This is a genomic window from Maribacter spongiicola (genome assembly GCF_004364165.1).
GTDB lineage: Bacteria > Bacteroidota > Bacteroidia > Flavobacteriales > Flavobacteriaceae > Maribacter > Maribacter spongiicola.
In genome coordinates, this window is record NZ_SOAY01000015.1 from 30,361 (window position 1) to 145,703 (window position 115,343).

General features: G+C 35.2%; 93 protein-coding genes and 1 pseudogene. 38 read left to right on the forward strand and 56 right to left on the reverse strand.

Annotated elements, in window-relative coordinates:
* The 3 genes and pseudogenes from CLV90_RS19350 to CLV90_RS17120 form a co-directional block, all read right to left on the reverse strand.
* Nucleotides 1-999: pseudogene (locus tag CLV90_RS19350) on the reverse strand (hypothetical protein); the annotation flags it as partial.
* A gap of 236 nt (nucleotides 1,000-1,235) precedes the next feature.
* Entirely contained in the window at nucleotides 1,236-2,399 is a 1,164-nt protein-coding gene (locus CLV90_RS17115; protein ID WP_133688741.1) for a gliding motility-associated C-terminal domain-containing protein, read from the reverse strand.
* Entirely contained in the window at nucleotides 2,399-5,497 is a 3,099-nt protein-coding gene (locus tag CLV90_RS17120) for a beta strand repeat-containing protein (protein ID WP_133688742.1), read from the reverse strand. The genes CLV90_RS17115 and CLV90_RS17120 overlap by 1 nt, the downstream gene beginning before the upstream one ends.
* A 295-nt stretch (nucleotides 5,498-5,792) precedes the next feature.
* Between CLV90_RS17120 and CLV90_RS17125 the strand changes: the two genes are divergently transcribed.
* The 6 genes from CLV90_RS17125 (at nucleotide 5,793) to CLV90_RS17150 (ending at nucleotide 11,232) form a co-directional block, all read left to right on the forward strand.
* Entirely contained in the window at nucleotides 5,793-6,536 is a 744-nt protein-coding gene (locus tag CLV90_RS17125) for a peptidase associated/transthyretin-like domain-containing protein (RefSeq protein ID WP_133688743.1), read from the forward strand.
* A complete protein-coding gene (locus CLV90_RS17130) occupies nucleotides 6,526-7,299 on the forward strand; it encodes a carboxypeptidase-like regulatory domain-containing protein (protein ID WP_243835528.1) in 774 nt (257 codons plus the stop codon). Before CLV90_RS17125 ends, CLV90_RS17130 begins: the two co-directional genes overlap by 11 nt.
* A 51-nt stretch (nucleotides 7,300-7,350) precedes the next feature.
* A complete protein-coding gene (locus CLV90_RS17135; protein ID WP_133688744.1) occupies nucleotides 7,351-7,857 on the forward strand; it encodes a DUF6702 family protein in 507 nt (168 codons plus the stop codon).
* 57 nt (nucleotides 7,858-7,914) lie between these two features.
* Entirely contained in the window at nucleotides 7,915-10,227 is a 2,313-nt protein-coding gene (locus CLV90_RS17140; RefSeq protein WP_133688745.1) for a M1 family metallopeptidase, read from the forward strand.
* 93 nt (nucleotides 10,228-10,320) lie between these two features.
* Nucleotides 10,321-10,650 carry a Sec-independent protein translocase subunit TatA/TatB gene (locus tag CLV90_RS17145; protein ID WP_243835530.1) on the forward strand — a complete coding sequence of 110 codons (330 nt, stop codon included), beginning with the start codon at nucleotides 10,321-10,323 and terminating at the stop codon, nucleotides 10,648-10,650.
* Nucleotides 10,651-10,656: 6 nt separating this feature from the next.
* Nucleotides 10,657-11,232, forward strand: a complete 576-nt coding sequence (locus tag CLV90_RS17150) for a phosphatase PAP2 family protein (RefSeq protein WP_133688747.1) — start codon at nucleotides 10,657-10,659, stop codon at nucleotides 11,230-11,232.
* Here the strand turns inward: CLV90_RS17150 and CLV90_RS17155 are convergent.
* Entirely contained in the window at nucleotides 11,195-11,836 is a 642-nt protein-coding gene (locus tag CLV90_RS17155; RefSeq protein WP_133688748.1) for an O-methyltransferase, read from the reverse strand. The two genes, CLV90_RS17150 and CLV90_RS17155, sit on opposite strands and share 38 nt — an antisense overlap.
* A gap of 63 nt (nucleotides 11,837-11,899) precedes the next feature.
* Here CLV90_RS17155 and CLV90_RS17160 point away from each other — a divergent pair, with 63 nt between their 5' ends.
* From CLV90_RS17160 to CLV90_RS17170, 3 genes are all read left to right on the forward strand, one after another.
* Nucleotides 11,900-12,370, forward strand: coding sequence for a GNAT family N-acetyltransferase (locus CLV90_RS17160; protein ID WP_133688749.1), 471 nt, complete (start codon nucleotides 11,900-11,902; stop codon nucleotides 12,368-12,370).
* 65 nt (nucleotides 12,371-12,435) lie between these two features.
* On the forward strand, nucleotides 12,436-13,704 hold the full coding sequence (kynU, locus tag CLV90_RS17165) for a kynureninase (RefSeq protein WP_133688750.1): 1,269 nt from the start codon (nucleotides 12,436-12,438) through the stop codon (nucleotides 13,702-13,704).
* Nucleotides 13,705-13,847: 143 nt separating this feature from the next.
* Nucleotides 13,848-14,996, forward strand: coding sequence for an MFS transporter (locus CLV90_RS17170; RefSeq protein WP_133688751.1), 1,149 nt, complete (start codon nucleotides 13,848-13,850; stop codon nucleotides 14,994-14,996).
* Nucleotides 14,997-15,002: 6 nt separating this feature from the next.
* Here the strand turns inward: CLV90_RS17170 and CLV90_RS17175 are convergent, their stop codons facing one another.
* Together CLV90_RS17175 and CLV90_RS17180 are read right to left on the reverse strand one after the other, a co-directional pair.
* The gene (locus CLV90_RS17175) at nucleotides 15,003-16,031 is read right to left on the reverse strand and encodes a hypothetical protein (protein ID WP_133688752.1); all 1,029 of its coding nucleotides are present in this window, start codon (nucleotides 16,029-16,031) and stop codon (nucleotides 15,003-15,005) included.
* A 180-nt stretch (nucleotides 16,032-16,211) separates the two neighbouring features.
* Nucleotides 16,212-16,892, reverse strand: a complete 681-nt coding sequence (locus CLV90_RS17180; RefSeq protein WP_133688753.1) for a hypothetical protein — start codon at nucleotides 16,890-16,892, stop codon at nucleotides 16,212-16,214.
* A gap of 77 nt (nucleotides 16,893-16,969) precedes the next feature.
* On the opposite strand from CLV90_RS17180, the gene CLV90_RS17185 reads away from it, so the two are divergent.
* The 4 genes from CLV90_RS17185 (at nucleotide 16,970) to CLV90_RS17200 (ending at nucleotide 19,309) form a co-directional block, all read left to right on the forward strand.
* Nucleotides 16,970-17,596 (forward strand): RNA polymerase sigma factor, encoded by a 627-nt coding sequence (locus tag CLV90_RS17185; RefSeq protein WP_243835533.1) that lies wholly within the window; start codon nucleotides 16,970-16,972, stop codon nucleotides 17,594-17,596.
* Nucleotides 17,596-17,787, forward strand: a complete 192-nt coding sequence (locus tag CLV90_RS17190) for a hypothetical protein (protein ID WP_133688754.1) — start codon at nucleotides 17,596-17,598, stop codon at nucleotides 17,785-17,787. Before CLV90_RS17185 ends, CLV90_RS17190 begins: the two co-directional genes overlap by 1 nt.
* A 21-nt stretch (nucleotides 17,788-17,808) precedes the next feature.
* Entirely contained in the window at nucleotides 17,809-18,642 is an 834-nt protein-coding gene (locus CLV90_RS17195) for a mechanosensitive ion channel family protein (protein WP_133688755.1), read from the forward strand.
* Nucleotides 18,643-18,760: 118 nt separating this feature from the next.
* Entirely contained in the window at nucleotides 18,761-19,309 is a 549-nt protein-coding gene (locus CLV90_RS17200; protein ID WP_073247218.1) for a ClpP family protease, read from the forward strand.
* 74 nt (nucleotides 19,310-19,383) lie between these two features.
* Here CLV90_RS17200 and CLV90_RS17205 read toward each other — a convergent pair whose 3' ends face one another.
* The 9 genes from CLV90_RS17205 to CLV90_RS17245 form a co-directional block, all read right to left on the reverse strand.
* Nucleotides 19,384-21,330, reverse strand: a complete 1,947-nt coding sequence (locus CLV90_RS17205) for an OmpA family protein (RefSeq protein ID WP_133688756.1) — start codon at nucleotides 21,328-21,330, stop codon at nucleotides 19,384-19,386.
* An 18-nt stretch (nucleotides 21,331-21,348) separates the two neighbouring features.
* The gene (locus tag CLV90_RS17210) at nucleotides 21,349-22,251 is read right to left on the reverse strand and encodes a PorP/SprF family type IX secretion system membrane protein (RefSeq protein ID WP_133688757.1); all 903 of its coding nucleotides are present in this window, start codon (nucleotides 22,249-22,251) and stop codon (nucleotides 21,349-21,351) included.
* A 285-nt stretch (nucleotides 22,252-22,536) separates the two neighbouring features.
* Nucleotides 22,537-30,618: a Calx-beta domain-containing protein gene (locus CLV90_RS17215; RefSeq protein ID WP_133688758.1), complete on the reverse strand. Its 8,082-nt coding sequence runs from the start codon at nucleotides 30,616-30,618 to the stop codon at nucleotides 22,537-22,539.
* Nucleotides 30,619-31,200: 582 nt separating this feature from the next.
* Nucleotides 31,201-45,036: a Calx-beta domain-containing protein gene (locus CLV90_RS17220; RefSeq protein ID WP_133688759.1), complete on the reverse strand. Its 13,836-nt coding sequence runs from the start codon at nucleotides 45,034-45,036 to the stop codon at nucleotides 31,201-31,203.
* Nucleotides 45,036-45,275, reverse strand: a complete 240-nt coding sequence (locus tag CLV90_RS17225; RefSeq protein ID WP_133688760.1) for a hypothetical protein — start codon at nucleotides 45,273-45,275, stop codon at nucleotides 45,036-45,038. Before CLV90_RS17225 ends, CLV90_RS17220 begins: the two co-directional genes overlap by 1 nt.
* A 727-nt stretch (nucleotides 45,276-46,002) precedes the next feature.
* Entirely contained in the window at nucleotides 46,003-47,535 is a 1,533-nt protein-coding gene (locus CLV90_RS17230; protein WP_133688761.1) for a cryptochrome/photolyase family protein, read from the reverse strand.
* 27 nt (nucleotides 47,536-47,562) lie between these two features.
* Complete coding sequence (locus CLV90_RS17235; protein ID WP_133688762.1) at nucleotides 47,563-48,858, reverse strand: DASH family cryptochrome; 1,296 nt, start codon at nucleotides 48,856-48,858, stop codon at nucleotides 47,563-47,565.
* Nucleotides 48,851-49,006: a DUF2256 domain-containing protein gene (locus CLV90_RS17240; protein ID WP_133688763.1), complete on the reverse strand. Its 156-nt coding sequence runs from the start codon at nucleotides 49,004-49,006 to the stop codon at nucleotides 48,851-48,853. The genes CLV90_RS17235 and CLV90_RS17240 overlap by 8 nt, the downstream gene beginning before the upstream one ends.
* A complete protein-coding gene (locus CLV90_RS17245; protein WP_133688764.1) occupies nucleotides 49,006-49,641 on the reverse strand; it encodes a flavin reductase family protein in 636 nt (211 codons plus the stop codon). Before CLV90_RS17245 ends, CLV90_RS17240 begins: the two co-directional genes overlap by 1 nt.
* Nucleotides 49,642-49,794: 153 nt before the next feature.
* Here CLV90_RS17245 and CLV90_RS17250 point away from each other — a divergent pair, with 153 nt between their 5' ends.
* Nucleotides 49,795-51,138 (forward strand): FAD-dependent oxidoreductase, encoded by a 1,344-nt coding sequence (locus CLV90_RS17250; protein WP_133688765.1) that lies wholly within the window; start codon nucleotides 49,795-49,797, stop codon nucleotides 51,136-51,138.
* Here CLV90_RS17250 and CLV90_RS17255 read toward each other — a convergent pair whose 3' ends face one another.
* From CLV90_RS17255 to CLV90_RS17265, 3 genes are all read right to left on the reverse strand, one after another.
* Nucleotides 51,139-51,552, reverse strand: coding sequence for a DUF4174 domain-containing protein (locus CLV90_RS17255; protein ID WP_166638611.1), 414 nt, complete (start codon nucleotides 51,550-51,552; stop codon nucleotides 51,139-51,141).
* A 71-nt stretch (nucleotides 51,553-51,623) separates the two neighbouring features.
* On the reverse strand, nucleotides 51,624-52,403 hold the full coding sequence (locus tag CLV90_RS17260) for a zinc ribbon domain-containing protein (protein WP_133688767.1): 780 nt from the start codon (nucleotides 52,401-52,403) through the stop codon (nucleotides 51,624-51,626).
* Nucleotide 52,404: 1 nt separating this feature from the next.
* Nucleotides 52,405-53,499 (reverse strand): Nif3-like dinuclear metal center hexameric protein, encoded by a 1,095-nt coding sequence (locus CLV90_RS17265; RefSeq protein WP_133688845.1) that lies wholly within the window; start codon nucleotides 53,497-53,499, stop codon nucleotides 52,405-52,407.
* A gap of 50 nt (nucleotides 53,500-53,549) precedes the next feature.
* On the opposite strand from CLV90_RS17265, the gene lpxK reads away from it, so the two are divergent.
* Complete coding sequence (gene lpxK, locus CLV90_RS17270) at nucleotides 53,550-54,551, forward strand: tetraacyldisaccharide 4'-kinase (RefSeq protein WP_133688768.1); 1,002 nt, start codon at nucleotides 53,550-53,552, stop codon at nucleotides 54,549-54,551.
* Here lpxK and CLV90_RS17275 read toward each other — a convergent pair.
* From CLV90_RS17275 to CLV90_RS17315, 9 genes are all read right to left on the reverse strand, one after another.
* Nucleotides 54,532-56,751 (reverse strand): hybrid sensor histidine kinase/response regulator, encoded by a 2,220-nt coding sequence (locus CLV90_RS17275; RefSeq protein ID WP_341777695.1) that lies wholly within the window; start codon nucleotides 56,749-56,751, stop codon nucleotides 54,532-54,534. The two genes, lpxK and CLV90_RS17275, sit on opposite strands and share 20 nt — an antisense overlap.
* A complete protein-coding gene (gap, locus tag CLV90_RS17280) occupies nucleotides 56,748-57,758 on the reverse strand; it encodes a type I glyceraldehyde-3-phosphate dehydrogenase (protein WP_133688769.1) in 1,011 nt (336 codons plus the stop codon). The genes CLV90_RS17275 and gap overlap by 4 nt, the downstream gene beginning before the upstream one ends.
* A gap of 101 nt (nucleotides 57,759-57,859) precedes the next feature.
* Nucleotides 57,860-58,735, reverse strand: a complete 876-nt coding sequence (gene lipA, locus CLV90_RS17285) for a lipoyl synthase (RefSeq protein ID WP_133688770.1) — start codon at nucleotides 58,733-58,735, stop codon at nucleotides 57,860-57,862.
* A gap of 108 nt (nucleotides 58,736-58,843) precedes the next feature.
* Nucleotides 58,844-59,401: an RNA polymerase sigma factor gene (locus tag CLV90_RS17290; protein ID WP_133688771.1), complete on the reverse strand. Its 558-nt coding sequence runs from the start codon at nucleotides 59,399-59,401 to the stop codon at nucleotides 58,844-58,846.
* Between the two features lie 43 nt (nucleotides 59,402-59,444).
* A complete protein-coding gene (locus CLV90_RS17295) occupies nucleotides 59,445-59,648 on the reverse strand; it encodes a membrane or secreted protein (protein WP_133688772.1) in 204 nt (67 codons plus the stop codon).
* 74 nt (nucleotides 59,649-59,722) lie between these two features.
* On the reverse strand, nucleotides 59,723-60,481 hold the full coding sequence (locus CLV90_RS17300) for an anti-sigma factor domain-containing protein (RefSeq protein WP_133688773.1): 759 nt from the start codon (nucleotides 60,479-60,481) through the stop codon (nucleotides 59,723-59,725).
* A complete protein-coding gene (locus CLV90_RS17305) occupies nucleotides 60,478-61,041 on the reverse strand; it encodes an RNA polymerase sigma factor (protein ID WP_036156031.1) in 564 nt (187 codons plus the stop codon). Before CLV90_RS17305 ends, CLV90_RS17300 begins: the two co-directional genes overlap by 4 nt.
* 203 nt (nucleotides 61,042-61,244) lie before the next feature.
* The gene (murB, locus tag CLV90_RS17310; protein WP_133688774.1) at nucleotides 61,245-62,261 is read right to left on the reverse strand and encodes a UDP-N-acetylmuramate dehydrogenase; all 1,017 of its coding nucleotides are present in this window, start codon (nucleotides 62,259-62,261) and stop codon (nucleotides 61,245-61,247) included.
* Entirely contained in the window at nucleotides 62,261-63,451 is a 1,191-nt protein-coding gene (locus CLV90_RS17315; RefSeq protein WP_133688775.1) for a pyridoxal phosphate-dependent aminotransferase, read from the reverse strand. Before CLV90_RS17315 ends, murB begins: the two co-directional genes overlap by 1 nt.
* Before the next feature lie 148 nt (nucleotides 63,452-63,599).
* Here CLV90_RS17315 and CLV90_RS17320 point away from each other — a divergent pair, with 148 nt between their 5' ends.
* Nucleotides 63,600-64,937 (forward strand): aspartyl protease family protein, encoded by a 1,338-nt coding sequence (locus CLV90_RS17320; RefSeq protein ID WP_133688776.1) that lies wholly within the window; start codon nucleotides 63,600-63,602, stop codon nucleotides 64,935-64,937.
* A gap of 56 nt (nucleotides 64,938-64,993) precedes the next feature.
* Here the strand turns inward: CLV90_RS17320 and CLV90_RS17325 are convergent, their stop codons facing one another.
* The gene (locus CLV90_RS17325) at nucleotides 64,994-65,386 is read right to left on the reverse strand and encodes a DUF1573 domain-containing protein (RefSeq protein WP_084135100.1); all 393 of its coding nucleotides are present in this window, start codon (nucleotides 65,384-65,386) and stop codon (nucleotides 64,994-64,996) included.
* A gap of 194 nt (nucleotides 65,387-65,580) precedes the next feature.
* Between CLV90_RS17325 and CLV90_RS17330 the strand changes: the two genes are divergently transcribed.
* From CLV90_RS17330 to CLV90_RS17345, 4 genes are all read left to right on the forward strand, one after another.
* Entirely contained in the window at nucleotides 65,581-68,211 is a 2,631-nt protein-coding gene (locus tag CLV90_RS17330) for a valine--tRNA ligase (RefSeq protein WP_133688777.1), read from the forward strand.
* Nucleotides 68,212-68,340: 129 nt separating this feature from the next.
* The gene (locus CLV90_RS17335) at nucleotides 68,341-69,225 is read left to right on the forward strand and encodes a dienelactone hydrolase family protein (protein WP_133688778.1); all 885 of its coding nucleotides are present in this window, start codon (nucleotides 68,341-68,343) and stop codon (nucleotides 69,223-69,225) included.
* Nucleotides 69,226-69,364: 139 nt separating this feature from the next.
* Nucleotides 69,365-69,532, forward strand: a complete 168-nt coding sequence (locus CLV90_RS17340; RefSeq protein ID WP_133674558.1) for a lmo0937 family membrane protein — start codon at nucleotides 69,365-69,367, stop codon at nucleotides 69,530-69,532.
* Between the two features lie 91 nt (nucleotides 69,533-69,623).
* Nucleotides 69,624-70,388, forward strand: coding sequence for a creatininase family protein (locus CLV90_RS17345; RefSeq protein ID WP_133688779.1), 765 nt, complete (start codon nucleotides 69,624-69,626; stop codon nucleotides 70,386-70,388).
* A 148-nt stretch (nucleotides 70,389-70,536) separates the two neighbouring features.
* On the opposite strand, the gene CLV90_RS17350 is transcribed toward CLV90_RS17345, so the two are convergent.
* Genes CLV90_RS17350 through rsfS form a run of 6 tightly spaced genes read right to left on the reverse strand, consistent with a single transcriptional unit; the run spans nucleotide 70,537 to nucleotide 75,292 of the window.
* A complete protein-coding gene (locus CLV90_RS17350) occupies nucleotides 70,537-70,794 on the reverse strand; it encodes an acyl-CoA-binding protein (RefSeq protein WP_133688780.1) in 258 nt (85 codons plus the stop codon).
* Nucleotides 70,769-71,452, reverse strand: a complete 684-nt coding sequence (locus CLV90_RS17355) for a phosphatidylserine decarboxylase family protein (protein WP_133688781.1) — start codon at nucleotides 71,450-71,452, stop codon at nucleotides 70,769-70,771. The genes CLV90_RS17350 and CLV90_RS17355 overlap by 26 nt, the downstream gene beginning before the upstream one ends.
* Nucleotides 71,442-72,245: a phosphatidate cytidylyltransferase gene (locus CLV90_RS17360; RefSeq protein WP_133688782.1), complete on the reverse strand. Its 804-nt coding sequence runs from the start codon at nucleotides 72,243-72,245 to the stop codon at nucleotides 71,442-71,444. Before CLV90_RS17360 ends, CLV90_RS17355 begins: the two co-directional genes overlap by 11 nt.
* A gap of 1 nt (nucleotide 72,246) precedes the next feature.
* Nucleotides 72,247-72,858, reverse strand: coding sequence for an LUD domain-containing protein (locus tag CLV90_RS17365; protein ID WP_133688783.1), 612 nt, complete (start codon nucleotides 72,856-72,858; stop codon nucleotides 72,247-72,249).
* A 41-nt stretch (nucleotides 72,859-72,899) separates the two neighbouring features.
* Nucleotides 72,900-74,906 carry an ATP-dependent zinc metalloprotease FtsH gene (gene ftsH / locus CLV90_RS17370; RefSeq protein WP_133688784.1) on the reverse strand — a complete coding sequence of 669 codons (2,007 nt, stop codon included), beginning with the start codon at nucleotides 74,904-74,906 and terminating at the stop codon, nucleotides 72,900-72,902.
* An 11-nt stretch (nucleotides 74,907-74,917) separates the two neighbouring features.
* Nucleotides 74,918-75,292, reverse strand: coding sequence for a ribosome silencing factor (rsfS, locus tag CLV90_RS17375; protein WP_133688785.1), 375 nt, complete (start codon nucleotides 75,290-75,292; stop codon nucleotides 74,918-74,920).
* A 93-nt stretch (nucleotides 75,293-75,385) separates the two neighbouring features.
* Between rsfS and CLV90_RS17380 the strand changes: the two genes are divergently transcribed.
* On the forward strand, nucleotides 75,386-76,117 hold the full coding sequence (locus CLV90_RS17380) for a biotin--[acetyl-CoA-carboxylase] ligase (RefSeq protein WP_133688786.1): 732 nt from the start codon (nucleotides 75,386-75,388) through the stop codon (nucleotides 76,115-76,117).
* Here CLV90_RS17380 and CLV90_RS17385 read toward each other — a convergent pair.
* Both CLV90_RS17385 and pyrE read right to left on the reverse strand, forming a co-directional pair.
* The gene (locus CLV90_RS17385; RefSeq protein WP_133688787.1) at nucleotides 76,114-76,506 is read right to left on the reverse strand and encodes an SRPBCC family protein; all 393 of its coding nucleotides are present in this window, start codon (nucleotides 76,504-76,506) and stop codon (nucleotides 76,114-76,116) included. The two genes, CLV90_RS17380 and CLV90_RS17385, sit on opposite strands and share 4 nt — an antisense overlap.
* A gap of 2 nt (nucleotides 76,507-76,508) precedes the next feature.
* Complete coding sequence (gene pyrE, locus CLV90_RS17390; RefSeq protein ID WP_133688788.1) at nucleotides 76,509-77,153, reverse strand: orotate phosphoribosyltransferase; 645 nt, start codon at nucleotides 77,151-77,153, stop codon at nucleotides 76,509-76,511.
* A 7-nt stretch (nucleotides 77,154-77,160) separates the two neighbouring features.
* Here pyrE and CLV90_RS17395 point away from each other — a divergent pair, with 7 nt between their 5' ends.
* Complete coding sequence (locus CLV90_RS17395; protein ID WP_133688789.1) at nucleotides 77,161-77,751, forward strand: NUDIX hydrolase; 591 nt, start codon at nucleotides 77,161-77,163, stop codon at nucleotides 77,749-77,751.
* 2 nt (nucleotides 77,752-77,753) lie between these two features.
* Here CLV90_RS17395 and CLV90_RS17400 read toward each other — a convergent pair whose 3' ends face one another.
* The 6 genes from CLV90_RS17400 to CLV90_RS17425 form a co-directional block, all read right to left on the reverse strand.
* The gene (locus CLV90_RS17400; RefSeq protein WP_133688790.1) at nucleotides 77,754-79,496 is read right to left on the reverse strand and encodes a M14 family metallopeptidase; all 1,743 of its coding nucleotides are present in this window, start codon (nucleotides 79,494-79,496) and stop codon (nucleotides 77,754-77,756) included.
* A gap of 66 nt (nucleotides 79,497-79,562) precedes the next feature.
* The gene (locus CLV90_RS17405) at nucleotides 79,563-79,967 is read right to left on the reverse strand and encodes a response regulator (protein ID WP_133688791.1); all 405 of its coding nucleotides are present in this window, start codon (nucleotides 79,965-79,967) and stop codon (nucleotides 79,563-79,565) included.
* Nucleotides 79,954-81,807 (reverse strand): PAS domain-containing sensor histidine kinase, encoded by a 1,854-nt coding sequence (locus tag CLV90_RS17410; RefSeq protein ID WP_133688792.1) that lies wholly within the window; start codon nucleotides 81,805-81,807, stop codon nucleotides 79,954-79,956. Before CLV90_RS17410 ends, CLV90_RS17405 begins: the two co-directional genes overlap by 14 nt.
* Before the next feature lie 114 nt (nucleotides 81,808-81,921).
* Nucleotides 81,922-83,763, reverse strand: coding sequence for a PAS domain S-box protein (locus CLV90_RS17415; RefSeq protein WP_133688793.1), 1,842 nt, complete (start codon nucleotides 83,761-83,763; stop codon nucleotides 81,922-81,924).
* A gap of 122 nt (nucleotides 83,764-83,885) precedes the next feature.
* A complete protein-coding gene (gene coaD, locus CLV90_RS17420; RefSeq protein ID WP_133688794.1) occupies nucleotides 83,886-84,338 on the reverse strand; it encodes a pantetheine-phosphate adenylyltransferase in 453 nt (150 codons plus the stop codon).
* A 31-nt stretch (nucleotides 84,339-84,369) separates the two neighbouring features.
* Nucleotides 84,370-85,344 carry a D-alanine--D-alanine ligase gene (locus CLV90_RS17425; RefSeq protein WP_133688795.1) on the reverse strand — a complete coding sequence of 325 codons (975 nt, stop codon included), beginning with the start codon at nucleotides 85,342-85,344 and terminating at the stop codon, nucleotides 84,370-84,372.
* Between the two features lie 173 nt (nucleotides 85,345-85,517).
* Here CLV90_RS17425 and CLV90_RS17430 point away from each other — a divergent pair, with 173 nt between their 5' ends.
* The 4 genes from CLV90_RS17430 to CLV90_RS17445 all read left to right on the forward strand — a co-directional run bounded on the left by CLV90_RS17430 (nucleotide 85,518) and on the right by CLV90_RS17445 (nucleotide 88,403).
* Nucleotides 85,518-86,108 carry a PASTA domain-containing protein gene (locus tag CLV90_RS17430; RefSeq protein WP_133688796.1) on the forward strand — a complete coding sequence of 197 codons (591 nt, stop codon included), beginning with the start codon at nucleotides 85,518-85,520 and terminating at the stop codon, nucleotides 86,106-86,108.
* On the forward strand, nucleotides 86,109-87,140 hold the full coding sequence (locus tag CLV90_RS17435) for an RluA family pseudouridine synthase (RefSeq protein WP_133688797.1): 1,032 nt from the start codon (nucleotides 86,109-86,111) through the stop codon (nucleotides 87,138-87,140).
* A gap of 90 nt (nucleotides 87,141-87,230) precedes the next feature.
* Nucleotides 87,231-87,992: a peroxide stress protein YaaA gene (gene yaaA / locus CLV90_RS17440; protein WP_133688798.1), complete on the forward strand. Its 762-nt coding sequence runs from the start codon at nucleotides 87,231-87,233 to the stop codon at nucleotides 87,990-87,992.
* Between the two features lie 45 nt (nucleotides 87,993-88,037).
* Nucleotides 88,038-88,403 carry a hypothetical protein gene (locus CLV90_RS17445; protein ID WP_133688799.1) on the forward strand — a complete coding sequence of 122 codons (366 nt, stop codon included), beginning with the start codon at nucleotides 88,038-88,040 and terminating at the stop codon, nucleotides 88,401-88,403.
* A 2-nt stretch (nucleotides 88,404-88,405) separates the two neighbouring features.
* Here CLV90_RS17445 and CLV90_RS17450 read toward each other — a convergent pair whose 3' ends face one another.
* Nucleotides 88,406-88,534, reverse strand: a complete 129-nt coding sequence (locus tag CLV90_RS17450; protein ID WP_133688800.1) for a 30S ribosomal protein THX — start codon at nucleotides 88,532-88,534, stop codon at nucleotides 88,406-88,408.
* 83 nt (nucleotides 88,535-88,617) lie between these two features.
* Between CLV90_RS17450 and CLV90_RS17455 the strand changes: the two genes are divergently transcribed.
* Nucleotides 88,618-89,286: a uracil-DNA glycosylase family protein gene (locus tag CLV90_RS17455; protein ID WP_133688801.1), complete on the forward strand. Its 669-nt coding sequence runs from the start codon at nucleotides 88,618-88,620 to the stop codon at nucleotides 89,284-89,286.
* A 297-nt stretch (nucleotides 89,287-89,583) separates the two neighbouring features.
* A complete protein-coding gene (locus CLV90_RS17460) occupies nucleotides 89,584-92,130 on the forward strand; it encodes a phosphoenolpyruvate carboxylase (RefSeq protein ID WP_133688802.1) in 2,547 nt (848 codons plus the stop codon).
* Between the two features lie 74 nt (nucleotides 92,131-92,204).
* Here CLV90_RS17460 and CLV90_RS17465 read toward each other — a convergent pair whose 3' ends face one another.
* The 3 genes from CLV90_RS17465 to CLV90_RS17475 form a co-directional block, all read right to left on the reverse strand.
* Nucleotides 92,205-94,289, reverse strand: coding sequence for a hypothetical protein (locus CLV90_RS17465; RefSeq protein WP_243835536.1), 2,085 nt, complete (start codon nucleotides 94,287-94,289; stop codon nucleotides 92,205-92,207).
* Nucleotides 94,290-94,470: 181 nt separating this feature from the next.
* Nucleotides 94,471-94,911: a hypothetical protein gene (locus CLV90_RS17470; protein WP_133688803.1), complete on the reverse strand. Its 441-nt coding sequence runs from the start codon at nucleotides 94,909-94,911 to the stop codon at nucleotides 94,471-94,473.
* Between the two features lie 103 nt (nucleotides 94,912-95,014).
* The gene (locus CLV90_RS17475; RefSeq protein ID WP_133688804.1) at nucleotides 95,015-96,508 is read right to left on the reverse strand and encodes a M20/M25/M40 family metallo-hydrolase; all 1,494 of its coding nucleotides are present in this window, start codon (nucleotides 96,506-96,508) and stop codon (nucleotides 95,015-95,017) included.
* Between the two features lie 220 nt (nucleotides 96,509-96,728).
* Here CLV90_RS17475 and CLV90_RS17480 point away from each other — a divergent pair, with 220 nt between their 5' ends.
* Entirely contained in the window at nucleotides 96,729-98,468 is a 1,740-nt protein-coding gene (locus CLV90_RS17480; protein ID WP_133688805.1) for a RagB/SusD family nutrient uptake outer membrane protein, read from the forward strand.
* A 10-nt stretch (nucleotides 98,469-98,478) separates the two neighbouring features.
* Here CLV90_RS17480 and trpA read toward each other — a convergent pair whose 3' ends face one another.
* From trpA to CLV90_RS17530, 10 genes are all read right to left on the reverse strand, one after another.
* A complete protein-coding gene (gene trpA / locus CLV90_RS17485) occupies nucleotides 98,479-99,243 on the reverse strand; it encodes a tryptophan synthase subunit alpha (protein WP_133688806.1) in 765 nt (254 codons plus the stop codon).
* Between the two features lie 6 nt (nucleotides 99,244-99,249).
* Entirely contained in the window at nucleotides 99,250-100,467 is a 1,218-nt protein-coding gene (trpB, locus tag CLV90_RS17490) for a tryptophan synthase subunit beta (RefSeq protein WP_133688807.1), read from the reverse strand.
* Nucleotides 100,468-100,531: 64 nt separating this feature from the next.
* Nucleotides 100,532-101,167 carry a phosphoribosylanthranilate isomerase gene (locus CLV90_RS17495; protein ID WP_133688808.1) on the reverse strand — a complete coding sequence of 212 codons (636 nt, stop codon included), beginning with the start codon at nucleotides 101,165-101,167 and terminating at the stop codon, nucleotides 100,532-100,534.
* Complete coding sequence (gene trpC, locus CLV90_RS17500) at nucleotides 101,167-102,015, reverse strand: indole-3-glycerol phosphate synthase TrpC (RefSeq protein ID WP_133688809.1); 849 nt, start codon at nucleotides 102,013-102,015, stop codon at nucleotides 101,167-101,169. Before trpC ends, CLV90_RS17495 begins: the two co-directional genes overlap by 1 nt.
* 58 nt (nucleotides 102,016-102,073) lie before the next feature.
* Nucleotides 102,074-103,069 carry an anthranilate phosphoribosyltransferase gene (trpD, locus tag CLV90_RS17505; RefSeq protein ID WP_133688810.1) on the reverse strand — a complete coding sequence of 332 codons (996 nt, stop codon included), beginning with the start codon at nucleotides 103,067-103,069 and terminating at the stop codon, nucleotides 102,074-102,076.
* Between the two features lie 81 nt (nucleotides 103,070-103,150).
* Nucleotides 103,151-103,780 carry an anthranilate synthase component II gene (locus CLV90_RS17510; protein ID WP_133688811.1) on the reverse strand — a complete coding sequence of 210 codons (630 nt, stop codon included), beginning with the start codon at nucleotides 103,778-103,780 and terminating at the stop codon, nucleotides 103,151-103,153.
* Nucleotides 103,781-103,826: 46 nt separating this feature from the next.
* Nucleotides 103,827-105,224, reverse strand: coding sequence for an anthranilate synthase component I family protein (locus CLV90_RS17515; protein ID WP_133688812.1), 1,398 nt, complete (start codon nucleotides 105,222-105,224; stop codon nucleotides 103,827-103,829).
* 253 nt (nucleotides 105,225-105,477) lie between these two features.
* The gene (locus CLV90_RS17520; protein WP_208295142.1) at nucleotides 105,478-106,059 is read right to left on the reverse strand and encodes a YceI family protein; all 582 of its coding nucleotides are present in this window, start codon (nucleotides 106,057-106,059) and stop codon (nucleotides 105,478-105,480) included.
* 29 nt (nucleotides 106,060-106,088) lie between these two features.
* Complete coding sequence (locus CLV90_RS17525) at nucleotides 106,089-106,721, reverse strand: NAD(P)H-dependent oxidoreductase (RefSeq protein WP_133688814.1); 633 nt, start codon at nucleotides 106,719-106,721, stop codon at nucleotides 106,089-106,091.
* 9 nt (nucleotides 106,722-106,730) lie between these two features.
* Nucleotides 106,731-107,177 (reverse strand): MarR family winged helix-turn-helix transcriptional regulator, encoded by a 447-nt coding sequence (locus CLV90_RS17530; protein ID WP_133688815.1) that lies wholly within the window; start codon nucleotides 107,175-107,177, stop codon nucleotides 106,731-106,733.
* Between the two features lie 139 nt (nucleotides 107,178-107,316).
* Between CLV90_RS17530 and CLV90_RS17535 the strand changes: the two genes are divergently transcribed.
* The 9 genes from CLV90_RS17535 to CLV90_RS17575 all read left to right on the forward strand — a co-directional run bounded on the left by CLV90_RS17535 (nucleotide 107,317) and on the right by CLV90_RS17575 (nucleotide 115,330).
* Complete coding sequence (locus CLV90_RS17535) at nucleotides 107,317-107,625, forward strand: rhodanese-like domain-containing protein (protein ID WP_133688816.1); 309 nt, start codon at nucleotides 107,317-107,319, stop codon at nucleotides 107,623-107,625.
* 56 nt (nucleotides 107,626-107,681) lie between these two features.
* Nucleotides 107,682-108,959 carry a DUF2851 family protein gene (locus CLV90_RS17540; RefSeq protein ID WP_133688817.1) on the forward strand — a complete coding sequence of 426 codons (1,278 nt, stop codon included), beginning with the start codon at nucleotides 107,682-107,684 and terminating at the stop codon, nucleotides 108,957-108,959.
* Between the two features lie 11 nt (nucleotides 108,960-108,970).
* Nucleotides 108,971-109,198, forward strand: a complete 228-nt coding sequence (locus tag CLV90_RS17545) for a PspC domain-containing protein (RefSeq protein ID WP_133688818.1) — start codon at nucleotides 108,971-108,973, stop codon at nucleotides 109,196-109,198.
* 3 nt (nucleotides 109,199-109,201) lie between these two features.
* A complete protein-coding gene (locus CLV90_RS17550) occupies nucleotides 109,202-110,209 on the forward strand; it encodes a potassium channel family protein (protein ID WP_133688819.1) in 1,008 nt (335 codons plus the stop codon).
* An 88-nt stretch (nucleotides 110,210-110,297) separates the two neighbouring features.
* Complete coding sequence (locus tag CLV90_RS17555) at nucleotides 110,298-111,986, forward strand: alanine/glycine:cation symporter family protein (RefSeq protein WP_133688820.1); 1,689 nt, start codon at nucleotides 110,298-110,300, stop codon at nucleotides 111,984-111,986.
* A 9-nt stretch (nucleotides 111,987-111,995) separates the two neighbouring features.
* Nucleotides 111,996-112,874 (forward strand): ComEA family DNA-binding protein, encoded by an 879-nt coding sequence (locus tag CLV90_RS17560; RefSeq protein WP_133688821.1) that lies wholly within the window; start codon nucleotides 111,996-111,998, stop codon nucleotides 112,872-112,874.
* A 10-nt stretch (nucleotides 112,875-112,884) separates the two neighbouring features.
* Nucleotides 112,885-114,054 carry an acyl-CoA dehydrogenase family protein gene (locus CLV90_RS17565; RefSeq protein ID WP_133688822.1) on the forward strand — a complete coding sequence of 390 codons (1,170 nt, stop codon included), beginning with the start codon at nucleotides 112,885-112,887 and terminating at the stop codon, nucleotides 114,052-114,054.
* A gap of 100 nt (nucleotides 114,055-114,154) precedes the next feature.
* Complete coding sequence (gene rpsU, locus CLV90_RS17570) at nucleotides 114,155-114,349, forward strand: 30S ribosomal protein S21 (protein WP_036155953.1); 195 nt, start codon at nucleotides 114,155-114,157, stop codon at nucleotides 114,347-114,349.
* A 90-nt stretch (nucleotides 114,350-114,439) separates the two neighbouring features.
* A complete protein-coding gene (locus tag CLV90_RS17575) occupies nucleotides 114,440-115,330 on the forward strand; it encodes a tyrosine-type recombinase/integrase (RefSeq protein ID WP_133688823.1) in 891 nt (296 codons plus the stop codon).
* The last annotated feature ends 13 nt before the right edge of the window (nucleotides 115,331-115,343 follow it).

The following is a 115,343-nucleotide window of genomic DNA, read 5'->3' on the forward strand; positions in this document are numbered from 1 at the left end:
ATGCGCACCTGTACTATAATTGTTGTTGGCAACAAAAGCATCCACTTCGGCTTCTGAAAGTTGTGTATCCGTATCAACGGTATGAACTAGATCACTTATTTGCGATTCGGTAATGGTCAACGCCGTTTGATGTTGAGTAACATTTGATTCTTGAACTCTTGCATCCGCAAGCACACCAGTAGTAAGGTCGGCTGCATCGGTAGTATGCGCACCTGTACTATAATTGTTGTTGGCAACAAAAGCATCCACTTCGGCTTCTGAAAGTTGTGTATCATCGTCTCCATCATCTAATCCTGCAGGTCTGTTCGCAAGACTCGTCCATTCTCCATCGAAGTCATCAGCTGCATTTTGATCAAATCCTGATAAATCGACAGTTGTTGCATTTGGGTCATTAGATAAGGTAAGTACGCCTGAAGTATAATTTAAAGTTTGAATTTCATTTTGGTCATCTGCATCGGCATCATCTACATTGATTGCAATAGCGTTACCGTTATCAATACTAATATTCCCAGGTGTATTGTCGGTTTGTAAATTTTGATTGTCAGTACTGACGATAGAAATAACTGTTTCTATTCCGTTTTCGTTGGTATAGGTATAGGTGCCATCACCATTGTCTGCAAGTGTGGATATGGTTTGTGCCGCCCCATTAAAGGTTACGTTATTTCCGTTTCCGTCAGAAAGTGTAATAGTGCCGTCTCCATTATCCGTAAAAGAAAATGATGATGAAGAATTACCATCGCAAAGGTTTGTCCATATCAATCCGTTATAATAATGTACACATTGCGTGTCGGTATTATAGACTACGGCTCCGTTCAACGGATTAATTGCTTGCATTTGTGCTGTAGTAAGTCTAGTAAGCACAAGTGCTTTATCTGTACTTTCTAATTCGACAATAGAAGCGGAATTTATAGTATTAGGGTTCTGACCTATTTTTACCTGTGCATTTGCACAGAATGAAATGAAAACGAAGAATAATAGAAATTTAATTTTTGTAGACATCTAAATATTGGGGAATATGTTAACATCTGTAAAAATAAAACCGTCAATGTAGGAAAAATATAATATGTTGTGAACCTAGGGGAATATGTTGGGAAACCCTATAAAGCTTTAATTTCAACGTTGAAATATGCGTTTAATCTAGGCGTAAAAGAATCTAAATATGAACGAAGCTATTTTTTAAGTAAGATTTTTCATTCAAATAAAATGAATTCGAAAAAAATAAATAACTGAATTGATTATCTAGATAGGTACAAAAAGCCCTGATAATTTAAGTCACCATCAGGAATGTAAATGGTATAAAAATAGACGCCGGTAGGCAATCCTTTTTCTTCACCGAATGGGACATTGTTCAGATTAGAAAATCCGACAAAATCATCAACGTAATCTGTTTTTTCGAACACTTTTAGTCCGTAGCGATCATAGATTTGAAGAAAATTACTGTCAAAATCTTGTAATTCTTCAATGAAAAAACTGTCGTTGATGCCATCACCATTTACGGAAATAAAGAAGTTATCTATGAATAGTACGTCTTTAGATAAAGGTTCGAACGGACTTTTAGATGAGCCCAGCGTTATAACTTCATAATCGTCTGGTATAAAAGATTCTGTGGAAACAAAACCTTCGGTCAAAGTACCTACAGGAACACTACCGCTTAAATTTACCCATCGTTGAGAGGCTTTGCTCCACCCAACTGGTATAACTTCTTCAACGTTGTCTGTTAAGCTTGCTATGGTACTGCGAATATTCCAGCTAAGTGTTACGGTAGAGGGTACGGTACCTTCTAGTCTCCAGAATTCAAATGTATTTACCAATTCAACATCAAGTGCTGTTGTACCTGTATCATAAGAACTTAAAGGCGCTGGTGCGTTATTCGGATTTTCAAAGAAATAGGCACATTTAGCAAATAAGTTAACGCTTTCAGAATTGATAATCAACGGTCTTAAATATTGCACATCACCAACCGGGAAACCAAAATTTTGCTGATTGGTAATTGCTGCATACCCTTCTATTTTACTAAAGTCATTTTCGCCACTATAAAAAGAATTGTCTAAAAAATTGTAAAAAATATCTGGTTGGGTTAGAGGAGTAAGAATACTACCAAAAATAAAGTTGGTATTATTGGTATTGTCCATACCAAGGTTCAACTGCATGTTGTTCTCCAATGCAATTTCCATATCATGGAATTGCGGAGTAACATTGCCTGAAACGGTCAAAAGCTCCGGTCCATAAAAACCAGCTAGACCAAGATTATTATCTAAAGGCGATTCATTAATAAGGTTGGTATGAAAACCAATTTGCCCACCTCCATGAATACGTAAGTTACCATTATTATATAAGGCAGTTTGGGCAGAAACGCTAGCTACCAATAAAAAGAAAAATATGTATGTGTATTTTTTCATTAGTTGTTCTGCTTTTCTAATAACATGGATTTAATCTCTGCCATTTGGGCTTTTAATCCCTCTAATTCTGTACTCATGTTAGTATTGGCACGCTGCAATTCTTTAATTTTCTTTTCTTGCTCAATAGTATGTAAAAATAGTTCCTCTATTTTTTCTAGGTTGACCAGTGCACCTTCAGATAAATTCCATTTACCGTCGTTCGCTTCAATTTCTGAAAATGATTTAACGCCTGGTAAGTGGTGATTTTCTTTTAGATATATTTCTACTTTTTCTAAAGATGAGAATTCGTAATTGTTTTTAATTGGGGAATTACCCAAAAAATATTTGTGAAAAACATAATCGGGGTAGGTAGCGGTTGCAGATATAAAACTATTTGCTTGAACATTAGCTGTGGTTTGTATCAACTGTCCACCAAAATCCGGTAAAATTTTAATTCCGTCAATACCAGTTGCTAAATCTTCATTCATGACCGTGCCATTTTCAATTTCATCAGATGATACAGCATCAGATTGAATCTCTGCAGGACCGATTGCACCCGCAGCTATATCTCCTTGCGTAATTGAATTGGTTGCGATGACGCCAGAAGCTCCGCCTGATATTGATCCAATAGAAAATACTGTTCCAGCCAATGTTAATCCTGTACCAGCGGAGTAAGTAGTATCATCATCACCATCGAGGATATCGGCTGGGATGTTGGTAAGGCTTGTCCATTCCCCATCAAAGTCATTAGTTGAATCAAGATCAAGATTTGGCGGAATTCCAGTGAGGTTGCTCCAGTCTGCAACAATAGTTCCGGCGTTCAATGAAAATACTGTTCCAGCCAATGTTAATCCTGTACCAGCGGAGTAAGTAGTATCGTCATCACCATCGAGGATATCGGCTGGGATGTTGGTAAGGCTTGTCCATTCCCCATCAAAGTCATTAGTTGAATCAAGATCAAGATTTGGCGGAATTCCAGTGAGGTTGCTCCAGTCTGCAACAATAGTTCCGGCGTTCAATGAAAATACTGTTCCAGCCAATGTTAATCCTGTACCAGCGGAGTAAGTAGTATCGTCATCACCATCGAGGATATCGGCTGGGATGTTGATAAGGCTTGTCCATTCCCCATCAAAGTCATCAGTTGAATCAAGATCAAGATTTGGCGGAATTCCAGTAAGGTTGCTCCAATCTGCAACAATAGTTCCGGCGTTCAGTGAAAATTCTGTTCCAGCTAATGTTAATCCTGTACCAGCGGAGTAAGTAGTATCGTCATCACCATCGAGGATATCGGCTGGGATGTTGGTAAGGCTTGTCCATTCCCTATCAAAGTCATCGGTTGAATCAAGGTCTAGATTTATAGGGATATTGGTAAGGTTACTCCAATCTGCAACAATCGTAGTTGCATCTATCGCAAATTCGTTAGCGGTTAATGATAACCCTGCTCCTGCAGTATATTCTGTGTTATTGTCAATATCATCTGCGAAATCTGCTGGTATTCCAGTGATATCAGTCCAAGCACTGCCTGCAGTTCCAGTGGCATTAATAACATATGGCGTGCCCGTAGAACCATCACCTGTAATCGTGATGTTGGTACCTTCTGTAATGCTGGTAGTACTTCCAATTCCAGATGCGTTAATTACATATGGTGTAGCGGTAGAACCGTCTCCTGTAATTGTAATATTAGTTCCTTCTGTAATTGTTGTTGTACCCGTTCCATTTGGTGGTACAGCCCAAGTTACAGCACCGGCATCAGTATAAAGAAATTGTCCATTAGCTCCTGGTTCTATAGTAAAAGGGTCGCCTGTCGTTCCTGTCCCGGTAATTGTAACGTTATCCGCAATTGCATTGGACGCATTTATAACATAGGGATCACCACTTGAGCCGTCACCGGTAATAGTTATATTATTGCCATTTTGCAGTACAGTTTCAGTACCGTCTACTACAGCTGCATCAGCTGCGTTAATTATATAGGGGGTAGCAGTAGTACCATTACCGGTAATATTGATGTTGTTTCCTTCGGCAACAATGGTTTCTGATCCATTAGGAATTATAGCATCTGGCGAATTAATGATATATGGTGTGGCAGTTGTGCCGTTTCCGGTTATAGTTATATTATTTCCTTCTGTTACTATGGTCTCTGATCCGTTGGGTACTATAGCATCGGCGGTACTAATTTCGTATGGGGATGCGGCTGTTCCATTTCCGGTAATTGTAACATTGTCACCTTCGGTAATTTGTGTTTCAGAGCCATTCACTTGTGGTAAAGTAACTGAACCTCCGTTCGTCAAACTGATTTCGGTACCCGCCGGATTTATGCTTAACTCTTGCAAATACGTTGATAAATCTATCGTATTAGGGTCATTTTCAATGCTAAGTATGTTTTCATCTAGAGTTAACTGCTGATCATCTGATCCTATTAAAGCTCCTAAGCTAATTGTAGATACTCCGGCAATGGTGGATCTAGCAATGGTAAGTGTGGTGTCTAATTTACTGAATGTTAAGTCGAATAGGTCGTTAGAATCTTCCCATTGTACCACTCCGTTTTCATCGGTAGTCATCACTTGCCCTGCAAGAAAATTTGCCATATCGGCAGGTACAACACTTCCGTCCCTGATTTCTACAGAGCCTACGGCATTTTCACGTATTTCATCTGCTCCAACAGAGGCTGAAGCTAATTTATCTTGGGTGATGGAGTTATCTTGTATATCGTCTGGACCAATACCGCCATCAATAATATTATCACCTAAAATACTGTTCTTGGCTACTTCTAAGTTATAGCCAGCTGCAGATTCGGTAATGTCAATAGTGCTTCTACCATTAACTATAGGGTCATTGGTAATTGCGAAATTTACGGCATCGCATAAATTCACCCATTGGGTACCATCGTAATAATTGATACACTCGGTATCGGTGTTATAAACCATACCACCACGTTGCGGTGTAATAGCTTCCATCTCTAAGGTAGTTACACGGGTAATGACCAATACTTTAGAAGTACTTTCAAGCTCTAAAACCGATGAAGCATCAATATTTTGGGGGTTGTCACCTATTTTAATTTGTCCGAATACGGTAGGTATCGTTACTATGGTAAAAAAAATAAAGAATATTATTGCTTTCATACTTAGTGTCTTAAGACGAGAAAATAGTGATGAACAAAAATAGAATTATCTTCTTAATACCCTTTATTTATAAGTTGAAATAATAGGGTAATGGGTTAAAGAACATCAATCTTCGTTGAAAGGGGTCAATTTTGATGTCAAATTTTGGTAAAGGTCAAATGTGCTGCTGATCACAGCAGATTAAGAAATTAACAAAAGTTTATTGACGGGTTTTTTTTTTATGAAGATTACAAATCTTTTCTTTATCTTTTGATATCCCTACGCTTAGGGTGTTATCAGTTTTAATATACACTAAATGACCAAAAAATTACTTTTTTTACTCGTATTATTTATATCAGTATCAGGCTTTTCACAAGACGATACAAGACAACCATTAAGCGGTTCTGTAATTTACATGAACATTGGAGTGCCCAATGAAAATGTGGTAAATGCAACCACTGAGAGGGCTACAATTACCAATGATCAAGGTTTATTTCGAATCAATGTAAAAGTGGGCGATCAACTTGTTTTTTCAGCCGTTAACTATAATATTAAAGTGGTTACCGTAACCGAAGAAATCTTGGCCAACAACCGTTTGGTTGTTGAAGTGAAAGAAAAAGTGACAGAGCTAGACGAGGTAGTAATAACGCCAGAACAGCAAGAGCGTTTTTTAGCCGTAAAGAACCAAGAGTTTAAAGAATACGAATACGAAATTGACCGTGGCACCAAGGTAGATAATATCGCCATGACAGACTCTGAGAAGGGTATGCAAGATGGTCTGAATTTTGTGAACATATTTAGAGCCATTTTCAAATCTCAAACTGAAAATGTAGAAGAAGGGCCGAAATTAAAATTGAGCGAAGTGCTACGCCAGGTTTATGATGATTCTTTCTTTGTGGTAGATTTAAATATACCTCAAGATAAAATCAATGAGTTTTTGTTTTACTGTGATGACAAAATGCCTGTTCAATCGCTACTAAAAAAGGAAAATGAATTTCAGTTGATTGATGCTTTGGTCAATAATAGTAAATCGTTTCTTAAAGATATGAATGAGGAGTAGACTCCTTATATTTTTTTTCTTTATGGGTGTTTGCGCTTTTGCGCAAACAGGTGATTATACCAAACTTGAAGGTAGAGTGAACAGCGATGATGGCGACGTTGCTGCAACACACGTACTCAATTTAACCTCGAACAGGGCTTCTATTACTGACGAAAATGGGTATTTTTCTATTCCCGTTCGGCTGTTAGATACCCTTGAATTTTCTGCAATACAGTACAAAAAGAAAATTATCGTGGTCAGCACGGCAATTTATGAGAGTAAGCTGATATCTGTAGGTTTGGAAGAAGCTTTGACAGAATTAGATGAGGTTACCGTAACGCCCTATAATCTTAGTGGTAATTTGCTCAGAGACCTACCGACCTTAGATTTAGATCCAGTGGTAACGGCATCTACCTTGGGATTGCCCAATGCCTATGTAAAAATACCGACCAAGGCTGAGCGAGAGCTACAGGCAGCAACCGCAAACCCCATTATGAGTATGGATGCTTTATTGAACGGAATTTCTGGTCGTACCAAAATGCTGAAGAATAGGGTAGAACGAAATAATCTTTATAATAGAACAGAGCGGGTAAGAGACTTTTATGCCGATAGTGTTTATGTAAAACAGCTATTGATACCGTTAGATAAAATAGACGATTTTTTATATTACTGTGAGGTAGACCCACGATTTCAAGAAGTTGTAGATACCCATAGCGAGTTAGATATTTGGGAGTATTTACGAAAGAAAAGCCTGTTGTACAGAGAATATAATGCTTTAGATTAAGCTGATTATCTTTGGCATATGGTTTGTACACACGATATTAAAAAGTACCAGATGAAACTAGTTAGAAACGCAGTGTTGTTAATGCTGCTGCCACTTTTTGCTTTTATGGGAGCGCATAAATTTTATATAAGTGTCACCAATGTAGATTACTCAGAAAAAGATGAAGCAGTACAAATAATTACCCGCGTATTTATCGATGATATGAATGCGGTATTAAAAGAGCGATACGGTATCATTACTACCTTGGGTACGGATAAAGAGTCAACGATAGATAAAGAATATCTTGAGAAATACCTACGTACCAAATTTTTGGTCGAAATAAACGGAGCAAGTGCAAAGTATGATTTTATAGGGCATAAGTACGATACCGATATGGTGATTTGTTACTTAGAAGTGCCAAATGTTCCCCTTAGTACTTTAAAGCAAATTGGCATTGTAAACGAAATCTTGACCGATATCTATGATGATCAGCAGAATGTGGTACATATGAAGGTAAATGGGAAGAAAAAGAGCCATGTACTTATAAAATCGCATATTAAAGGAATGTTAAATTTGTAACAGATATTAAGATATCCCTATAAAAACTTTAAATTTCCGTCACTAAATAACTAAAGAATGATAAGAGTAAAGTACGCATTTGCGTCAATTTTATTCCTTTTTGCCTCCGTAACTTTTGCACAAGAGGCGGTTACTAAAGAAAAGGAACCTGGGCACACCAACCAGAGCAAGTTTAAACAATTATATGAAGAGTTCGCTACGCCGAACACGTACCGATCGGCTTCAGGTGCACCCGGACCTGATTATTACCAGCAGCAGGCGGATTATGTAATGGATATTCGTTTAGATGATAAAGATGCTAAAATATATGGAACAGAAACCATTACGTATACTAATAATTCGCCAGATGATTTAGAGTACTTATGGGTGCAGTTAGATCAGAATGTTAGAACAAAAGATTCAAAGGCGTTGTTGAAAAACGGAAGCGGAGTTTCTCTTGGAGATTCACCAGAAAAGTTTGTAGGTACGTACATGACAGAATCTTTTGATGGTGGTTTTAATATTGATTACGTAAAAGACGATTCTGGTAAAGCATTACCATTTACAGTTAATTTTACGATGATGCGTGTAGATTTACCTACACCGCTTAAAAGTGGAGATAAATTTTCTTTTGATATAAAGTGGAATTATAACATACCTGATCATACCGTAAATAGAGCTAGGTCTGGTTACGAGTTTTTTGAGGAAGATGGAAACAGAGCTTATGTAATAGCTCAGTTTTTTCCAAGAATGGCAGTGTATAATGATGTAGAAGGATGGCAGAACCACCAATTTTGGGGTAATGGCGAATTCGCACTTCCATTCGGTAATTATGAAGTAAATATTACGGTACCTGCAGATCATATTTTAGATGGTACAGGTCTTCTCCAAAATAGAAAAGAAGTATTTACAAAAGAGATGATGAGCCGTTACGAGCAAGCAAAAAAGTCATATGACAAGCCTGTAATTATAGTAACGCAAGCAGAAGCGGAAGCTGCAGAAAAAGGATTCTCTGATAAAACAAAAACATGGAAGCTTAAGGCAGAAAATGTTCGTGACTTTGGTTTTGCAACTTCTAGAAAATTTATTTGGGACATGCAAGCCGTTAAGTTAGGTAGTAGAGATATCATGGCGGTATCGATGTACCCAAAAGAAGGTAACCCATTATGGGAAGAGTATTCTACAAAAGCAGTGGCGCATACATTAAGATCGTACTCGGCGCATACTTTTGATTACCCTTACCCTAAAGCAATATCTGTACATGCCAAAAATCAAGGTATGGAGTACCCAATGATCTGCTGGAACTACGGTAGACCAAATAAAGATGGCACCTATTCTGATAGAACTAAATACGGAATGATCAGTGTAATTATTCACGAAGTAGGTCATAACTTTTTTCCGATGATCGTAAACTCAGACGAACGTCAATGGGGATGGATGGATGAAGGTCTAGATACTTTTATGCAGTATATGGCTGAGCAAGAATTCGGTGAAGCCTTCCCAGCGGCAATAGCGCCAAATGATAAATACCCGTCTAGAAGAGGTGATCCTGCGAAAATCGTACCTTACATGAGCGGAGATCAAAGTACAATATCACCGATTATGTCCAATCCTGAGAACGTATTTCAGTTAGGTCCTAATGCATATGGTAAGCCGGCAACAGCTTTAAATATATTGAGAGAAACTGTTATGGGGCGTGAGTTGTTCGACCATGCTTTTAAAACCTATTCTCACCGTTGGAAGTTTAAGCACCCAACACCAGAAGATTTCTTTAGAACAATGGAAGATGCTTCTGCTGTAGATTTAGATTGGTATTGGAGAGGTTGGTTCTATACAACTGACTATGTTGATCTGGCCGTTAAGGATATTAAGAAGTATTATGTAAGCGATCAGCCTAATAAAAAAATGCAAGCGTATTTAGCGGAACGTGGTATTCCAGAATCTAATTTAAGACCAATGGTTTACTTAGAGGAGTTCGATGATGCAAATATGGTTGCTCCTGAATTAAAGGATAATTTACCATCAGAATCCTCTAAAACTTTAAAGGAGTTTATGATGGATAATATGACTGCCGCAGAAAGAGCAGCGATAAAAGAACCAAAGTATTTTTACGAAATAACATATAACAGTCCGGGTGGCTTACCAATGCCATTGATCGTTGAGTATACGTATGCAGACGGTTCGGTTAAGAATGTAACCTATCCTCCAGAAATTTGGAGAAAGAATAGCAAAGAGGTAAGTATGGTGATATCATCTGTTACTGAGCTAACTGGGGTGAACATAGATCCTAAAATGGAAACGGCAGATATTGACACCACAAACAATAGCTGGCCGAAGAAAGAGCAAGAGAGCGATTTCGATAAAATGAAGGATGGAATTAAAGGAGAATAATTAACAAAATATTTATTTCAAAAAGCCTCGTATAACAGCGAGGCTTTTTTAATTTTGGTTACTAAACTTGTTTATATTTGTAGTATGATTGCTATGTATTCATTATTTATAAGTGGCGCAGAGATTTTCTTCATTATGTTTATCGTAGTGATGGTATTCGGTGCCGACAAAATTCCTGGTATTGCCAAGGGGTTGGGTAAAGGTATGCGTCAACTGAAAGATGCTACCGAAGATATTAAACAAGAAATTCAGAAGAGTGCCGACAAGCAGGGTATTGATACTAGTTTCGTTACCGATATCAAAAAAGATATTGATGATATGAAAAAAGACATTAGCTCTGGCTTAGGCAATGACGTTAAAAAGCAAATTAGCGACGTTAGTAAAAACATCAATGATGTAACGGGCAGTATCAAGAGAAAGTAACTTATTATGTTAGATAAGATTTTACAATGGGATCGAGATGCCTTTGTCTATCTTAACAGTCTTGGTATTGAGCAGTATGATGTTTTTTGGTCTACGGTCACCAAATTTCCACCTTGGCTTCCCTTATTTGCATTTATTATAATTCTGTTCTTTGTAAAATTTACGAAGAGAGAAGCTATAACTATGATTTTGACTTTAGTGGTCATGGTCTTTTTTGTGGCAACAGTAACAGATTTGACCAAAAATGTAGTGGCCCGTTTACGACCAAACAATGACGAAGAAATAAATACGCTGATTAGAATATTAAGAAGTCCGTCAGGCTTCAGCTTTTTCTCAGGTCACGCTTCATCATCCTTTTCTGTCATCACCATAACGGTACTTTTTTTAAGACGAAAATTTAAATGGGTATACCTATTTTATATTTGGCCTATATTATTTGCAATGAGTAGAGTGTACGTAGGGGTACATTTTCCTATCGATTTAATTGTAGGAGCTTTGGTAGGTATTATATCGGCTTGGTTGTTCTATAGATTGTACGGTTTACTTATTTCACCCTACTTAAAGTCAGTCCATCACGTATAGGCAGTAATACCGTTTCTAAAAGCGGATGTTCACTTAGTTTCTTGTTATAGTCCAACAATACCTTCGTAGTAACATCTTTAGGGTCTAAGGGCTCAACCACTTTACCAGACCACAAAACATTATCAGAAAGTATTACAGACCCAGATTTGGTTTTTGGCAAAACAGCTTCTAAGTATTTGTCATACTGTTTTTTTTCTGCATCAATAAAAATAAGGTCGAAAGTAATATCCATTTTGGGGATGATATCAAGCGCATTGCCCACATGCTGAATAATTTGAGAACCGTAATCGCTTTGATCAAAAAAGGAGCGCTGAATCTGTTCCAGTTCTGCATTGACATCTATGGTATGCAATTGTCCGTTTTTCGGTAGTCCTTCAGCAAGGCATAAAGCAGAATACCCCGTGTAAGTGCCAATTTCAAGAATATTGGTCGGGTTTATCAATTTAGAAAGTAAACTTAGAACACGACCCTGAAAATGTCCGGTAAGCATACGGGGTTGTATGACCTTTAAATGCGTTTCTCGTGTAAGCTCCTGTAATAATTTAGGTTCAGCCTGTGAATTATCGGCTAAATAGCTTTCTAAAAGAGGTGATAAAAAATGCATGCGTTTCTTTTTGCAAAAATAGGGTTTTAAGCCTTAATTTAATGGACTGAAAAGAGTAGAGCAATGAATAATGAAATTACGATTAGAGAAGCGGTAAAAAGTGATATACCTGTTTTGTTGCAACATGAGCAAGAAGTGGTGAAAGCAGAGCGCCCGATGGATCCAACGATTAGAGATAGCGGAGTAAAATATTACGATTTAGATGCTTTGATAGAAAACCCAAGGGCAACTGTTATGGTTGCATGTGATGGAGATAAAATTGTAGCTACCGGTTATGCATTAGAGAAACCGGCAAGGACCTATTTGGATCATGAGACTTTTGCCTATTTAGGTTTTATGTACACCGATCCCGAATATAGAGGTAAAGGTATAAATGGTAAAATTGTAAGTGCCTTGCAAGATTGGTCTACAAACGCAGGTTTAACTGAAATTCGTTTGCATGTATATACTGAGAACGAGCCTGCGATAAGAGCTTATGAGAAAAAAGGATTTAAAAGGCATATGATAGAAATGCGATTAAGAACAGAATCGTAGTACCCATTTATTGAATAGAGCTTATAAAATCATAGGCTTATGATTACTTTTATACAAAATTAGCTATGGAATTCAAAAATACGTTGGCGTTTGCACAATCGTTAGATGCAAAAGACAACTTAAAAACATACAGAGATGAGTTTCTTTTTCCGAAAATCAACGGGAAAGAAGTTATCTATTTTACAGGAAACTCTTTAGGGCTACAGCCAAAACGAACCAAGTCTTTTGTAGATGAGGTGATGAAAGATTGGGCAGAATTAGCCGTAGAAGGGCATTTTTATGCAGAGAAACCATGGTGGGACTATCATGAGCGTTTAGCAGCACCCTTGGCAAAAGTGGTTGGAGCATTACCGGAAGAAGTTTCGGTAATGAATACCTTGACCGTAAACCTTCACTTGTTGATGGTTTCTTTCTATAATCCTACAAAAAAGAGATTTAAGATTCTGTGTGAAGAAAAGGCTTTTCCTAGTGATCAATATATGTTTCAAAGTCAGGTTCGTTTTCATGGTTTAGACCCGGAAGAAACCATTGTTGAGATTAAGAAACGCGATGGAGAACATCATTGGAGAACAGAAGATATACTTGAGAAAATTAATGAATTAGGTGATGAGCTAGCATTAGTTTTAATAGGCGGAGTAAATTATTACAACGGTCAGGTGATGGATATGGAAACTATTACAAAAGCCGGAAAAGCAGCAGGCGCCAATGTAGGCTGGGATCTAGCGCATGCTGTTGGTAATGTAGAACTGAAATTGCATGATTGGGATGCAGATTTTGCATCATGGTGTAGCTACAAGTATATGAATAGCGGACCAGGAAACGCATCTGGAATTTTCGTCAATAAAAAACACTTGAATAAGAAAGATATTCAACGGTTTGAAGGTTGGTGGGGAACAAAGAAAGAAACTCGTTTTCTTATGAAACCAGAATTTGAGCCCATGGATAATGCCGACGCTTGGCAAATAAGTAATGCACCTATTTTATCGGTAGCACCTTATTTAGCATCGCTTACGATGTTTGAAGAAGTGGGGATGCAAAAACTGATTGAGAAGAGAAAATTAATCGTTTCATACCTGGAGTATATTTTACACGAAATAGATAAAGAAGTAGATAGTTCTTTTGAAATTATCACTCCGGAAGATAGAGGCTGTCAGTTATCAGTTTTCTTACACGGACAAGGAAAATCTCTGTTCAATTATTTAATGGAAAATGGCGTAGTAACCGATTGGCGCGAACCAAATGTAATTCGTTTGGCACCAGCACCTTTTTATTCTACCTATGAAGATATGTACCGTTTCGGTCAAATTTTAAAAGCAGGAGTTTTAGCAAATTAAAATTTCATAGAATTTAGAATTTAGAGAAAATAGAAAATAGAAAGTTTTTTTAAATTTTAACCAACAACCAACAACCAACAACCAACAACGGACAACCAACACCTGTGCTGAGCGTAGCCGAAGCAACCAACAACCAATTCTAGATGAAGTCATTACGGTTAATTTTAGGGAATGCTAGATACTTCGGTCCCTCGTGGGTTTTCACAAGTATTAATATACTTTTTGGTACATGGGCAATCTATATACCTGCAGTAAAAGATGCTTTAGAAATCAGTAAATCTGAATTAGGGATCGCTATTTTCTTTTTGGCATTGGGTGTATTTACTGTTTTTCCTTTTGCTTCTGGTATCGTTAATAGGGTAGGTGTAGGTAAAGCCACTTTTTATGGTGTAATGATGAGCTGTACCGCGGCTATGTTGCCCTTATTAGCACCTGATTATTATGTGTTGATGGTGGCATTATTTCTTTTTGGAGCGGCAAACGGTATTACAGATATCGCTATGAATACTTTGGTAACCGAGATCGAAAAAAAAGACAAGGTAAAGTTTATGGCAGCTTCCCACGGTTTTTTCAGTCTAGGTGGAGTATTGGCAGGGTTGGGCAGTTTTTTAATTGGTCCGTTATCAAATCCCGTATTGCACATGACTATAGCAGTGTTACTGGTTTTGGTAGTCAATATAAAATTCAAGAATCAATATTTTTCTGAAGTTGCCGAAGAAATAGAAAATGAACCATTTAGTTTTGGTTTGCTAAAACCATTGTTGTTATTAGGACTTATTTCCTTTATGGCAATGGGGAGTGAAGGTGCCATTGTGGACTGGAGCGGATTGTACCTAAAAGAAATTGCACTTGCACCGGAAGCTTTATGGGGATTAGGATTTTTAGGATTTCAAATTACCATGACCTTGGGTCGCTTTTTAGGCGATGGTATCAGCGATAAAATTGGTTCGGTTAAAATAGTCGCGCTAGGGGCTATTCTCGCAATACTAGGTTATTTTTTGGTGCTTACCGGAAACATCAATTTAAGCATCATAGGTTTTGCTTTGAACGGATTAGGTTTTTCAGTAATGGTCCCCGAAGTATTTAGAATAGGAGGAAATGTAAAAGGAATAGATTCCTCAAAGGGCATAGCATTTATTGCAGGAGCAGGGTATGCTGGGTTTTTATGTGCCCCACCAATTTTAGGGTTTTTGGCAGAGCATTACAGTCTAAGTAGAAGCTTTGTAGTACTGTTGGCATGCGCATTCTTAATTCTATTATTTACACTTTTACTAAAAAGAAAAAAGGCGTAGCTCTGCTTAGTTTTTAATATTACTCCGGATTTTAAATTCGCTGTTGGGGTCTTGTACTTTCTCAATAAAATCTAGCATCTCATCAGTTAACAGTAATTGGTTTTGTGCATTCCAGTAACTCTGGTCGTAGGGGTAGTTTATTTTAAATAGATCTTTTGATGTGCTCACGTTTTTCTTGACTTCAAAGTCGCCTTCGTTATCAGATGTGGTTAGAATGAAGGATACATCGTAGTATGAAGTATATGAATTTTTCTTGTCTGTCTGCTCAACTCTTACATCATACTTGGCAGAGGTTATGTAGTACTTGTTAGTGTTAGATGATATAGAAAGTAATATCTCTTTATTGTATGAAATTGTTCTGTATTTAGTATTTGCATTTTCAGAAAAAGGTTTTTTTTCTAACGCTACTTGCATTTTAAAATGTTCCATAGCATAGTTTTCAGTATTAATAGTGTAATGACCCGAAAAATTCTCATTTTCAATTGAAGGTTTGGACTGAAAGTTTAGATTAACTTTTTTACCATTGTCAAAAGTAGCTTCACTTAAAATAAAATCATCTCCTGTGGCATTCACTGGAATTAAATCCATAAACAAACCATAAAACGATTGAAAAATAAAATACACGTCATTTTCATCTCGTACCAATCCTACTTTACGCATATTGGTTAACTCTACATTAAAATCTTTTTTGTCGGGATCAATATCTTTGGTATACAATAGTGTTCTTCTTTCTAGCTTTCCTTGTATGTCTTGTATACGGGTAATTTCACCATTATAGCGTAATACACCTCTCAATAAAAACTTCTCCTTATAAGGGTAGATTGGATAATTAGATTCAATTGAATCTCTTACTTTTTGCCAGAGCGTTTTTTCATTTGTAACGGTTACTTCATTTAATTCTAATACACTTTTGTTAAGGTAGATGGTATCCTTTGCTTTTTGAGAAGTGGTTGTAAGTTTATCATACCCAACGCTGTAAACGATAATAGAATCTAAACTCGAAGAGAACTGAAAACGACCATCAGAGTTGGTCATCGTATGGTCTTTACTATTGTAAATTCCGACAAATTCTAAAGGAGAATTGTCTGCGCTATCTAAAACAATAGCGCTAGTATTGTTTTGAGCATGGCTGAAAAAAGAAAAAAAAGTAATGGGAATAGTGAGAGTTTCATGATTGGTGAGTTAGTTCTGAACAATATCAAACTCCGTACCGAATTATTTCACCTCAACACCTGTAAAGAAAAGAGAGAAATCAGCATCTGGTCTTTTGTGCATCATGCTAATATTCAATCCGTTTATCGTTTTATAATCTTCCCAAGTGGTAGTCATATTAGGTTCAGACTGATTTTCTTTTCTGTACACCCATTCTTTGATGATAAAATCATCACCAAAATAATAATCGTAAGCATCACCGGGCGTGTAACCACCATCATTTGAATATACCGTGGTCAATTTATGCATGGTAGATTTGCTGATTGGGGCTTCTACACCTTCGGTATGTTTGTAGGTAAAACTTTTTTGATCCCATACCAATTGGTAAGGTGCTAGTAGCCAGAATTTATCATTTACGAATCCGCCATCAGTTGCGGTCATGGTACTATCCACGGCTTTGCGGTTATAGGTAATGGTGTCTTGTCTGGTCATCATAGTAACTTCGTTAGACGATGTTTTCCATAACCAAGTACGTTCAAAATGCTCGTCATCTCGGTCTACATTAAAGGTAAACTTAATACTTTTTACATCTTTCCAGTTTTCGAATCCGTTAGCATTTGCGATTTTTTCAAGAACTGTCAATTCCGTATCTTCGACGACAGCAATTGTAGGCTTTTTTTGGTCGGTTTTACATGCTGTAAAAACACTCGATATAAGAACGGAAAGAATAATTAATTTTTTCATTTTCAACAGATTTCAAGTAAATATATCAATTACAGTATCTTTAACCTACTTTTATTTTTTGTAAACCATCTATCGAAGTGACATTTCTTAAAAAGCTATGTTTTATTATTATTGGAAACCAATTCAGTGAAAAAAAGGTTTCTAGTGGTAAAAACAAAGAATATACCGATTTAGAGTTAGTAGAACGTATTGTATCTAACAATGATGCTATGCTTTTTGGTGTGCTCTATGATAGGTACTCGAAATTAGTTTACAATAAGTGCTTGGGGTTCGCAAAATCGAACAAAGAGGCAGAAGACCTAACCCAAGATATATTTTTAATGTTATATGTGAAGCTTGGATCTTTTAAAGGAAATTCAAAATTTTCTACCTGGTTATATTCGTTTACCTATAATTTCTGTGTTAATTATGTCAATAGAAATAAGGAGAGAAAAATAAATGATAATTCAGTTAAGTTTGAAACACATGAAGATGTACCGGTAGAGGTAACAGATGATTTGTTACTTGAAATGCAAGTAGATAAACTTAAGAAAGCATTAGAACTTATTGCTCCAGAAGATAAAACGATATTGTTATTGAAATATCAAGATGGAGCATCGATAAAAGAATTGGAAGATATTTTAGAGCTTAAACCAAGCGCTATTAAAATGAGACTAAAAAGGGCAAAGGCCAAGGTTACGGAAATGTATAAAACCCTAAATTAATGTTAGAACAGAACCAAAATCCATTTAAGAATTTAGACGGGGACCTAAAAGACGTTCCGCCAGAACTACGTAAAAAAGTTATGGACGACGTTGCTACGGCTAAATTGATTATGGAGTTATCTGGACTGTTTACAGGTAGTTTTGCCTCAATAATAGAGGGTATGTTACAGACGAAATCTAAAAGAAAATAAGAATAAAGTAGCACAAGTTATATGGATACAGTTGATAAGTGGAAAGACCTCACCTTCGAATCTTTAAGTAATATTTTTAAAGATATTGCGTCTGCATTACCAGGAATTTTCGGAGCATTCATCGTTATTGTTTTTGGTTGGATCATTATTAAGGTGGTCACCTTTGTTTTGAAACGAATATTTAAAGCCATCAAATTAGATAAGGCTTCTGAAAAAATTAATGAAGCAAAATTATTTGGAGATGCCGATATTAAAATAGATTTGCCTAAAATCATAGTCACTTTTATCAAGGTATTATTGTGGTTGGTATTTATTATCGTGGCATCAGATATTATGGGCTTAACCATTATATCGACGGAAATTGCCAACCTATTAAGATACTTGCCAATATTACTGTCGGCGATGGTAATACTTATGCTAGGATTGTTTTTAGCTAAAACAATAAAAGAAACAATTATTAAAGTATTTGATTCAATTGGTCTTGGTGGCGGTAAATTGTTAGGTAGCGCTTTGTTTTATCTAATTATCATATTTGTTAGTATTACCGCATTGAACCAAGCAGGTATAGATACACAGATCATTACTAATAACTTTACAATTGTACTAGGCGCATTTTTACTGGCAATTGCTTTAGCATTAGGCTTGGGTTCTAGAGAAATTGTAGGTGACCTTTTAAGAACATTCTACTCAAGAAAAATTTATGAAGTAGGTGATAAGGTTAAAATAGGAGATTTACAGGGCACAGTTATCGGTATCGATAATATTTCGATGATACTGAAAACGAAAACCGGTAAGGTAGTAATCCCTATTAAAAAGGTGGTAGAGAAAACAGTTACGGTAGAAGAACAATCCTAACTAAAAATTAACGTTTTTCATTTAGAAAGAACAGATATGGTAATAATTCAAAATGTTATTGCTGCATATGTTTATGAATTAATTCATTAATTTTGTTAGAGATAAATAAACTTAAAATATGAGTGCTAAAAAAGGAAAAATTCAGGAAGCCATAGATGAGAAAATGTTGGAGGAAAGAAAAGTCTTTCTTTGGGGTATGGTTGATGACGATTCTGCAAAACATGTAATTGACAGGTTGTTATATCTAGATATGCAGAGCGATAAAGAGATTCAACTTTATATTAATAGTCCGGGTGGTTATGTTACTTCTGGTTTTGCAATGTATGATACTATAAAAGCATTGAAGAGTCCGGTTTCAACTATCTGTACAGGTTTGGCGGCATCAATGGGTTCTATCTTATTATCAGTAGGTAAAAAGGGAAGAAGATTCATTCAGCCACATGCTCAGGTAATGATTCACCAGCCAAGTGGTGGTGCAAGAGGTCAAGCTTCTAATATTGAAATACAAGCAAGAGAAATTATTAAGACCAAAGAGCTAAGTGCACAAATATTGGCAGATAATTGTGGTCAAGATTTTGATAAGGTTTTGAAGGATTTCGATAGAGATTATTGGATGAATGCAGAAGAGTCTATTAAATATGGTATCGTTGACGGTATTATGGAATAGATTAACAATAGCTTTAAAAATTAAAAAGTCCTTTACCAGATTGGTAAAGGACTTTTTTTATGGTTGGTAGTTAATTATTTAGATGCGATAATGCCTTTTTTAATTTGCAAAATTGGGAATTCCGTTCTTCTGTTCAGCTCTAGCTCATCGGGTGTGCAGTCTTCTTTACTGGTACATTTGTTAATAGGTATACGCTTACCATAACCTTTATAAGAAACGATTCTATCATCTGCTACTCCGTTTTCAATAAGATACTCATAAGTTGATTTCGCCCTTCTTTCAGAAAGGTCATCGTTGTATTCGTGACTACCTACAGGATCGGTATGCGCTTCTAGCTTAATAATCATATCTGGGTAGGTGTTATTCATAACACGAACTACTTTATCTAATTCTTTAGCAGCATCTGGTCTAATATCACTTTTATTAAAATCGAAATATATTTTATTAAGTCCCGCTAATAATTTTAAATCCATAACAGGTTCAAGAACAATATCTTGTCGCATTATCTTTTGAGCCTTTGGTGTTGATGCTGTATTGAAATAAACATTTTTATGAGGGTGGGTTTTTCTAACGGCCTCTATCATGTAAGTCGTTTTTCTATTTACAGGGAATCTATAGTACCCATTTTCATCACTGGTCGTCTGTGCAACTAATGTATTCGTTACTTGATCGTATAAAGTAACTTTAACACTGTCTAACATTTGGTTGTTAACACCATCAACAACATAACCTTCAACATCTAATGCTGGGGTAAATTTAAATTTGTAGATATCATCGCTACCAACACCACCTTCTCTGTTAGAACTAACGTAACCATCTAGCCCGTTCGGTAAACCGTAATATGCAAAATCATCACTAGAACTATTAATGGGCGTACCTAAGTTGATGATATCAATAATTTCATCATCTTCATTAGAAATAGTAGAGAAAACGTCTAATTGTCCAAAACCAACATGCCCATCAGAACTAAAGAATAATTTCCCTTCTTCGTTAATGAAGGGGAACATTTCGTTTCCTTCAGTGTTTACAATGGGTCCGGCATTAATGGGTTCCTGTACACCACCACGCTCATGAATTTCAGCATAGTAAATATCTGTGCCGCCATAACCACCAGGCCTATCCGATGCAAAATAAATGCGTGTTCTCGCAAGATTTACAGACGGATGCCCAGTGGAATAATAGTCACTATTAAATCTAAGATTGCTATTCTCTTCCCATTTATCATCAACAAGTTTAGCGGTGTATATTTTTAAATTAATTTCATTTGATGCACCGTAACCTTCTTTTTTGTCATAAAAGTTGTTACGGGTAAAGTACATTATAGTATCATTCTTATAATCTGTAGAAAAGGCTACCGAGCTTTCATGAAATTTTGTATTAATATTCCCTTTTACTCTTCTAGGTTCAGACATGGGGTTATCTTCTTGAACGACAAAAAGATCTAACCAAGGTTCATCGTTCCACCCATAACTTTCTCCTGTAACCACATCTCTTCTTGAAGAACTGAAGTACAAGTTGCCCATAAACCGATACACACCAAAATCACTGTCAGTAGAATTGAAGGCAACAGGTTCCACTTCGTATCGTTGTCTACTGTTAAATACTACTGAAGCTAAGTTACCATCCTGTAAAAATCGTTTAACACGAGAATCGTTCTTGTTGTATTTTTTATACTTTTTTAACCAAACTTCAGATTCCTCCATATCACCATTGGCGTATAAGGCCATAGCATATTTAAAATAGTAATCTGTTGGTAGGGTAGCATTGTTTATAACAGCGCTAAAATGAGGGATAGATTTTTTATAATCGCGTATTAATAAATAGCATTCCGCCAATTGCTGATGTGCATATTCAGCGTTGAAATCTGTTTCTACCATTCGTTCATACTCGGGTATAGCCAAAGAGTATGAGAATTTACTGAAATAATAATCCGCTTTTTTTTGAGATGCAATTTGTGCTGTTGAAAATTGACCTACTAACAGTAGTAGCATCAATAGCACAAGATTTTTATAATTTTTCATCTTATCGATTTTAAATTATTAGAAATATCTAGGAGACTTAATAGGTCCTAATACCTTCTTGGTAAGTTCGTAGATCAATATAATTTCATGCGTACCACCAGTGTAAGGTCTTACTGCTGAGGTAGGTAAATCGTAAGCATAACCAACTCTAAAATCTCTAGACACTTGGTAGTCCATCATGGCACCAAAGTTCGATGCATCGTTAACTCGATACGAAGTACCGATCCAAAACTTTTCGTTGAACAAGAAGTTTACAGTAAAGTCGTAAGTTGCTGGCGCACCATTAGTGAATTTTGTGATGACGGTCGGTTTAAATTTAGTCGTTTCAGACAAATCAAACACCATACCACCAATAGCATAGTAGCTATTACGCTCAATAGCTTCAAACTCACCATCGTTCAAATCGGTATTTAATATTCTAGGTGAGGAAATACCAGCATACCATCTATTGGAACCAATGTAGAAACCGGCGCCAAAATTTGGGTTTATATTATTAAAATTAGCATTGAAGAACTGATCATTAGGATCAGGATTTTCTAAGTTGTAACTAGTAAAACCTCCTTTTAGACCAAAACGCATTTTTACTTGTTGGCTAACAGGAACGGTATAAGAGAAATCTCCGTAGAAGTAGTTGGTACTTTCAAAACCCAGCTTATCATTTATATAAGAAACACCAATACCAATCTTCTCATTTTTCAAAGGGGAGTGAATAGATAGTGTACTGGTTCTAGGGTTACCTTCTAAACCTGCCCATTGGTTTCTATGCAAAATTGTTGCGTTCAACGTTTCTCTACTACCGGCATAAGCAGGGTTGACAGAAATAGTGTTGTACATATATTGCGTAAACTGAGGTAGTTGCTGTGCGCTTACAAAGGCACCAGTTAAAAGTAATATGGCTAAAAGTAGATTAGCTTTTTTCATGGTTTTGTTTGGGTTTAGCTTTTTAGGCTATGTGTTAATTTATAAGTAGGTTATCTTATTATTTACAAATTTAATGGCTCTTCTGAAAGAATTAGATTATAACGGCTGACATCCCATAATATTCGTTCTGAAACAGCATTTTCGTTTAATTGTTATTTTTTTCGGATGAACTAATTTGAGCTCATAATGGACTTATATATAGTGTTTTAAATGGAAAAATTATGGAGATAAAAGAAAAAATGCCTCATTCATTAAGATGAGGCATTGTAGATTATGTTTCTAAGGTTAATTGGTACCTAAGTATATATATCCGCTAAATGGTTCTATTTTTTTATCCGTATTTTTATCTGTCGCATGTATTATATAAAAGTAGGTACCGGTTGGTAACACATCAGATTGACCGAAAGAACCATCTGGAGATTTACCGCCCCAGTCATTTTGATAATCTTTGACCTCGGCAATTTTATTTCCCCAGCGGTTGAATATCATAACATCGAAACTTAAGGCACAACTCTCGGCACCTTTAATTTCAAAAAAGTCATTTACACCGTCACCATTTGCTGTAACAGCAGTAGAGATATTGATGTCACCTCTTCCACATGGTACACACTCCGTATCCACGATAACCGTAAAGTCAACATAGTACTTACAGGTACCCTCGGTAGAACTGTAGGCAATTTTATATTCACCTGGTTCGTGGTTCATAGGGTCAAAAATGTTCTGCTCCAATACTACATCGCCTTCCAAGATCATGAACGTGCCGTTACGATCAAAATCTGCCGGTAGGTAGTTCAATAGGTCGATCGGTTCTTCTTCGATACAAATATTGATCGTAATCTCTTGCAATTGTGGTTGCAGCACAAAAACGATCTGTTCAAAAGAGGCAGTGTTGCCACAAGAATCGGTAACGTTCCAAGTTCTAATGATCATATAATCATCGGAACCATCAGCTTGTTGCGTTTCTTCATTGTAAACCACATCAAAATTGCCACAGCCACCCGTGAATACCATTTCAGGAGCTTCAGGAATATCATCACCACATATAATGGTCATCTCTTCTTCGTAAGGCTGACTCATAATCTCCACAGAAGGCTCTACTGTAATTACCTGAGTATGTTCTACCATGTTGCCTGCGCAATCGGTAGCCGTCCAAGTTCTGGTAACCGTATACCCTAGAGCACAGTTTTCGTCATTGGTAATGGATTCTGTAAACGTTACGTCAATATTGGGCTCACAAGAATCTGTAGCCGTTAATGTAGATGCATCTGGCACCATGTTACATTCGACCGTCATATCTTGAGGTAGCGTTTCATTGAAGGTAGGAGCGACCGTATCTTCAATAGTAATTACTTGTGTATGTGTACGAACGTTACCGACACAATCGGTAATCGTCCATGTTCTAGTAATCGTATATTCCGTAGCACATTCGTCATCTTGACCAGCGATCAGTTCTTCATAAACAACGGTAATGGCACAAGCGCTATCAGAGGTTATTACAAAAGCATCAGGAATTGCATCACAAGCTTCAATAGTCTCATCTGTTGGCCAACCTTCATCACCATCATTATCAATAATAGTAACCGTGGCAATATTATCAGATAATATACCCACGATCGGACTCGAGATATTCTCAAGGATTACGCTGAAAGTTTCAGGATTTTCAATGATGATATCATCAATAATTGGAATTGTTATAGTCTGTGTATTCGGGTTTGTACCACCAAATGTCAATGTCTGCGTATTGCGAGGAACTCCCGTATAATCCATTCCATCAACAGTAGACCTATCAACAGTATAGAATTCAACAGTAAACTCATCTTGCACATCGGTATTCAGTACTACGTTCAATGTAACGGTACCATCACCTTCATTTACCTCAATTGAAGTAGTATCGAACTCAACTCCATAAAGTAATGGGTCGCTGTCATTATCGGTAATATTTACAGTTGCTTGAGTATCGTTTATTAAAATCAGTACAGTCGAAATATTAGAAAGGTCAACCACTAAATTTTCTAAAGCTTCGATAAGGTTATCGTCAATGATAGGAATTGTGATCGGTTGTGTTTCCCCATCCGTACCGGCGAAGGTCAACTGCCCAGAAGTAGTCATATAATCACCAAGTGCGATTGCTGAAGAATCGTTTGTAGTATAATTTAAAGTAAACCCGCCCGGTACGTTCCCTGTCAATAGAACATTTACAGTTGCTGTACCTGCAGCTTCGTCTACAGTGATATTGTCGTTTTGGAAGCTGATACCATAATTACCGTCTCTAAAGTCTACATCACCACCGGTACTTACATCATTATCAGAATCTGGTAAAACTAATGGTGTACTGAGAGGGTTGTCAATAGTACCTCCAACATCTGTATAATCTGAAGTAGCATCAGTTGCATCATCAAGGCCATCATTATCGCTATCTGTTCCGTCTAATGTAATATTTGCTTCAGAAATATCACTACCACCTTCATTATCAGAGTCGGTATCTAAATAATCTGGATTGTCAGTACCATCTGTATTGGTTGGGGTCAATCCTGTTGTATAGTTCATGTCAACTCCATTAACGTCTATGGCGTCAGCAGGTGAAACATAACCAATTGTAGTTTGAGCCTCTACATTATCTGGGATTCCATCACCATCGCTATCTAAATCTAAGAAATCATAAATGGTATCGGTGTCATCAACACTTTCAGAAAATGTATAGTTGTATTCTCTATCATCTGCAATGGCCTGTACGGCATCAGGAATACCATCAATCCCAACTACTCCATTTACTTCTCCGTTCGTATGTGCAACGGCATGTCCAATTTCTAGAGCATCTAAAATTCCGTCGTTGTCGCTATCCAAATCAAATCGATTTAGAACTCCATCGCCATCGGTATCGCAATCAACAGGTGTCAAAGCGCCAATTCCCATAGAATACCCTAAATTAGGGCCTGTGTGTTGCGAATAAGATACGCGAACAATTGGATTTAATTCATAACCCTCAAAAACCACTATTCCCCAAGATTGTCCTGTTCCTGTACCTCTATCTAGATAATGTACTCCATCAGGATAGGGTGCACCAACTCTTCTTACCAAACGAATAGCCCAATTGGGGTCGCCGCCAGTTTCTCGGCCATTATAATCATAAGGGTCTTCCGAGGGGTCATGGGTTAGTATAAAATCTGCATTAGCTACTATGGTTCCATCGGCTAAAGTCAATTGAAAATCACCTATTTCATTGTTAGAATGCACATTTCCAAAAGATAATGACAGCCTTCCGACTGGCTCAGTAAAAGTAAATTCATATCCTGGAGCATCCTCTTCTAATGCTATTCCATTTCCGTTCGCGCCAACTATGGGCTGACCGGTTGAGGTAACGCTAATGCCGTAATCCACATTCGAAATGTTCATTCCGCTTCGCGAAGTATAGGTCAACATGGAAGGGTTTTCTCCTAGACATTCTTCAATATCTGGTATACCGTCGTTATCATCATCCATATCAACATAATCCGGAATGGTATCGTTATCATTGTCCGGTTGCGGTTCATTATCTGTGATAATTCCTCTTCCATCCGCATCTATCATAACAACAAGCGAATTGGAGATATTCAACAAGGTAATGTTCAAATCTTCCGCTGTTTCTAAAATAGCATCGTCAATTATCGTTACGGTTACTACTTGCGTAGTTCCAGTGGTCGTATTTGCAGGGAAGTTTACATTGCCTGTAGCTGTTGCAACTGTATAATCATCTGGTGAGATTGCCATTGCATCGGTTATTGTAAAGTCTACTGTAAATGCATCGGCTACTGTAGCACCTGTATAAGTAATCACAAAATCAACCGTGCCTACATTTTCATTTGCAGTAAAATCTGCAACTGATATTCCATTACCTGCACCACCAGCATCATTATCGGTAATATTTACCGTTGCTTGAGTATCGTTTATTAAAATCAGTACAGTCGAAATATTAGAAAGGTCTACCAATAGGTTTTCTAGAGCTTCGATAAGATTATCATCAATAATCGGAACAGTAATCGGTTGTGTTTCCCCATCTGTACCAGCGAAGGTCAACTGACCCGAGGTAGTTGTATAATCTTCAGGTGCGATTGCTGAAGAATCGTTTGTAGAATAATCTAACGTAAACCCACCCGGTACGTTTCCTGTAAGAAGTACGTTTACGGTAGCGGTACCCACAGACTCGTCTACTGTAATATTGTCATTATCAAATGATATTCCTGTTCCCGCACCGCCGTCATCATCTTGTATGGTAAAGATTCTGTTAGGAGATAATATGCCAATGGTTGGATCACTAATATTATCTAAAACTTGCACGATTGTTTCACTTGGTTCAATAAGCGCATCTTCGATAATAGTAATGGGAATTGTTACTATAGTTCCTGCAGGTGAATTAGCAGGAAATGTTAAGGTTGTATTTACATTAGCAGCATAATCTGCACCTAAAGTAGCAGTGCCGCCTAAACCAATATTTTCATCACCAAAAGTTTCATAATCTACGGTAAAGGAATGCTCAACCGCTGAATTTAATTCTACTTCTAAATTATAGATTAAATCACTTTCAAATACTGCTACAAATTTCGCAAAAACGCTTGCATTATCATTATCATTAATGGTGCCGGTAGCGCTTGTATCATTCAAACCAATTAGTATGGTCGAAAGGTTAGAGAGTTCAACGGTAAATAATTGTGTTACTTCGTGAATAGCGTCGTCTGTAATTGGAACAATAATTTCAAAGAATTCATCATCATTACCCAGAAATGTTAATGTGCCACTTACAGAAGAATAATCATTTGCGCTTAATGCAGTAGCATCGGCAGTTGTATAGTCTAGTGTAAAGCCACCTGGTACATTACCAGTAAGCCTTATTGTAAATATTGCCGTACCTGCATCTTCATCTACAATAACATTGGTAGTATCGAAACTGATTCCTGTTCCCGCACCACCGTCGTTGTCCAATATTTCTCCTTCACCTGTATCATCGGTAATGTTTAAGACACCAACAGAGGCATAAGAAATTTGAACTTCGTGTGTTTCATTTGGTTCAATAAGACTATCATCTACTGCAGCAACATTAAAAGAGACCGAAGTGCTATTCGCTAAAAGTGTAACGGTACTTGGACCGCTATAATCAGCATTGGTGGTATTTATATTTGTATAGCCTAAATTAAAAACGATGTCTTGGTTGATGCTACTAGATGCCGTAATGGTAAAAACATTATTTGTTCCCTCTACTGTAGAAGAATCGTTGATCGAATAACTAGGATTGCTAGGAATTTCTGTTAAGGTACAATCTACACAAGTAGGGGCAGGAGTACATGTAGCACAAGGTGTTGGATCTGTTGAAGTATCTGTGATAGTATTACCATCAGTATCTTCGCCAGTTACCGTAGCCAAATTATTTACTTGACCATTATTTATATCGGTTTGTGTAATGCTATAAGTTGCACTGTAAACCCAAGTTTCTGTCGTATCTAATTGACCATCGGCGTCTGTATCGCCAGAAGCAGGGCCAGCTATAGCACCTCCTAATAATGGATCTGATACTACTACATTTGAAATAGGAACATTACCAGTGTTAATAATACTAAAGGTATAGTTTACTGCATCGCCTACATTAGTAAGCCCATTGGTATTTGAATCGATATAGACACCATCTTTAGTAATTTCTAGATTTCCAAAATCAACAGGTACACAGGCTGTGTTGTTAGAAGTATCGGTGTCACCGGTAACAGTTATTTGATTTCCAAATCCACCGCCATTTGTACAATCTTGCGTTGCATCGAATAAATCTTTATCTATAGTAAAAGTTGCGGTTATTAGCCAAGTTTCTGTTCGAAGTCCGGCTATTGATTCACCTGTAATAATTTGGTCGCCACTTGTAAACGGACTTAAAACGGCGCCATCAACCCCGTCACTTTCGCCTCCATAAGCTAAAGTTGCATTGATTAAAGAGAACCCATTACCTAATATAAAGGTATCGATGACATCATAAGAACCTGCTAGGCCGCCGATATTCTCTGCTGTAATTCTATAGGTTACGGTATATTCATCAGTAGCACTATTATATATAGGGCCCGTTTCAACTGTTTTACGTACATCAATACTAGAACTACACGGTATATTAGGTACGGTAATAGAACCATCAAAAATGGTGCAACTTAAACCAGGTGCTGCAACTTGTAATGTATAATCTCCGCTTAGAGAAGCATCGAAAGGGTCAAAAACAAGTTCGTTACTAGTACCTTGTTGAACCGTAGTACCAGCATCATCGATCCAAGTAAAAATAGCATTGGTAACCAGGTTTGCTGTTAGCGTAACCTGAGTTCCTGAAGCATCACAGCTTGCTACTAGATTTGGTGAATAAGGTACTACTTCGAAAGCGCCATCAGCTGAGTTGCCACAACTATCGGTTATTCTAACCGTATAGGTGCCTTCATTTGTTGCCGTAAAAATACCATCTGTTGAAGTGCGCCCAATATTAGAGGGAACCGATGAATTTATTATTTCATATTGATAAGGTGCAATACCATTTGAACCTTCTGCGATAATAACACCTGACCCTTCTGTACAAGTATAACCCACTATACTGTCAAATGAAGTAGACATATACGCTGGTATAGTAACATTTCTGGATTGGGGTTCACAAGCACACGTAAAAGCGCGGCCGGAAGTACATTCGCCGCCACTCTGAAATTCAAGATTCAATTGGTAGTTGCCTGCTGGCAGATTAGGTACCGTAACCGGAGTTCCTTCTGTAAAAAAATATATACTCTCACGAAATACCGAGTTGCCTGTATCTAGATTAGTTATAGTAACATTGGTATAGAAAGTTTGGTTGATATTACTTATTACGTTCGGATTGATAATTAGAGAATTGGAATTACCGCAACCTTGTAAAAAATCTACGCTGAAATCATGTTGAACCGTTTGTGAAGGTAAAATTTCAAAAGTTTCAATACCCGTCTCACAACCGTCTGTAATTTCTGCCTCATAAATTCCCGGCGGAAATGCTTCTGGGTAAACAGAACTTCCATTCGGATTCACAAATACTCTCGGGTAGCTGTAATTGGTAACAACACCACCTTCAGAAGTGAAGCTTGCGGGCCCAGATAAAATTGTAACCCTTCCATAATTGGTTCCACCGTTTCTAACATGGAAACCCATACCTGTAGTACCGTCCATACACCCGCGTTCTGGTCGCACATTCGCTTCAAATGTGGTTGCTACCACTGGTGTAAATGTAAGGGAGGTATTCATGGTATATGAACAACTATCTTGTAAAACAGCATCATAAGTATCACCAAGTTGAATATCGGCTTCACGAATTTCTGCCTCTAAATCATTTTGGTCTGTAAAGGTATATACAAGAATATCGCTTGCATCTGTTTGATTGGTTAGGGTTAGGGTCGCAGGTACTAAAATACTAGCTTCTTGAGAACTTGAATTCATCAATGAGGCGAATACAAAAAAAGCAGTTTCGCCAGAGCAATCAAATGCTTTCTGACTCCACATATCAATGTCAGGTGTGAATGTAAAGTTCTTATTTTCAGTTTGCCCACAAGCATCAACTATGTTCGCAGTATAGCCGGCTCCAAAATTATAGTTAGTCCCAAGACTATAGGAAAGACCAGAACTAGTATCTATGGAACCTGAGAAAATTACAGTGCCTGTAGCATCTTCGGTCACGGTAACTTGATGAGGGGAAACACCACGCCCAAAAGGTGAGTACTCCGCTTCATAAGTATCACAAGCAATTTTTTCAATGAAATCAATTGCACCTCCTATTGTAGTGATAGAAGGAGCGGTTAGCGTTATCGTTTCGCTGACAGTATTTTGACATGCATCTTCTATTTGAAAAGTATATGTCCCTTCGGACAGTCCTGAAAAAGTATCTGAATTTTGCTCTTGAATTACGGTTTGCGGTGAGGTACTTAAATCAACTATACGATATTTATAGGTAGGGAAAGTCGCAGTACCAATATGATTACCGTTGCTACCCGTAAGTGTAACTTCACCATCAGAACTACTAGAGCATGAGGGAGGAGTAATACCAAGGTTCAGACTCGGAAGTACATAATTACCTGTAACTGTTATGTTTCCAGAAACAGTAGTGAAAGTAGCATCACGTACTTCAACCGAATAGTTTCCAGGTTGTAAAGCTAGAAAGGTACCTGAGTTCTGAAAGCCTTTAATCACAGGACCGCTCACAATTCTATATTGATAGGGTTCGGTTCCGCCTTTGGCCGTTGCGGTTATGCTACCATCAGATGAACAAATTGACTCCGATTGCGTTAGGGATACATCTAATTGCGCAGATAGACTTGTACAAAAAACGAGAAAAGTAATTTTAAGGAGGAATTTAAACATATTCTTTTCTAGCTAAATCATTCATGAAAAACAATGAATAATTTTTATCAAACACAAAGTTAGCTTTGATATTTGTCGTTGCCCATTTTTTGTTGCGAAAGCGGCTGGTGTTGATGTGAAATGGCATTGGTGATTAGGACATCTGATTTAACGTAACCTTTATCGATGCTTTTTTAAAAGAATTATAAGAAGAACAGCTGTATTTAATATGTTGAGAAGCAAACTTTTGAAGGTTAATGATGTCAAAAAATACTAAAGAATTGAAATTTATAAAATAAATATCATCATCTAGAACTTTAGATTTCTAATACGGCCATCAAAATTTCACTATTAAGACATTAATAGGTGTGCCAAGAAAATGGACCTAATCACAACTTTATAAATGCTATTGGTTGAAAATTATTTCTACAATATGGATTTTAAACTATTTTTTAAAGTCCTTTGGAGTCAAAATTTTCAACTGAAATTAAAAAAACGTCTTCAATCTGAATAGTTGGTTTTTCATTGGTTGGTAGAGATACTTATAGATGTAAACAATGCCTCATTCATTAAGATGAGGCATTGTAAATTATGTTTCTAAGGTTAATTGGTACCTAGATAGATATATCCATTAATTGGTTCTAAAATAGCACCCGTATTTTTATCGGTAGCAGTAACAATGTAATAGTACGTACCGGTAGGCAGCATTCCAGATTGACCGAAAGAACCATCGGGAGATTCACCGCCCCAGTCATTTTGATAATCCTTGACCTCGGCAACTTTTGTGCCCCAACGGTTAAAGATCATTACATCGAAACTGAAAGCACAATACTCAACGCCTCTGATTTCAAAGAAATCATTGACACCATCTCCGTTGGCTGTCACCGCTTTAGAAATTTCTATATCACCTCTTCCACATGGTACACACTCCGTATCCACGATAACCGTAAAGTCAACATAGTACTTACAGGTACCCTCGGTAGAACTGTAGGCAATTTTATATTCACCTGGTTCGTGGTTCATAGGGTCAAAAATGTTCCGCTCCAATACTACATCGCCTTCCAAGATCATGAACGTGCCGTTACGATCAAAATCTGCCGGTAGGTAGTTCAATAGGTCTATCGGTTCTTCTTCGATACAAATATTGATCGTAATCTCTTGCAATTGTGGTTGCAGCACAAAAACGATCTGTTCAAAAGAAGCAGTGTTGCCACAAGAATCGGTAACGTTCCAAGTTCTAATGATCATATAATCATCGGAACCATCGGCTTGTTGCGTTTCTTCATTGTAGACCACATCAAAATTACCACAGCCACCTATGAATACCATTTCTGGTGCTTCAGGAATATCATCACCACATATTATGGTAACTTCTTCTTCGTAAGCTTCGCTCATAATAGGTCCTGTAGGCTCTACGGTAATTACTTGGGTATGTTCTACCATGTTACCTGCGCAATCGGTAGCCGTCCATATTCTGGTAACCGTATACCCTAGGGCACAGTTTTCGTCATTGGTAATCGTTTCTGTAAACGTTACCTCAATATTAGGCTCACAAGAATCTGTAGCCGTTAATATAGATGCATCAGGCACCATATTACATTCAACCGTCATATCTTGAGGTAGCGTTTCATTGAAGGTCGGTGCGACCGTATCTTCAATAGTAATTACTTGTGTATGTGTACGAACGTTACCGACACAATCCGTAATCGTCCATGTTCTGGTAATGGTATACTCCGTGGCACATTCGTCGTCCTGACCAGCGATCAGTTCTTCATAAACAACAGTAATGGCACAAGCGCTATCGGAAGTAATTACAGAAGCCTCAGGTATTGCATCACAAGCTTCAATAGTTTCATCTGTTGGCCAACCTTCATTACCGTCATTATCGATAATGGTAACCGTGGCAATATTATCGGATAATATACCTACGATCGGACTCGAGATATTTTCAAGGATTACACTGAACGTTTCAGGGTCTTCAATAATGATATCATCAATAATAGGAATTGTTATGGTCTGTGTATTCGGGTTTGTACCACCAAAAGTCAATGTTTGCGTATTACGAGGAACTCCCGTATAATCCATTCCATCAACAGTAGAACCATCAATGGTGTAGAATTCAACCGTAAACTCATCTTGAACATCTGCATTAAGTACTACATTAAGAGAAACCATACCGGCATCCTCATTTACCTCAATTGAAGTAGTATCGAACTCAACACCGTAAAGTGATGGGTCGGCATCGTTATCAATGATATTCACAGTAGCCGTATCATTGGCAAGAATACCTACAATCGGTGAAGAGATATTTTCAAGTATAATATTGAAGTTTTCAGTAAATTCAATTAACTCATCGTCTGTAATAGGAATTACAATGGTCTGTGTATTACTATTTGCACCGCCAAATGTTAATGTTTGCGTATCTTGAGGAACACCGGTGTAATCACTGCCATCTGTTGTAGTTACATCAACCGTATAGTATTCAACCGTAAACTCATCTTGAACATCTGCATTAAGCACAACATCAATAGAAACGGTTCCCGCATCTTCGTTAACATTTATAGAGGTAACATCGAACTCAACTCCATATAAAGTTGGGTCGGCATCATTATCAATAATATTAACAGTAGCCGTATCATTGGTAAGAATACCTACGATAGGCGAGGAGATATTTTCAAGAATTACTAGGAAGTTCTCTGTAAATTCAATGAAAGTATCGTCAATAATAGGAATTACGATGGTTTGTGTATTTGAATTTGAACCACCAAATGTCAATGTCTGAGTGTTTTGAGGAACACCGGTGTAGTCACTACCATCCAACGTGGTACCATCTACAGTGTAGAATTCAACCGTAAACTCATCTTGAACATTTGCATTAAGAACGACAGTTAAAGTAACTGTGCCAGCATCTTCATTAATATCAATTGAAGTAGTATCAAACTCAACACCGTAAAGTGATGGGTTGGCATCGTTATCAATAATATTCACTGTAGCCGTATCATTGGCAAGAATACCTACAATAGGCGAGGAGATATTTTCAAGAATTACTTGGAAGTCCTCTGTAAATTCAATCAACGTATCATCGATAATAGGAATTACGATGGTCTGTGTATTTGAATTTGTGCCACCAAATGTCAATGTCTGAGTGTTTTGTGGAACACCAGTGTAGTCACTACCATCTAATGTAGTAACATCTACAGTGTAGTATTCTACCGTAAATTCATCTTGAACATCAGCATTAAGAATAACATCAAGAGAAACTGTACCGTCACCTTCATTAACATCAATAGAAGTGATATCAAATTGAACTCCATACAGAGATGGGTCACTATCATTATCAGTGATGTTAATAACTCCTTGATTGTCATTTATTGCAATTAGAGTTGTAGATAAGTTTGAAAGATCTACGAAAAGACTTTCGGTAAACTCTATTAATAAATCATCAATAATAGTTATGGTTACAGGATGAATTTCTCCGTCAGTACCGGCAAATGTCAATTGACCTGAACTAGTAGTATAATCACCCGGTTCAATAGCAGAGTCATTAGTTGTTGTATAATCTAATGTGAATCCGCCTTGCACGTTTCCGGTAAGCAATACGTTAATTGTCGCCGTACCTGCAGCTTCGTCTATGGTGATATTATCATTTTCAAACGAAATACCAGTAACTCCCGGTATGTTATCGTTATCGGTGATATTGATATTGCCTTGGTTATCATTGATGGCGATTAAAGTTGTAGATAGGTTTGAAAGGTCTACAAACAATCTTTCAGTAGCTTCAATGATGTTATCATCAATGATGGTAACGGTAACAGGATGAATTTCTCCATCGGTACCAGCAAAGGTTAACTGTCCTGCATCAGAGGTATAATCTCCAGGTTCCACAGCTGTATCATTATTAGTGATGTAATCAAGTGTAAATCCGCTTTGAACATTACCAGTCAACAATACATTAATTGTAGCTGTACCTGCAGCTTCATCTACCGTAATGTCATCGTTTTCAAATGATATTCCAGTAACACCAGGTATATTGTCATTATCTGTGATATTGATATTCCCTTGGTTATCGTTTATACCGATTAATGTAGTTGAAAGATTAGATAAATTGACTAACAACACTTCGGTTGCTTCAATGAAATTATCATCAATAATAGCAATTGTTATAGGTTGTAATTCACCATCTGTACCTGCAAAGGTCAATTGACCAGAATTGCTGGTATAATCGCCAGGTTCAATAGCAGTACCATCTGCAGTAGCATAATCAATGGTAAATCCTCCAGGTACATTGCCTGTTAATTGTACATTGATTGTAGCCGTGCCAGCAGCTTCATCTACCGTGATATTATCATTTTCAAACGAAATACCAGTAACTCCCGGTATGTTATCGTTATCAGTGATACTGATATTTCCTTGGGTTTCATTGAATCCGATAATAGTAGTTGATAGATTAGAAAGGTCAACAAATATTCTCTCTGTTATTTCAATTAAGTTATCATCGATAATACTAACGGTAATAGGATGAATTTCACCATCTATACCAGCAAATGTTAACTGTCCTGCACTTGTGGTATAATCACCAGGTTGCGCGGCTGTATCGTCATTAGTCGTATAATCTAAAGTGAATCCGTCTTGAACGTTACCGGTCAATACTACATTTATAGTGGCAGTACCAGCAGCTTCATCTACTATGATATTATCATTTTCAAATGAGATACCTGTACCGATCACATTATCATTATCTATAATGTTGATATTCCCTTGGTAGTCATTAATCGCAATTAAGGTCGTAGATAAATTAGAAAGGTCAACAAACAATCTTTCGGTCGCTTCAATGATATTATCGTCAATGATGGTTATAGTTACAGGTTGAATTTCACCATCTGTACCAGCAAAGGTTAACTGGCCTGCATTAGCAGTGTAATCACCTGGTTCTTCAGCCGAATCATTATTTGAGGTGTAATCTAAAGTGAATCCGCCTTGAACGTTACCGGTCAATAACACGTTAATAGTTGCCGTACCTGCAGCTTCATCTACCGTGATGTCATCATTTTGGAAAGAAATACCTGTTGTACCCGGTATATTGTCATTATCCGTAATGTTGATATTCCCTTGGTTGTCATTTATAATAATTAAAGAAGTCGATAAATTAGATAGGTCAACAAATAACCTTTCAGTCGCTTCAATAATATTATCATCAATAATAGGAACAACTATTGGTTGAATTTCTCCATCATTACCGTTAAATGTCAATTGCCCATTAACAGGAGTGTAATCACCTGGTTGAATAGCAGTATCATTATTGGTCGTATAATCTAAAGTGAAACCGCCAGGAACATTACCTGTTAATTGGACATTTATTGTTGCTGTACCTGCAGCCTCGTCAATGGTAATATCATCATTCTCAAATGCAATACCAGTAGTACCCGGTATATTATCGTTGTCAGTAATATTAATGTTAGCCTGGTTGTCATTTATGGCAATCAAAGTTGTAGATAAGTTAGAAAGATTTACAAATAGTCTTTCTAGTGTCTCAATAGCACTGTCATCTATAATGGCAACGGTAATAGGTTGTAATTCACCATCGGTGCCTGCAAAAGTTAATTGACCAGTACTTAAAGTATAATCATCTGGTTCTATAGCGGTATCATCGCCAGTAATATAATCCACAGTAAAGCCTCCGCCTACATTTCCAGTCAATAAAACATTGACAGTAACTGTACCGGCACCTTCATCAACGGTAATGTCATCATTTTGAAAAGATATACCTGTACCGGCAACATTATCATTGTCAGTAATGTTGATATTACCTTGACTATCGTTAATTGCAATTAAAGTGGTAGATAAATTAGAAAGATCTATTAATAACCTTTCTATAGCTTCAATAATGTTATCATCGATTATTGTAACGGTAACAGGGTGAATTTCACCATCGGTACCCGCAAAAGTTAACTGACCAAATGTTGAAGTGTAATCTTCTGGTTGAATAGCAGTGTCATTATTAGTGATATAATCTAAGGTAAACCCGCCTTGAACATTTCCTGTTAAAAGTACATTAATGGTTGCCGTAGCAGCCGCTTCATCAACTGTAATATCATCATTTTCAAACGAGATACCCGTTGTGCCTGGTATGTTGTCGTTATCGATAATGTTGATATTACCTTGGTTGTCGTTAATGGATATTAATGATGTAGAAAGGTTAGAAAGGTCAACAAATAATCTTTCGCCAGCTTCAATAATATTATCATCAATAATTGTTACTGTAATAGGTTGAATTTCACCGTCAGTACCTGTAAAAGTTAATTGACCGGCAATACTGGTGTAATCTCCCGGTTGAATGGCAGAATCATCATCAGTAGCGTAATCTAAAGTGAATCCGCCTTGAACGTTACCAGTTAAGAGCACATTTATGGTTGCAGTACCATCGGCTTCATTAATGGTAATATCATCATTTTGGAATGAAATTCCAGTACCGGCAATGCTATCATTATCTGTAATATTGATGACGCCTTGATTATCATTAATTGCAATTAATGTTGTAGAAAGATTGGATAGATCAATAAATAAACCTTCGGTCAGTTCAATTATACCATCATCGTTAATGGCAACAGTAATTGGCTGTAATTCGCCGTCAGTACCTACGAAAGTTAATTGTCCACTATTAGAACTATAATCTCCAGGTTGAATAGCAGTATCATCATTAGTTGTGAAATCTAACGTAAATCCGCCTTGAACATTACCAGTGAGTAAAACATTAATAGTTGCAGTACCTGCAGCTTCATCAACAGTGATGTTGTTGTTCTGGAATGATATACCCGTTGTGCCAGGTATATTATCGTCATCATTGATAGTGCCTGTAGCGGTATTTGTAGGTTGTTCATCAAGAAAGCCAACATTAATATTTGATTGTATGTTAGATAATGTAATTGTAAAATTTTCTGATGGTTCTATAAAACTGTCGTCAATTATTGGAACATCTATGTTTACTGAGTTCGTGGTACTGTTAAATGTCACCATACCTGCAAAAGAAGTGTAATCCTCAGGTTCGATAGCGGTGCCGTTAGCAGTAACATAATCAACAGTAACCGTTTCACCCGGAGCAATAGTACCCGTGAACGTAGCCACAAATCTAGCAAATGAGTTAGTGCCTTCTGTTACAATAACATTCTCATCGGCAAAGGAGATACCAGTACTGCCAGGAACGTTATCATTATCTGTTATGCTTATTATACCTTCATTATCATTAATTGTAGGTGTATTTGTAGCACTAGTAAGTTGTACAAAGAACTGCTCGGTAGTTTCTATAATTGTATCATCATTAATTGTTATAGTAACCAAACGGACCTCATTGTTCGTACCTGCAAAAGATACAGTAGTATTTGACGCTGAAACATAATCTCCAGGTTGTAAAGCAGTATCATCTGCTGTAGCATAGTTTAAGGTAAAACCACCTGAAACTGTACCCGTATGTGTAATTTCAAGAACCGCAGTACCTGCATCCTCATTTACGGTAACATCATTAATGCTAATACCGATCGGGTTACCATTTTCACTAACGTAAATATATTGTGTATGACTTGTACTGTTGCCGGCACAATCACTGGTAGTCCAAGTTCTTATAATTGTATAATCCGTACTTGTATTGTCACCATCATACGTTTCTGTAAAATTAACTGTAGAATTAGAATCACAGTTGTCATTAGCGGAAAGTACAGGAGCTACAGGAATATTATCATGTGCGGCATAAGAGTCCTGTGGCAAAGACTCGTTAAAAGTCGGAGCCTCGTTATCTTCAATGGTAATAACCTGAGTAAATGTAGAACTTACTCTACCACAAGCATCGGTAAATGTCCATGTATTGGTATACGTACCTTCCGTTGGGCATGCGCCAGATTGTACAAAGTTACCAGCAATTTTATCTAATGTAAAATTACAAGACGCGGTAGCCGGTATTAAGGCATTGGAATTGTTTAGTGCAGCAATATTATCACACGCAACAGTTCTGTCTAAGGCATTTGGTGCAGTAGACCAGTTTACTTGTGGCGGTTGTTGTACATCTATAATAGTTGGTGTGTGCGTACCAATACCACAAGAATCTGTAGAAGAAGAACTATTGGTGGTAATTGGGTCGCCATTAGTAACACCACTATAGGTAGCATTTGCCTGTAATTCAAAACTAGCCGTACAAGCTGTCTCTAAAAAGTGGCAAGCCTCGATAATTTCAATATTGAAATCAAGATCATAACTATCACCCATATCGGTGAAACCATTTTGGGCTGTAAAAGTTAAGGTTCTTGTTGTTGGGTCGTAAGAATGTGTTACACCTGCTGGTAATGTACCTACACTCGCAAAATCCGCCTCAATTGGTAATACCGTAGTAATCACCAAATCTTGAATGTCATCATTACCAGTGTTGGTGACATTTAATGTTAAAGGTACCGTATCACCTGCATTGAAAGGTCCTGTTGCGTTTGTATTTAAACTTAAGGCACCTAAACTTGGTAGATAAACATCTACACTTAAGCCCATTAGATATAGACCATATGATTCTTGATCCGTTGTAATTTTAAAACGGGCAAAAGTCTGATCATTGGCTATATATCTATTAGTTGTATTTGCTAATGGAAAAACGGTAGCATCAAAACCTAAGGTATTTGTACTTGCAGCATTTCTATCTACATAATTAAGACCATCAATAGTTATACGGCTATTAAAGAAGTTATCTTCATCTCGTAATGTCGTAGAAAGTTTAGACCAGTTGTTACTAGCGTCGTAAATTAATAATTGATCACCAGAAAGATCACGGTCACCTTCTAAGGCACCTAACATTACATCGGCATTTATATTTCCATTCGGGATAGTCTCAAAACCACTAAAGTTAAATTCAGTTTCACCTGCACCATTAGATGCAAAAGTGTGAACATAACCATCGTATAGTGTAATGTTTTTAGGGTCAAGAGAAACATTTTCATAAACGAAGACAATTTGCCATCCACCAGAAGTACCGGTAATATTAGCTATACCGTGCGAACGTAAGTCCATTTCAGTAGCCTTTACATTACCTACTTGGTAAGAACCAAATGGAGTAGAAAGTGCATTTATATCGTCTGTAATATCTTTAATACAAACGTAAGGGTCATTTTGAAAATGATCATTTCTTCCTCTATAAATAACCTCATCTGCAGAGACAGTGGTATAAGATGATTGACCAGGTAGCATTAATTTTACCTGATTGTAGTTCCAAATAGGTTCTATAGCACCACCACCGGTTGTACCATCATATTCTTTATCTGCAGCAGCCCAATAAAGGTAGGCCTTCTTAATATTCAAACAGCTTAATGAAGGCTCAGGGTTAGCTAAGTTGGCATTGGTAGAGTTAAATGTTGTTGGATCAGAGTCGATATCAACAAATACGTTGTCAAAGAAACTATGGTTACCAGCTTCGCCATTGTAATTACCCGTGGCGCTTCTTGAAAGAACATTATTGGCAATCATAGTGAAATCACCATTAATACTACCAGAATAACGAATTTCAAAATCTTTTTTAAGGTTGGTATCGTTTACAAAAATATTGACTACCGCTTGATCTTCGGATCCATTAGAATCTACTATTTTATATCTAAAAGAGTCGTTACCGTTAAATGACGGACTAGGTTGATATTCAAAATAATCATCAGTAGCATCACCAGGTGTACCATTATCTCTAATAGTAACCGTACCGTTAATTGGATTGTTTACTATTTGTAAAGGATTGGTAGATGCCGGACCATCAAAACCATAATCATCATTTGCTAGCACGGTAATATTTGCCGTGGTTTGATTTTGAAAAACTACAAAAGAATCATCTACAGCAGTAGGTAAGTGGTTAATATCTCTAATTGTACCTATTGCAGTTGGGCTAGTAGCCGTAATTATGCTAGGTGAGATAGCTGTAATAGTAATTCGTAAGTTTTCATCTCCTTCAATTAAAGCATCCTGAAGAATATTGACAGGCACCTGTATAACTTCGGTCGTAGCACCAGAAAAGTTTAAGGTACCACTTTGTGATGCAACAGAATAGTCGCTACCGGCGGTTGTTGTATTATCGGTTATTTGGTATGTTGCTGTAAAACCACCATTAATAGGTTTGCCTGTATAAGTTACATCGAAATTTGCAGTAACATTTAGTTCATCTTCAGAAAAACCGGTAACTGCAATAGTTCCCGTATCGTCATTTGTAATGGTACCAATTGCATCTGCGTTTGTGATGCTAATTTTAGTTGAAGACGGATTGGAGATTGTAATTCTTAAATCTTCGTTATTCTCAATGAAATTATCACCTACAATATTAATTTGAACTGAACGTACTTCATTATTTACACCTGTAAACGTTAATGTACCTGATGTAGCTGGGGCTGTAGTTAAAGTGTAATCAACACCCGAAGTTGTGGTAACATCAGCAATGGAATATGCTAAGGTAAAACCACCATTTAATCTATCTCCTGTATACGTAACATCGAAATTTATACTGTTGGTCTGTTCTATAATAGTAAAACCTGTAACCGAAACAGCACCGCCATCATCATCGGTGATAACACCTCTAGCTTGGTTGTTTAATAAGTTAATACCAACATTAGAGCGAATAGCCACTAAGTTTACAAAGAAGTCTTCTTCATTTTCAATAACATTGTCACTTATGATTGGAACAACAATGTTTTGAGTTTTAACAGTATTGGTAAAAGTTAAGGTTTGTATGGTAGCATTAGGGTTAAAATCTGTTGCATTGTTAGCAGATCCATTATTAACAAAATAATCTACTTCAACGCTTTCACCAGTATCTAAATCACCATTAAATTCAACTACAAAAGTTGCATTTACCGTACCATTGGTATCGCCTTCGGTAACGGTAACCGTTGCGTTTTGAAAATCTATTCCGCTTGTGGCCGTATTGTCGTTATCAGTAATAGTACCAGTACCAGTTGGGTCTACAATGTTTATTAATGTTGTAGATAGACCTGAAAGCTGAATGTTTAAATCTTCTGTAGCCTCTATAAAAGAATCTTCTGAAATAGTAACAGGAATAGATTGTTGAGCGCCATTGGTAGTGCCAGCAAGGAAAGTTAATTGTCCTGAGGCTAGGGTAGTGCTATAATCTTTTCCTGCAATTGCGGTACCATTTGTGATGTTGTAATTAACGGTAAAGCTATTTTGAACATCGTTACCATTATAAGTGATTACGAAATTTGTAGTTCCGGCCGATTCGCTAACAGAGAAGTCAGAAGCACTTAAACCTGTGCTAGCAGTTTTAACATCGTTGTCGGTTATGGTGCCAATTGCATTGGCATCGACCAAATTAATTAATGTTGTTGATAAATTCGTTAATTGAAAATTGATGGTTTCATTAGATTCAATAATAGTATCGTTATTGATGTTGATACTTACATTTTGTACATCTCCATTTTTAGTTCCGGCAGGAAATGTCAACTGACCTGATAACGTAGGATTACCACTAAAGTCTGCGCCCGCAGTAGCTGTAGCTCCAGTTATAGTATAATCTACTGTAAAGGCATTTTGCAGTTCGCCACCGTTATAGGTCACTACGAAATTAGTTGTGCCAACACCTTCGTTTACAATGATATCGGCAACAGTTAAACCTGTTGTGGTTGTTTTTGTGTCATTATCTACAATAGTGCCCACTGCATATGGGTCAACCAAATTGATAAGGGTAGAAGATAGATTGGTTAATTCAATATTTAAGGTTTCACTACCCTCGATGATAAGATCATCAACAATAGTAACACTTACAAGTTGGGTTGCGCCACCTGTAGTACCGTCAGGGAAAGATACTTGACCAGATAAAATAGCATTATAATCTATGCCCGAAGTAGCCGTGCCATTGGTTATCGTATAGTCTGCCGTAAAGCCGTTTTTTACATTACCACCATTATAGGTTACTACAAAATTTGCTGATGCAGTTGTTTCGTTAAAGTTGACATCTGCAATCGATAAACCAGTAGTTGGGGTAGTGTCGTTATCTATAATTGTACCAGTAGCATTAGCATTGGTAATGGTTAGAAGGCTATTTGAGATATTCGATATTTGTACGGTTAAACTTTCGTCACCTTCAATAACGGTATCATCTGTAATTGCTAATAATAGCGGTTGGGTATCGCCATCGGCAGTGCCGGCAGGGAAAGTAATTTGACCCGTTAGGTTTACATTATAATCAGAACTAGACGTTGTAGATACATCGGTTATTGCATAATCGACTGTAAATGCATTTTGAACAGTTGGCCCCGAATATGTTAAAACAAAGTTTACGGTGCCCACATTTTCAATCACAGAAAAATCGGCTATCGAAACCCCGTCACCAGCAGAAGGTAAATTTACATTTGTAATTGTACCCGTTGCGGTATCTGTAATATTACCAGCATTAAAGGATTCATTTGTCATACTTAGAGTAAAGGTTTCATCACCTTCAATAAGTGAATCGTCAATGGCAGGTATTAATATATTTGTATTTATGGTATTACTTGGAATAGAAAAATTAGCTAATGCCGTATAGTCTGCGGCTAACGTAGTAATATTTGTATAAGATAAATCAAAAGTTACTACCTCATTTACTGCGTGAGAAAGGGTAACTGCAAAATCTAGGTCAGTGCCTTCGGCAGTACTATCATCGGCAATGGCTATAGTAGGTCTAATAAATAAATCAGCGGCATTAGAATAAGTATATGGTGTACATAAGTTTTGACTATCAAATGCACTAAAACGATACTGATTACCACTTTCTGTACTTGTAATCGTAGTTAATGTCAACGCAGTAGTAGTAGCTCCCGAATAAACTCCGCCATTTGAAATCGGATTCCAGCTAACACCATCATCAGCACTAACTTCCCATTGATAGCTAAGTGCAGTTCCACTAACCGCTGTTGTATAGGTAACCGTATCACCTAAGTTAGCTACTCTATCGGTAGGTTGCAATGTAATACTTACAGATTGTGCTGCTGTGGTTACTTTAGCATCTGTACCAGTATAACCACCTTGACCGATTACCAAACCTGTTGAGGTTACAGAAATAGGAGAAGTACCTAAATAATCATCGTTATCAGGATCGGTATGACCAGCTTCTACAGCATCTGGGCAACCGTCATTATCAGAATCAGAATCTAAACTATCTATTATTGAATCACCATCAGCATCTCCACTACCTTCGTTAACATCGGTAATACCATCGTTATCATCATCCTCATCTACTAAATCGTTAACGCCATCAAAATCACTATCCAAGTCATCATCGGTAATTGTGATACGACCTTCACCAGCAACGAAAACAATGTTTTGTGGTGCGAAGTTCGTCATTGTATTAGGGTCTGGATTGTATGAAGGCGCAACCGTAAAAAACTCGGTTGCTTCTATAATGGCATCATCTATCACCCTAAAGTTTCGTGAAAAATTTTGACCGTTAGTTCCATTAAAATTTATAAATCCAATTGTTTCATCATAATCTGAAGGCTGGGTTGCCGTGCTATTGGCGGTAGCATAATCAATTCTAAAATTATCTTGAACTTCTCCATTTAAAGTAAATACAATGCTAGCATTACCAACAGATTCTAATTCGGTAGTATTACTTAAATTAACCGTAGCAATATCGTTATCATGAATACGTAATGCAGAACGTTCGGTATTTATACTAACTCTAGATGGTGTAGAACCATATTTGGTAGCTTCCGCTGCATTTCTAGACTTAACTCCGTTGAATTCTTCAGAAGGTTCAACAATAGTATTATCAATAGTTGGTATAGGAATAATTATTTCTGAACCAGCTACCGAACCAGCAGGAAAACTAACTGTAGTGGTAAAAGAATTAAAATCAGAACCATCAGTTGCCGGGCTCGTTGAGGTAGGGTTTGTTTCAACAGAAAAATCAACACTATAAGCATCTTCAATACCAACGTATTGTTGTCCGCCAGAATTGATGCCGTTAGATAATCTTAAAACATACTGTATTTCCCCACCTTCTGTAATATCGTAATTACCGCCTGTAACATAAGCTACATCGGTATCAACTATTGTACCTGTACCTGTAGGGTCTGAAAAAGAAAAAGTACCGGAAGGATCGCTCAAAGTTAATGTAAAATCTTGTTGCGTGTCTTCTACCCAGTCGTCATTAAGAGCGGCAACTGTAAAAGTTCTAGTAGTTCCAAAAAAGAACAAGGTTACGGAATTTGAACCTGAATAATCAGCAGGTATAGCTGTATCTATAATATCTCCATATACTATATCGAAAGTATAATTACCAAATAACGGACTGTCTGAGGTAACTGAAAAGGTTAAATCAGACCCCTCGTCAGCAATTGCATCCGATACAGAAAAGGTCTGTGCCATTATATCTGCAGAACCAAAAAAGAACCAGATGACAAATAATAACATTGTCGATTTTATGAAAGTAGAATTCTTCATTATAAATTCTTTGTTTGAGTTGAAAATGTACCGTTTGAAAAAATAGGGGAAGTTGAAATCGTTTTAGAGACATGAAAAAGATCAACTTGATGAGCACCTGTAGTGTTCTTCACCGTATGGTCAACATTGTATACTCCGAAATAAGAATTCGAAGATGCGTGCCATTCTAATTTAGAATGTACAGAAGTTAAATTTCTGTATTGGGTGATAATGTTGTTAGAAGTGTCAATTGACTTCATAATAATGGTTAAGTTTAATTCTTAAATTTTAATACTTAACCTTATCAAAAATGATTGCAAGTTGTATGCAAAACATTATTGGCTAGTAGGTTAAGAAAAGTTTTTAGAACAGATTTGGGATCTAATTCAGATACAAAATTAGAATCTACCTGTTTAAAAACTAAATTTTATTGTCCACACGGTGTAATTCGTCGATGAACATACGTTGGCAAAATAACGCTGATACCTTTTGAATATTTAATACTTGTTGTGAAGCGCTGTAAATCTGTGGTATTTATATTGTAATCCGTTTCTTTCAATAGTGATAAAAAATATTTTCGTACAAAAAACAAATAAACATAAATAATTGAAAATCAATATTTTACACATTGTTATATATAATGTTTTATCAGAATTATAAGTAAAGAGTAGTTTTTACACTTCATTTATAATTGTTGTGGGGTGTTAAAACTGTTGTTAAAAAAGTGGTGAAAAACAATTAAAGGAGACGTATGTATTTCGTCGATAAAATCAATGTTTTCAACAGATTAGAGCTGATTTGTGGAAGTAGAATTTCAAATTATAAATACTAATTTCTGTTCGAATTTAGACCAAACAAAAACACCTTTTCATAACTATGAAAAGGTGTTTTCTTTATATAGGCGCTCTCGCGGAATGTTCAAAATATTTACGTTTCAAAAGTATAATTTAGACTATTTTGAGGTGTTAATTTTACTTTAAATAACCATTAAATTGTGTCTAGATTTTCAATAATATGAGCAGCTCTTTCTTGTATTTCTGCAAGCTTGTTCCCGTCCATTTTATCTAAAAGTGCCATCATCATATTCATACGTTGATTGTCTTTAAAATGTTCTTTCTTTTCAGCTAGAAAATTCCAATATAGCGAGTTAAAAGGGCATGCTTTTTCACCAATTTTCTTGGTGTGGCTATAGTGGCAATCACCGCAATAATTACTCATTTTGTTGATGTAATTAGCGCTGCTTACATAAGGTTTTGTTGCCACGACACCACCATCGGCAAATTGGCTCATACCTCTAGTATTGGTAATTTCAACCCATTCTATGGCGTCAATATAAACCCCTAAATACCATTTATCTACTTCATCGGGGTCTATTTGTGTCAGTAAAGAAAAATTACCAATGACCATAAGGCGTTGAATATGATGAGCATACGAAGCATCTAAACTTTGCCCAATAGCTTTTTTTAGGCAATTCATTTTTGTATCGCCCGTCCAGAAGAAATCTGGTAATTTATTAGTGTTTTTTAAGGTGTTTAATTGTTTGTACTGAGGCATTTCTTTCCAGTAGATTCCCCTCATATATTCTCTCCAGCCCAAAATTTGCCTGATAAACCCTTCTACCTGAGAGATATTAATATCGATAGATTTATCATAAAAATGGTCTAAAACAGCAGCTATAACCTCTTTTGGTGATAGTATTTTAGCATTCATGGCGAAAGATAATCTAGAATGAAAAAGAAACTTTTCGTCATTATGCATTGCATCTTGGTAATCCCCAAAATGCGGTAAAAGTTGTTTGCAGAAATAGTCTAACGTGCTTAAACATTCTTCTCTAGTTACTGGCCATGTAAATGATTTTGAATCTATGCTACCCATTGTTTGCACATTGGCATTCTTAAGAAGTTCAGTGATTTCATCTACATTTTTAATAAACTCTTTTTCTTTAGGTATAGGTGGTTGCCCTTTCCATTTATTTCTATTGCTTTGGTCGTAGTTCCATTTTCCACCTTCCGGTTGGTCATTTTGAACCATTATATCGTGCTTTTTACGCATCATTCTATAAAAGCTTTCCATGACCATTTGCTTTTTACCTTTATAGAAATCTTTCAGCTCAGACCTAGTCGTGTAAAAATGCTCGGTATCATAATGATCATGAGCAATATCTAAAGAACTACAAATTTGTTGTAGCTGTTGGTCAAGTCTATATTCGTCTGGCAGTTGATACTCAAATTTATCGGCATTAGTTTCGGCTATCGTATTTAAAATAATTTGCTCTAAATTTTGAGGATTGTTTTTATCATCTAGTTGATAATACATGAAACTATGCCCTTTTGTAGAAAGGTCTTCTTTGAAACTTCGCATTGCGAGAAAGAAGGCGGTCACTTTTTGAATATGATGATTTACATAATCGGTCTCTTGCCTCATTTCAGCCATCACATAAGTGATGTCATCATTTACCGAAGAAAACCACGAATGATTTTGATTTAATTGATCACCTAAAACTAAACGTACTATTTTCATTTTCTTGTCTGTTATTTCGTGTTTAGGTTAGAATAAGGTCTCTTGTAACCATAACCTTTGAAATTTTCCATTTGCATCATACATTTCTGCCTGTCGCTTTATATTGAATTTACGGTCTCTAGGGTCATTACCAACTCCGCTTGCGTACATCCAATTTCCCCAATTGCTATGTACATCATAATCTATTAGCATACTTTCAAAATAAGCAGCGCCAATTCTCCAATCTTGCTCTAGTTCTTTAGACCAAAAACTAGCCACATTTTGTCTGCCTCTGTTGCTCATCCATCCGGTTTTTAATAGTTCTTTCATGTTAGCATTTACAAAAGGTTCTTTAGTTGTACCATTAATCCATTCTTTTTTGGCAATTTTAGTTGTGTTCCAATCGTAATCTTTCTCAAGTATACCGCCAATTTTAAATATGTTACTTTGATACTTAAGCGAAACGCATTTAAAATAATCCCTCCAAATCAATTCAAAAATCAGCCAATAGGTATCTTGATTTTTGATGATATCTCTTTCGAATTTTTTTACTTCCCAGTAAATTGTTCTCGGTGAGATACTGCCGTTTGCTAACCAAGCAGATAATTTAGAACTGTAATCTATACCAATTAATCCGTTTCTGGTTTTCTTATAAAAACCTAGTTTTTTAGTTTCCCAAAAGTAATTTTGAACTCTTTTAAGCGCCTCTAGTTCTCCGCCTTTAAAAGGAAAAGCAGAATTAACATGTGTAGAGAAATTAGTGAAGCCAAGTTCTTTTAATGTGGGAATTTCAGTATCATTTACCACTAAGTTTTTATCAGATAATTTAGTAGGTAGTTTAGCTATAGGTCTTACTTTGCAAATAGCTTCACACTTTTTTCTGAAGTTTGTAAAAACATCGGGTATAGATGTATAGTCATTAAAAGGTATATCATCTGGGTGATATAAAAATTGATCATATACTTCATGAAAATTTATAGTATGATTTAAGTTGCTCTTTACGTTATTTAGTATAATCTGCTCATCTCTTGTCCATTCTTTTTGCAAGAAGATAGTATCGATTGTATGATTTTCTATAAGCCCAGGAAGGTAATCTACAGAATTACCATGGTAAACAAAAAGCGGTATATTTAGTTTTTCAAGTTCTTGTTTTAATTGCTGTACAGTTTCGAGTAGAAATTTAGCCCTGAATTTTTCTGTTCTTTTGAATCCGAATTCATCAGTTTCAAAGAATGAAGATTCAAAACAGTAAAAGCCAATAACTCTATTGCCTTTCATAGCTTCAATAAGCGAAGAATTATCACGAACACGTAGGTCGTTTCTAAACCAGATTAAATTATTCATGAATTTCCATTTTAAGTTTATTACGTCTACATTTTTCTCCGCAGTACTTTACATCGTCCCAATTTCGTTCCCATTTCTTGCGCCATAAAAAAGGTTTATTGCAAGTAGCGCAAATTTTAGTTTCAAGATTTACTTTTTTATGTGCCACTATAGTATATGTTTACTGGGTTCGTCTGGTTTTGCATAAGCGAATCTTGCTAAAAGCTGCGGTAGGGCATAAGCATCTAAACCATTGATGGCAACAGTATTTGCTTTCTCTAACTGCAACCAACCGTCATCATGTAAAATGTCATCTGGTATGTAGACATGTTCAATAGCACCAATTATTAATAGACAACCATTCTCTTTAATGTCATATTCGTTCACATAGCTGCAACCTAATTTAATTGCACTCTCTTTTACGTACGGAGCCTGAAAATCATCTAAATAAGATTCGGTTAAATTAGTTTTTGAAAACTCTGAAATATCTTCGTCATAACTAGCTGCAGTATGATGTGCATCTTTAATAATAGCTTCGTTGACCTGGTTGACCGTGAAGAACCCACTTTCTTTGAAGTTAGCGTAGGTGTTTCTTTTTACGGTTAACGGTCTAAGAATAAACCCTAGCATGGGCGGTGTACTACCAATATGAACTACAGAATTGAAAATAGCCAAGTTGGTAATACCGCTACCAGATTTAGAACCTAAAAGGTTGGCAGATTTATACCCTGTACAGCTATTGATTAAATGAGCTTTATATCTACTAGGCATTTTACCTAGGTCTTCTTTACTAAAATGTTTCAAGTTGTATATTTTGTTTAACAAAAATAATTAAAAATTAAACAGATACGAGCTCAAAAAAGAAAATGATTTGCTTAGTTTCTCTCTTTATACTAGAAATGAAAGCATAATTTCCTATTTTTAACATTCAATTAATGTTGGCTTAAAGCCTTATACATGACCCAAGAAAAAAAGAACATTGCCATTATTGGCTCAGGCTTGGTAGGATCCTTGCTTGCTATATACTTGAAAAGATACGGACATCAAATTACGGTATTCGACAGAAGACCAGATATTAGAAATATAGAATTTTCTGGTCGATCCATAAATCTTGCAATGAGCAATAGAGGGTGGAATGCTTTGAGAGCTGTTGGTATTGAAGAAGAGATAAAAAAAATCGCCATACCCCTAGATAAGCGGGCAATGCATGTAATTGGCAAGCCAGAATATTATCAGAAATATGGTAAGGAAGGAGAGGCAATATGGTCAATATCTCGTGGGGTACTGAATAAGCTCATGATTGATCTTGCCGAACAGAATGGAGTAGATTTTCGTTTCGAAGAAAAAGTTTGGGATATAGATTTACCAGAAGCCAAAGTGTTTACCGGTGAAAGCGAAAAAGGGGAGTGGACAGAGTACCCGTTCGATTTGGTATTTGGCTGCGACGGGGCATTTTCAAGAGTTCGTCATAAAATGCAACGACGTAGTAGATTTGATTATTCTCAGCGTTTTATCGACGTAGGTTATAAAGAACTGACCATACCACCGAATACAGATGGTTCACATAAATTAGATAAACATTCTTTTCATATATGGCCACGCGGTAAATTCATGTTTATTGCCATGCCCAATTTGGATGGAAGCTTTACTTGTACATTATTTATGCCATTTGAAGGTGATGTCTCTTTTGATAGCATAAAAACTAAAAAAGATGCGGTTCATTTCTTCAATACCTATTTCCCGAATGTAATGGGTGATATAGAAAATCTTATAGAAGATTTCTTTAAGAACCCCACTAGCGCAATGGTAACGATGAAATGCTATCCTTGGACCTATTGGGACAAAGTAGCCCTTGTAGGTGACTCAGCGCATGCTGTAGTGCCATTTTACGGACAAGGAATGAATGCTGGCTTCGAAGATATTTTTGTGTTAGATGAAATTATAAAGGAATTCGGAGATGATTGGGGACGTATTTTTTCTACCTACCAAGAAAAACGCAAACCGAATGCAGATGCAATTGCAGAATTAAGCTATCGAAATTTTGTGGAAATGAGCAGTAAAACTGCCGACACTAATTTCTTACTACAGAAAAAAATAGAAAAGCACTTTTCGGCAAAGCATCCAGAAAAATGGATACCTGCTTACAGTAGGGTAACATTCTCAAATAGACCTTATGCAGAAGCACTGGCAGAAGGCGATGCACAAGAAAATATTATGCAAGAAGTTATGAAACTGCCAAATATAGCAGAGAAATGGGATAGTGAAGAAGTTGAAAAACTAATGCTAAAGCTCATAGGGTAATTACTTATTATACCTCATTTCACTTTTGCGCATTGGCATACTATCTATTAAGTCAAGCAATTTTTCCAGGTTAAATGGGTATGTGGTTTTAGATTTAATTCCGCCATCCTTTCCTATTAAAATATAACCATCATATGTTTCTGGCAGTATGTCTGATTTTTTTATATCTGTAGGTATTTTATCAACGCTATATAATAGATTGTCTTTATAAACGAAAACGAGAATAGCTCTCTCAGAAAATTTAGAAGCATTATTATCTATAATTTCTATGGTAGATTTTACATCGGCAGTATTAGTATCATTTTCATAAAGTATTACAATTCTATTTTTCCACTTGTAGTCCGATAAATCTTGAGCTTCCATATTAAAACTATGCATTAGTATAAAAATGAAAATAATTTTTAAATATTTCATAGTCATGAAGTTAAACAAAAAAAAGCCATCTTTTTAAGATGGCTTTTTTAATATATGATAATTGTTTGCTATTATAATTTAGCAAACATTTTCTGCATTTTTTCGCTTTCCTCTTCAGCTAGAATAGGATCAACTAAAATACGACCACTATGCTCATCTGTAATTATCTTCTTTCTTGAAGCAATTTCAACTTGAACCTGTGGTGGTATAGTAAAGAAAGAACCACCAGAAGCACCTCTTTCAATTGGCACAACAGCTAAACCATTCTTAACATTGTTCCGAATACGTGCATATGCCTTTACCAAACGCTCTTCAATTTTATCTTGAAATTTGATAGACTCTTCTAATAACGCTTTTTCTTCTTTCTCAGTTTCAGCAAGAATAGCGTTCAATTCGCTTTTCTTATGCTTAAGGTGAGCTTCACGTTCAGATAAACGTTCTTTAGTTTCAGAAATAACCGCTTTCTTCTGGTCAATTTGAGCTTTGAATTCTTTAATGTTCTTTTCAGCTAATTGAATTTCCAATTCTTGAAACTCCAATTCTTTACTGATTGAATTAAATTCTCTACTGTTACGAACATTCTTTTGTTGCTCGCCGTATTTTTTAATTAAAGTCTTTGCTTCTTCAATAAGGTTCTTCTTAGCACCGATTTCAAAATTGATATTTTCTAAATCAGATTTAAGTTTATCCATTCTCGTTTTTAGGCCAAGGACTTCATCTTCCAAATCTTCTACTTCTAAAGGTAGTTCACCACGAACATTCCTTATTTCATCAACCCTAGAATCAATTAATTGCAAATCATATAATGCTCTTAACTTTGCTTCAACAGATGAATCTTCTTTTTTTGCCATATTAAAAATAATTGATGGGATTTGTTATACTTTCCGATAAATGGATTGCAAAATTAGGAATTTTTTTCGTAAGATAATCAACTAAAAGGTTTTTTGTAAACTGCTCAGTTTCAAAGTGTCCTATATCTGCCAAAACTATTTGGTTTTCAGCCTCGTAAAATTGGTGGTATTTAAGGTCTGCGGTAACAAATACGTCTGCTCCGGCTGCTTTTGCTGCGCCAATGGCAAAAGAGCCACTACCACCCAAAACGGCAACTTTTTTAATTTTTCGACCAAGTAAATTTGAATGTCTAACTAGGTTAGCGTTCATTTTTAGCTTTAAATGACTCAGAAAGTCTGTTTCGTTCATTTCATTTTCAAGTACCCCGATCATACCCATGCCAATATCTTGGTTCGTGTTTTCTATAGTTTGTATGTCATAGGCAACCTCTTCGTAAGGGTGCGTTTTTAGTAATGCTTGTAAAATGGCACGCTCTTCATTTTTACCGAAAATACAGGTAAGCATTGCTTCACGTTCTTTATGTGTTTTGCCTATTTCGCCTTTTACGGGGTTGGCATCTTCATTCGCTTTGTAAGTACCTGTGCCTTCATGAAAAAAGCTACAGTTCGAATACTTGCCTATGTCACCTGCGCCGGCAGAAAATAAGGCATTTTTGACTTCTTCTAGATTATCTGTCGGAATATAGGTAGTTAGTTTTTTAATAGTTCCTTTTTGTGGGATGAGAATTTTGGTGTTTTTTAAACCTAGAGCCTCACAAATTTTAGCATTAACTCCATTTTTAGCATTGTCCAATGCGGTATGGTTTGAGTATATGGCGATGTCATTTTTAATCGCTTTAATAACCACACGTTCCACATAATTTTTACCCGTAATTTTTTTTAATCCCCCAAAAATAATAGGATGAAAACTTACGATTAAATTACATTTTTTGGTAATGGCTTCATCAATAACATTTTCTAAAGTATCTAGAGTAACGAGTACTCCGCTGACTTCTGCAGAAGCGTTACCGACTAACAACCCTACATTGTCAAAATCTTCGGCATAGGTCAAAGGAGCGAACTCTTCTAAAATTTGGGTAATGTCTTTTACGGTCATTTTATTGAAAAATAAGATATTCAAAGATAAATTATTATAATTTCGTTCTGATGCAGGTGTTACGAAAACTTCTTTTTCCTATTTCATTAATATACGGGTTGATTGTCTTTCTTAGAAATCGATTTTACGATGTTGGTATTTTTTCATCACGGCAGTTTGCTACAAAAACCATTTGTGTAGGTAACTTAAGCGTTGGCGGAACAGGCAAGACGCCTATGATCGAGCTATTGGTGCGAGAGCTTTCTGAGAATTATAATGTAGCCATTTTAAGTAGGGGTTATAAAAGGAAGTCAGAAGGATTTTTGCTTTCTACTGAGCAAACTACTGTTGAAGAATTGGGTGATGAACCATTTCAGATAAAAACCAAATTCCCTAAAATAACGGTTGCCGTTGATGCGGATAGAAGAAATGGAATTAGTCAGTTGGAGAAATTGATTGGTCCAGATGTTATTTTGCTCGATGATGCTTTTCAACATAGAAAAGTAAAAGCTGGTTTTTCAATTTTGTTGACTTCCTATGATAATTTGTATAGTAAAGATTGGTACCTACCAACGGGAGATTTAAGAGACTCTAAAAGAGAAGCGGGTAGGGCAGATTTAATTGTAGTGACCAAATGCCCTACTAACTTGTTGTCATCAGAAAAAAACAAGATTAGGGAAAGTTTACATTCTAAACCCCATCAAAAAGTATTGTTCAGCTATTTGTCTTATAATACAGAGCTGAAGGGTGATATATTGACTTTGGATACGCTGAAAGTAAAAAATGTGACTTTGGTAACCGGTATTGCCAATCCTGCTCCGTTAGTAAAGTTTTTAAATTCGGAAGGAATTACGTTTGAGCATTTAAAGTACAAAGACCACCATTTCTTTACAGATCAAGAAATTGATGTTTTAAAAGAAAAAGAATGTATTCTTACTACAGAAAAGGATTTTGTGCGTTTAGAAACTAAGTTAACGAACTTAAGTTATATAGAAGTAAAACATGAGTTTTTTGATAATACCATCGAACTTATGAAAAAGGAATTACTAAAATTTATGACAACGATTTCTTAGCTCTTTTGTCAAAAATATTCTCCCCTATCTTTTGATAAAAAATTTCTGGCTTAAAAGGTTTAGTGACAACATCGTTGCAACCAGCAGCATAAAAGCTTTCTAAACTATCATCTAGAGAAATAGCCGTTAAAGCAATAATCGGTGTGTCTTGATTAAATTTTCTAATTTCAATGGTAGCTTCTTCACCACTAATACCCGGCATATGAATATCCATTAAAATAGCGTCGTACACATTCTCCTGCGCGGCAGTAATCGCCTCATGTCCATTATTTGCTATATCACTCGTCATATCTCTTTTAGTGAGCATCTTCTTGGTAATGACCTGATTTATCTTGTTGTCTTCAACGATAAGAAGGTGCAGCCCTTTAAAATCATAATCTTTGGGGGTAATTTCGAATGAAATATCTTCAGAAGTACTGTCAATGCTCTTCATTTTAATCTCAAAGAAAAAAGAACTTCCTTCGTCTAATGTACTTTCAAGCTCAATTTGACTTTTGAATAGACTTAATAGGCTTTTTACAATAGTTAAACCTAAGCCAGTACCACCATATTCCCTGTTAATTTGAATAGAACCTTGCTCAAATCCCTCGAAAATACTTTTCTGCTTTTCTTTAGAGATGCCTATACCATTATCTTTAACTTCAAAATATATGGTGACATCATCTTCGACTTTGTTCAATAATTTAGCGATAACCTTAACTTCTCCTCCTCTGGTAAACTTAATAGAGTTACCAATTAAGTTCATGAATATTTGAGAAAGTTTTAGTGGATCGCTCACTAAATTAGTTGGTATATCAGCATCGTATTCCAAGGTCAATTGGGTCTTGTTCGACTTTGCACTTTGCCCTAAAGAATTTATAACCTCATTAATAACCTTGTTAAGATTGAACTCCATATTTAGGGGTTCTAACTTATTGGCATCAATTTTATTAATATGTAGAATGTCATTTATAAAATTAAGTAAATAATCTCCAGAGAATTTTAGTGCCTTTAAATGTTCCTTTTGATGCTCTTCTGGGTCTTCTTCTAACAAAAGGTGGGTTAAACCGGTAACAGCGTAAAGTGGTGTTCTAAGTTCATGACTAACAGTAGAAAGAAAGTTTGTTTTCGCTTCCATGGCTTGTACGGCGCCATCACGAGCAATTTGTAATTCTTTATTTTTAGTCTGTAAAAGGTCGTTTGTCTTTAATTTTATTTGGTTGTTTCTGTAAAGCGTTACAGCCAATAGTGAAATAATGATTAAAAATGCAGATGTTAGTATCGCGGTAAGTTCTGATCTATTTTGAGACTCGGTAAGTTCTTCTATTTTCTTTTCTTGACGTGCTATTTCTTCCGTTTTATAATCATCTCTAATCTTATCAGCAGTTTTAGCTTCAATTATATTCTTATCAATATTGAATATCGAATCTTTTAATTGTACTAGATTTTGGGTGTTTACAAGTGATTTTTGATATAAGCCCAGTCTTTCATATACCGAAGATAAAAGTGTATTTGCATTTTTGATATCTTCTAAAAAACGGTTGTCAGTAGCGAGGCTCAAAGCATTTTCACCATTTTTCGCAGCTTCAGATAAGTTGTCTGATTTTAAATTTAGTTCTGCAAGCGTTAAATATGCCTGAGTAGTAAGATATTCTTTTTCGTAGATATCCGTATTAATAATAAGCGAGTTTAAGTTTTTTGATGCACTATCAAATTTTTCTAAACTGAGGTAAACTTTTGCCTCGGTTAACAGTAGATTGTTATAGAAATTACGATCGTTATTTAACTGTTTTGCTTCGTTTAGCATGAATAATGCCTGAAAATTTCTATCGCTCCTATGCAATAGAATAGCTTCAATATACTTGTGCATTCCGTCGCCATAAGGGTATTCGACATCTTTTAATAATACACTTGCGCGATCCCAGTAAAATTCGGTATCACCTTCTTTATCTATTTTTAAATAAAGCAAAGCCAACTCGTGTAAGCTGTCTATAAGTCCCTTTATATCCTCACCTTTTTCAGCCTCGTTCGCGGCAGTGTTTAAAGTCTCAAGGGCAAGGTCTATTTTATCTTGATTCTTGAATTTTCTTGCTTGATCGAAATAAGGTTGTATATCTGTTTTTTGAATTTGATCTTGTGAGAATAGGGCAGTGGTAGTCGCCAAAATTACAATGGGGACTAGTAAAATTTTAAGTGCTTTATTTAAAAATAAAATCTTCAAATATAATTTTTAGTACTAATAAAATTAATTAAATCTATGATTCTGCTGCTATATCCGGTTTCGTTATCGTACCAGCCGATAATTTTGACCATTTTTCCTATTACGGAAGTCATCAAAGAATCAAACGTACAAGAATAGCAACTATTGTTTATATCAATAGAAACTATTGGATCACTGGTGTAGTGTACAATATTTTTAAACTGATTTTTTGAAGCTTTCTCAAATGTAGAGTTTATTTCTTCAATACTTGTAGTGCGTTTTACATTCAAAGTAATATCGGTCAACGAACCATTCGGTACCGGTACCCTAATGCCACAACCCCCAATAGTATCTGCCAATTCTGGAAATATTTTGGTCAATGCTTTTGCTGCACCAGTGGTTGTTGGCACTATAGATTGTGATGCTGCTCGGGCTCTCCTTAGATCTCTATGTGGTTGATCGTGTAAACTTTGGTCTGTGGTGTAAGAATGTATCGTTGTTATATATGCCTGTTCAATTCCGCACAAATCATTGATAATCTTTATCATTGGCGCAGCATTGTTGGTGGTGCAAGACGCATTAGATATAATATCATCAGATTTTGTCAATGTATTTTCATTAATACCAAAGACAATCATTTTAATATCATCTTCGGTAGGTGGTACGGACAAAATAACTTTTTTAGCACCATTTTTAATATGTAAAGCTAACGTTTCTCTGTCCTTGAATTTACCGGTACATTCTACAACCAGGTCAACTGCCGTAGAAGACCAATTTATTTTAGAGGGGTGAGATTCGTTAAAAAGTGCTATCGCTTTATCATTAACGATAATATGCTTTTCGTCATGAGAGATATTAAGCGGCGAAGTACCATGTATACTATCATATTTTAATAAATGTGAAAGTGTACGGGTGTCTGCCAAATCATTAATGGCAACCACATTTAAATTTTCATGAGTTTGCATAAGCCGAAATAGGGTTCTACCTATTCTTCCAAAACCATTAATGCCTATGTTCAGTTTTTGCATTATTTACCGATAAGTGTGTTCAATTAATACAAATAGTTCTCATTAAATGAGAACTATTAATTTTTCTTAGAATAGTTACTAAGAATTATGTTCTTAAAGGTTTATAGAATATGCTTGTGTGCTTTGTAAGAAGATCTAACTAAGGCACCGCTTTCAACATGTCTAAAGCCCATTTCAAGACCTATATCTTCATATTTCTTAAATTGCTCAGGAGTAATAAATTCCTTAACAGGAAGATGTTTTTTAGATGGTTGCAGGTACTGACCTATAGTAACAACATCAACATCTGCATTGCGCAAATCTGCTAATGTTGTAATAACTTCATCTTCGTGTTCACCAAGACCTAGCATAATACCAGATTTAGTTCTATTGATACCTTGCTTTTTTAAGTAGTTAAGTGCTTCAAGACTACGTTCGTATTTTGCTTGTATACGTACTTCTCTAGTAAGTCTTTTAACAGTTTCCATATTATGTGAAACAACTTCAGGAGAAACGTCAACAATTCTATCTAAATGCTTTTCTATACCTTGAAAATCAGGAATTAGAGTTTCTAAAGTTGTAGTAGGGTTCATTCTACGTATCGCCTTCACGGTTTCTGCCCAAATGATAGAACCCATGTCTTTAAGGTCATCTCTGTCAACAGATGTAATTACAGCGTGCTTAATACCCATAATTTTTATAGATCTAGCAACCTTTTCAGGTTCTGCCCAATCTACATTTTCAGGTCTACCGGTTTTAACACCACAGAATCCGCATGATCTGGTACAAACATTACCTAATATCATAAAAGTAGCGGTACCTTCACCCCAGCATTCACCCATGTTAGGGCAACTACCACTAGTGCAAATAGTATGTAGGTCATACTTATCTACCAAACCTCTAAGCTGAGTGTATTTCTTACCCGTAGGTAATTTTACTCTAAGCCATTTCGGTTTACCTTTTGGTGGGGCAACATTTTCTTTTAAAACTGTAGACATGCTCTAAATTTTATACAAATATACGAACTAAAAAAGTGAGGGTAAAGCAGAATTACCTAATGCACAAATGAGTTCTAAATTATGAGAAATTTCTTAATGAACTGTAGTTTACTTTCTTTCTTTAATAATTTCTGAAAGTAATTTTTTAGCCCTTAGAAGTTTTACTTTGACACTGTTTATGGGCTCGTTCAAATGAGCGGCAATATCAGCATAACTTAACTCATTAAAATACCTAAGATTGATAACGGCTTGGTAATGAGGTTTTAGTTTTTTAATATCTCTAAGTAAATCGGCTAAATTTTGTTCTTGAATCAGTTGGTCTTCCATAGAAGGCGAAGCATCTAAGGCACTCGTTATAACTTCAGAATTACTTCTAGAATCTAATAAACTCTTTTTTCGCTTTCTAACTAAATCGATATGTATGTTTTTTGAAATGGCAATTAACCAAGTTTTAAAAACATATGAATCGTTATAGGTTTTTATTTTATCGAAAGCTTTAGAAAAAGTTTGAATGGTGATGTCTTCAGAATCATTCTCGTTTTCGGTGCGCTTTAATTGAAAGCCGTAAACATCGTTCCAGAACATATCTAACAAGCGACTAAAGGCAATTTGCTTGCCTTCTTTCGCTTTGCGTATTGTTTCTTCTAAAGTGTCTGTTTTATTCAAAAACTGATTTTGGTATGCGTAATGTTAAGATAAGAAATTTTGATTACTCGGTAATCATATCCTTTTTACAATCTTGTTCACTTGGCATTTTGCCACACATACCGCAAGCTTGACCATCTTGATTCAAAAAAGGACTTTGACTTGCGCAAGTTCCTGCAAACTCTCCGTCTTTTTTAGACCATATTTTAATTGCGATACCCGCAAATGCCAATGCTAACAACCCAATGGTTAATAATGCTAGTTTCATATGCTAAATTTTAAACAAAGATAAAAAATAAAGCCCCAAAAATGGGGCTTTAAGAATACTTTATGTGTGAAAGCTTAGTAGGCGATGTTCGCAACTATATTTTCTACGTTAGGTGCATGGTTACCACCTTTTTGTTCAATTGTAATATAACCAACAGCATTTTCGGCATATGGTAATGCTAGTAGCTTTTGTTGATCACCGGCTTCTTCAATAATACCTAGGTTAATCATTTTACCGTTAACCTCTGCCCACATTTGAAAACACTGGCTTTCTGGAATATGAGGTAATTTGCTTACGTTAATATATGATAACTTCTTAACAGGGTTTATGTAAGCAACAGCCTTTAAGTCTTTTGCTTTCTGATTACCCTTAACGTTATATTTTTTAGTTTGAGGATTGTTTAGAACGATAAACTGGTTACGTACATCTTCTAACTGCTCTTTCATGTTTTCTTCAAGCAATTTTATTTTATTGCTAACAACACTGTTCTCTTCTTGTAAACTTTGGTTTTGATTCCAGAAGAAAGTAGAGATACCGATAAACATTATAGCTGTAATACTCGCGGCAATGGCATAACTATAGAATCTTTTTCTGCCCTTACGCTCAGCTTTAATTCTTGAATTAATTTTATCTTTTAAACCTTGTGGGGCTTCAATTGCGTGAAGCTTGGCGAAAATTTCAAGATTATCCTGTAATTCACTATATGTTTCCCTTACCTCTGGGTACATAGCAATATAGCGCTCTACCTGAAGGCTTTCCAAATCAGTAGTTGTTCCCAATAGGTACTTTTCTAATAAATCAGAATCAAGGAAAATTCTTATTTTGTCTTTCATAATACGAAATTTAATAACATGGCAACTACGGCAGGACCATAGATTTTACCTAATTCGCGTAATCCAATTTTAAGTCTAGATTTAATAGTTCCTAAAGGAATATCCAACTCATCACTTGCTTCTTGTTGGGTCATACCTTGAAAGAAAAGAGCTTCTAAAACAATTTGATATTTATCTTCAATTTTGTCTAGATGTTCTCTTACATCCATTAACTCAGGTCTTGTACTTTCTACGCCTAAAGTATATACGTCAGAAACGTCTATTTGGATTTCTTTATCAGATTTTGTGTTGACACTTCTCAATTTGTCAATAGCTGTATTTCTCGTAATTCTAAAAAGCCATGTAAAAAGTTTTGCTTTTTTAGGATCGTATGAATCTGCTTTTTTCCAAATCTTCACAAAAGATTCTTGAACTACATCTTGAGCCAAATCGGGATCACGCACAACCTTATTTGCCACACCTAGTAGGGTGTCGGCATAATTATCGTACAAGAGAGAAATCGCTTTTTCGTTTCTTTCTTGTAATAATTCAACAATATGATTTTCTAATAGAGTGCTCATAATTTAAAAGATGTGCATATTTTTTTAAGATGGACATCCAAATGCTAAGATTGAACCGTATATGATTAAACGCTAAATTATAAAATTGATTGTTAACGATGCGTTTTATGAAAATATATATTGAATAAGTGGTCGGCTGGTAACTGCCCACTTTGTTTTGGTTGGTTTGGTTTGGTAATAACCCTTGTAATTTTTTACAGGGGTTATTTTATTAAATTAACCTCAGGACTTATCTCTATATTGAATTTCGTTTTCACGGCATCAATAATATTTGCTGCTAAATCTAGAATATCTTTTCCGGTTGCATTGTCATAGTTTACAAGTACTAATGCTTGATTTTTATGAACTCCAGCGTCACCAAAGCGTTTTCCTTTAAATCCGCATTGCTCAATTAGCCAACCTGCTGGAATTTTATATAATTCATCAGTCACTTTATAAAAAGGAGCATCAGGATTTTTTAAAGCAAAATCTTCAAATATTTCTTTTTCGACTATTGGGTTTTTAAAAAAACTACCACTATTACCTAAAACTTTCGGATCAGGTAGTTTTTGCTGCCTAATAGCGATAACTGCATTAGAAATATCTCTAATGGTCGGGTTTGCTATCGACTCTTTATCTAATTGTTGTTCTATAGCACCATAACCAGAATTTATTTTGTGGTCATTTTTGGTGAAAGAAAATGTAACCGAAGTAATTACATATTTATCTTTTCCTTCATTCTTAAAAAACGAATCTCGGTAACCGAACTGACATTCTTCTTTAGTTAGAGCAACCAATTCTTGGTCTTCAATTCTAACAGCTTCGCAACTAACAAAGCAATCTTTTAATTCAACACCATAGGCGCCAATATTTTGTATAGGTGCAGTGCCAGTATTACCAGGTATTAAAGACATATTCTCTAATCCCCCAAAATTATGATCAAGGGTCCACATGACCATATCATGCCAATTCTCACCTGCCATTACCTTCACTTGTACGCTATTGGTAAATTCTGATATAATTTTCTTTCCTTTTAAAGCTACATGAATAAACAGTGCCTCAATACGATCCGAAAGCAACATATTACTACCGCCTCCAATTACAATTTTTCTATCATAATCTTGGTTACCCAGCACATCTTGTAATTCTTCGACAGAGCTCACTTCAACAAAGAATCTTGCTGTAGCATCAATACCGAAAGTATTGTAGTTTTTTAGAGAAAAGTGTTCATGTACAATCATTAGCCCTTGTAGCTTTTAAGCGCTTCTTTTAAAATAAAAACAGCTCTTTTTAAACTTTCTTGATCAAGAACATAGGCAATTCTAATTTGGTTTTTTCCCAAGCCTTCAGTGGCATAAAATCCTGCTGCGGGCGCTACCATAACTGTTTCGTTATCTATGTTGAAATCTTCTAACAACCACTGTGCAAAGTGATCAGCATCTTTAATAGGTAATTCGGCTATACAGTAAAATGCACCTTGAGGTCTTGCTATTTTAATACCTTCAATCTTTTCTAACTCCGCAATAAGTATATTTCTTCTTGCAACGTATTCTGTTTTTACTTCGGCAAAATAGCTGTCTGGGGTATCTAAAGCTGCCTCACTTGCAATTTGTGCATAGGTAGGTGGCGATAGTCTTGCCTGTGCAAATTTCATTGCCGTGGCTATAAATTCTTTATTCTTAGAAACCAAGTAGCCAATACGTGCGCCACACATGCTATATCTTTTAGAAACAGAATCAATAACAATGGCGTGTTCCGCTAAACCTTCTTCTTTTAATATAGAAGCATGAGTTTTATTATCATAGGTAAATTCTCTATAAACTTCATCTGCAACTAGGTAGATATTGTGCTTTTTAACTAATGCAGCTAATTTTTGAATTTCTTCTTCACTATATAAATATCCCGTTGGGTTGCCAGGGTTGCATATTAATATAGCTTTAGTTCTAGGTGTAATTAATTTTTCAAAATCTTCTATTGGTGGAAGAGCAAAATTATCTTCAATTTTTGAAACTACAGGAACAACGGTTACACCACAGGCGGTAGCAAACCCATTATAGTTGGCGTAAAATGGTTCAGGAATTATAATTTCGTCATCTGTATCTGCAATGGTATTCATTGCAAAAGACAATGCTTCAGAGCCACCGGTAGTAACGATAATATCTGTTGCACTTATAGCTATATCATTTTTAAGATAATACTTTGCAATTTTTGTTCGAAACTCCTCTGAGCCTTCGGTACGACTGTATTCTAATACATTAATGTTATTATTTTTTACAGCGTCTAAAGCTTGTTGGGGCGTTTTTATATCTGGTTGCCCAATGTTCAAATGAATGACATTAATTCCTCTCTTTTTTGCACTTTCGGCAAACGGAACTAACTTTCTTATGGGCGATTGAGGCATGGTAAGCCCCTTGTTTGAAACAGATGGCATATAAATTGAATTTTACACAAAAGTGATAAATGATTATGGTTCTTACAAAGTAATTAGGCTTTTATTTGGTTTTACTTATCGTGTTAAAATTAGGTGCTGTATCAAATTATTATGTATCTTAAAAAGGGTTAACTAATTCATACAGATTATGTTACGAAAATATACCGTTCTTTTATTTCTTTTGTCATGTTGTTTTTCCTTTTCAGGAATAGCACAAACCTATCAATTACCTGCCGGAAAGAAATTTCATAAAGTCAAGTTTGAGCTCATTAATAACTTAATGGTCATACCTATTGATGTTAATGGAACGGAGTTGTCTTTCGTATTAGATTCTGGTGTTGGTACACCTATATTATTCAATTTAGCTGATCAAGATTCTATTCAGTTAAATAACGTTACAGAAATTACTATTAATGGGTTAGGGGATGGCGACCCTATCAACGCATTAAAATCAACCGGAAATTTTGTTCAGTTGGGCAATGTTAAGAATGTCTCACAAAACATTTATGTTGTAATGGATGCTGGAATAAACTTTTCGCCAAGTTTAGGTATTCCCGTGCATGGTATAATTGGTTATGACTTATTTCGCGATTTTGTTGTTGATATAAATTATGTAAAGCAAACCATCAAATTTCATGACCCAGAGCTATATAAATATAAAAAGTCAAAGAATACTAGGGTTGTAGATATGTCAGTCATTAGAAAGAAGGCATATTTAGATGCCTTTGTGATAATTAAAAATGATGAGGAAATACCTGTAAAAATGTTATTGGATACGGGTAGTAGCGATGCTGTTTGGTTATTTGAAGATGAAAGAATTCAATTGCCCGAAAAGCATTATCAAGATTTTTTAGGAAAAGGTCTTGCTGGTGATATATTCGGGAAGCGAACAAAAATTAGCCATTTGAAGATTGCTGATTTTGTGCTAAGTGATGCAAAGGCAGCTTTTCCTGATATGGAGACGTTCACGACAATTTCAGATTTTGGAGGTAGAAACGGAAGCTTGGGTGGTGAGGTTATAAAACGTTTTAATGTAGTATTCGATTATAGAAATGAAAAATTAATAATGACCAAGAACACCAATTTCGGAAAGCTCTTTCAATATAATATTAGCGGAATTGATTTGCAACATGCAGGTATGCGTTATATATCAGAACGAATAACAAATTCTAACGGAGTTGTAAATAGCGATGCCAAAACCTATGGCGATGTACAAATTATACTTCAGGGCGCTACAAGATTAAGCTTGGTGCCAGAAATAATTGTTTCGGGAATACGCCAGGGGAGTCCGGCACATTCGGCAGGCTTACGAGAAGGCGATGTTATTTTGGCAGTGAACGGCAAACGCATCCACAGGTACAAATTACAAGAGATTATGCATATGCTAAATTTCAAAAAAGATAAACGAGTGAAGGTCTTAGTAGAGCGATATGATAATGATCTGCTTTTTAGTTTTGTTCTAAAACCTTTGTTTGATGAACAATAGCGCATAAAAAAAAGCCCAACTTCTCAGTTGGGCTTTTCGTTTTCTAAAAAGTTCTTTTATTTGGTACCAGTAGTAGCTTGAACTTCTCCTTTGATTTTTAAAACCTTGGTAGGAGTGTCAGCGTTAGATATTACCGTAATTGCTTTACGGATAGGTCCAACTCTATTGGTATCATATTTTACCTGAATCTCACCTGTTTTACCTGGTAAAATTGGGTCTTCTGGTTTTTTTGGAATGGTACAACCACAACTAGAACTTACTTTACTCACGATAAGTGGCGCAGTTCCTGTGTTTGTAAATTCAAAAACTCTTACTCCGTCAGATCCTTTAGCGATTTCGCCGTAATCAACAGTTTCAGATTTAAACTCTATTTTGGCAGCAGCATCTTGTGCTGTTAAGCTAAATCCTAGTAAGCCTACAAATAATACAAGTACTATTTTTTTCATCATTTCTAATTTTGGGTGGATGTCAAAATTAAATCTTTTCAGATCAACCTCAAAATCCTTTTGTTATACTCTAACGTTACTTATTTTTGTTTCGTATTTATCTTTGGGTAAAATTTAGCTGAAATGACCGTTAGAATGTCAATTCGGCTTTATTTTTAATAACCCATTTTATTATTATTCAAAAACTGTTCCAAAAAATGGAAATTCCTTCAAAATATAATCCGCAGTCCACAGAATCTCATTGGTATGATTACTGGATGAAAAACGGTTACTTTCATTCTGTACCAGATGACAGAGAACCTTATAGTATTGTAATACCACCGCCAAACGTAACGGGCATATTGCACATGGGGCACATGCTGAACAATACCATACAAGATGTATTGATCAGAAGAGCCCGTCTTTTAGGTAAAAATGCATGTTGGGTGCCTGGTACAGACCATGCCTCAATTGCTACAGAAGCGAAAGTTGTAGCTAAATTAAAAGAACAAGGTATTAATAAAAACGATCTTACAAGAGAGGAGTTTTTAAAGCATGCGTGGGATTGGACAAATGAATACGGCGGGATCATTCTTGAGCAATTAAAGAAATTGGGTTGTTCTTGCGATTGGGACCGTACTGCGTTCACTATGGATCAGGAACGCTATGATAGCGTTATTAAGGTGTTTATAGACCTTTATAATAAAGGTTTGATCTACCGTGGTTATAGGATGGTGAATTGGGATCCAGAAGCTCAGACAACTTTGTCAGATGAAGAGGTTGTTTATGAAGAAAAGCAAGGGTTATTGTATTATCTATCCTATACTATTGAGGGTTCTGACGAAAAAGTTACCATTGCGACCACAAGACCAGAAACAATTTTGGGTGATACAGCAATATGTATTAATCCGAATGATGAAAGATTTACGCATCTAAAAGGTAAAAAGGTAATAGTACCAATTTGCAATAGGGTAATCCCGATAATTGAAGATGAGTATGTAGATATTGAATTTGGTACAGGTTGTTTAAAAGTGACGCCTGCACACGATATCAATGATAAAGCTCTTGGCGAAAAACACAATTTAGAAACTATCGATATTTTCAATGATGATGCAAGCTTAAATAGTTTTGGTTTGCATTACGAGGGTAAAGATCGTTTCGTAGTAAGAAAAGAGATTTCTAAAGAATTAGAAGAATTAGGTATTCTGGTTAAGACCGAGACCCATATTAATAAAGTAGGTACTTCAGAAAGAACTAAGGCTGTTATTGAACCGAAATTGTCAGATCAGTGGTTCCTGAAAATGGAAGATTTGGCAAAACCGGCTTTAGAAGCTGTTATGGAAAGTGGCGATATTAAACTTCATCCTAAGAAATTTGAAAACACATACCGTCATTGGATGGAGAATGTTCGCGATTGGAATATTTCTAGACAATTATGGTGGGGTCAGCAAATACCAGCTTTCTACTTTGGTGACGGTCAAGAAGATTTTGTTGTAGCAGCTAATGTAGCAGATGCATTAAAACTTGCCAAAGAAAAATCTGGTAAGTCAGATTTAAAGGAAAGTGATTTACGACAAGATGCCGATGTTTTAGATACCTGGTTTTCATCTTGGTTATGGCCAATGAGTGTATTCGGCGGTATTCTAGAACCAGATAATGAAGAGGTAAATTATTATTATCCAACAAACGATTTAGTAACTGGTCCGGATATTTTATTTTTCTGGGTAGCTAGAATGATTGTTGCCGGGTATGAGTTTAGAGGAGAGAAGCCTTTTGAAAATGTTTATTTCACCGGATTGGTTAGAGATAAGCAACGTAGAAAAATGTCTAAATCGTTGGGTAATTCGCCCGATGCTTTAAAGTTGATCGAAGATTATGGTGCCGACGGAGTTCGTGTAGGAATGTTGATGTCTGCTGCTGCAGGTAACGATTTAATGTTTGATGAAGATTTATGTCAGCAAGGGAAAAACTTTGCCAATAAAATCTGGAACGGCTTTAGACTGTTTCAAGGTTGGGAAATTGCAGATATTCCACAACCCGAAGCTTCAAAACTTGGTTTAAAGTGGTACGAGTCTAAGCTGAATAAGACCTTGATAGAAATTGAAGATCATTTTAGTAAATTCCGTATTTCAGATGCTTTAATGTCAATCTACAAATTGGTTTGGGACGATTATAGCTCTTCGTTGTTAGAGATTATAAAACCTGCCTACCAACAGCCAATAGATAGAACCACTTATGATAAGGTGATTCAATTATTTGAACAGAACTTGAAGTTGTTGCACCCATTTATGCCATTTTTGACAGAAGAAGTTTGGCAGCATATTGCAAAAAGAGACAAGAGTGAGGCATTGGTGATAGCCAAATGGCCTACCGTAGGTAAAATTGATGAAGAGTTAATAGCCCAGTTCGATTTTGCTGCTGAGGTAATTGCAGGAGTTAGAACCATTAGAAAAAACAAAAATATTCCGATGAAGGAATCGTTGGAGTTATCAGTTCTAAATTCTGAGGAAGCAAGCAGCCGTTGGGATGTTGTTATTTCGAAACTGACCAATATATCTGAAATCAGTTATATAAAAGAGCAGTTAGAAGGTGCATTAACGTTCCGTGTAAAAAGTAACGAATACTTTGTGCCAATGGAAGGTGCGATTGATGTTGAAGCTGAAATTGTTAAGATTAATGAAGAATTGAAATATACTAAAGGCTTTTTAATCTCGGTTCAGAAGAAACTTTCTAATGAGCGATTTGTAAACAATGCACCTGAGAAGGTAATTGCTATAGAGCGCCAAAAATTGGCAGATGCTGAAGCTAAAATTGAAACTTTAGAAAAGAGTTTAGCAAGTTTAAGCTAGTACTTTAATTGTATAAATTAGTAAAGCCTCATTCCTATTTAATTGGGAATGAGGCTTTTTCTATTGTTAAAAGTATTTAGGCAGTCATGTTGTTTTCGTACTTTTAAATAGAACAAAAAAAGCTAGAAAATGAAACCACTAAAAAAAGAAGATATTAAGCAAGAGGTATTTGACCTTTATGACGCCTATGCTCATAATAAATTAGAACGCCGAGACTTTGTACAGAAACTTTCTATGTATGCAGTTGGCGGTCTTACAGTGCCATCGCTAATGAGTTTTTTAATGCCTGATTACGAGAATACTTTTTTGGTCGATAAGAACAATCCAGATTTAGATTCAGATTTTATTACTTATAGTTCAGCAAAAGGTGGCGGCAAAATAAAGGCATTGCTATCAAAACCAAAATCGGTAGAAGGTAAATTGCCGGGTATTGTGGTGGTTCATGAAAATAGAGGCTTGAATCCGTATGTAGAAGATACAGCGAGAAGAGCAGCTTTGGCAGGTTTTGTAACCATTGCTCCAGATGCATTGAGTCCGCTTGGTGGTTACCCGGGTAATGACGATGAAGGTCGTGCAATGCAGAAAACGCGAGATAGAGATGAAATGTTAGAAGATTTTATAGCCGCATTTGAATATTTAAAAAATCATGAAAGCTGCAATGGTAAAATAGGAGTTGTAGGTTTTTGTTTCGGTGGATGGATTTCTAACATGATGGCAGTAAAAGTACCAGATTTGGCAGCTGCTGTACCTTTTTATGGTGGTCAGCCAACAGAAGGCATAGAAAATATAAATGCATCTTTGATGTTGCAGTATGCAGGTTTAGATGAACGTGTAAATGCTGGATGGCCAGCTTACGAAAAGGCACTGAATGAATTAGGTAAAGAGAATGTTGCTTATTTCTATGACAATGTAAACCATGGTTTTCATAACACGTCTACACCAAGATATGATGAGCCTGCGGCAGAACTGGCGTGGTCACGTACTATTGAATTTTTTAAAGAAAAATTAGTGTAAAGTTCTGATTTTAAACACTTTTAAATACGTTTTTGTGTAAGGTTTCTGATTTTGAGCTAGTAATCAATTGATTTGAGTTAAGCTTACAGAACCAATCCCTTTAGTTTTGTAGTATAAACAATCTAAAAAAACACACATTATGAGAAGTCTATTATGGTTAGTAGCAGTTATTTGTATAATTATATGGTTATTGGGAATGTTAGGTATTGTACCTGGTCTTGCAACCGGTAGTTTAGTTCATATTTTATTAGTAATAGCGGTAGTCGTTATTCTTTACAATATCATATCGGGTAAAAAGGTATTATAAGGCAACTTATAGAAATCATTTTATCAAAAAATATAGGAACCCTTGATTAATTTCAAGGGTTTTTTTATGCTTAAATAGTATCTTTAATATTATGATCAGACCTTATGTACTTGCCGAAACAAATTGGGAACACTTAAAAGATGAACAAATAGAATTGGCAGTTTTGCCTTGGGGTGCTACAGAGGCTCATAATTATCATTTGCCATACGGTACAGATAATTATCAAGCGCAAAGTATGGTTGAGTCGGCAGCGGGTATCTCATGGGAGAAAGGTAAAAAGGTAATTGTTTTACCAACCATACCTTACGGTGTAAATACTGGTCAGAGTGATATCTATTTAGATATGAATCTAAATTCGTCTACCCAATTAGCTATTCTCAAAGATTTGATAACAGTGTTAAATAGGCAAGGGATTAAAAAATTATTGCTATTTAATGGTCATGGCGGTAATAATTTTAAGCCTATAGTTAGAGAACTTGGTCTACTGTTTTCTGATATGTTTATAAGCTTTTGCTTTTTTCCGCCAATGTTGGATAAGTCTAAATATTTTCAAGAAGAAGGTGACCATGCCGATGAAATGGAAACAAGTTTGATGCTTTATTTAAGACCTGATTTAGTTCAGCCAAAAGAGAAATGGGGTAGAGGTAGAGCCAAGTCATTTAGAATAGAAGCGTTTAATGAAGGTTGGGCTTGGGCAGAAAGACAATGGTCTAAAGTAAGTAGCGATACAGGTATTGGTAATCCGCAGTTTGCTACAGCAGAAAAAGGAGAGCGTTTTTTTAATGACGCTTGCGAGAAATTAGATGGGCTATTTTGTTCACTTTGCGACGCTGACTTAGAAGATTTATATCACTAAATAGTTATGTGTTCCTAATATAGACAGACAGAGAATATATAAATCGGCAAAATTGCCTAAAATAGTCTTATTAGAATGCTTATTTCTAAATCGAATATTTAAATAATATTTTATAAACGAGGAATAAAACTGTTTTGCAAAGAAGTATTTATTTCAGTTCTTTGGTCGCCAATTCAATATAGGCTTGCATTGCTTTCTTTTTACTCATGTTCTTAGCTTGAAACAAAGCATTGGCCTTAAATGCATTAATTAAAGGAGTTTTACTGCCAGGGTTGTCAAAATTGGAGTTTGCTATTTTATAGTAAGCGTATAGTTTTAATAGAATATCGGCAGGTAAAGGTTCGGTAAAATTATTTACCAAATCAACGGTAGCCTCAAATTCAATATGTAGGTTCGTCTTTTTCATTTGGGTCAACAAAAGTAGCTATGCATGTTTCCGCACCTATTACCTTTTGGTTCAGTTTTACATTAATTTGGCAATCTAAAGGTAAGAACAAGTCTACTCTAGAACCAAATTTAATAAAACCTGCATCATCACCCTGTTGTACACTTTCCCCTTTTTCTGCGTAATTAACGATTCGCCTAGCCAAAGCGCCAGCTATCTGTCGGTATAAAATTTCACCGAATTTAGGCGTTTTAATAACAACTGTGGTCCTTTCGTTTTCTTCACTTGATTTTGGGTGCCAAGCAACTAGATATTTACCTGGGTGATATTTAGAAAAGGTTATACTACCACTTGCAGGGTATCTGGTAACATGCACGTTTACCGGAGACATAAAAATAGATACTTGTTTTCTTTTATCCTTAAAGAACTCTTTTTCAAAAACTTCCTCAATGACCACCACCTTACCGTCTACAGGGGCTAAAATTTCATTGAAATCTTTTTTAGCCAGTCTCTTAGGGTTTCTAAAGAATTGTAAAATAGTAATTAAGATAATCAATCCAAATAATTGAATTACCATTCGTAACCAGGCGATATCTATAAAGAAATGAGCCAATAGAATACTGGCGCCAATAATTAAAAAAGAAAATAATATTATTTTTTGTCCCTCCCTATGAAACATAACTGAATATATTTAAAGTTAAATAAGCAAACGGTGCTGCAAATACCAAGCTGTCCAATCTGTCTAGCATACCGCCATGACCCGGCAAGATAGCACCACTATCTTTAACACCTGCAGTTCTTTTGAATTTAGATTCAATTAAATCTCCTAAACTACCTGCTACTACAATAACAGTAGCAAGTATCATCCATTGAATTGGACTAATTAGTGATTCAAAAGTAGCCATTAGGTATGCCGCGGCTAATGCAAATATAAAACCTCCTAAAGTACCTTCAACAGTTTTTTTTGGAGAAACTGAAGGAAATAATTTAGTTCTACCTATACTTTTACCTACCAAGTAGGCAAATGAATCATTCACCCAAATGAGAATAAAAATACCCATAATCAATAATTTTGCAAAAGCATCATTTTTATAAGGTATCATGGTTAAAAAAATACATCCGCCGCCAATATAGAACAACCCCACTAATAATTTTAGGGGTGTATTGAACTGTAATGGCTTTTTACTGAAAAGATTATAAAGAAGATAAATATCGACTAAAATAGTAATCAGCATTAAAATATTGATAATTTGCTGATCTTTTACCAAATAAATAAATGCCCACCACAGTGCTAAATAGGCAGCAAAAATATGGTAACCTTTTAAGCGAACTAGCTTCTTATATTCATAAAGACAGGCTAGACCAAAGGTCATAAATAAAAAATCGAATGCATCAGAGCTTAAAAAGACTGCTGACAATAATAAGATAATGTAGACAGCCCCAGTAAGCGATCTTCTTAAAATTTCTTTCATACTATAAATCTTCCAGAAGTAAAAGATAAAGATTTTTAGTACTACTACCATAGGTTAGAAAATCATCTGAGTTTTCAGCGGTAGCTTTAAAGTGTTTTAAGGTTGTTATATTGGCCGGAATTTTTTGGCCGTATCTTTTTTTGATGGTCTTTAAACCTTCTCCGATAGATTCTACCAGTTGGCTAGTAGTAGCAAAAACTACTACATTACTTGGTAGTTCATTTACTTTTTTCTCGTGTAGTTGATTTGAGCAGACAAGAATACTGCCATTTTGCGCTATTAAATGTTCGCAAGTTGTAAAAAACACTTCACTCTCACGAGATTTATCAGTAAAAGTAATAGGTTCTTTTGAAAATTTTTGGGCTAGCCTTTCATTGAGGACAAAGAAAGGCTCACTCTCCCAATTATTTTCAGTGACAATATTCTGTATCGCCCTTGATACTTCTATATCAGAATCGCAATAAATAAACTTACCGCCATTCTGTTTAAAATGAATGGTAAACTTTTCATCAACAGGAATATTTAAATCTGGCATATGATCGCCTCGCGTCTCCGCAGTTTCTTTCGAAACCTTCTTTTTGCCACCACCAAATAAAATATCTAAAAACCCCATTTACGTTGTTGAAATAATTGCTAATCTAAAGTACTGCAATTTTATTTATTCTCTGTAATTTCCTCATCTTCTGTTTTAGAATCTGATTCTTTTAACTTTTCAAGATTTTTTTTATTTTCTAGAGCTAAAATATCTTTTTCAAAATTTCTTACTCCAAATATTTTTTCTAAATCTTCCTTAAAGATAACCTCTTTCTCTAATAATCTTTCGGCCAAAGTCGTTAATTTGTCCTTATTGTCAGTAAGCACTTTAATTGCTCTTTGGTATTGCTCCTCTATGATTTTAGAAATTTCAGCATCTATTTTTTTAGCGGTATCTTCACTGTAAGGTTTTGAAAAACCATAAGAATCCTGCCCAGAGGAATCATAATAGGTAATATTTCCTATTTCATCGTTAAGACCGTAAATAGTTACCATTGCTCTAGCTTGTTTAGTAACTTTTTCTAAATCACTTAGAGCACCTGTAGATATTTTATTGAATATCACTTTCTCGGCAGCTCTACCACCCATTGTTGCACACATTTCGTCCAACATTTGTTCTGGTCTTACAATTAAACGCTCTTCTGGTAAATACCATGCAGCACCTAATGACTGTCCTCTTGGTACGATAGTAACTTTAACTAAAGGCGCAGCGTGCTCTAGCATCCAGCTTGTAGTTGCATGACCAGCTTCGTGATAAGCTATAGTTTCTTTCTCACCAGGTGTAACTATCTTATTTTTCTTTTCAAGACCACCAACTATTCTATCAACAGCATCTAAGAAATCTTGTTTAGAGACAGCTTTCTTTTCTTTTCTGGCAGCAATTAAGGCGGCCTCGTTACAAACATTAGCAATATCTGCACCAGAGAAACCAGGTGTTTGTCTTGCTAAAAACTCTAGGTCTAAAGCTTCAGACGTTTTAATTGGTCTAAGGTGTACTTCAAAAATTTCTTTACGCTCACGAATGTCTGGTAAATCAACATAAATTTGTCTATCAAACCTACCTGCACGCATTAAAGCCTTATCAAGTACATCTGCACGGTTGGTTGCAGCCAAAACGATAACATTGGTATTAGTGCCAAAACCATCCATTTCAGTTAATAACTGGTTCAATGTATTTTCACGTTCATCGTTAGAACCTGTGAAATTATTTTTACCTCTTGCTCTACCGATAGCATCAATTTCATCTATGAAGATGATAGCTGGCGATTTGTCTTTAGCTTGTTTAAATAGGTCACGTACTCTAGAAGCACCAACACCTACGAACATTTCAACAAAATCTGAACCTGAAAGAGAAAAGAATGGCACTTTAGCTTCACCGGCAACGGCTTTTGCTAAAAGTGTTTTACCTGTACCAGGAGGACCTACTAATAATGCTCCTTTAGGTATTTTACCACCTAATGAGGTATATTTATCTGGGTTTCTTAAGAAATCTACAATCTCTTCAACTTCTTCTTTTGCACCTTCTAAACCTGCTACATCTTTAAATGATGTTCTTGTGTCGGTTTTTTCATCGAATAATTTAGCCTTAGACTTACCGATGTTGAAGATTTGACCTCCTGCACCGCCGCCGCCGCCGCCAGACATTCTACGCATTAAATATATCCATATACCAATGATCAATACAAATGGTAATAAAGAAAGTAAGAAATCTAAAATGGCTGTAGACTCCTTTCCAAATTCAACAACGGTATCTAGATTATTTTCTTTCTTGATGTTGGTAATTTCATTTTGAAATATTTGAAGATCACCATAATCTAAAGTGTATTGTGGTAAATTACCCGAAGATGGAAGAAATGATTTTTCGTTTACATCTTTATGCACATCTTTAGCAATGGCTTCATCTTTAAGAAAAACCTTGGCTTGATTGGTGTTTGTGATAATCAAAATCTTTTTAACATCACCATTTCTAAGGTATTGCTGTAATTCTGAAGTAGTCGTTTTGTTTGTGCTAGCCAAATCATCACTATTGAATAATTGAAATCCGATAAGTAATACCGCTACTAATCCGTAAATCCACCAAGAACTAAATTTTGGTTTATTCGGATTTGTCTTATTTTCTTTTGCCATTTTATTTTTTATTAATTTAAGCTACTTTCTATTGTTGTGAATTTTGCATCTCCCCACAAACTTTCAATGTCGTAGTATTCTCGAACTTGCTTTTGAAATATATGAACTACAACATTTACATAGTCCATTAGTACCCATTCGGCATTGTCCTCGCCCTCTACGTGCCAAGGTTTGTCTTGAATAGCTTTACTTACTGTTTTTTGGATTGAACCTACAATCGCATTTACATGCGTATTAGATGTACCATTACAAACTATGAAATAATCGCAAACGGTATTTTCAATTTCTCTTAAGTCTAGTAGGTTTATGTTATGACCTTTTACTTCGTCAATTCCCTGAATTATTAATGCAATTAACTCGTCTTGGCTAGTTTTACTTTCCTGCATTCAAAAATTTTAATTTTTACAAAGTTATTATTTTTTTGTTCTTTTAGGACTAGTTTTTAACAATACATTAAAGATTCACAATTAGAACACTAAATGCAAATAATCAAACTTGATGCCACGGAGTCTACTAATTCTTATTTGAAAGATTTAATACATCAAAAAGAAGTAGTAGATTTTACTATAATTACCACTCAAAATCAAACATCTGGTAGAGGGCAAATGAATGCTAAATGGGAGTCAGAACCTTATAAGAATCTAGCAATCAGTTTATTGAAAAAAGATATAGACCTGCCTATAAGTAAGTTGTTTTTGGTTAGTATGAAGGTTTCTTTAGTAATAATAGAGGCATTGAATGAGTTAGAAATACCTGATTTGTCTATAAAATGGCCTAACGACATTCTGTCAGGCAATCATAAAATTGGAGGTATATTAATTGAAAATATTATTTCTGGTTCACAAATTAAAAGAAGTATTATTGGTTTTGGACTCAATATTAACCAAACTAGCTTTAAAAATGCTCCGCATGCATCTTCCTTAAAAAAAGTTGTCGGTAAAGAATTTAATTTGGATTCTGTCTTTTACGCTCTTATAGAAAAATTACATCAACAACTAAATCGACCAATTTCTACCTTAGAAAAAGAGCTATTTGAGCAATATCACGCTATTTTATTTAAAAAAGAAGAAAAATGCATATTTACACTACCTGATAAAACTATAATTTCAGGTGTGATTAAGGGTGTAACCATCAACGGATTGTTGATGGTTAAATTAGCAAATGGTGTTATCAAAGAGTTTGGATTGAAAGAAATACAACTTAATTATTAAACTTTACCCAAGTTTGTAGATAGCGTATTTATAAAATTGGTGATAGGCTTTTTAATCATCATAGCCATCATAGCATTGAATTCACCTGTAAAACTTAAAACAACTTCACTAGTATCGCTATCAATTTCTAAAATATCTGCTGTTAAGGTAAATGGTAACTTTTCGCTTGCGGCACCTAGAATAATTTGACTATGCGGTGTTTGTTCTTTTTTTTCTAAAACAATTTCTGGCATTCCTTTCAAGGCAAAAAGAAATCTATTCTCATTTAGTACTTCAAATTTGTCAATGTTTTCGGGCATTAACTGTCTAAAGTTAGAGAGTTCGTTTAAAAAGTTGAAAGTATCTTCTGTACTTTTTGATACTTGTGACTTTGGTGTTTCTATAAACATAATTATTTATTTGTCCATGTTGAAGGATCTTTCCTCCATTCCATTAATGTTACTAATTGTTCGTCTTTAACGTATCCGGTATCAGAAGCTTGTTCAATTAAAAACTCATAACTACTTAACGTGTGCAGTTCTGTATTTTTTTCTTTAAAGTTGTTTGCTGCAGTTTCAAAACCGTAAGTAAAAACGGCTAACATACCTTTTACTTTCGCATCTACCGCTCTTAAAGCATCTACAGCGTTTAAACTGCTTTTGCCAGTACTTATCAAATCTTCGATAACAACAACCGTTTGATGTGCTTCTAAATGACCTTCTATCTGATTTTGACGCCCATGAGATTTAGGCTCAGGCCTTACATATACGAAAGGTAAATTAAGCTTATCGGCTACTAAAGCTCCTATTCCTATTGCGCCGGTAGCCACACCAACGATGCAATCTGGCTTGCCATAAAGTTGTTCTACTTGCTTTGCCATTTCATCTCGAATATAGTTTCTAATGATGGGGTAGGAAAGTAAAATTCTATTATCGCAGTAAATTGGCGATTTCCAACCAGAAGCCCATGTAAAAGGATTTTCCGGTTTCAATTTTATTGCATTAATTTGCAAGAGAAGCTCTGCTGTTTTTTTTGCAGTGTTTTTGTCTAAAACCATGACGCAAATGTATAAAGTTTTTGTTAATGAATTGCCTTTGATTTTGACAAATAAACTCTCTGATACAACAAACGGGGAGTATTTTTTGTTAAATCAAGAATCTATACAACTGGCAATAAGTTCGTTAAAGAAAGGGAAGTTAAAAGAAGCGTTCATTTATCACCCAAGCCACGATGAAATTTTAAAGAAGTTTACCAAAGAAATGCCTTTAGTTATAGCAGGTGGCGGCGTGGTATCAAATAATAAAGGCGAAGTGCTATTTATCTATAGAAACGATAAATGGGATTTACCAAAAGGCAAGTTAGATAAAGGGGAGTCAATTGAAGAATGCGCCATTCGTGAAGTGGAGGAAGAAACGGGGGTTAAAGGTTTGTCTATAGATCATTTTCTACAAACTACATACCATGTTTTTAGGCACAACGGCATCAACAAGCTTAAGCAGGTACATTGGTATGCAATGAGCACTGATTATGATGGAAAGCTAAAACCAGAAAAAAAGGAAGGTATTTTTAAGGTTAAATGGAAAGGACCCGCAAAAATTAAAAAAGCCTTAGAAAACTCATACGTAAATATTAAAATTCTATTTCAAGAAGATTAGGGCTACTCTACAATTCTGAACACTGGATATTGTAAATGAGCTTCTTCGTAAAGTTTACTTCGCTTAAAAATCCAGTCTAACTGCTGATACCAGTTTTCGCTAAAGTCAGGGTTTGTTCTTTTTTGTTCTTCAAATTCCAGTTTTAGAATTGTGTCATTCTCGAGCATATCTAGAGCTGTATCTTCAAAAACATAAGGGGAGAACCCTTCTTTTTGTTGAAGAATGGTATCAAAGAAATTCCAGTTAAAAAATGAATCTACTGCAGCGGGTTCTAAAGTTTCTATAAGATATCTAAAGCCAGGTTGGTCTATTGGTATCATGATATCGCCTACATGAAATTCTTTTGCGGTTAGCTCTGCTTTTACCGTGGTGTTATAATGTGGGTAATGCCCTTCGTAAGGTGCTTTATAAGTTTCGTATTCATTTATTTTATAAGACTCAATGTTTATGGTAGAATCTTTTTGTAACGTGGTGTAGTGGATACTGTTTAAATCTAGTTGATCGATTATATTTCTCCATTGCTTACCAATAACATACGCTTTGGGGATTTTTACAGAATCTGACGGCACATAAAAATCGTTATAGGTTACCTCAGTTTCAATAGGTGTGTTTCGGTCGTATTTTAGTCTTTTAAGTCCTGTTACTTCACTTATAATCGTATCGGCCTTATATCCTTTAAATATATAATTAGAAGCTTTGGTAGGATCAATTTTATAGGCAGTTGGGTAATACCTATTTGGGTACATTGAAGTCAATGTTTGGTCGCGCATAGCCCTAATATTTGGACCGTCTTTTTCGGTTATGGAAATCATTTTACGCATGAGTTCATAAGTGCCTTCAACACGCTTATCATATGGTTTAAGCATATGTGTTTCTACCATCATACCAACAGTATTCCACAATGTTGTATAGCCGGTCGAATACCTTGGACTATCCATAAATTGTTGAAATCCTTTTTCTGGCGGACTATTAAAGACATTTACGTAAGGGGTAATATCCCATCCAGAATTTAAAAGTGAATCTTGTAATTGTGGCATTAGACTATTATGCACATAATCACCCAGTTTTCCGCCAAGCTTATTATGTTGCGTAAATAAGTGTGTTAAGGTATATTGGTAATCGGCGCCATTACTTACATGGTTGTCTATAAATACATCGGGGTTGATGAGGTGAAATATTTTTGCGAAAGTTTCAGCGTTTTTTGTGTCTGATTTGATGAAATCTCTATTGAGATCATAATTTTTGGCATTACCTCTAAATCCATATTCCAGCGGTCCATTTTGGTTGGCTCTAGAAGTACTATTTCTATTTAATGCCCCGCCAACGTTGTAAATGGGTATCGTAGCAATTATGGTCTCTTTCGGTGTCTCGATTTCGTTGCTCGCCAAATCTCTAAAAAGAAGCATAGCGGCGTCAATACCATCACTTTCACCAGGGTGAATACCATTATTGATTAACATCATGGTATTGTTCTCTCCTAATTTTTTAAAATCAAAATCACCTTTAGCACTATAGCTGACCACATGTAGTGGTTTACCGCTATCAGTAGTACCAATGGTCTGTATGTTTATAGTAGAGAACTCTTGAGACAGTTTCAGATAAAAATCGATGACCTGGTCATAGGTCGCAGTTTCTGTTTTGTTCGAAATTTCGAAAGGAGTGGGAAAATCAGTTTTTGTATTTTCAACTTTACTCTCGCACGAAATAATTAAAAGAGCTAAGAAGAAGAGCGATAGGTTTTTCATGTACAAACAATTAAAGAGGTGATTAGTACCATAAATTGATTGTAAAAATAGCAATTACTTTGTTGCTTAGGCCATTTCTGTTATTTCTGTTATTTTAGTTCTATCAATAGGTTTTTGATTGAAAGTTATCATGTGATGACTTTTACTTTTATAATGTTCCCACTGTTTTTTATCTCTTGGGTCAATAGAAGAAGTTACAATGTTAATTCTAATTTTTTCGGCAATCGGTAATTCAATAAAAGCCTCTAAAAATTCCCAACCGTCCATTATAGGCATATTAATATCTAAAAAAATAATCTGCGGTATTTGAATTCCATTATTAAAAAAATCAGTTAAAGCATCTATAGCAATTTTACCATTGGCATAAGATTTTATTGAATTATATTCAACACTAGAAGATATTAATTTACGTAAACCGAATACGGTAATAGCATCGTCATCGATTATAGTAATGTCACTAATTTTTTTCATTAAAGAAAATTTTAAATTCTGTTCCTTTTCCAATTTTGCTAGTTACCTCAACTTTACCGTTCATGGCGTCAATTTGATTTTTTGTAAGGTATAAGCCGATACCTCGAGCATCTTTGTGGTCATGAAATGTGTTGTACATGCCAAATAGTTTTTTTCCATATTTATCTAAATCTATACCTAAACCATTATCTGAAATGGTTAAAATGGAATAGTTGTCTTTTTTTTCTGCACTTAATTTTACCAATGATTTTCTTTCTGAATGTCTGTATTTTACTGCATTTGTTAAAAAGTTTGATAAAATACTATCTAAATAAGATGGTACCGATTTAATATGAAAATCTACGGGAATATTGTTTTCAATTGTAGCCTTATTATTTAAAATAAAAGACGATAAATTTTTACAGATATCTTCTACTTTATCATTCAAATTAATTTCTTTGATCTCAATATTGGTATTGGTATTTATAGATACTACTTCATTTAAATTATCTAAAGTTTCTAGTAAATTGTTAGAAGCTGTTGTAAGCATCGAAATAATATTCTTCTTTTCTTCCTCATCTCTTTCGGTGTCTAAAAAGCTTAAAAGCATTGAAAAATTAGCCGAGTGAGAGCGTAAATTATGCGAAACAATATGTGCAAAGTTTAAAAGTTTTTTATTCTGTACCGATGCAATATTTATAATGTTTCGAAGCTCTTTTTCTTTTTCTTTTAAATTAGAAATATCTAAACTAATACCTACAAGACCATATGCTATACCTTTACTATTTAATAGAGGTATTTTAGAGCTCAGAAAAGAAGTTTGCTTGCCATCTATTGTGGTTTTAACAGTTTCTTTCCCAATTACAGGTCTAAGAGTGTTCATTACTTTTAAATCTTCCTCTCTAGACTTTTCTGCAGCTTCATATGGGTAAAGTTCAAAATCAGTTTTGCCTAAAATTTCTCTTGGGTCGTTAACCCCTAAATATTCACATTCAGCTCTATTTATTAAAATTTTTCTAGATTCGGTATCTTTTATGTACACATTAACCGGTAAATTATCGATTAATGTTCTTAATAGTTTTTCGTTGTCAATTGTTTTAATGTCAGCTTGTACCTGTTCGTTTATATCTTGAAAAGTACCTATTAGACCTACCATTTTACCTTTGTTATATATGGCTTTACCTCCAGCCATAACCCACTTTTCTTTTCCCTTAGCGGTTATTATTTGAAGTTTTAAATTACTCCAAGATTTACCATTTTCCTGTGCTTCAAAAAGTGCCATAGATACAGCATTTCTGCTATGTCCTTCTTTATAATAGAAAAGTGCAGTTTCAATACTAGGTACAAAATCGGGAGATACTTCATGAATTGATTTAGTGGTAGAACACCAGAACAACTGGTTGTCTTCCATATTATATTCCCACCTACCAATTTTTGTAATTTCTGCTTGTTGTTGTAGTAATAAATCCTTTTTGTTTAGCTCTAGTTCATTATTAACTGCATCTGTAATGTTATTTAATTGAATAATTGCCCCTATAATATTCTCATTAGTGTCATACCAAGGTGCATTTATCCATTCGAACCAAAGTTCATTATTATTGGTGTCTAGGGTTTTATGAATACCCATAGGTTGAGGATTCCCATTAAAGCAATTCTCTAATACCATTTTCCATTTTTTACTTAAATTCGGAAAAACCGCAAATAAGCTTTTAGAGTTATTACACTCATCATTTTCATTAAAAATACTCGTCCACTTGTCAGATGTCTGAACAATATTATAATTAGTGTCTACGAAAGCCGTTGGTGTTGGCAATTGTCTAATTAGGTACGAGGTATTGGATACCTGGGGAACTTTTATCATACCGATGTAATTTCTTACGAATGTAGGGGGATTACTGTATTTTACTACATCTTTGTTGTGAATGTTGCCAATAACGTTGTAAAAGATTCAATAAACTGTTTAATCAATTAATTTTTACTTTTTATTAAAATGAAACTTAAAAGTGGTTCCTTCATTAGGCTTGCTCTCAACGGTTATTTTACCATTCATTGCATCCATCTGGTTTTTAGTAATATAAAGACCAATACCTCTAGATTCTTTATTTCTATGAAAGGTTTTATAAAGACCAAACAATTCGTTGCCATATTTTTCTAAATCGATACCTAGACCATTGTCTTCAACACTTAAAATAGTGTAGCTTTTATTCTCTTCGATACTTAATATGATGATAGGTTTTTTATCATCGCACCTGTATTTAATAGAGTTCGTAATACAATTGGTTAAAATACTATTTAAATAAGCTGGTAGCGCCTTTACTAGAGTTGTCTCTGGTATTTCATTAATAATTTTACCATTAGTTTCTTTTAATAAGCCAGCGACGTTTTGTTCAACAACAAATAGGCTTTCATTTAAAGAAAGTAATTTTTTCTCTTCATTGATACTAGATTTTACTGCAACGATTTCTCTCAGCCCCTTTATGGTTTCAGAAAGATTATCAGAGGCACTAAACAGCATATTCATGTATTTGTTGCGCTGAATTTTACCAGTTTCATCGTTCAGAAAATTTAACAGTAAAGAAAAATTAGTAGCATGGGTTTTAAGATTATGAGATACCATGTGCGCAAAATTTAATAGTTGCTCATTTTTCTCTCGTGCCGATGCAATGGTATTTTTTAAATTTTTCTCTAATTTAAATTGCGAGGTAATATTTTCAAAAGTGCATAAAACACTTTTTACATTAGTACTATCTTCTACTAAAGTACCGGTAACTTTTAAGTTTAAAAGGTGTTTTTTATTGTTTGAGAAGGTGAATTTTATTGGTGTAAATGAACCTTTTTCTAAAAGTTGCTGCGTTAAATTTTCACTTTGACTACTAAAATGAGCATTTACAAATTGTTTATAGTTTTTGTTCAAGAAATACTCTTTTTCAAAACCAGTAAGTTTTAGCATGTGCTGGTTAAGATTTAAAAAAACACCTGTTTCTAAATCAATAATTGCTAAACCAATAGGTACTTTTTCAAAAAGAGGGTACTCAATTTTAATACTGTTAGATACTTCGACATTCTGTACAACTTCATCTTGAAGATGTTGAATTGTACCGATTATTCTTATGCATTTACCTTCTTTAAATTTAGGTCTACCAATAGTGTTGACCCAAATAATGGTGCCATCTTCTCTTTTTAATTGAGCTTTTTCATTCCAAGGTTTACCTGAATTTATGGCTTCAAAAACAACCCTTTTAATAATTTCTCTAGATTCTTCAATATAGTAACCTATTGCCTCGTCTAAATTGGGTTCAAATGCTGCAGGTAAACCATAAATTTTGTTGACTATTGGTGTCCAGTGTAATTCTTCTTTTTGCACATCAAATTCCCAACTACCTATTTTGGCTACAGCACTCTTTTGATTTAAAATGAGCTTGGTCTTGCTAAGTTCAATTTCAAGCTCTTGTGTTTTAGAAATAGGTTCAACCTTTATAACAACACCTATTATATTGCCATAACCATCTTTCCAAGGGTTTAGGTGCCAAATAGAATCTTTTGAAGAATACTGGCAATCTTTGGCATTATATTTAAACTTAATATCTCTTAGACCGTCTAAGCTATATTGTAATCTAGCTTTTAAATCTTGAGATATTTCAGGAAACAGATTAAGAAAGTGTTTACCCTCGATCGCATTTAAATCTAGTTGAAAATTTGCTTGCCATCTAGGTGAAGCACTGATCAGTTTAAAATCTGTATCAATGATGACAATAGATGATGGAATCTGATTGATCCAGTCTAAAGAAAAAGATGAACTATTTTTTGATTTAAACATGTTTTGTTGAATTTTCCTACTAATTTATAGGAATATTCCAACTTTTAAAGTTTAATTGTTGTGTTTTTGTGAAAAGTTGTTGTTGAAAGGCCAATTGTTGTTGTGTGGCCGATGAACTACTTCTATTTTCTTACAGAATCGGGTACTAAACCCGTGTAATCGCCCCCATTACGTATTACATCTCTAACAATAGACGAGCTTATGTATGATTTGCCCGATGAGGTCAATAAAAACACGGTTTCTATTTCAGATAACTTACGGTTTGTGTGGGCAATTGCTTTTTCAAATTCAAAATCTCCAGGATTACGCAATCCCCTTAAAATAAAATTAGCTTCTTCTTTCTTACAAAAGTCAACTGTTAGTCCTACATAAGATTTTACAGATATAGAAGGCACATCTTTAAAAGCTTCTTCTATAAATGAGATACGTTGCTCAAGATTGAACATGTACTTTTTGTCAGCATTTTTACCAATTGCAATTATTATTTCGTCGAACAAAGTGATGCCACGCATAATAATATCATGATGGCCTAATGTTAAAGGATCAAAAGAACCAGGAAAAATTGCGCGTCTCATAGGTGGATTTTACGTTTTAAATATAGTTAATTTAAGCTAATGCCTCAATAATTGCGTTTTCAAATAGCATACCTAGCTCAATACCAGCTTCTTTAGCTTGTTGAGGCAATATACTCGCTGTGGTTAAACCCGGTGTAGTATTCATTTCTAATAAGAAGGGTTCATTGCCAATGAATATAAATTCACTTCTAGAAAAACCCTTCATTTTAAGAACATCATATATTCTTTTCGATGCAATAGTTACTTTTTCTAGTTGTTCAGCGTTTATTCTTGCAGGAGTGATTTCTTGCGATTTACCTTCATACTTTGCTTGGTAGTCAAAGAAGTCATTATCAGAAACAATTTCTGTAATGGGGAACACTGTTGTTTTGCCATTTAGTTTTAGAACGCCCACAGATACTTCGGTACCATCTAGAAAACCTTCAATAATTATTTCGTCATCTTCTTTATAGGCGGTTTCAATAGCGCCTTTTAATTCTTCAACTTTATAAACTTTGGTAATACCGAAACTGCTACCAGACTTATTAGCCTTTACAAAACAAGGCAGCTTTACCTTATCTATGATTTCGCTTTCATTTATTTCATCACCTAAGTTTAGATAATAAGAAGGTGCGGCTTTGATTCCGTAAGGTTTTAATACACTCAGTAAATCTCTTTTGTTAAACGTAAGCGCTGCTTGGTAAAAATCGCAAGAAGTATGTTTTATACCCAACAACTCGAAATAGGCTTGCATGAGTCCGTCTTCGCCAGGTGAACCATGAATGGCATTAAAAACACAATCAAATGTTATAGAGTTGCCTTTTAAAGGGATAGAGAAATCATTACGGTCAATAGGCGTTTCATTATCTGCATCGTCAACATAGACCCATTTGTTTTTAAAAATATGAATTCTGTAAAGATTGAATTTATCTTTATTTAGGTAATTATAGACCACATTTCCACTTTTGAGCGATATTTTATATTCACTAGAATAACCGCCCATTATAATTGCAATATTTTTTTTCATTGTATGGTCTATTAAGAATCTAAAAGCAAAGATGAAGCATTGAAATAAAATAAAAAAGAAAACGAACAGCATTCATTCAGATTGAATTAATTTTTAAGTAAGCTGTAACTATAAACCGAAGCCGTAAAAAGGTATGTGGGCATTTACTATATTTGTCGGGTCAAATAATAAGTATGAGAAATTTTTTCAATTTTTTAAAAAGTAGGACATTTTTAATTCAACTTGGTCTTGCCGTATTGGTATTGATTATTGTGATTTTTGTCACATTAAGATACCTAAATAGTACTACCAACCATGGTGAGTTTGTAGAAGTTCCAGATTTTTCAAAAAAATCTGTTATGGATATGAGAAAATCTATCGAAGAAGCCGGGTTAAGATATGAGGTGTTAGATTCTGCAAATTACAATCCAGATTACCCAAGGTTTTCTATCATTGAGCAAAATCCGGTAGCAGGATCAAAAGTGAAAGAAAATAGAAAGATATATTTTACCGTTAATCCGTCAGGATATAAAAAAGTAACCGTACCTCAAATTATTCAGGTAACCAAGCGAAATGCCTCTTCCATGTTGAAGGCGGTTGGCTTAGATGTACAACGAGTAACATATGTAGATGAGTTAGGGAAGGATATGGTATACCAAATAAAATTTAAGGGCAAGTATATAAAGCCTGGCGATAAACTTCCTAAAACATCTAAAATAGAATTGATTTGTGGTAATGGTACTATTACAGATAGAGCAATAATTAAATCGGAATCAGAAGATTAGATGGAGGAGCATATTGAGCAGCCTGAGAATGAAGATGGAGAACTTTTTGAGCACCATAGGGTAGTAGCATCAAAAGGGCAGGAGCCGTTACGAGTAGATAAATTTTTAATGAATTTCATTGAAAATGCTACAAGAAATAAAATACAGCAAGCAGCCAAAGGCGGTCACGTTTGGGTTAACGATGACATTGTAAAGTCTAACTATAAGGTGAAGGCCGGTGATGTGGTAAAGGTGTTATTTGAGCATCCGCCACATGAGTTTTTACTAGTGCCAGAAGATATACCTTTAAACATTGTCTACGAAGATGATGTATTAATGGTCGTAAATAAACCTGCAGGTATGGTAGTACATCCTGGTCATGGTAATTATTCGGGCACGTTAATAAATGCCTTAATATTTCATACCGATAATTTACCGGCGAACAGTAACGAAAGACCGGGCTTGGTACATAGAATAGATAAAGATACATCTGGTCTACTGGTGGTTGCAAAGACAGAAGCGGCTATGACCCATTTGGCCAAGCAATTTTTCGACAAAACTTCTGAGCGTGAATATATTGCTCTTGTTTGGGGTAATATAGAAGAAGATGAAGGTACGGTAATTGGTAATGTAGGTAGACACCCTAAGAACCGGCTACAGATGCATGTTTTTCCTGATGGGGAAGAAGGCAAAGAAGCCGTTACCCATTTTAAGGTAATAGAAAGGTTGGGCTATGTAACACTTGTATCTTGTAAGTTAGAAACAGGTAGAACGCATCAAATTCGTGTGCATATGAAATATATAGGCCATACATTGTTTAATGATGAGCGTTATGGTGGCGAAAAAATTTTAAAGGGAACTACATTTACGAAATACAAACAATTTGTAGATAATACCTTCAAGTTATTGCCAAGGCAAGCCTTGCATGCGAAGACCTTGGGATTCGTACATCCGGTGACCGGTAAACATATGAGTTTCGATTCAGAAGTGCCAGAAGACATGACAAATGCTATTGAAAAATGGCGTAGTTATGGTAAGAACAGCACAGAATAAGATTCTTCGATACCGCTATTTAAACTCTTTTTTATCTTTTGTTGGTCTATCTATATATCCTGTATATTTTTGGGATATTAAAATTTCACTATGAAAATTGTTATCTCTCCGGCTAAGTCATTGAATTATGAAAGTGAGCTGCCTACTACAAAATTTACTTCGCCTGAATTTATAGAAGACGCTGAAAAGCTTAATAAAATGCTGAAGAAAAAGAAGCCAGCAGCGCTTTCGGAACTGATGTCTATTTCAGATAATTTAGCACAGTTGAACTGGCAACGTAATCAAGATTTTACGATACCGTTTACACCAGAGAATTCTAGACCTGCAATTTATGCCTTTAGTGGTGATGTGTATACAGGCTTAGATGCTTATACCTTATCTGAGGAGAAAATGGATAAGTTGCAACAAACGCTAAGAATCTTATCTGGGCAATATGGAATGCTAAAACCTTTAGATTTAATGCAGCCTTACCGTTTAGAAATGGGTACTTCGTTAAAAATTGGCAGAAAAAAGAATTTATATGAATATTGGGGCACCAGGCTTACCGATCATTTAAATGATGAATTGACCGATAGTGAGTTGCTTGTTAATTTGGCGAGTAACGAATATTATAGCGCTCTACAACCAAAGCATATTAAAGCAGAAATTATCACTCCAATTTTTAAAGATTGGAAAAATGATAAATTGAAGATTATAAGCTTTTTTGCTAAGAAAGCTAGAGGTGCCATGGTCAGATATATATTGGACTCAGAAGCCAAAACACTTGCAGATATTAAAGGATTTAATTTAGACGACTATGAATTTAGTCAAGAGCATACCTTAAAAGAAAATCAGCCGGTCTTCATCAGATAAAATATAATCTACTCTTTTTCGTTCTAAGCTATATAAAATACGTCTATGAAAAGGGTTTTTTTACTTTCTGTTATTTGTGTTGTTATATTATTCTCTTGTACAGATAGAGATGATAATATTAGCTTAGTCAATATTCGTATTCAAAATAGCACCGAACTTTTCTTTACAGAAGTACGTATTGCTGAAAAAGATACCGTTTATGAGAATATTGAAGCTGGGAAGTTCTCTGAATATTTGGAGTTTGAAACCGCGTACCCAACTGCATCTATTGCTATTTTAACAGATTCTACCAGTATAAATTATTTTCCGACCGAGGTATCTGCAGATTCCCTACCGATTGGCTTTTATACATATGAGATTACTTTAGATGCCGATAACCAAGTAGGGTTGACTTTTAAAATCGACGAATAAGATTATTTCTTTCTATTGATTTTGATTTTGTCCTCTATAGTAGGTCTCTTTTTAATTTTTCGAGGTCTTCTTGCGCCGTAAGAATTATTAGATATTTTTCCTTTTTTCGATTTTTTATCTCCCTTGCCCATAATTCGTTTATTTACGTTTCTTTTAAAGTTAGTAATTTAGAAATCATTTGTCTGTATAATAGACTCATGAAAATAAATCTCTAATGCAATACGTATTTAAGCATACCCACCCTTACGAACCTTTTATTGACCATGCTACAGAAAAGCTAATTGTAGGTACATTGCCGCCGCCACGTTTTACGACAAAAGAGTTGAAAGAGGGTGATGTTGATTTTTGTTATGGTAGTAGAGATGGGCAACTATGGGCTATTTTAGATAGTATTTTCAATTTAAACCTAAAGTTCGAAACTAGTATTTATGCTATAGAACAACGAAAAGAGTTCTTAAGAAAAAGAAAGATTGGAGTTTGCGATATTGTAGCATCGGCAGAACGAACGAAAGTAGATGCATCGGATATTGGTATGCAAAATATTGAGTTAAGAGATGTATTGAGTTATTTAGAAAAGTATACCAAAGTACATACGCTTTTATTTACAGGAGGAAACAGTAAAAATGGTCCGGAATATTTTTTTAGAAAGCATTTAAAGAAATATTCGGTGTCGTTAGTCAACATATCTGATGAGGTGCCTAAAATTCATCAGTTTACACATCCTATTACAAAAACAATAATTAAAACAGTTTCTTTAGTTGCTCCTTCAGGTGCTGCAAATAGGGCAGTTGGTAGTCTTGAAAGTTATAAGAAAATGAAAAAAGAAAATCCTTCGTTTAATACGGTAGATTTTAGGGTACTACAGTATAAAGATTATTTCTGATCAAAAAGAAATTTTCAAAACTTCTTGAAACTAAAAAGAGTCTTGCTTTTAAAACAAGACTCTTTTACGAGAACACTATATGAAAATGAAAATTTTTTATTACTTATTTACACTGTAAAGATAGATAGCATATCACGTATTTTGGAATATTTGTTGTCAATACGCACTATTTTGTGGTATACTTCTATGAATATGATATTTCACAAAAATCATTCTTCAAATTCTCTTGAATTAGCGATATTTATAATCGAATTTTAGCAAGTTTGCCATAACGGTATGGTTTAAAGTTTTTAATATATGCAACAACAAGAAAGGTTGGCAGAGTTTAAGAAATCTGTCCAAAATAAATTTAATGTCTATAACAGTCTATTTTTAAACTTACCCTATAAGAATATTGAGAATGTGGGTATGTTGATTCCGTTATTGCTGAATCAATCTGAAAAGGGGTTGAGCGAAGGTCTTAATCCGAAAGAAATTCTAGAAAACTTTTTTGAGAATTTCGTAGAAATAGAATCTGAAAAAGAACAAATAGATTTCATGTTCCGCATCATACAGTATGTGGAACGCCAGGTAGTACTTTATGATAGTGTCGAAGATGCCGCATTTCCTAAACTGCATAAACATTCGAGTTCATTGTCATTGAAAGATTATTTTCAATTCGTTGAAAAGAATAATTCATGGGATACCATTTGGGATAAGTTGAGCACCTTCAGTGCTAGAATTGTACTAACGGCACACCCTACACAATTCTATACACCTGCGGTTTTAGATATCATTACCAACCTTAGAACATTAATTTTAGAAGATAAAATAGATGAGATCGATGTAGGATTACAACAATTAGGACTTACATCTTTAATAAACGCTAAGAAGCCTACACCTTTAGATGAAGCAAAAAATATTATTTATACATTAAGACATGTATATTATGATGCTATTGGCGATATGTATGCATATATAAAAGGTAGCGTAGGGTCAAAAGCATTCGAAAATCATGATATAGTAAAACTAGGTTTCTGGCCTGGTGGTGACCGTGATGGTAATCCGTTCGTAACAGCAGATATTACTAGAGATGTAATGAACGAGCTTCGTTTAACTTTAATGAAGTGTTATTACAACGATTTAAAAGGGCTGGTTCATAAGCTTACCTTTAAAGATGTACAAGAACCATTACAGAAGCTAAGATCTAATCTTTATACCGCTATGTTCGATAGTTCTAAAGATATTGGTTATGAAGATTTAATTGTACCGTTAGAAGAAATCAGATTAATACTTATTGAAAAATATCAGAGCCTTTATTTAAAAGATTTAGAGCTGTTAATTGATAAGGTAAAAATCTTTAAAGTCCACTTTGCAACGATCGATATTCGTCAAGACCATAGTATGCATACTAAGGTGATGGTTGAGGTCTTGAAAAAGAACGGATTGATCAAAGAAGACCTAAGTGAATTGTCTGAAGAAAAATTGATTGATATTCTTTTACATGAGAATTTGAATTTAGTAGCAGATGATTATGAAGAAGATATTGTAAAAGATACTGTTAAGAACATACTTCAACTACAGACCATTCAAGATAAGAATGGCGAAGAAGGTTGTAATAGATATATCATTAGTAATTCTGAAGATGTATTCTCTATTCTTTTCGTTTATGCGCTATTTAGATGGTGTGGTTGGGCAGGTAAAGATATTACTTTTGATATCGTACCATTGTTTGAAACCATGAACGGTATGGACAATGCGCAGGCTACAATGCAGTTTTTATTTAATTTACCTGAATATAAAGCTCACGTTAAAAATAGAAATGATAAGCAAACTATAATGCTTGGTTTTTCTGATGGTACAAAAGATGGTGGTTACTTAAAAGCGAATTGGTCTATCTTAAAAACTAAAGAAGAACTTTCAGAGGTTTGTGATGAACATGGTATTGCAGCTATTTTCTTTGACGGTAGAGGTGGACCACCAGCAAGAGGTGGTGGTAAAACACATCGTTTTTATGCAGCACAGACAAATAAAGTTGCGAATAACGAAATTCAATTGACCATTCAAGGGCAGACCATTACTAGTACGTACGGTACAAAAGAACAGTTCATTTATAATAGTGAGCAGTTATTAACAGCTGGTTTGTCTAATACAATACTTGAAAAGGAAATTGTTATATCAGATTCAGATAGAGAACTGATAGAAGAATTATCTGAAATGAGTTTTAAAAAGTATGACGATTTAAAGCATCATGATAAGTTTATGCCATATTTAGAAAATATGAGTACGCTTAAGTACTATACAAAAGCTAATATTGGTAGTAGACCAGGTAAAAGAGGTAATAAAGCCAAGTTAGAATTGTCAGATTTACGTGCCATTTCTTTTGTAGGTTCTTGGAGCCAATTAAAGCAAAACGTACCAGGATATTACGGTATTGGTACAGCATTAAAGAACTTAGAAGACAGCGGAAGATTTGCCGAAGCACAGAAGCTTTACAATGAAGTGCCATTCTTTCAAGCTTTAATGATGAATAGTATGATGAGTCTTTCTAAATGTTATTTTGAATTGACCAGTTATATGAAAGAGAATGAGGAGTACGGGGAATTCTGGGAAATCTTACTGGCAGAATACCAGCTTTCTAAAGCAATGTTGTTGAAATTATCAGGAATGGAAATTTTAATGCAAAAAGAAGCAATTTCTAGAGAGTCTATTAAGATTAGAGAGAATATTGTTTTACCGTTATTGGTTATACAACAATATGCACTTCAAAGAATAGGAGAGGGTACGGAGTATAAAGAGCTATATGAGAAAATTGTAACTCGCTCTCTTTATGGTAATATTAATGCTAGTAGAAACTCAGCATAATATCTTTAGTAAAGTTTAAAAAGGCTCTGTAACCAAAATTACAGAGCTTTTTTTTATTGCAAATGTTTTAGGGCTTAATGAACTTTGCGTACTACTTCTATAGAATTAGAAATATCAAAACAACCATTGAATTCATCAAACGTCCAACCAGGTTCCATTCCTGTTAGTCCATCTTCATACCTAATGTAGTAGATAAAACAAGTGCCTTCGCCTGCATCATTAAAGTCTACAGATTTAAGATCTGCAACAGTTGGCGGAAGACCAAGTATTTTGCCGGTTTCATCAGTAATGATCCAAGAACTATTTGTTCCAGAAGTATTTTCATTACTTAGAGAAATGCCAGTTACAAAATCAGCAGTTTCATCGACTATGAACTCGAAAGGACCTCCTGTTATCATTCCTGCTTCAGGTTTTGTTCTTACCACTGTCAATGGGTTTGATAGCGCAAAATTTCCAGTAACGTTATTTGCATTCATATCTACCGCAAGTCCTGAAATTTCACCTTCGTAACGTGCGTACCAAATTAGGCAAGTTCCTGCACCGGCACCGTCAAAATTAACACCTTCTACAGCTTCAAGAGTAGGAGGTAGCCCTAAAATTTTTCCTTGGTCATCGGTAATTACCCAAGTGTTTTGAGAACCCGAAGCATTAGAAATATCTAGTGTAATACCATAAACATTGTCTACTTCACCGTCAACACAAAAGTTAAACGGACCACCTACTAAAGTACCTGCGTTTACGCCTTGTACTCTTTGAACTTCAATAGGGTTAGATAAATCAAAGCATCCAGTTAAGTCTGCAGCATTATTACCCATGGCAGCACCTTCTAAACCATCTTCATATCTTAAATACCAGATTAAACAAGTACCAATACCGGCAGCATCAAAGTTTACACCTTTAACAGCATCTAATGTTGGTGGAAGTCCAAGAATATTTAGTTCCTCATCAGTAATAACCCATGTACTATTCGTTCCTGAAGCTTCAGAGGCATCTAGCATAATATCGGTTACATGGTCAGCTTCACCATCTACATAAAATTTATATGGTCCGCCGGTTAAAACACCTGCTTCTGTTTTACTTCTAACCACTTCAATTGAATTAGATAAATTAAAATTACCTTGTAGGTCATTTGCGTTCATATCAACCGCTAGTCCGCTCAATTCACCTTCATAGCGCAAATACCATATCAAGCAGGTACCAGCACCGGCGCCATCAAAATTCACACCTTCTACTGCATCAAGCGTAGGTGGTAATCCAAGTATTTTTCCTTGATCATCAGTAATGACCCAACTGCTATTGCTTCCATTGGCATCTGAGTTGTCTAATGTGATTCCATAAACATTGTCTACTTCACCGTCAACGCAAAAATTAAAAGGTCCGCCAGAAATTGTTCCTGCATTTGCGGCATCTAAGCGAGTAACTTGAATAGCGTTAGATAAGCTAAAGCAACCTTCAAGTTCACCTGCGTTCTTGCCAGCTTCAGCACCAAGTAAACCATCTTCATATCGTAAATACCAGATAAGACAAACTCCGGCTCCAGCCATGTCAAAATCAACTTCTTTAACAGCATCTAATGTAGGCGGTAATCCAAGAATATTCAATTGATCATCAGTAATTACAAAAGAGCTATTGCTACCTAGGGCATCATCGCTATTTAAAGAAATATCTGTAACGAAATCGGCCTTTCCATCTACGGTGAATTCATAAGGTCCGCCAGAAAGTACACCTGCCATGGTTTCATTTCTTTGCACCTCGATGGAATTCGATAAATCAAAAGAGCCTTCAAGACCATTGGTGTTCAAACCCATTTCTAGTCCGGTTAGCCCTTCTTCATAACGTAGATACCAAATAAAGCAAGTGCCCGCTCCTGCAGCGTCAAAATCTACTCCGTATACAGCATCTAAAGTTGGTGGAAGACCAAGGATGTTATTTTGGTCATCGGTAATTACCCATGTGCTCATGCTTCCTGCAGCGCTTTCGCTGTTTAGGGCAATGCTATTTACCATATCAGGTATGCCGTCAACACAAAAAGTAAAAGGTCCACCTGCTATGTCACCCGATGCAGGTATGATTACATCAGTAACGGCATTATCGTCATCTGAACAACTTGCCATAACTAGCAAGAGCATTAAAATTGATAAAAAATTGAAATTTTTCATATGTTCCGTTTTTTTTGGTTACAGACAAATGAATAAAATTCATATAACAAGATAATCACAAGAATATCAACTTATTGTGATAACTCTTGTGATACTTTCGTGATATTTATGTAGTGCTAACTATTTTGACGGGTGTCACTTTAACATGTTGATTATTAGTGAGATGATTACTTTTGTATATTTAAAAAATGGCAAGTAGGGATTTATACCCTTGCCAGCTGCAAGTACCATCGCTAGTTGTAAAAGTTTCGTAATCATTACTGATACGATAAGTATCTATGGTCGTGCATCCTCCTAATGGAATTTCTCTCAGTTGAAGCTCAAAATGAATAAGCTCATTAACATCGAATGGAGATAGAATTTTTCTTTTGTTATTTAAGCTTGCAGTTAAAATACCTTCTTTGTTAAAAACGGTAATTGTTTGGCGTTTGCCATGAAAACAACCAATAGAAGTAATTTGAATGGTATAATGTTCGCCGTGTTGCAGTGATTCAATCATTGTAGGCAATCGCTCTGCTGAGTATTTATTCTCAGCAGTTACTGTAGAATCGTTTACTTTAAAACTTGTAGTTAATATTAAAATGGAAAGTAAAAATATCCAAGGGTGCTTTTTAAATATCATAATAGTCTTAATTCAATTATTATGCCGATAATTTTGCTGGTTGAGGGCAGAAGAATCGGTATTTATATATAAGACTGTAAATAATTTTTAATGTGGCAGAATATTACATTTTAGAACTTAATAGCGCATAAAATGTTTCGATACCATAAGCAATCTGACCTATTTTTAAATTCTCGTTGGGACTGTGTTGATTATTATCTGGGTTGACCATTGGTACAATAAATGCCGGAATTTTTAATTCATTGATAAATGGAGAAATTGGAACTGTACCACCCATTATTCTGATTTGAACGGGCTTTTCACCGAATTTAGTTTCCATAGTTTTTACAATGCTATTTCCAAACGGATTATTTAAATCTGTACGAAAGGCATCTGTAACAGTGCCTTCTTTAATGGTAACAATTTTATCATATTTTAGTCTGTCATCCATAGTAGGTTCGGTACTCATTACATGAAATCCTTGATTTTTAATATGCTCCTTTACTAATTTTTTCAGTCTGTCGCCATCTGATTCTGGCACTAACCTTAAGTCTAATTCTGCAGTTGCAGTAGCCGGTAAAATTGTTCTCGCTTGATCACCTATCCATCCAGAACCTAATCCGCGAATATTCAAAGAAGGGTATTGTAAAGCTTCTTGGTAAAAGCTACCTACTTTTTCAGGAGTAGAAATTGCTAAGTTTTTATTGATCTCTTCGATATTATCTGGTACACTTTTTAATATTCCTAATGTAGCTTCATCCAAAGAGATTCCGTCATAATAGCCTTTGATTAAAACTCGCCCATCTGCATCTTTCATAGTTGCTAATAGTTGTGCTAATTGAAAACCAGGGTTAGGAGCATAATTTCCATAATGCCCACTGTGCTGAGGTTGTATGGGTCCGTGAGTGGTGATAGACAGCGTAGTTATGCCTCTACAACCATAAACAACGGTTGGTTTGCCTGAAACATGCACCGGACCATCATTGATAACTAAGAAATCAGCTTTAAGTAAATCTTTATAGGTACGCACAGCTTGCGGTAAGGGTGCACTACTTTTTTCTTCTTCACTATCTAATATGACCTTTACATTATAAGGTATTTCAATACCGTCTTTTTTAAGTGCATCAATGGCATTTAAAAACATAACAATAGGTCCTTTATCATCAGATGTTGATCTTCCAAAAAGTCGCCAGTCATAATTAATATCATCTTCTAAATCTGAAAATGCTTCCTTTTTCCAGCCATCATCAGTTTTAGATTTCAGTACTACTTTGTAAGGATCAGGTTGGTCCCATTTTTTAGCATCAACAGATTGACCATCTAAATGCATGTAAAATAAGATGGTAGGTTTATTGTCATCCATCGGTAGGGCCGCAAAGAAAAGAGGTAAACCTTCTGTCTCTAAAATGGTGCTATTAAAACCTCTTTCAGTGAATTTTTTTCTAAGCCAAAAAAGGTTCGAATCTATATCATCTGCGTTTAGGGCATCATTTGGTATGGCAACAAATTCTCTTAATTCTACAATAGCATTGGCAACTTTAGATTTTATTAAAATAGAGTCCTGGGAGTAGCCAGAGTAAAGAGATAAAAATAGTAGAAACGTAAATAATTTTTTCATGTTTGTTCTCGTGAATATATTCTTTAAATGTAAGCAAAACAAAGGGATTTGGAAGTCTTATTTGAACGTTACATGTGTTAATGAAAATCTTTAATTTTTATAAAATGTAATAACAATAAATCTATGACCAATTATAGCCGAATTAAAATTTTAAATATGAAAGAATTTTAAATTTTGAAACCAAAAATTGCATTACTTTGATAAAAATTACGTTAAAAGGATGAAAAAAATTGTTCAATATATTTTGGTCTTTTTTGTGTTAAGTTCATGTTCAGATAATGATTTAGGCGAGGTTGAAGATTTAGACTCGGGCACTATCGAAGTAACTGTTTTGTTAGGTGATAATGCTGCTATTGGAGCAACCGTGACTACTGACCCCGAAACTAAGACAAAGATTGTAAATGAAACTGGAGTTGTTGTGTTCAATGATATACCACCAGGTGAATACACGGTTAAAGTTATTTTAAGTGAAGTACCAGATTTTATATATTTTCAAGAGATTATTCTAGCTAAGGATGAAACAAAAAAAATAATTTTCGAAATCCCTGAAATTCCAGAGTTGACCGAACAAGATTTAGATGTTGCGTCTTGGTTAAATCTATCATATAAAAATTTACAGGGGATTTTCGATGCCGATGCCTACTTGGCATATTGGGGAGATACCGGAACAGATATTTTAAAAGCTAACCGCATGGTGGACGGTACTTTAGTAGAATTAGATGCTTATTATTTGAATTCGCAAACTAATATTATTAATGACGTATGGGCAGAACATTACATTCAAATACGGAATATAAATTTGGGTATAGATTACTTAATTGATTCCTCTAATATAGTGGCAGATAATATTAATAGAGTGGAATACGAAGCTCAGTTTAAATTCTTAAGAGGCTTGTTATATTTCAATCTGATAAAAATATATGGAAATCCTCTTCTAAGTGTTACAGCCGAAATTGATTTGAGTGGTCCTCCAAATTATCCACAAAATCCAAATACAACTTATACGCAAATAGAAGAAGATTTACTTTTTGCCGTTCAAAATTTACCGGTTTCTGAATCTAATGACCGGGCTAATCAGTTAACTGCAAGGGCTTTATTGGCAAAAGTATATATGACCATGGCTGGTTTTCCTTTAAACGAAACCAGTAAATATGCAAATGCCTTAGAACATTTAAAAATTATTCAAGGTCAATATGAATTAATTGCGAATTATAATTCAATTTTCAAAGAGGAAAATGAAGTTTCCAATAGTGAAATATTATTTAGAATTGCGTACGACGGCGAGGAGAATACAAGTAGTTCTTTTAATGATTATTGGGGTCCTATAGGTGTTACAGAACGAGATGCTTTGGTGCTTGTACCTGGTTTTGCAAATTCATTTAATAATATGGCAGCGACCTTTAATAACCCCGTAAGTTTTCCAATAGTAATTGAAGATAACCGCTTTGAAAATTCAATAGCAACATTTTCTGTTTCTGGAAGTAGCGTCGTTAATGAGGAGAATCCGGATAATTGGAGGCCTTTAAAATGGTATAACGGAGAATTACCTAATGCAGATTTTAGCTCAACATCGTTTGATTATCCACTTATAAGATATGCCGATATCCTTTTATTGTTGGCAGAAGCTGAGAATGAAATAAACGGACCAACCGCATTGGCATACGATGCAATTAACCAAGTTCGAGAAAGAGCATATGGTAATAATGCTAATAATATAACATCAAACCTAAATCAAGAGGAATTTTTAGAGGCTATATTTTTGGAGCGAAAATTAGAGCTTTGTTTTGAAGGTCATAGAAGAGATGACTTAATTAGAGGAGAAAAGCTTCAGGAAGTCATCGATGATTTTAACAATAACAATGACTTCCAAAAAGATTTTCAACCACACGAATATGTATGGCCTATACCACAATCTGAAATAAACTTGAATCCAAATGCGATACAAAACCCCGGCTATTAAGGGCAGTTCTTTAGCGAATCGCCTTTACGAATTCTGAAATAGAATTAACACCTTTACTGGTTAAATGCTTTATAAAAGCAGAGCCTATTATGGCGCCTTTAGCAGTTTTCGTAGCTTGTTGAAATGTTTCTTCGTCTTTAATACCGAAACCTACTATTTGTGGGTTTTTTAAATTCATTGCCGCAATACGCTCAAAATAGCTTTCTTGTTCTTGACCAAAGCCCGATTTTGAACCTGTAACACTAGCTGAACTTACCATATAGATGAATCCGTTTGAAGCATCGTCAATTTGGCGAATACGAATATCACTCGTTTGTGGTGTAATTAGAAAAACATTTATGAGTCCGTATTTTTTAAAAGTAGCCTCATAATCCTCTTGGTAAACATCTAAAGGTAAATCTGGCATAATCAATCCGTCAATACCTATTTCTTGACATTTTTTACAGAATGCCTCAACACCGTATTGTAACATCGGGTTAAAATACCCCATGATAATTAAAGGAATAGAAACCGTTTTACGAATATCTTTTAATTGGTTAAAAAGTAGTTCGGTAGTCATTCCATTTTTTAAAGCAGCGGTAGAGCTCTCTTGAATTGTTGGCCCGTCTGCAAGAGGGTCACTAAATGGTAATCCTATTTCAATCATATCTACGCCGTTCTTTTCCAAATCTTGAATGATTTGAACAGTATCGTTCAATGCAGGGTAACCAGCTGTAAAATATATAGAAAGAAGCTTTTTGTCTTCTTGTAATTTTGTTGTAATTCTATTGCTCATAATAGGTTATGCTAGCTTAAAATAATCAATATATGTGTTCAAATCTTTATCACCACGACCAGAAAGACCAATAACAACGACGTCATCTTTCTTGAAATTTTTATGTTCAAAAATTGCAAATGCGTGTCCCGTTTCAATAGCAGGTATAATACCTTCTAATTGCGATAATTCTAATCCTGCGGCCATAGCTTCATCATCGGTAGCTGAATAAAATTCGGCACGACCAGATTTAAATAAATGGGAGTGCATAGGGCCTACGCCAGGATAATCTAATCCGGCAGAAATAGAGTAGGGTTCGGTAATTTGACCATCTAGAGTTTGCATTAACATAGTTTTACAACCATGAATTATACCTACTTTACCAAGTGCAGAGGTAGCTGCACTTTCGCCAGAATTTATTCCTTTACCAGCAGCTTCAACGGCAATAATGCCAACTTCAGGTTCATCTAAGAAGTGATAATAAGTACCAGCGGCATTACTGCCTCCACCAATACAAGCTACTACATAATCCGGATTTTCTCGCCCTTCATGTTCTTTCAATTGCCATTTTATCTCTTCAGAAATTACAGACTGAAAACGAGTAACCATATCTGGATAAGGGTGCGGGCCAATAGCAGAACCAATAATATAGTGAGTATCTACAGGGTTGTTGATCCAATCTCTAATAGCTTCGTTTGTGGCATCCTTTAATGTTCTACTACCAGATTTTGCCGGTCGTACTTCTGCACCCAACATTTTCATACGGGCAACATTAGGAGCTTGACGAGCAATATCAATCTCACCCATGTAAACGATACATTCCATGCCCATTAAAGCACAAACAGTAGCAGTAGCCACACCATGTTGACCAGCACCAGTTTCGGCAATAATTCTAGTTTTGCCCAATTTTTGAGCCATTAGAATTTGACCAATGGTGTTATTTACTTTATGTGCACCTGTATGGTTAAGGTCTTCTCTTTTTAGATATATTTTACAACCGTGCTTTTCAGAAAGGCGCTTAGCAAAATATAGGGGAGAAGGTCTACCTACGTAGTCTTTTAAAAGCTGATTAAATTCTTTCTGAAAAGAATCTTCATACATCAGTTTTATATAGTTTTGTCGTAGTTCCTCAACGTTTGGGTACAACATTTCGGGTATAAAGGCACCACCAAATTCACCGTAGTAACCTTTTTCGTCAGCATTAAAGCCTCCAATGTGGGAATTGATTCTATCTTCTTTTTGCATCTCTTTTAAATCTTAATAATCTGTGTATGAATTCTATTTTTAAAGATAAAATATGATAAACGTATTACTGTATATTAATTACTCTTTTAAACTCACTCAATTCTTCAATTTTTTTCAACCCTGGTTTTATTTCAAAACTGCTATTAACGTCAATAGCAAAGCAGTATTTAGACTCAGGTGTTTTTTTGAATTCGTTGATTTTGTCAATATTATTTAAACCAATACCGCCACTTAAAAAATAAGGTTTGGTAGAGGGGTAATTTTTTAAAACAGACCAGTCGAATGTATAGCCATTGCCACCAGGTAATTTTCCTTTAGTATCAAAAAGAAAATAGTTGCAAACATTTTCATAGGACTTCAAAACATCAAAATCGAATTCTCCTTTTATAGAGAAGACTTTAATGATATCTACTTTCTGATTTAATTTCTTTAATTCAGCTGCAATTTTAATGCAGTATTCCGGCGTTTCATGACCGTGTAATTGTAAGCCATTTAATTGATGTTTGCTTACCATATCAATAACATAATCAAGCTCAGCATCAACAAAAACTCCGACTTTATTTATCGTATGTGGAAGTTCTGGAATTTCACCTTCAAAAAAACGAGAAGAAGGTTCCCAGAATATAAAGCCTAAATAGTCTGGTCGCAATTGTGCAACTTCAGCCGTATTCAGTTTCATTCCACAAATCTTTAGTTTCATTAGTTCTTCAAGTTTTTTATGAATTCAATAGCACTTTTGCCAGGGTTATCTGTCTTCATAAAATTCTCTCCGATTAAGAAACCTTGGTAGCCAAATGGCTTTAATTCTTTAATAGCATCAATAGAGCTTATTCCGCTTTCAGATACCTTTACAAAATCGTCGGGTATCAGTTTTGATAAAGATTTACTAGTTTCTAAACTAACCTCAAAAGTCTTTAAGTTTCTATTGTTTACACCCAACATATCTAAACTTGGCATAATAGATTTATGAAGTTCTTCTTCATTATGTACTTCTAATAATACATCTAATCCTAAACTTTTAGCAAGTTCAGAAAATGTTTTGATTTCTTGCTTAGTAAGAATTGCTGCGATGAGTAAAATAACATCGGCACCACTTGCTTTGGCTTCTATTATTTGATATTCACTAATGATAAACTCTTTGCGCAATAATGGAAGTTGAACCGATGCACGTGCTAATATTAAATCTTCGATTGAACCACCAAAATATTTAATATCGGTAAGCACGCTCATGCCACAAACTCCGGCATTCTCATAACCTTTAGCAACCTGCCCAACGTTTGCATTTTGATTAATACTTTCTTTGGACGGAGACCTACGTTTAAATTCAGCAATAATACTCGTATCACTATTTTTAAGTGCTTGAGCTAAAGAATTCGTCTTTCTTTCAAAAAGCACGGAAGCCTCATATTGAGAAACCGAAATAATAGATTTCTTCAATTCAACCTCTTTACGTTTATCAGCTACAATTTTATCTAGAATATTAGCTCCACCTGACCTCCCCAAAGGGGAGGAACTTGATTTTGCTTTATTTATTTTTTCAGAACTCATTTTTGTCCTTTTTAGTTTTTTTAATATTCCCCCTTTGGGGGCTAGGGTGCACTGATTTTTAATTTTTACTCAACTCTTGTATTTTCTTTAAAGCCACTAGTCCGTGTCCACCTAACAAAGACTCCTTGGCTTTTTCAAAACCTTCTAATGGTGTTAGGTTGTTTACTGTCGCAATTGCAATACCAGCATTGGCACACACAACATTATTTTGTGGCTCGGTACCTCTGCCTTGCAAAACATTAAGGAAAATTTGAGCAGAAGTATCAATGGAATCTCCGCCAACGATATCAGTTTGCTTAATTTGATTCACACCAAAATCAGATGGTTTTAGCATGCTTTCCGTATGGTTGGAAATTGTTTTGGTGCTTCCCGTTAAAGAAATTTCATCATAACCATCTAAAGCATGTAACACCGTAAAATTCTTATCGGTTTTCTGATATAAATATCCGTACATCCGCGCAAGCTCTAAGTTGAAAACACCAACCATTTGATTCTTAGGAAAGGCAGGATTCACCATAGGACCTAACATATTAAAGAATGTTTTTACCCCCAAATCTTTACGAATAGGAGCTACATTTTTCATTGCAGGGTGAAATAGGGGAGCGTGCAATACACAAATGCCTGCTTCATCGATACATTTTTCTAGGAAGCCAGCGTCGTTACTGAACTTTATACCTAGAAATTCCATGACATTACTACTACCGCATTTAGAAGATACTCCGTAGTTACCATGTTTTGTAACTTTTACTCCCGCACCTGCGGTAACGAAAGAAGCTAAAGTTGAAATGTTAAAGGTGTCTTTGCCATCACCACCAGTACCGCAAAGATCAATAGGGTTATACGCTGATAAATTTACAGCCAAACATAGATCTAACAATGCATCTCTAAATCCCTCTAACTCTTCAATAGTAATGCTACGCATCATGTATACGGTTAAAAATGCCGCAATCTGACTCGTGTTATAATCACCTTTTGCAATATTCACCAAAATGCGTTTCGCATCCTCTTTGGAAAGTATTTCGTGATTTATAAGTTTATTTAATGTCTCTTTCATTTTCTTAAATAGTATTAAGTAGTTAGTATAGAGTACATAGAAGTCTTTATTATCTTACTACTTTGTACTTCATACTCTTTACTATGCTTCAGTATTTAACCAGTTCTCTAGCATCTTTTTTCCTTGTGGAGTAAGCACGGATTCCGGGTGAAATTGTACTGCTCGAACATCGTAAGTTTTATGACGAAGCGACATAATTTGTCCGTTTTCATCTAAAGAAGTAGCTTCTAAAACCTCTGGTAAATCAGTATTCACCACCCAAGAGTGATATCTACCTACTTCAATTTCTTTAGGCAGTCCTTCAAAAATCACATCCTCCTTTGTGATTTTTATTTTAGTTGCAATACCATGGTACACTTCATCTAAATTAATTAGCGAGCCACCAAAAACTTCGGCAATAGCCTGCTGCCCTAAACAAACACCGAATATACTTTTAGTAGGTGCATATTTTTCGATGATTTGTTTTAATAATCCCGCTTCATCAGGAATACCAGGACCTGGAGAAAGTACAATTTTATCAAAAGCATCAACCTCTTCTAGCGTAAGTTGGTCATTACGTTTTACAATAACCTGACAACCTAATTCCTCTAAATAATGCACTAGGTTATAAGTGAAACTATCGTAATTATCTATAACTAAAACGGTAGCCCCACCTAACCTCCCCAAAGGGGAGGAATTTTGTTGCTCTTCAATTTTTATATTTTTACTCATAATATCATTTTAAAGCCCCTCCTTTGGAGGGGTTGGGGGAGGCTTTTTATATATCTTCAGCTATTTCTAATGCCTTGGTCAAAGCGCCTAGTTTGTTATATGTTTCTTGCAGTTCGTTTTCTGGATTTGATGCAGCGACCAATCCGGCGCCAGCCTGATAATGTAGTTTATGATTTTTACTTAGAAAAGTTCTGATCATAATGGCATGGTTGAAATTTCCTGAGAAATCCATGAACCCAATAGCGCCACCATAATATCCGCGACTTGTTTTTTCATATTTTTCAATAAGCTGCATTGCCATATGTTTCGGCGCACCACTTAATGTACCGGCGGGGAACGTATCTGCTACCACTTTCATGGTAGGTATATCACTTTTTTTCATTCCGGTAACCTTAGATACGAGGTGAATAACATGAGAGAAAAATTGTACTTCTCTATAGTTTTCAACTTTGACCACATTACCATTTCTACTAAGGTCGTTACGGGCAAGATCTACTAACATAACGTGCTCACTGTTTTCCTTATCGTCGGTCTTTAGTTCTTTTGCAAGTTGCGCATCTTGTTCATCATTACCGGTTCTTTTAAAAGTACCGGCAATAGGGTGAATTTCAGCTTTACCTTCGCTAACGATCAGTTGCGCTTCTGGAGAACTACCGAATATTTTAAAATCTCCATAATCGAAATAGAATAAATATGGTGAGGGATTTACAGAACGTAACGCTCTATACACATTAAATTCATCACCTTTAAAACCTTGAGAAAAACGACGGCTTAGCACCAATTGAAAAACATCACCTCGTTGACAATGCTTTTTAGCTAAAGCAACCTGTACTCTATATTCTTCATCTTCTAAATTAGATGCTCTTTCACCTTCTATTTTAAAATTATAGGTAGCAAAATTTCTAATACTTAACAGTTGCTCTAATTCAGGGATATTATTCTCAGTTTTATAACAGTGCGCAAAAAGATAAGCTTCATTTTTATAATGGTTTATGGCAATGATGTTTTGATATACGGCATAATAAATATCAGGAATATGAACCGAGTCATCTTTAACCGATATATCTACATCTTCAAAGTAACGCACCGCGTCGTAAGCCATATAGCCGAAGAGACCATTATTTATAAATTTAAAGTCGTTAGAATCTGCCTTGAACGTTTTACTGAACGTATCAATAACAGCAACAACATTAGTATCTGTAGTAATTTGAGTCTCTTCAATGGTACCATCAGGAAACTGCTTTGTAATAATTTCATTTTCTACTTTAATAGATGCAATAGGGTTGCAGCAGATGTATGAAAAGCTATTATTATTGGCATGATAGTCACTACTCTCTAATAAAATACTATTTGGAAAGCGGTCTCGAATTTTCAAATAAACGCTCACCGGCGTCATGGTATCGGCAAGAATTTTTTTATGATATGTCTTAAATTGATAGGTCATAGGTACATTTATAAAATAAAGAAGGCTTGTCGTGATGACAAGCCTTTATATAGTTTTACTACAATGATGCTTTGCTCACGATGTTTTTCGTAAGTTGTTCCACCACCAAGTATTTGCTATTAAATTTTTCATTGAGCATCAAATATAAAGAGGAAATTTAAACTATCAAACTTTACCTAGTCAAAAATAAAAATCCCTTTGAAATATATCAAAGGGATTTTAAATTGTTGTAATTCGATTCTTTTAGAAAAGTTTATAGTGCTAAGTCTACTACTAAATCAAAATCATCATAGATAGCTTTATCTCCTAAATCATCAAAAAAGCTTCCTGAACCATATTTAATATCAAATTTAGTTCTATCAACTTTCATGGTAGCGGTAGCTTTATTTTCAAACATAGATACTACTAGAGTTACTGGTTTGGTAATACCTTTTATAGTTAAATCTCCCGTCACTGTGTATGAGTTATCGTTCATTGCTTTAACAGAAGTAAAAACCAATTTAGAAGTTGGGTTGCTTTCAACGCCAAAGAAATCAGCAGACTGTAAGTGACCTTCTAACTTTTCTTTTCCTTGACCTGCTTCTAAGTCAGTACAAGTAATTGAAGTCATATCAATTACAAATTCACCACCGGTCAATTTTTTACCGTTCATTTCTAGGTGTCCTGATTTAAGATTAATGCTACCATCATGAGATCCGGTAACCTTGTAACCTTTCCAAGTAACAGTGCTCTCGCTAACTTTAATTTCTTTTTTCTCACCATCAATTGGTGTAGAGGCTGCAGCGCTAAATCCGAAAAGAGCTACGAATGCTAAACTTAATAATGATTTTTTCATGTTTCTAATTTTAAATGATTGTGTTTAATTTATATATGTGTAATAATTTGTTCCTTAGAATATCTAACCTTAGGATAATTTTGGGTATCATCTTCAGCAGATCTATAACCCACAGCTAAAACTACGGCAGCATTTAAACCTTTGTCGGTAAGACCTAAAATTTCATTGTACTTAGCTTTGTCAAAACCTTCCATAGGGCAGGTATCAATTTCCATTTCAGCGGCTATTGTCATTAAATTACCTAATACGATATAGGCTTGGTTAGATGTCCAAGTGTTTTTGTGTGCATCAGGCAGACCTAAAAGGCTAGATTTCATAGTTTGCGAAAAACCTTCAAGATTTTCTTTAGATATTCCTCTAATTTTCATGATGTTGTCAATATAATCATCAATCATAGTAGCGTCAAAAGTAGGCTTATTGGCTAAAACTATAACATATGATGCATCTGTTATTTGAGATTGATCATATGAAGCAGCTCTTAGTTTTACTTTTTTATCGGCGTCTTCAATAACGTAAATTTCATAGGGCTGTAAACCATATGAAGAAGCTGTTAAATTAGCAGCGTCTAATAATATTTCTAAATTCTTTTTGCTCACTTTTTTTGAGCTATCGAATTTTTTTGTGGCATAACGCCAGTTTAATTTATCTAAAACTTTATCCATTATTTTTAATTAAAATTTATTTAATAATTCATTCAGTTCATGCAATTCGGTTTCGGCAAAGTTTTCAAGTATTCTTTTCTCTGCTTCAAAAAGTATTCCATCAATTTTATTCAGCGCATTCAAGCCCCCTTCGGTGATAACTATTTCAACCTTTCTTCTATTTTTTAAACATATAGTTCTATTGACAAAATCTTTTAAAATTAACTTATCGACCAAACGAGTAGTGTTACTCATTTTGGTAACCATGCGTTCATTAATAGTAGAAAGATTAGCAGGTTTGCCATTTTGGCCCCTTAAAATTCTTAAAACATTAAACTGTTGAATAGAAACATCAAAAGGTTTAAGTACCGTTGCTATCTCTTCTTCAATTTTATTTGTAACCAAAGCCATATGAATAAGTGTCCGTTTTTCTAACGGCATTGTCTGGTTTGTTTGTATAATCTCTTCTACATTCATGTCGATACAATAATTGTATATACAAATGTAGTTTTATTGTTTATATTTTATATAGTTGGAAGATTAAATTTTTGTTAAAACTATGTAAGAGATTTAGATAAAGAAAAATCGATTATTTTTACCGTATATAATTTATACTATGGCAGATTTATCACAACAAGATTGGGAAGCGCAATTAGAGAAAGATACTAATGCAATAATTCTCGATGTAAGAACAGAAGAAGAAATAGAAGAAGGTAGAATTCCGAATTCTATAAATATTGATATTTATAAAGGTCAGGAGTTTGTTGAAGAACTAGAGAAACTTGACAAGACAAAAAATTATTACGTGTATTGCAGGTCTGGTGCAAGAAGCGGACAAGCTTGTGCTATAATGAATAGCTTAGGTTTTGATAAAGCCTATAACCTTCAAGGTGGGTTCATGAACTGGGAAGGAGAAACCGAATAATTTTATTTCTTTCAGAAAATAGACTCGCTTAACGGCGGGTTTTTTATTTTTATAAAATGAAGGAAGATTTGCTTCATTTTATATGGAAGTATAAAAAGTATCCCATTAACGGGCTCATTTCTACAATGGGTGAAGCGGTACGTGTTTTGGCTACAGGTACCCATAACCATTTAAGTGGACCAGATTTCTTTAATGCTCAAGTAGAGCTCAATGGTCAATTATGGGCAGGTAATGTTGAGATTCATATAAAATCATCAGATTGGTATGCTCATAAACACCAAGAAGACGCTAATTATGACAATGTAATATTACATGTTGTTTGGGAAGATGATGTATCTGTATTTAGAAAAGATGGTAGTGAAATTGCAACTCTGTCACTTCAAAAATACATACCCTTGAGCATGCTAGAAACCTATCAACAACTTTTTGATAGTAAAAATTACAAGTTCATAAATTGTGAAAGAGAATTTATTGGTGTAGATCAATTTACTAAAAATAACTGGCTAGATCGCTTGTTTGTTGAGCGTTTAGAGCAGAAATCTATTTTTGTAATCCACTTGCTAGAACATACAAAGAATGATTGGGAACAGGTTTTGTTTTTAATGTTATTAAAAACTTTTGGTTCTAAAATTAATGGTGAGATCTTCGTTGAAATTGGAAAATCTATTAATTTCTCTATTATTAGAAAATTATACAAAAAGCAATTAGAATTGTCAAGTCTACTATTTGGACAAGCAAATTTGTTAAAAGGAATACATGAAGAAGATCATTATTATAAAGACCTTTTAAGAGAGTATACTTTTTTAAAACACAAGTTTACATTGGTATCCGTATTTAAGTCTCCAGAATTTTTCAGACTTAGACCGCCAAATTTCCCAACCATACGTTTAGCACAATTAAGCGCTATATATGCCGAAAATAATAATTTGTTTCATGCGTTGATTGAAAATGAAACACCCAACTTTTCTGAAATATTAAATGTAGAAACGGCAGATTATTGGGATACGCATTTTAATTTTGGGAAGATTTCAAAAAAGAGCAAAAAGAGATTGACCGATTCGTTTTTGAACTTACTATTGATTAATACAATCATTCCTTTGAAATTTACATATCAACGCTATAAGGGTAATGTTGATTATGAAGCATTATTTAAAATGATGTCTATAGTAAAAAAAGAAGAAAACAGTATAATTGGTAACTTTGAGAAACTAGGGGCTCCTATAGATAATGCCAAAGATTCTCAAACCTATTTACAGTTATATAATAATTACTGTAAAAAAGACAAATGTTTAGATTGTGCTGTAGGGGCATCTTTAATGAATTTAAAAGTCTAATTTTATCACCCATGAACATATTCTATACAACACTACATTATTTTCAGAAACGAGGATTTGAGGTTTGTGGTAGAATTGCCGAACGTATGGGTATAAGGGCAAGGGTAGTTAGAACCTCTTTCATTTATCTCACATTTGTAACTGTTGGTTTTGGTTTTGCCCTGTATTTATTTTTAGCATTTTGGTTAAGAATAAAAGATTTGATTTACACAAAACGAAATTCTGTTTTTGATTTATAAAATATGATGCAATTATTTCGGTCTAAAATTTACTTGGCATTGACCTTAATGCTAATGGTTTTGGCTTTTGGTGTGCTTGGGTATAGATTTGTTGCAGACTACTCTTGGGTCGATGCACTTTATATGACCATAATAACGGTTACCACTGTAGGCTTTTCAGAAGTAAGGCCAATGGGGCCAGAAGGCAAGATATTTACTATAATTCTTATTGTTACAAGCGTATTTATAGTTGGTTTCGCTATATCTATAGTTACCGAATACCTACTCTCCAGAAATTCAGTAGAACTGCTAAAAAAGAAGAAAATGAAGAATGCCATTGCAAATTTAAATCAGCATGTAATCGTTTGCGGCTTTGGTCGAAATGGTATGCAAGCGGCTGAGCGGTTAAAAGCTTACAAGCGACCTTTTGTTGTTATAGAGAAGGATAAAGAGGTGATAGAAAGATATGAGGATGATATTCTTTTTATTGAAGGCGATGCCAATGATGACGATGTTTTATTAGAGGCTTGTATTGGGAAGGCGCAATATTTAATAGCGACATTGCCAGATGATGCTGCCAACTTGTTTGTAGTACTTTCAGCGCGACAATTAAAAAAGAGTCTTTTTATTATCAGTCGTGCATCTTTGGTCAATTCACAAAAAAAACTAATCTTAGCAGGTGCCGATAAGGTAATTATGCCAGATAAAATTGGTGGCGATCATATGGCGTCATTGGTAGTTATGCCAGATCTTATAACTTTTATGGACAAGCTTTCTGTGGAAGGTGAGCATACCACTAATTTAGAAGAGGTAGCAATTGAAGATTTTGCCAATCAGATTGATTGTAATTCGTTGAGAGATTTAGATTTACGTAGAAAAACAGGATGTACAATAATAGGATACATTTCTCCGGATGGTAATTATATAATAAATCCGGAAGCAGACATGAAACTTCAGCCTAAAAGTAAGGTCATTGTTTTAGGTAGACCAGAGCAAATAAAGAAATTGAATGAAATGTTCAATATAGAATAATAATCTTTCTATCGTTTATATTTGATTGCATCCATTATTTTTATGATATTGCTAGACTAACTGACTAATTCAAAATAAATTTTAACTTATGAAGTCTAAACTTCTAACTCTGTTTACTTTTTTATTTCCTATTTTAATTTTTTCTCAAGAACAAGGATTGGATCAACAAATTGATCAAGCTTTCAAGCCAATTTCAGATTTCTTCTCGGCGGTGATATTTTTTAATATCTGGCATGATCCAGATATTCCTTTCGTATTGGTTTTATTGGTGGGTAGTGCACTGTTTTTTACTTTATATTTTGGCTTTCCGAATATTCGATTTTTCGGTAAGGCAATAAATACAGTTCGTGGAAAATATGAGGATATTGAAAAACATGGTGCAAAAGAATTATACGGAGAGGATGGTATTGCTCAAGGTCAAGATTTAACCAATGTAGATATTGAAGACCATCTTGTTAGCTTAGAAAGTGATCTTGCTGTTGATGGTGATATTATTGACACGATTAGGGATGAGAGTTCAGATGGTGAGGTAAGCCATTTTCAAGCTTTGGCAACTGCGGTTTCAGGTACTGTAGGTAATGGTAATATAGCAGGTGTTGCATTGGCAATAGCTCTAGGTGGTCCTGGCGCAACGTTTTGGATGATTATTTGTGGGCTTTTGGGTATGTCAACAAAATTTGTTGAATGTACACTAGGGGTGCAGTATAGAGATGTAGGTGAAGATGGTACTGTCTATGGCGGGCCTATGTACTACATAAGTAAAGGTCTAAAAGAAAGAGGTTTTAAAACCCTAGGTAAAGTAGCTGCTGCAATTTTCGCAATTTTCTGTATAGGTGGTTCTTTCGGTGGTGGTAATGCAGCACAATCTAATCAAGCTACTATTGTAATAAAAGAACTTTTTAATTGGCAGAGTACGGCGGCAGGTGCAATAGTTGGTCTTGTTTTGGCTATACTAGTTGGTGTTATTATCATTGGCGGTATTAAACGTATTGCTCAAGTAACGGAAAAAGTGGTTCCATTTATGGCTGTGATGTATGTTGTTGCTTGCTTGTACATCATAATAAGTAATTATGCATTAGTAGATGACGCTATAGCCTTAATCGTAGATGAGGCATTTAAGCCAACTGCAATAGGTGTAGGTAGTCTTATCGGTGTGCTTTTGGTAGGATTTAAAAGAGCGGCATTTTCAAATGAAGCAGGTGCTGGTTCTGCATCGATCGCGCATTCAGCTGTTAGAACTAAATATTCAGCTTCAGAAGGTTTAGTGGCATTGTTAGAACCATTTATAGATACGGTAGTTATATGTTCAATGACTGCTATTGTAATCATCATCTTTAACTTTGGTGGTGCTTTTACTTACGGTGGTGATGGTACGGGTTCTGTATTAATTGATGGTGTTCCTTACGAAGGTGCAGGTATTACGGCTGTGGCATTTGCTGAATATATTCCTTATTCAAATGTATTTTTAACTATCGCAGTGGTATTATTTGCTGTATCAACAATGATATCGTGGTCTTATTACGGATTACAATCTTGGAAATATTTATTCGGACGTGGTAAAACGGCTGATATGGTTTATAAATTATTGTTCTGTACGTTTATCGTTATAGGTGCTGCGGCAAGTATGAAATCTATTTGGGATTTCTCCGATGCAATGATATTCGCTATGGTATTCCCGAACATGGTAGGTTTGTTCTTTTTATTCCCTGTAGTGAAAAAGCAATTGAACAGATACTTAGATGCTATTAAGCTCAAGTATGACGCTATAGAAGATTAAGTCATTAGTATGAATTTATTTAAATCCCACTTCAAGTTCAATAAACAAGAACGAAGTGGGATTTTCTTTTTGTTATTTTTCTTGATTATCATTCAATTGGGGTATTATTTATATCAGTCCAATTCTGTTGATCAATCATATTCTTTGGTTTTAGAACAAGCGATACAGACTAAAATTGATTCATTAAAAACAGTAGCTTCTAAGAAAGATTCGGTAAAGGTATACCCCTTCAATCCGAATTTCATTACAGATTTTAAAGGGTACACATTAGGTATGTCGGTTGATGAAATAGATCGGTTGCATGAATTTAGAAAGAAGGATGAGTTTGTAAATTCTGCTATAGAATTTCAGAATGTGACAAAAGTCTCCGATTCTTTGTTGAGCAGTATTTCTAAATACTTCAAATTTCCAGAATGGACTCAAAATACAAACCGTAAGAGTCCTAAATATAAGAACGCATACACAAGTAAACCTATAGATAAAAAAGTCGTTTATAAAGATTTAAATACAGCTACTGCAGAAGAGTTACAGCGAATTAATGGTATAGGGGTCAAATTATCGGCAAGAATTATAAAATTTAGAGACCGCTTAGGCGGATTTTTAATTGACGATCAGTTGTTTGATGTTTATGGTCTAGAGGAAGAAGTTGTAAATAAAGCATTGAAGGAATTTAAGGTGATAAGTAAGCCAAATATTACTAAAATAAATGTAAATACGGCAACAGTTGAAGAACTAGCTAAATTGATATATCTGCAAAAACACGTAGCTCAGGGCATAGTAAATTATCGTAATCTCAACGGAAGTATTAAATCTTTGAACGAATTATTAAAAATAGAAGAATTTCCGTCAGAACGAATTGATAGAATTACTTTATATTTGTCGTTATAAAAAAAACGCTATGCAAAGTATGTACTTCACCGAAGAACATCAACTATTTAGGGCCAGCCTAAAAGATTTTTTACAGAAAGAAGTTGTTCCTTATATCGATAAATGGGAAGAAACTGGAACCATAGAAAGGTTCATCTGGAAGAAATTTGGTGATATGGGCTATTTTGGTCTGGCAACTCCTGAAGAAGATGGTGGTCTTGGTCTTGATCTTTTTTATACAATTATCTTTTTAGAAGAATTGCAAAAAGTAAATTCTAGCGGATTTGCTGCTGCAATGTGGGCTCACGCATATTTGGCGATGACTCACCTAAATAAAGAAGCAGATTCTTTTTTAAAGGAAAAATATTTACGCCCTAGTGTAGATGGCGATAAAATTGGGTGTCTTTGTATATCTGAACCTTTTGGTGGTAGTGATGTGGCCGCAATGAGAACAACTGCGATTAAGCAAGGTGATCATTATGTGTTGAACGGATCTAAAACTTTTATTACCAATGGGGTCTATGCCGATTATATGATCGTTGCGGCAAAAACAAGTCCTGATTTAGGGCATAAGGGCATCAGTATTTTTACTGTAGATCGCAATAGTGTAGGGGTAACGGCTAACAAATTAAATAAATTAGGTTGGCGAGCTTCGGACACTGCAGAATTAGCATTCGATAATGTCAAAATACCTGTAGAGAATCTAATGGGTGTTGAAAACATGGGATTTTCTTATATAATGGAGCATTTTGCATTAGAAAGATTAATTATGGGTGTTAACGCTCATGCACGTTCGGAACATGCTTTAGACTATGCTTTAAATTACATGTCAGAAAGAGAAGCTTTTGGCAAATCTATTAACCAATTTCAAGCATTACGACATAGGGTGGTAGATCTACATGCCGATATAGACATGTGTAAAGAATATAATTATTCTGTTGCCTATAGACTTGATAAAGGTCAATATGTGGTTAAAGAAGCCACCATTTCTAAATTAAAATCTACAAAAGTGGCTGATGAGGTCGCTTACGAATGTTTGCAGTTTTTAGGTGGTTATGGTTATATTGAAGATTACCCTATGGCACGTAATTTTAGAGATAGTAGATTAGGGCCTATAGGTGGTGGAACCTCAGAAATATTAAGAGAGATTATTTCTAAAATCATTATCGATAAGAAAGAATATAAGCCAGCTACAGTATAGTTATCTAAATTAAAATTTTAAAAATCAGTTTAAAGGTTGTCTGTTTCAATATAGTTGTTATATTTGCAGCCTTAATCACAAAAGAGAGGAGGTTTAGCCCATGTTAATAATACCAGTAAAAGAAGGAGAAAACATCGATAGAGCTTTAAAGCGTTTCAAACGTAAGTTCGATAAGACAGGTACAATGAGACAGTTACGTAAGCGTCAACAGTTCAATAAGCCATCAGTTGTTCGTAGAGCACAAATACAAAAAGCAGAATATATTCAAGGTCTAAGAGATCAAGAGGAAGTTTAGACTTTGTACTAGAAAATAGAAAATCCCGCAAATTGCGGGATTTTTTTTGCTCAAAATTCAACTGACTTAAAACTTTAATACCTTTAGGTTATGTTTTTAGTAGAATTTATTTCATATCTCGCTTTAGAAAAAAATTATTCAGCGCATACAACCAATGCGTATGAAAAGGATATTTCTGAGTTTAGCTTGTTTTGTAGGTCTAATTATGAAATAGAGGACATAGATGCCATAGCGTATAATATCGTTCGTTTTTGGATCGTAGAATTATCTGAAAGAAAAATTGATAATCGCTCTATCAATAGAAAAATAGCATCATTAAAGGCGTATTATAAATTTCTTCAAAAAATAGGGCAATCAGATATTAATCCTCTAAACAAGCATAAAGCATTAAAAACGGCCAAGAAAGTTGAAATTCCTTTTTCCGAGACCGAAATGGAAAATGTATTAACGCAAATTGAATATTCCGATGACTTTGAGGGTGTTAGAGATGAGTTGTTGATACATGTATTGTATGTTACAGGTATGCGTAGGGCAGAGGTAATAGCATTGAAAGTAAACGATGTTGATTTTGAAACCATGACAATAAAGGTTTTAGGTAAACGTAATAAAGAGCGAATATTACCGATGTTAGTTGAAACCAAAGATAAATTTAAAGATTATCTCATTAGACGAGATGAGTTGAATGACTTAGTTGATGAAAGAATAATGTTCTTGACTAAATCAGGCAATAAATTGTACGAAACACTTGTTTATAGATTAATAAAAAAGTATTTTAGAGAGGTTTCCTCGAAGGTAAAGATTAGTCCGCATATTCTAAGGCATACCTTTGCTACACATCTTTTGAATAAGGGTGCAGATTTGAATGCTGTGAAAGAGTTGTTGGGTCATTCTAGTTTGGCTTCTACCCAGGTGTATACACATAATAGTATAGCTGAGTTAAAGAAAGTTCATGCAAAGGCACATCCAAGAGGGAGTAAATAATTTTTGTATAATC

Excerpts from the sequence above, each read along its gene's own strand:
- CLV90_RS17220 (WP_133688759.1), bottom strand. The coding sequence starts at position 45,036 with ATGAAGAATTCTACTTTCATAAAATCGACAATGTTATTATTTGTCATC.
- CLV90_RS17135 (WP_133688744.1), top strand. The coding sequence starts at position 7,351 with ATGAAACTAGTTAGAAACGCAGTGTTGTTAATGCTGCTGCCACTTTTT.
- CLV90_RS17465 (WP_243835536.1), bottom strand. The coding sequence starts at position 94,289 with ATGAAAAATTTCAATTTTTTATCAATTTTAATGCTCTTGCTAGTTATG.
- CLV90_RS17430 (WP_133688796.1), top strand. The coding sequence starts at position 85,518 with ATGAGAAATTTTTTCAATTTTTTAAAAAGTAGGACATTTTTAATTCAA.
- CLV90_RS17195 (WP_133688755.1), top strand. The coding sequence starts at position 17,809 with ATGGATACAGTTGATAAGTGGAAAGACCTCACCTTCGAATCTTTAAGT.
- CLV90_RS17260 (WP_133688767.1), bottom strand. The coding sequence starts at position 52,403 with ATGGCAAAAAAAGAAGATTCATCTGTTGAAGCAAAGTTAAGAGCATTA.
- CLV90_RS17190 (WP_133688754.1), top strand. The coding sequence starts at position 17,596 with ATGTTAGAACAGAACCAAAATCCATTTAAGAATTTAGACGGGGACCTA.
- CLV90_RS17460 (WP_133688802.1), top strand. The coding sequence starts at position 89,584 with ATGCAACAACAAGAAAGGTTGGCAGAGTTTAAGAAATCTGTCCAAAAT.
- CLV90_RS17510 (WP_133688811.1), bottom strand. The coding sequence starts at position 103,780 with ATGAGTAAAAATATAAAAATTGAAGAGCAACAAAATTCCTCCCCTTTG.
- CLV90_RS17340 (WP_133674558.1), top strand. The coding sequence starts at position 69,365 with ATGAGAAGTCTATTATGGTTAGTAGCAGTTATTTGTATAATTATATGG.
- coaD (WP_133688794.1), bottom strand. The coding sequence starts at position 84,338 with ATGAGACGCGCAATTTTTCCTGGTTCTTTTGATCCTTTAACATTAGGC.
- CLV90_RS17130 (WP_243835528.1), top strand. The coding sequence starts at position 6,526 with ATGAGGAGTAGACTCCTTATATTTTTTTTCTTTATGGGTGTTTGCGCT.
- CLV90_RS17350 (WP_133688780.1), bottom strand. The coding sequence starts at position 70,794 with ATGAAAAAGACGAACCTACATATTGAATTTGAGGCTACCGTTGATTTG.
- CLV90_RS17470 (WP_133688803.1), bottom strand. The coding sequence starts at position 94,911 with ATGATATTTAAAAAGCACCCTTGGATATTTTTACTTTCCATTTTAATA.
- lipA (WP_133688770.1), bottom strand. The coding sequence starts at position 58,735 with ATGTCTACAGTTTTAAAAGAAAATGTTGCCCCACCAAAAGGTAAACCG.
- CLV90_RS17175 (WP_133688752.1), bottom strand. The coding sequence starts at position 16,031 with ATGACCAACTCTGATGGTCGTTTTCAGTTCTCTTCGAGTTTAGATTCT.
- trpA (WP_133688806.1), bottom strand. The coding sequence starts at position 99,243 with ATGAGCAATAGAATTACAACAAAATTACAAGAAGACAAAAAGCTTCTT.
- murB (WP_133688774.1), bottom strand. The coding sequence starts at position 62,261 with ATGATTGTACATGAACACTTTTCTCTAAAAAACTACAATACTTTCGGT.
- CLV90_RS17560 (WP_133688821.1), top strand. The coding sequence starts at position 111,996 with ATGAATTTATTTAAATCCCACTTCAAGTTCAATAAACAAGAACGAAGT.
- CLV90_RS17160 (WP_133688749.1), top strand. The coding sequence starts at position 11,900 with ATGAATAATGAAATTACGATTAGAGAAGCGGTAAAAAGTGATATACCT.
- CLV90_RS17335 (WP_133688778.1), top strand. The coding sequence starts at position 68,341 with ATGAAACCACTAAAAAAAGAAGATATTAAGCAAGAGGTATTTGACCTT.
- CLV90_RS17150 (WP_133688747.1), top strand. The coding sequence starts at position 10,657 with ATGTTAGATAAGATTTTACAATGGGATCGAGATGCCTTTGTCTATCTT.
- CLV90_RS17305 (WP_036156031.1), bottom strand. The coding sequence starts at position 61,041 with ATGAGCACTCTATTAGAAAATCATATTGTTGAATTATTACAAGAAAGA.
- CLV90_RS17140 (WP_133688745.1), top strand. The coding sequence starts at position 7,915 with ATGATAAGAGTAAAGTACGCATTTGCGTCAATTTTATTCCTTTTTGCC.
- CLV90_RS17555 (WP_133688820.1), top strand. The coding sequence starts at position 110,298 with ATGAAGTCTAAACTTCTAACTCTGTTTACTTTTTTATTTCCTATTTTA.
- CLV90_RS17380 (WP_133688786.1), top strand. The coding sequence starts at position 75,386 with ATGCAAATAATCAAACTTGATGCCACGGAGTCTACTAATTCTTATTTG.
- CLV90_RS17400 (WP_133688790.1), bottom strand. The coding sequence starts at position 79,496 with ATGAAAAACCTATCGCTCTTCTTCTTAGCTCTTTTAATTATTTCGTGC.
- CLV90_RS17360 (WP_133688782.1), bottom strand. The coding sequence starts at position 72,245 with ATGAAAGAAATTTTAAGAAGATCGCTTACTGGGGCTGTCTACATTATC.
- CLV90_RS17495 (WP_133688808.1), bottom strand. The coding sequence starts at position 101,167 with ATGAAACTAAAGATTTGTGGAATGAAACTGAATACGGCTGAAGTTGCA.
- trpB (WP_133688807.1), bottom strand. The coding sequence starts at position 100,467 with ATGCAAAAAGAAGATAGAATCAATTCCCACATTGGAGGCTTTAATGCT.
- ftsH (WP_133688784.1), bottom strand. The coding sequence starts at position 74,906 with ATGGCAAAAGAAAATAAGACAAATCCGAATAAACCAAAATTTAGTTCT.
- CLV90_RS17520 (WP_208295142.1), bottom strand. The coding sequence starts at position 106,059 with ATGAAAAAATCATTATTAAGTTTAGCATTCGTAGCTCTTTTCGGATTT.
- CLV90_RS17320 (WP_133688776.1), top strand. The coding sequence starts at position 63,600 with ATGTTACGAAAATATACCGTTCTTTTATTTCTTTTGTCATGTTGTTTT.
- CLV90_RS17325 (WP_084135100.1), bottom strand. The coding sequence starts at position 65,386 with ATGATGAAAAAAATAGTACTTGTATTATTTGTAGGCTTACTAGGATTT.
- CLV90_RS17330 (WP_133688777.1), top strand. The coding sequence starts at position 65,581 with ATGGAAATTCCTTCAAAATATAATCCGCAGTCCACAGAATCTCATTGG.
- lpxK (WP_133688768.1), top strand. The coding sequence starts at position 53,550 with ATGCAGGTGTTACGAAAACTTCTTTTTCCTATTTCATTAATATACGGG.
- CLV90_RS17210 (WP_133688757.1), bottom strand. The coding sequence starts at position 22,251 with ATGAAAAAAGCTAATCTACTTTTAGCCATATTACTTTTAACTGGTGCC.
- trpC (WP_133688809.1), bottom strand. The coding sequence starts at position 102,015 with ATGAGTTCTGAAAAAATAAATAAAGCAAAATCAAGTTCCTCCCCTTTG.
- rpsU (WP_036155953.1), top strand. The coding sequence starts at position 114,155 with ATGTTAATAATACCAGTAAAAGAAGGAGAAAACATCGATAGAGCTTTA.
- CLV90_RS17255 (WP_166638611.1), bottom strand. The coding sequence starts at position 51,552 with ATGAAATATTTAAAAATTATTTTCATTTTTATACTAATGCATAGTTTT.
- CLV90_RS17405 (WP_133688791.1), bottom strand. The coding sequence starts at position 79,967 with ATGAAAAAAATTAGTGACATTACTATAATCGATGACGATGCTATTACC.
- CLV90_RS17295 (WP_133688772.1), bottom strand. The coding sequence starts at position 59,648 with ATGAAACTAGCATTATTAACCATTGGGTTGTTAGCATTGGCATTTGCG.
- CLV90_RS17345 (WP_133688779.1), top strand. The coding sequence starts at position 69,624 with ATGATCAGACCTTATGTACTTGCCGAAACAAATTGGGAACACTTAAAA.
- gap (WP_133688769.1), bottom strand. The coding sequence starts at position 57,758 with ATGCAAAAACTGAACATAGGCATTAATGGTTTTGGAAGAATAGGTAGA.
- trpD (WP_133688810.1), bottom strand. The coding sequence starts at position 103,069 with ATGAAAGAGACATTAAATAAACTTATAAATCACGAAATACTTTCCAAA.
- CLV90_RS17455 (WP_133688801.1), top strand. The coding sequence starts at position 88,618 with ATGCAATACGTATTTAAGCATACCCACCCTTACGAACCTTTTATTGAC.
- CLV90_RS17565 (WP_133688822.1), top strand. The coding sequence starts at position 112,885 with ATGCAAAGTATGTACTTCACCGAAGAACATCAACTATTTAGGGCCAGC.
- CLV90_RS17435 (WP_133688797.1), top strand. The coding sequence starts at position 86,109 with ATGGAGGAGCATATTGAGCAGCCTGAGAATGAAGATGGAGAACTTTTT.
- CLV90_RS17475 (WP_133688804.1), bottom strand. The coding sequence starts at position 96,508 with ATGAAAAAATTATTTACGTTTCTACTATTTTTATCTCTTTACTCTGGC.
- CLV90_RS17575 (WP_133688823.1), top strand. The coding sequence starts at position 114,440 with ATGTTTTTAGTAGAATTTATTTCATATCTCGCTTTAGAAAAAAATTAT.
- CLV90_RS17155 (WP_133688748.1), bottom strand. The coding sequence starts at position 11,836 with ATGCATTTTTTATCACCTCTTTTAGAAAGCTATTTAGCCGATAATTCA.
- rsfS (WP_133688785.1), bottom strand. The coding sequence starts at position 75,292 with ATGCAGGAAAGTAAAACTAGCCAAGACGAGTTAATTGCATTAATAATT.
- CLV90_RS17265 (WP_133688845.1), bottom strand. The coding sequence starts at position 53,499 with ATGACCGTAAAAGACATTACCCAAATTTTAGAAGAGTTCGCTCCTTTG.
- CLV90_RS17385 (WP_133688787.1), bottom strand. The coding sequence starts at position 76,506 with ATGTTTATAGAAACACCAAAGTCACAAGTATCAAAAAGTACAGAAGAT.
- CLV90_RS17180 (WP_133688753.1), bottom strand. The coding sequence starts at position 16,892 with ATGAAAAAATTAATTATTCTTTCCGTTCTTATATCGAGTGTTTTTACA.
- CLV90_RS17395 (WP_133688789.1), top strand. The coding sequence starts at position 77,161 with ATGTATAAAGTTTTTGTTAATGAATTGCCTTTGATTTTGACAAATAAA.
- CLV90_RS17535 (WP_133688816.1), top strand. The coding sequence starts at position 107,317 with ATGGCAGATTTATCACAACAAGATTGGGAAGCGCAATTAGAGAAAGAT.
- CLV90_RS17315 (WP_133688775.1), bottom strand. The coding sequence starts at position 63,451 with ATGCCATCTGTTTCAAACAAGGGGCTTACCATGCCTCAATCGCCCATA.
- pyrE (WP_133688788.1), bottom strand. The coding sequence starts at position 77,153 with ATGGTTTTAGACAAAAACACTGCAAAAAAAACAGCAGAGCTTCTCTTG.
- CLV90_RS17205 (WP_133688756.1), bottom strand. The coding sequence starts at position 21,330 with ATGAAAAATTATAAAAATCTTGTGCTATTGATGCTACTACTGTTAGTA.
- CLV90_RS17425 (WP_133688795.1), bottom strand. The coding sequence starts at position 85,344 with ATGAAAAAAAATATTGCAATTATAATGGGCGGTTATTCTAGTGAATAT.
- CLV90_RS17125 (WP_133688743.1), top strand. The coding sequence starts at position 5,793 with ATGACCAAAAAATTACTTTTTTTACTCGTATTATTTATATCAGTATCA.
- CLV90_RS17365 (WP_133688783.1), bottom strand. The coding sequence starts at position 72,858 with ATGGGGTTTTTAGATATTTTATTTGGTGGTGGCAAAAAGAAGGTTTCG.
- CLV90_RS17120 (WP_133688742.1), bottom strand. The coding sequence starts at position 5,497 with ATGAAAGCAATAATATTCTTTATTTTTTTTACCATAGTAACGATACCT.
- CLV90_RS17230 (WP_133688761.1), bottom strand. The coding sequence starts at position 47,535 with ATGAAAATAGTACGTTTAGTTTTAGGTGATCAATTAAATCAAAATCAT.
- CLV90_RS17480 (WP_133688805.1), top strand. The coding sequence starts at position 96,729 with ATGAAAAAAATTGTTCAATATATTTTGGTCTTTTTTGTGTTAAGTTCA.
- CLV90_RS17200 (WP_073247218.1), top strand. The coding sequence starts at position 18,761 with ATGAGTGCTAAAAAAGGAAAAATTCAGGAAGCCATAGATGAGAAAATG.
- CLV90_RS17445 (WP_133688799.1), top strand. The coding sequence starts at position 88,038 with ATGAAAAGGGTTTTTTTACTTTCTGTTATTTGTGTTGTTATATTATTC.
- CLV90_RS17225 (WP_133688760.1), bottom strand. The coding sequence starts at position 45,275 with ATGAAGTCAATTGACACTTCTAACAACATTATCACCCAATACAGAAAT.
- CLV90_RS17115 (WP_133688741.1), bottom strand. The coding sequence starts at position 2,399 with ATGAAAAAATACACATACATATTTTTCTTTTTATTGGTAGCTAGCGTT.
- CLV90_RS17415 (WP_133688793.1), bottom strand. The coding sequence starts at position 83,763 with ATGTTTAAATCAAAAAATAGTTCATCTTTTTCTTTAGACTGGATCAAT.
- CLV90_RS17550 (WP_133688819.1), top strand. The coding sequence starts at position 109,202 with ATGATGCAATTATTTCGGTCTAAAATTTACTTGGCATTGACCTTAATG.
- CLV90_RS17540 (WP_133688817.1), top strand. The coding sequence starts at position 107,682 with ATGAAGGAAGATTTGCTTCATTTTATATGGAAGTATAAAAAGTATCCC.
- CLV90_RS17515 (WP_133688812.1), bottom strand. The coding sequence starts at position 105,224 with ATGACCTATCAATTTAAGACATATCATAAAAAAATTCTTGCCGATACC.
- CLV90_RS17300 (WP_133688773.1), bottom strand. The coding sequence starts at position 60,481 with ATGAAAGACAAAATAAGAATTTTCCTTGATTCTGATTTATTAGAAAAG.
- CLV90_RS17410 (WP_133688792.1), bottom strand. The coding sequence starts at position 81,807 with ATGATAAAAGTTCCCCAGGTATCCAATACCTCGTACCTAATTAGACAA.
- kynU (WP_133688750.1), top strand. The coding sequence starts at position 12,436 with ATGGAATTCAAAAATACGTTGGCGTTTGCACAATCGTTAGATGCAAAA.
- CLV90_RS17355 (WP_133688781.1), bottom strand. The coding sequence starts at position 71,452 with ATGTTTCATAGGGAGGGACAAAAAATAATATTATTTTCTTTTTTAATT.
- CLV90_RS17530 (WP_133688815.1), bottom strand. The coding sequence starts at position 107,177 with ATGAATGTAGAAGAGATTATACAAACAAACCAGACAATGCCGTTAGAA.
- CLV90_RS17215 (WP_133688758.1), bottom strand. The coding sequence starts at position 30,618 with ATGTTTAAATTCCTCCTTAAAATTACTTTTCTCGTTTTTTGTACAAGT.
- CLV90_RS17545 (WP_133688818.1), top strand. The coding sequence starts at position 108,971 with ATGAACATATTCTATACAACACTACATTATTTTCAGAAACGAGGATTT.
- CLV90_RS17450 (WP_133688800.1), bottom strand. The coding sequence starts at position 88,534 with ATGGGCAAGGGAGATAAAAAATCGAAAAAAGGAAAAATATCTAATAAT.
- CLV90_RS17145 (WP_243835530.1), top strand. The coding sequence starts at position 10,321 with ATGTATTCATTATTTATAAGTGGCGCAGAGATTTTCTTCATTATGTTT.
- CLV90_RS17235 (WP_133688762.1), bottom strand. The coding sequence starts at position 48,858 with ATGAATAATTTAATCTGGTTTAGAAACGACCTACGTGTTCGTGATAAT.
- CLV90_RS17170 (WP_133688751.1), top strand. The coding sequence starts at position 13,848 with ATGAAGTCATTACGGTTAATTTTAGGGAATGCTAGATACTTCGGTCCC.
- CLV90_RS17525 (WP_133688814.1), bottom strand. The coding sequence starts at position 106,721 with ATGGATAAAGTTTTAGATAAATTAAACTGGCGTTATGCCACAAAAAAA.
- yaaA (WP_133688798.1), top strand. The coding sequence starts at position 87,231 with ATGAAAATTGTTATCTCTCCGGCTAAGTCATTGAATTATGAAAGTGAG.
- CLV90_RS17250 (WP_133688765.1), top strand. The coding sequence starts at position 49,795 with ATGACCCAAGAAAAAAAGAACATTGCCATTATTGGCTCAGGCTTGGTA.